Origin of the sequence: Bacillus sp. 22475, from assembly GCF_052044835.1 — a bacterium.
In the GTDB taxonomy this organism is placed as follows: domain Bacteria; phylum Bacillota; class Bacilli; order Bacillales; family Bacillaceae_G; genus Bacillus_A; species Bacillus_A cereus.
The window spans coordinates 1-115,343 of record NZ_JBQENW010000007.1; the positions used below are offsets into that span (position 1 = coordinate 1).

The following is a 115,343-nucleotide window of genomic DNA, read 5'->3' on the forward strand; positions in this document are numbered from 1 at the left end:
ATGTTATCCGGTATTAGCCCCGGTTTCCCGGAGTTATCCCAGTCTTATGGGCAGGTTACCCACGTGTTACTCACCCGTCCGCCGCTAACTTCTTGAGAGCGAGCTCTCAATCCATTCGCTCGACTTGCATGTATTAGGCACGCCGCCAGCGTTCATCCTGAGCCAGGATCAAACTCTCCAATAAAGTTAGTTTGTCTAGCATCTAAAAATAAAAATTGACGTTTCACGTTGTTTGTTTCGTTCAGTTTTCAAAGAACTTGTCCGCCGCTTCAGAAGCGACTTCATCATATTAACATCTTCATTTTTCGATGTCAACTAAGTTTTTAAATTTATTTTTTGTCGTTTTCTGCGTTTCCGCATCAGCGACGTTTATTAATATACCATCATGATTTTTAAATAACAAGTGTTTTTTATAAAAAACACAAAAAAATTATCTATCCTACTTTCTTCTATAGAAAGAACTTATTATCCTTCCTACTAAAAATAGTTATTCTGATTGTATACTACTACACTTCATTCAACCAAATTGCATTTCACAATACCTTCCCAGGTTTTCATTCTCTTCTATATTAAAGTTTATAATAATTATCCTTCTATAGAATAACGATATAACTTAGCCGTAAGAAAAAATTCCATCCACATTAAACAATTCCAATGCAAATATAAACTTAAGAATATTGTTAGAATTTTTTTACATTTAATTAATGAAAAATATCCATTTTTTGTTATATAGTAAGAAAGGATGTACTCAACTATAAATAAACCAATGGAGGAATTATTTTATGGATAGGTTAACAAAGTTTTCATTAAAAAACCGAGCTGCCATTATCATCATGATTTTTCTCATTTCCATACTCGGTGTTTATTCCGGCTCTAAATTACCTATGGAATTTTTACCAAGTATCGACAATCCAGCAATTACCGTCACAACCTTATCTCAAGGACTCGACGCTGAAACGATGACAAAGGATGTAACTGATCCTCTCGAAAAACAATTTCGCAATTTAGAACACGTCGACACCATTACTTCTTCTACATACGAGGGATTATCACGTATCGACATTGCGTATACATCAAAAGCAAACATGAAAGATGCAGCACGCGAAGTCGAAAAAGCCGTCAATACAATTAAATTACCTAAAGATGTAACCAAGCCCGTAGTTAGTCAACTAAACACTTCTATGATTCCACTCGCCCAAATTACTATCCAGAAACAAAACGGGTTTTCAAAAGCAGATGAAAAACAAATTGAAAAAGAAATCGTACCACAACTCGAAAACATTGATGGTGTTGCTAATGTTATGTTTTTCGGAAAATCCACCTCTGAATTATCTATCGTACTTGATCCGAACCAATTAAAAAACAAAAACGTAACATCACAGCAGGTACTCACTGTTTTACAAGGAAAAGAAACTTCTACTCCAGCTGGGGCAATTACTGTTAATCAGGAAGAATACAACCTCCGCGTCATTGGGGACATAAAAAATGTAAATGACATTAAAAACATCACTGTGGTACCCCAAGTGAAATTGCAAGACATTGCTCAAATCGAAATCAAACAGCACTACGATACAATCTCACATATAAACGGAGAAGAAGGCACTGGATTAATCATCATGAAAGAACCGAGTAAAAATGCTGTTGCAATTGGAAAAGAGATTGATAAAAAAGTTAAAGAGATAAATAAGGAATATAAAGATCAGTTTTCCATTAAACTTTTGGCCTCAACCCATGAACAAGTTGAAAATGCTGTTACTAGCATGGGAAAAGAAGTAATACTTGGAGCAATCGCTGCAACTCTAATTATCTTAATCTTTTTACGTAACTTCCGAACAACACTCATCGCTGTTGTCAGTATTCCATTATCTATTTTATTAACACTCTTTTTACTACATCAATCTAACATCACACTTAACATTTTAACCCTTGGTGGTTTAGCTGTTGCGGTTGGACGTCTCGTTGATGATAGTATCGTTGTCATCGAGAATATTTTCCGCCGTTTACAAAAAGATTCTTTCTCTAAAAATATTATTCTTGATGCAACGAAAGAAGTCGCCGTCGCAATTACTTCTTCTACTTTAACAACGGTCGCTGTTTTTTTACCTATCGGCCTCATATCAGGAGCAATCGGAAAATTAATGTTACCTATGGTATTAGCAGTTGTATATTCTATTCTATCATCCTTAATCGTTGCACTAACAGTCGTTCCACTTATGGCTTTTTTACTACTCAAAAAAACAAAGCATCGAAAGCCAAGTTCTTCATCACGATATGTCGCTACGTTAAAGTGGTCTCTTTCTCATAAATTCATTATTCTACTTACTGCATTTTTATTATTTGCAGGATCAATTGCAGTCTATATATTACTACCGAAAGCAAACATAAAATCTGAGGACGACACAATGTTATCTATTAACATGACATTTCCAGCCGATTATAATGCTGAAGCTCAAAAACAAAAAGCATTCGATCTCGAAAAGAAATTACTTTCTAATTCAGATGTAACAGACGTCATTTTACGAATGGGATCTAGCGCAGAAGATGCACAATGGGGGCAAACAACTAAAAATAACCTTGCTAGTATATTTGTAGTCTTTAAAAAAGGTTCTGATATTGATCAATATATTAAAGAGTTAAAAAAGGAAAATAAAACTTTTGAGCCTGCTGAACTTGATTATATAAAAACAAGTTATTCAAGCTCTGGCGGTGGCAACAACTTACAATTTAACGTAACAGCTACTAACGAAGCGGATTTAAAAGAGGCGGCTACTATCGTCGAAACAAAACTAAAAAGCATGGATGATCTTTCTAAAGTAAAAACGAATTTAGAAGACTCTAAGAAAGAATGGCAAATTCATATTGATCAAACAAAGGCTGAACAACTAGGTTTAACACCAGAAATAGCTGCGCAACAAGTAGCATTCCTTATGAAGAAATCACCTATTGGCGAAATTACAATTAATAATGAAAAAACTACTATTATGATAGAACACAAAAAGGAAAACATTAATAAACAAGAAGATATTTTAAATACAAACATACTATCACCTATTAACGGACCAATCCCTTTAAAAGACATCGCAACTATTTCAGAAAAACAAACGCAAACAGAAATTTTCCATAAAGACGGAAAAGAAACAATCCAAATTACTGCCGAAGCTTCAAATGAAGATTTGAGTAAAGTAAACACAGCCGTAAATAAAGCGATAACTGACTTAGATTTACCTAGCGGTGCAAAAGTAAATATCGCAGGAGCTACTGAATCTATGCAAGAGAATTTTACAGATTTATTCAAAATTATGGGGATCGCAATCGGGATTGTATATTTAATTATGGTTATCACCTTCGGGCAAGCACGTGCTCCTTTTGCAATCCTATTCTCCTTGCCGTTAGCTGCTGTCGGTGGTATTTTAGGATTAATCATTTCACGAACACCTGTTGATGTAAATTCCTTGATTGGCGCATTAATGTTAATCGGGATTGTTGTTACAAACGCTATTGTATTAATAGAAAGAGTCCAACAAAATCGGGAACACGGAATGGAAACTAGAGAAGCCTTACTTGAAGCAGGTTCTACTAGACTACGCCCAATTATTATGACAGCTATTACAACAATCGTTGCTATGCTCCCGCTCCTATTTGGCCAATCCCAAGCAGGAAGTATGGTATCAAAAAGTTTAGCCGTCGTTGTCATCGGCGGTTTGGCAGTCTCAACTGTTCTTACATTAGTAGTCGTTCCAGTTATGTATGAACTATTAGATAAAATCGGGAGAAAAAGACGCTCCCGTAGGAAAATAAGCACTTCTACAGAAACACCTGATATTTAAAAACAAAAGGCGTTATCTTCACAAATGAAGATAACGCCTTCTCTCTATTTAGTCATATAATCCATCATTTTTTCCACATATTGCTCTATAGGTTTACTAGAATCCACAATAAGGTATTCATTATTTGAAGGTCTTTTACTACCATTTAACCACTTTTCAAAACCTACTTCCGACTCCACCTTTTCAATTTGACTGATCATACGCTTACGTGTTTGCAGTCTCCTATTAATCTCTTCCATATCATTAAGATAACACTCAATATATTTATATTTCACACCATGTTTATTTGATAATTCAATCCCTTTTTCAACCATTCCCTCATATAAACACGGACTATCCAATATAACACTATGCCCTTGTTCTAAATAAGAATCAATTAATACCCATTCGGCATCATACGCAAGCCCACCAACAATCGTTGATTCAATTCCTTTTACTTTTAATGATTTTAACAACGCGGATTTCAAAACATCATGATCTATAATTACAGCACCTGTTAATTTCGCTATATACTTAGAAACTGTCGATTTTCCTGACCCAGGAAAACCTGACATTTGCAGAAAAAACAAATTAAAACTCCTCTCTAAATTACATCTGTTCGTCTTTATAATTAATTACAAATTCAACAATCATTACATCCATTCCTTCTATATTAAAATACAAAAGAACCCCCTATCTATAAATAGAGAGTTCTTCTTTATAATTTATGCCGCTTTTACCTTTTTCGTTGTTTTACTTTTTCTTTTCGTTCCTGTAAAGCGCTTGTGTAATATAGACGCTATCAAGCGTGAAATAACATTGAATAGTAATACCATAATAATTAATACAGCTGCAGATTTTGTCGCAATCAACTTCGCATCTGGAATAACTCCTTCAGAATTTAATTTCCAAATGTGAACCGCTAATGTTTCAGCTGGTCTAAACGGATTTAGAGGATGCGCAGGACTTGAGAAATCCGCTGCTGAATTTAAAATCGGGGATGTTAAACCCGCTGTGTAAATTAATGCTGCCGCTTCCCCAAATATACGACCCGCCGCTAAAATAATCCCTGTAATAATTTGTGGTAATGACGATGGGATAATAATACGAGCGATTGTTTGCCACTTCGTTGCACCTAATCCAAGACTTGCCTCTTTTACATTATGAGGCACTTCTGAAATCGCATTTTCACAAACACGCGTTAAACCTGGTAAATTTAAAATAGTTAAAGCAAGAGCACCACCCATTACTGTGTATCCCCAACCTGTCATTGTAACGAACACTAACAAACCAAATAAACCAACAACAATAGAAGGTAAAGACGCCATCGTCTCTATACATAGACGAACAAAATTTAAAAAACGTCCTTGTTTTGCGTACTCTGCTAAATATATTCCAGCACCTAATCCAAGAGGAATAGATATAATAAGCGTTATAACAAGCATGTAGAAGGAATTGAATAACTGCGGACCAATCCCACCACCAGCTCTTGTATTGCTTGGTTCTCCAAACAAGAAATTAGGATCCCAAAATCCCCATCCCTTTTGTAAAATCTCAAATACTAAGAACACTAGCAAAGCTACAACTAAAGCCGCAACCGCATAAAAGATACCCGTCCAAACTTTATTTACCGTTCTTGCATTCATTATTATCGCTCACCTCTTTGCCCAATCGCTCGAATTACTAAAATAAACAGGAATGAAATAACAAGTAAAATCATCGCTAAAGTCCATAGCGCATTGTTCCAAGCAGTTCCGTTCAATGTATTCGTCATGTCCATTGTTAAAATACCAGTTAACGTCGCTGTCGGACTATATATTCCTTCTGGTAATTTAATCGTATTCCCGATTACCATCTGAACCGCTAACGCTTCACCGAAAGCACGCGCTAAGCCTAAAACAACACCTGTTAAAATCCCTTTTTTCGCAGCAGGAACAATCACTCGGCTAATCGCTTGCCATTTCGTTGATCCTAGACCATAAGAAGCTTCTAAATAATCAAATGGAACAGAACGTATTGCATCAGAAGCGATACTAGCAATAGTAGGTAAAATCATAATACTTAATACAACAATACCCGCAATTAAACTAAAGCCTACTCCCCCAAACGAATCACGTAATAGTGGTACTAAAATCGTAACCCCTAATAATCCGTATACAACCGAAGGAATACCCACTAACAATTCTAGAACAGGCTTCAATACTTTATTTCCAAACTTTGGCGAAATTAAATTCATGAATATAGCAAGAGCTATAGCAATTGGTGCACTAATAATAACCGCACCTAACGAAACCACCGTTGAACCTACAATGAAAATTAAAGCCCCGAAGGATCCTTGATCAGCATTTGGATTCCATTTTGTCGATGTTAACATCTCAGTAAATGAGATACCACTTTGTGTAAAAGATTGAATACCTTTACCACAAATAAACGCAATAATAGCTAATGTAATTAAAACAATAAAAATACCACAAAACGTAACAAGTGATCTTCCTATATATTCACTTTTCACGTAATTAATTTGTTTTTTCCCCTTCATCACAGGACAGACCCCACTTCACAGATTGAAATGAACAGGACTGGCCTTGCAGCCAGCCCCATAAAACTTTATTACTTATTTAATTTAGACATTGGAATGTAGCCCATATCTTCTACTTGCTTTTCAAAGTCTTTACCTTTTACATAATCGATGTAAGCTTTTGTTGCTTCTTTCGCTTCACCTTTTGTTACCATATACTCGTAAGACCAGAATGGATATTTACCAGACGCAATGTTTTCAACTTTCGGTTCAGCACCATCAATTTTCACTGTTTGTAGTGCACCTTTTTTATCTCCAACCATGTAAGACATCGCTAAATAGCTTACTGAACCTGGAGTAGAATTGATAGCTTGCTCTACTGCACCGTTAGAATCTTGTGTTGTACCAGTTCCATCATTAATTTTCGCGTCTTTCATAATCGTTTTTTCAAATGTAGCACGTGTACCAGATGAAGCCGGACGATTAATTACGTTGATTTTTTCATCTTTTCCGCCTACTTCTTTCCAGTTTGTTACTTTTCCAGTGAAGATATCTTGTACTTGTTGCACTGTTAAGTTATCAACTTTTACATCTTTATTTACGACAAGAGCGAATGCAATACCCGCTACCTTGTTATCTACTAATTCTTTCGCCTTTTCAGCATCTTTTATTTTATCTCCAGACGGAACATCTGAATTACCAATTTGTACTGCACCAGATGCTACTTGGTTAATCCCAGTTCCACTACCGCCACCTTGAACTTGAATAGAAACTTTTGAATTTTTCTCCATGAATTTCTTTCCAGCTTCCTCCGCAAGAGGTAGAAGAGCTGTAGAACCAGCTGCTGCAATCGTACCTGATAATTCTTGTTTTGTATTATCGCTTCCTTTAGCAGTTTCTTTACTAGTTGTATCTTCTGCTTTCCCACACCCAACTAATGCTCCTGCTACCACTAAAGCTGCTAAAGAAAATTTAATACCTTTTTTCATAACCATGTCTTGTACCCCCATTTGGATTATCACTTTTCGAATTCATTTTCTTTCGAACACAAATTCATTGTAGGACAACAATATTATGTGAGTGTTAAGCAATTTTTAATTTTAAGTAAATGACGATAATCATCCTTAAAAGCTAGGAATCCCAACATTTGTAGTTAAAGAAGCAAACAAAAACCACACTAACTATGCTGTAATGTAAATTTATTCTTAACAATGTAAATTCAATGTAAATGTTTTTCTCTCTTTTTCCCTTTTAGTTAAAGTTACATTTACAATTCCGCTGTATTTTGTAACTTTTTCACGCCTAATTTATGTACATTAAAAAGAATTTCAGTAATATTTTTTAGTACAACTAAATACATTGGAACAATTCTAAAATTAAATGAATATTTTTAAAGTACTAATTGACAACATAATCCAATGTGGTCTACTATATTACTAACAAAAAGTTTACCTTAGGAAACTTTTTAAACTTAAACTAACAATATAGAGATGAGGTAACTTTTATGGTATCGGCTAATACTAAACCCCTTTCCGAATTTAAAACAGGAGAGTTTGTACAAATTGAGAAGATACAATTAGAAGGAACTATGAAACGACGTTTATTAGATTTGGGATTTATCCCTGGGGCAACGATTAAAGTATTGCAACGCAGTCCACTTGGAGATCCGGTCGCTTATCAAGTGAGCAACACAACTATTGCACTACGCAAAGAAGAAAGCTCCCTTATTTTCGGGGTATTAATAGGAGATGATTTCAGATGAGCAAACATCGTATTGCTTTAGCTGGTAACCCGAATACCGGGAAAAGTACATTATTTAATACTTTAACAGGTTTAAAACAACATACTGGAAACTGGACGGGAAAAACCGTTTTAAAAGCTGAAGGAGAATATGAACATAACGGAAGTAATTATACATTAATAGATTTACCTGGAACTTACTCGCTATACTCAAATTCCGCAGATGAAGAAGTAGCGAGGGATTATATTATATTCGAAAAACCAGAAGTAACTGTAGTTGTCATAGACGCAACTGCTATGGAAAGAAATTTAAATTTAGCACTCCAGGTGATGGAGATGACAAATAATGTAGTCATTTGCATTAACTTAATTGATGAAGCCGAGAAAAAAGGCATTATTATTGATGAAAAGAAATTAGCAAAATCACTTGGTGTACCTGTGGTTAAAATTTCAGCACGTAACCGAGTAGGTATTGGTCATTTGCTAAATGTTATTGCGAAAGTAGCAAATAAAAAACTAATTCCAACACCAATTAAAATTACTTACAGCGAAAAAATCGAAAATATGATTCAGGAATTAGAACCACAAATTTATAAAGTGTTCGGTGATACGTATCCAGCACGTTGGATTGCGTTACGTATATTAGATGGAGATAAAAATTTCTTAACTACACTTCAAAAACACCATAATGAACCACTTGTAAGGGAGGTCGTAATTAATGGAATCTCACTCAGCCAGTAAAGCTCTTCCATTAGACTATATTATTCAACATGCACAAACACTTTCAAAAGAAGATATACGAGATGATATAGTCGGAGATATTTACCGAACATCTGCAAGCATATGTAAAGAATCCGTTCAATATACAAATACTGATAAGTTATATCGTTCCGAAAAACTGGATAAGGTTTTCACATCTCCAATCTGGGGATTCCCAATTATGCTCGGTATTTTATCTATTATTTTTTATCTTACAATTGCAGGCGCTAACGTACCATCTGACATGATTGCCGAATTCTTCGGATGGGCCGAAGGATATTTAACATCTTGGTTCCAAGCAGCGCATGCACCTGAATGGTTACATGGCATTTTAATACTTGGTTTATTCCGTGGTATCGGAGCTGTTATTAGCGTTATGTTACCACCTATGGCAATCTTTTTCCCCATGTTCGCACTATTAGAAAACTACGGATACTTACCACGTGTCGCGTTTAATATGGACCGCTTATTCAAACGATCTGGCGCACACGGGAAACAATCTTTAACAATGGCAATGGGATTTGGTTGTAATGCAGCAGCCATTATGTCAACACGTATCATTGAATCACCACGTGAACGTATGCTAGCAATTTTAACGAACAACTTCGTTCCTTGTAACGGTCGCTGGCCTATGTTAATTTTAATGGCTTCACTATTTATGGCTGCTGGTTATACAGGCAGTATGCAAACATTGGTTACTGCTGGCGTTGTAGTTGGAATGGTTGTAATTGGTGTTATTATGACATTAACCGTTTCTTGGGTACTATCAAAAACAGCCTTAAAAGGGGTTCCAACTCACTACACACTTGAGTTACCTCCATACCGCAAGCCAAAAGTTTGGAATACAATTGTTCGCGCAACACTCGATAAATCAATCTACGTTTTAAAACGAGCTATAGTTGTTGCTGCCCCTGCAGCTGCATTAACTTGGTTACTTGCTAACATTTTTATCGGTGACACAAGCTTACTTATGTATTTTGTAAACTTCCTAGATCCATTTGCTAAAACGTTAGGACTTGACGGGTTTATTCTAGCTGCATTCATTCTTGGACTACCCGCTAATGAAATTGTAATCCCAATTTTATTAATGTCTTACTTGTCAACTGGGGCTTTAACTGAAATAGATGATTTTAATCAAATTAAAAATCTATTCCTAGAAAATGGTTGGACTTGGTTAACAGCGTTAAACACAATGTTGTTCTCACTTCTTCATTTCCCGTGTGGAACAACACTGGTTAACATATACAAAGAAACAAAAAGTGCAAAATGGACATTTTTATCGTTTGCAATCCCTACCGTTATCGCCATTGTTGTTACATTCCTCTCTACACAATTGGTACATTGGTTAGGGCTTGTATAAAACAAAGCATACATAGAAGGCATCCCCCTTCACATATGCTTTGTACGAAAGAAACCTGAAAATCATTCAGGTTTCTTTTTTTGTACATCAGTATTCCACGGCTGCGCTCCATACGTTGTGAGTTTTTTATGAATAAAATATATAGCTCCTGGAAGAACTGCCATTAATATCGTGCAACTAATCCCTAATCCAGTAAACACCTTCATCACCTTACTTTACTCTTTTTGGTAAAGCTGAACCTGAATGTTCAATTGTTGGATGAACATGAACATTAATTTCAGCTTTACTAAAGTAATTTTCGCCTTGATCCCAATTCTTACTTACCTTTTTCCACTCTTTATAATTATGTCGCTTATACACTTCCCCTAACTCTAATACATCTACCTTATATTTTTTTTGAACAAGTTTAATTGATTTTTGAATACGCTCCTCCATTTCCTCCGCGATGTTTTTCTTTAATCGCTTTTCATTCATAATTTGTTTATTATCATTAAAATGCAACTCAGCCAATGTCCCTTCCAAAGATAAGTGAATATCAAACTTAGGTTTTGTAGCATTTTCTGTAGATACTTTAATCTTTCGGCGCATCTTATGAATTTCATATGTAATAAGCTGACCATTTTTACGTATAGTAAAAAAACCTCCAATTTTTTTACCTATTATATAATTAATTCCTAATGTTTCTTCCCCACTCAAACTGCCTACACACTTATTATCCTTCCCACGAAACAACGCTGCCCCGTTCATTTGTACCCCTTGCTTTGTTAATTCAAGAATAGGTAATACGAAACTTCGGCCCGCAATCATCTTTTCCTGAACTTCACCAATTCTTGCAGCCTCAATCATTTGAGCATTTTTCGGAGGATGTTCAGCTAACATATCTATATACTGCGCCGGTAAATTTTCAGGCTTGGCACTTTGTTGTAAAATAGCTTCGGCATTTTTCTTAGAAACGAACAAACGAATATTTCTTCTCATCTCATGATCGCGAATATATACATCTAACGTATTTTGTAAAACATATGGATTGGCTAGTAAATCTTTAGAAAAAATTATCACTTGTATATGCGGAAAGAATAATGAACGACTAATTTTTTTGGCGATAATTCGTATTTGCTCAAAGACACTATCTGCCTTCGCACTCACATTAATATAATTTTCGCTATCCCCACCGCCTTGTCCACCTTGTTGTACTAACCTAGGAAGCACCATCTGATACGTCCCTTTCATAATTGGATTCGATTGTTTTTTTTTCACAATATCATAAGCTGCGCCTACTACAAATCCTCTCTCTTCTATTTCTTCTAGCTCAGAGCACCCACTTATAGATCCCGCTAAAACCATAACCATTATAATTTTAAGAAGGTGTTTCATTTCTACCATTCCTTCTTTTTATTTTATATACAATTAAAACCAACAAAGGTGCTAACACGACAAATCCCATATCTATCCAAGCTAAATAAGTCCCATAACTTGACAAAGCATTCAAACTACTAGGTATCATATTCACCATAAAAATAATCGGGGCACTTACAAAAATGAAAATATGTTTCTTCACTTTCGGAAACATAGCACAAAATAATAAAGATGCGACGTCATAATACATTGCAGTAGTGTTATAAATAGTAATAATCCAAGTCGTAAAAAAAATCGCATCAAACCTTTCTAAAAACCCTCCACCAATTTCAATTTCTTTCCCTAATTCAATTGTTGGATATGTCAATCCACGTGTTGTCATATACGTAAAAACACTAATACAAGTTACATAAATTAAAATGTATGACAACACGTTTACCATCACCGCTTTCGCAACTGCCATCGGCGCTTTTTTCGCTGTCTTATCATTCAGCAACACCGCATAAAACAGAGCTACCTCAAATCCAATAAACGTAAAAATAGAATTTTTAACGCCAACTGCATATTGACTAATATTCGTTTGAAAAGCTGGTAGTAAATTATTTATTTCCATTAAGTTCACATTCAATAAAGAAAGAAGCACTATCGCAATTAAAACAATAGGTAAGAATAGAACACTTAACCTTAATAAGGCCGCTCTTGATCCTGCTATTCCATAAATAACAACTAATAAAAAGAAGAAAGAAAGTAGCTGTACTGGTGTATCACTAAATAAGTACGTTTGTGAAATAACTGCAATCATTCGCGATTCATACGCTGTCAAAGCAGCAAACGTTAATACTAAAACCATACTAATCGTGTATGCCACCGGCTTCGTCAAATGTGCACTCGTATATTGAACAAAGTTTTGTTTTGGGAATAAAATAGCTACCCTCGTTACAAACCAACCTAAAACCGCGCATATCAATCCACCCAAAAGCAAAATAATCCAACCGTCTGAAAATAAGGTTTGCATAGCAATATCTCGCGGCATAGACAATGCACCTATCCCAATAATTGTCGACGATACCGCAAAACCAAGTTCCCGAGATCCAATTTCTTCATCCCCATATTCAAATGGTTTCAATTACTCTCGCTCCTTTGGACGTATTGTAGAATCTTTCGTTTGTAAGTACTCTGGTCTATCTTTCAACATCGATTTTGGCATACGAATAAATTCTTCTTTCCAATCTTTATAAAATGCCGGAGCAATAGGCGTTGTATATGGCACCCCAACACTCTTCAAATTCGTAATATGAACCGCAAGTGCAATAAGGGCTAAAATAATTCCATATAGCCCAAAAGCAGTCGCCGCTAAAACAAAGACAAAAAGTAAAATCCGAAACGTAATTGTAATGCTATATACAGGCAGTGAAAATGTAGCAATTGCAGTAACTGCAATAATAATTACTAAAAAAGGATTTACAATTCCTGCATTCACCGCCGCTTCCCCAATTACAAGACCGCCTACAATCCCAATTGTTTGTCCCATCGGTTTCGGTAATCTAATTCCTGCTTCTCGTATTAACTCCATCGTTAATGCCATCATTAACGTTTCTATATATGCCGGAAATGGTACCCCTTCTCTCGCTCCCGCAATAGAATAAGCTAGTTTAGATGGGATAAGCCCTTGGTGGTACGATACAAGCGCTACGTACATGGCAGGTAATAAAACAGCAGCAATACCTGATCCCATACGTAAAATTCTTAATAACGTTCCAATTACCCAACGCTCATAATGATCTTCGACAGATTGAAAAATATCAACAAATACAAGTGGAGCTATAAGAGCAAACGGTGATCCATCCACCAAAATAGCTGCCTTCCCTTTCGTTAATGAGGCTACGATATTGTCCGGTCTTTCCGTATTTAAAAATTGCGGAAACGGTGATAAATTATTATCTTGAATTAATTGCTCAATCGTTCCCGTCTCAAAAATGACATCTGTCACTATTGATTGAAGACGCCGATCTAACTCTTTTACAATGTAAGGGTTAATAATGTCTTCTATATATACTAAAGTCACTTCCTTTTGAGATCGCTTCCCCATAATATAAGATTGAAACCTTAATTTTGGATCACGTAAACTGCGTCGGATTAACATTTTATTCACATTAATATCTTCATTTAATCCAACTCTCGGTCCGCGTATTAAATCTTCTGTCACTGGTGGTTCTAAACTTCTTTTCTCCCAAGCCCTACTATTAATAACGATAGCAGTTTGAATATTATCGATTAATATAACTGTATCTCCCGCTAAAATTGCATTTATAATATCCGGAAACGTTGTTTTCATTCCTACTTCTGCGATAGAAATAAAGCGATCCAATAACGTTTGAACAACAGCTTCTTCTTTTTGTATTTCTTCATATTGAAGTGTGCGAACCACATATTTATAAACATTATCCTTATCTGTCAATCCACATAAAAACACAACCGCACAACGTGTAAAACTCCCAGCAAGAGCAACTTCTCTAATTGTTAAATCATTAGGTGAACCTAACTCATCCCTAATTTCTTTCATAACTTCAAATAAGTTACCTTCAAGCTCTAACAATTTCCCCACCTAACTTCCTTTTCAACAAGTTTTTAGTTAGATTCCGCTAATAGAAGAAAATATATACAAAAAAGAGCTATCTCTTTTCAAAGATAGCTCCAATAAACGAATTACTTTTCTACTATTATACTGTTTTTCTTTATAGATACACCTTTTGTAAATCCACTAACTACAAACATCACAATCATATTAATTAACAATGCGACTATGCCTACATTCAAATCTTTTATATACTGCGGAAAACTTGGAAACATCGTGGCTATAGTTGAACCAGATAAGGTAATATATGCGACCACTAACAGCCCAACTCCCATTCCTGCAATCGCTCCTTGCTTCGTAATAATTTGGCGTGGAAACAAGCTACATACAAGTGCAGGGAAAAGTTGCGTAACGATACTGTATCCCATTAAAAGAAGGGCTCCTATTGTTTCTCCTCCTTTAAATGTAAATAAAACTGCTACGAGCGTTACTGCAGGTACAAATAGCTTTGCGGCTTTTGCAACTTGTCTATCTGAAGCTGACGGAACGATCGTTCGATAAATATTTTTCGCTAACAATGTAGAAGCCGCCATAACAAGCATAGAGCCTGGAACCAATGCCGTTAATACTCCCGCACTACCAATAATTCCAATAAACCAAGGATCAAAAGTTCGTAAAGCAAGACGGACTAACGAAAGATCTACATCCGCTCCCTTTAACCCAGGAACTTGCAGTATAGCAGCAAACCCTGCGAAAAATACGAAAAGTAACACTAAAGAATACAGTGGCATAATTGCTGCATTTTTACGAAATACTTTTTCATTTTTTGCAGAAAAAGCAGAAGCAAATGTATGAGGCCACATATAGAAACCGAGGGCCGTTAATATAATAGTAGAAACAAACCAAGAAATACTCATTCCTTCTTCAGGTAAAGATAAAAATCCTGGTTTCGCTGCTTCTACAGCTTCAAACATCGGCTGAAATCCTCCATAATAATGATACGGTAAATATATACCTAAAAACATAACGATAAACAGTATCATAATATCCTTCAAAGCAGCCGTCCAAGCTGAACCGTGTATACCTGAAACCATTACATATATAGTTATAACAATGGCACCAATCCAAACCGCAACAACAGGTGATACCCTTCCGTAAGACGCTTCTGAAACGATAATTCCCAGTCCCTTTAACTGTAAAACAAGATATGGGATGATGGAAACAACACCAACAATTGAAACAATAAGTCCAAGCGCTTTACTTCTGTATTTCTTCGCAAAAAAATCCGACTGCGAAACAAGGTTATGCTCTTTTGCATACTTCCAAATCGGTGGCAATAAAAAATACGATAAAAGATAAGCTAAAGCGCCATAGCCTAAAATATAAAAGGTAGGTGCGCCTTTACTATATGCCCAGCCGCTTCCTCCTAAAAATGTAAACGTCGTATAAATTTCACCTGCCATAAGGAGAAAAACAAAAATAGTACCAAACCCTCTTCCCCCAACTGACCATTGCTCTAAATTCATATCTTTTCCATGTTGTGCCCGAATCCCTAAAAATAGTGCGAGAAACAAAAATAAAATAATGATAAGTAATGCAGTCATTTTACATCCTCCTTATTAGCAGGATCACACACGTACAAAAGCCCCATACAAAGAGATGTAATAAACACTGATAATAATACCCAAAATAATAAAAATGGCATCCCTAATACGTAAGGAGTAACTGAATTCGCAAATATCGGCCCAACTACTAAACAAAGAACTGGGATAAGCGCTAGAATGTGTATTTTCTTCATCTCATTCTCCTTTACTTATAAAGTTCATAATGGCTGATACAAAGACTTCCACTCCAATCGGTAATGCATCTTCGTCAATCGTAAAACGAGGGTGATGGTGAGGATATATAATACCTTTCTCTTTATTTCCCGCTCCGATAAAAAAGAATGTCCCCGGTGCCTTTTGTAAAAACGCTGAAAAATCTTCTCCAGCCATCGTCGGCTGTAAACGAACAACTCTATCCCTTCCATAAAGTTGTAATGCCGTTTGTTCAATAAGCTCTGTAGCTTCATAGTCATTTACAACTGGTCGATATCCATATTCATACGAAAATATATATTTCGCTCCGTAAGATTCTGTAATATGCTTCACAATCCGCTCAATCTTCTTCTCTGTTTCACCTCGTAATTCATGCCTTAAGCTTCTTACTGTTCCTTCAATCTCCGCTTGCTCTGGTATTACATTATGAGTTGTCCCCGCATGAAATTGCGTAACAGATATTACGAGAGAATCTAATGGATTCGTGAGGCGAGATACAATTTGCTGAAGTTGCGAAACGACTTGTGTTCCGATTGCGATACTATCCACCGTTTCATGAGGGATTCCAGCATGTCCACCCTTTCCCTCTATCTTAATTTTAAAAACATCCGGTGCAGCCATTGCAGGACCATAAATAACACCTATTTTCCCAACCTCTAACGACGCCCAAAGGTGAGCACCAATAATATAATCCACACCTTCCATTACACCTGCAGCAACCATCTCCTCTGCACCACCAGGAAAATTTTCTTCAGCATGTTGGAATAGAAAACGAATCTCCCCTTTCATCTTCTCTCTTTCTCCTACTAACTTATGTACAACCCCAAGTAATATCGCTATATGTCCATCATGACCACATGCATGCATTACACCTTTATATGTAGAAATAAAATCAAACTCATTTTCTTCATGAATAGGAAGAGCATCCATATCGGCTCGAACCGCAACTGTTTTGCCCGGATGTTTACCTACTAACTTTGCCATTACACTATATTTAGTCGGCCGTGACACTTCTAAATATGGGAATTTCCGAAGTATATCGAACACAAACTGCGATGTTTTCTCTTCTTGAAAAGATAACTCTGGATACTTATGAAAATGCCTTCTCCACTCAACTAACTGATTTTTTGACAAAACAAATTCCTTTGCAACATCCATAACCCTTCACTCCTTCTTCACCAAGTTAAATGTTATTATAACGTGAATTGTTAATTTTTAAAATAATCTTCTGAATTTTCAGTTACGATAAACTAAAAAGAAAAAGCCATCCAAAAGATGACTTTTTCATTATCATAAAATAGTAATCGCTTGTTTTCCCATTTGCTCCCAAGCTTTCTCAAATTCTGCTCGTGGAACAGCCAAACGCGGATTATTTTTAAGAGGATCATTTACATATACAAAGTTTTGATCATATCCAATCACTACTGCACTATGCTCATAATATGTAATTTTCACTTCGCCTGAACTCGTATTCCATGTTTCAAAACTACTTTCAGCTAGCGGCTTAAACGTCGTATTGATAATGACCCATACCGGTGAACCAGAACTAATTACTTTATATATATCTTGCATGTCTCTACCTGTTAAATTAATTACTTTTTCAGGAACATATTTTTCTGCTAAATTAAAAATCGGTTGATTATATACACCATATCCAGGCTCTGCCTTTGTGTAAATATTTCCAACAAATCCTTCGTAAGGATTTCCCCGTACGCCATTTTGTTCAAATGGAACGCGATGAATTTCGCTAGCAAGTTGCATCTTATCTACTTGTACACCTTTATATTGCAGCAACATAGCTAAACTTGTCACTTCACATCCTCGAGGTAATTCTGGTAATTGTTTAATAAACGGAACATCTTCAATCATAGCTGCTTCTTTCATTTCAGATAGAAACTCTAAGCGTAGAACTTGCGCCTTTTGCATGATTTTATCTTTTCCTATAAAAAATGCAGCAGCAAGTATAATCCCAAAAACAAAAAGACATTTTAACTTTTTCATTATAAACAAAACTCCATTAATTATTATTTTACAGACACAACTCTTATCATTGTACCCTTCTTCTTACTAGTTTGCTAGAAAGATCATGTGAATTATCGCTCATAGAATTAATTACAAAAATTCTAATTATTTTTAATAAAAAGAAAAACAAATATACATTTCCAGAATATTTTGCTAAAATCAAAATTGTTAATATAGTGAAGATATCACCATGTTAACAAACATTCTTAGAGTATTTAGTCATAGTTCGTTTTTTTACATACTCCATTCATTTCATAGCAAATAAACCGAGTGTGTGTTGCATCCCCCACTAATGATTAAAAACTCAGAATAAAACGAAGTTCACACATTCAAGAAAATACGGGGTGAGGGGCATATGAATCAACAAATTGAACAAACAGATTTAAAACGAACAATGAAAAGTAGACACCTATTTATGATTGCACTCGGCGGTGTTATCGGAACCGGGCTATTTATGGGATCTGGTCAAATTGTCCATAATGCCGGACCTGGTGGTGCTATTCTTGCATTTTTAGTCGGTGGATTTGTTATGTATTTAACGATGTTATGTCTTGGTGAATTATCCGTTGCTATGCCAGAAGCAGGTTCATTCCAAAGTTATGCAAGCAAATTCATTTCACCTGGTTTTGGATTTGTTGTCGGTTGGATGTATTGGTTAAATTGGGCTGTTACAGTTGGCGTAGAGTTAACAACTGTAAGTATTTTAATGAAACGCTGGTTTCCAGACGTTTCTTCCTGGATTTGGTGCGTTACATTTGCAGCAGCACTCTTCCTCGTAAACGCTTTATCAGCAAAAGCATATGCAGAAGCAGAGTTTTGGTTCGCAAGTGTAAAAGTCGCAACAATTGTTATTTTCATCGTACTTGGTGGCGCTGTTATGTTTGGTCTACTAGACTTTAATGGAAGGCCAGCTCCAATGCTTCATAATTTCACTGAAAATGGCGGGCTATTTCCAAACGGTGCATTAGCTGTTCTTCTTACGATGATTACAGTAAATTACTCCTTCCAAGGAACAGAATTAATCGGAATCGCTTCAGGAGAAAGTGAAAATCCTGAAAAAACAATTCCAAAAGCAATTAAAAATACAATTTGGCGAACTCTCTTCTTCTTCGTCTTAGCGATATCAGTTGTTGTAGGTTTACTCCCATGGCAAGAGGCTAATCTAGTCGAAAGTCCCTTTGTACTTGTTTTTGATGTAGCCGGTGTCCCATATGCAGCAGACATTATGAACTTTGTTATTATCACAGCTGTATTATCCGTTGCTAACTCTGGTCTATACGCAAATTCTCGTATGCTTTGGGCGATGGCAAAACAAGGAATGGCAAGTCCAGCATTTACGAAATTAACTAAAAAAGGTGTACCGCTAAATGCATTAATTTTCAGCCTAATTTTCGCTAGCCTTTCCTTATTAACAAGTGTATTTGCGGCAGATACTGTCTTTCTAGTTTTAACATCTATTGCAGCAATGGCTGCCGTTGTCGTTTGGATGTCAATCGCCGCTTCACAGTTTTTCTTCCGTAGAAATTTCGTGAAAAATGGTGGCGACATAAATGATTTAAAATATCGTACACCGCTCTATCCGCTAGTTCCAATCGTAGCGTTCTCGCTCAATTTCATTACATTTGTTAGTTTGGCTTTCATTCCAGATCAAAGAATTGCTCTTTATTGTGGCATTCCATTTATGATTATTTGTTACATTTTATACCAATTTAAATATAAAAAAGTTGTCACACTTGAACAGCCACGAACTGTCACACAAGAAATAAACTAAATATACAAAATATTCAGCTATCTTTCTTATGATAAGATAGCTTTTTTCTATTTCTTGGATATCCTGGTATAACTTTATTTATCTTAAAATTTTCACAATCACGTTTTTCTCTGGAAAATAGTTTACAATGTAATCAAGTTACAAATGATATTCACCTTAAAAAGTGTGCATTTGTGTCTATTTTTTAACAATATACCAAAAACTATTGCCTTCTATAAATTAATAGGTTTATATTGTTTTATTGGCATAGTTTCAATCCAAGGAGAAAGGAGATTTTCAATCGTGCAACTAAAGAAAGCGTTTTGGAAGTTGGCTTCGCTTCTTCCGTTATCATTACTTCTGTTCCTCGGTGGCTGTGATAAAAAACTCGCAGTATTAAATCCGCAAGGACCTGTTGCAAAAGCACAGTATGATTTAATTGTTTGGTCATTCTTGCTTATGTCATTAATTATCGCAATTGTATTCATTCTGTTTACAGTCATCTTGATTCGTTATCGTGAAAAACCAGAGAATATGGACTATGAGCCACCTGAACAACACGGTAACACATTACTAGAAATTATTTGGACGCTTGTTCCTGTTATTATCGTTATCGCATTATCGATTCCAACAGTAAAAGCAACTTATGCTTCGGAAGAGGTTCCGAAAGAGTCCAAACATATTAAACCAGTTGAAATTTATGTTACATCTGCAAACTGGAAATGGTTATTCAGTTACCCAGAGGAAAAAATTGAAACCGTTAACTATTTAAACATCCCAGCTGGTGTACCAATTCAATTCAAACTGACTTCTGTCGGTCCAATGAATGCTTTCTGGGTACCAGAACTTGGTGGTATGAAGTACACAATGGATGGCATGATTATGGATCTTTATTTACAAGCTGATAAGCCAGGTTCTTACCTAGGCCGTAGTGCGAACTTCTCTGGTGAAGGATTCACACACATGGAGTTCGAAGTTGAAGCGAAAACTAAAGAGAAATATGACAAGTGGGTTAAAGAAGTACAAGAAACTGCTCCTAAACTAACAGAAGCTAAGTACAACGAAATTGTTAAACCTGGTGTAGTTGGTCGTATGACATTCTCTAGTCACCACTTAAGTTATGTAGATCCAAAATCACTTGAATATTGTGATTACAACTACTACAAAAACAAAAAATAATAGCTATTATTCCAACAGATTGGAGTGAACACAGTGAAGCTTGATGAATTCTTTGTCACAGGTGACCCGATTATTTACGGTGCAGACGCTTCTATCGTTCTTGTGACATTAGCAATCATTTTCGTACTAACAAAGTATAAAAAATGGAAATGGCTTTGGGACGAATGGTTAACAACTGTTGACCATAAAAAAATCGGAGCCATGTATATTATTTCTGCGGTTATCATGTTATTCCGTGGTGGTATGGATGGTTTAATGATCCGTGCACAGTTAACATTCCCAGAAACAACTTATTTAAACGCTGAACACTATAACGGAATCTTTACAACGCATGGTACAGTAATGATTCTTTTCATGGCAATGCCATTCGTTATGGGATTAATGAACCTTGTAGTACCATTACAAATTGGTGCTCGTGACGTTGCATATCCGTTCTTAAATGCTTTAAGTTTCTGGTTATTCTTTGTCGGAGCAATGTTATTCAACATCGCTTTCGTAATCGGTGGTTCTCCAGACGCTGGGTGGACTTCTTACTTCCCAATGGCAGGTACAGAGTTTACTTCAGGCGTAGGAAATAACTACTACGCAATTGCATTACAGATTTCAGGTCTCGGTACGCTAATGACCGGTATTAACTTCCTTGTTACTATCTTAAAAATGCGTACACCTGGTATGACTTTAATGAGAATGCCAATGTTTACTTGGTCAATCTTAATTACAACAATTATCATTATTTTCGCTTTCCCAGTATTAACAGTTGCTCTTGCATTAATGACATTTGACCGTCTATTCGATGCTCACTTCTTTACGATGGCGAGCGGCGGTATGCCGATGTTATGGGCCAACCTGTTCTGGGTATGGGGTCACCCTGAAGTATATATCGTTATTTTACCGGCATTCGGTATTTTCTCTGAAATCATTAGTACATTCTCACGTAAGCGTCTATTCGGTTACAGTGCGATGGTATACTCAATGGTTGCAATTTCTTTACTAAGTTTCGTCGTATGGCTTCACCACTTCTTCACGATGGGTGCAGGTCCAGCGGTTAACTCATTCTTCTCGATTTCGACAATGGCGATTTCGATTCCAACCGGGGTTAAGATCTTTAACTGGTTGTTTACACTGTATAAAGGACGTATCCGTTTTACAGTTCCAATGCTTTGGTCATTGGCATTTATTCCAAACTTCGTAGTCGGTGGGGTTACAGGGGTTATGCTTGGAATGGCAGCAGCTGATTATCAATACCATAACAGCTACTTCCTAATTGCTCACTTCCACTACGTATTAATCGCAGGTACAGTATTCGCTATGCTTGCTGGATTCACATTCTGGTATCCAAAAATGACTGGTCATATGTTAAATGAACGCCTAGGTAAATGGACATTCTGGATCTTTATGAGCGGATTCAACATCTGTTTCTTCCCAATGTACTTCTTAGGTTTAGACGGTATGACTCGTCGTATGTACACTTACTCTGAAAGTCTTGGATGGGGATGGCTAAACCAAATCGCATCTGTTGGTGCGGTAATGATGGGTATTGGCTTCCTACTTCTTTGCTACAACGTAATTTGGAGTGCACGTCACGGTGAACGTGACACAACTGGAGATCCATGGGATGGCCGTACACTTGAATGGGCAACTCAATCTCCTGTACAACATTACAACTTCGCGAAACTTCCTGAAATCAAAGAAGCTGATGCTTTCTGGTACATGAAAAAACGCGGAGAAACAGTTACACCAGCAGCAGAAGATATCAAACCAATTCACATGCCAAGTAACTCTGGTGTGCCTATTATTGCGTCTTTATTCTTCGGTCTTGCAGGTTTCGCATTAGTATTTAGCTGGTTCTGGCTTGCAGCAATCGGCGGCGTTGGTATTTTAGCTTGCTTAATCTATCGTTCATTCGATTATGATGATGGCTACTACGTAAGTGTTGATGAAATTAAAGAAACAGAACATATAGCATGAGAGGTGAAATGACATGGCGGCTTTAGATAAAAGCTTACCTTTGGAATATCAATCCGAACAAAGCAGATTGAATATCCTAGGATTCTGGATTTTTCTTGGGGCTGAAATTATGCTGTTCGCAACACTTTTCGCCTCTTATCTAGTCCTAGCTGGTCGTACGGCAGATGGCCCAACTCCAGCGCAACTGTTTGAACTTAAAACGCTTTTAATTCAAACATTACTACTTTTAACAAGTAGTTTCACATGTGGTATCGTAATTCACGAAATGCGTAAGCACAACCAAAAAGCAATGCTTGGATGGTTCATCCTTACATTACTTTTAGGTGCAGGTTTCCTATTCTTTGAAATCGAAGAGTTCATTATGTACATCGGTGAAGGCGCAACAATTCAAACAAGTGCTTTCCTATCTGCATTCTTCGTTCTTCTTGGAACGCACGGAGCCCACGTAACAGGCGGTATCATTTGGGCAACTTGTGTTATTATCCAAATTTTAAAACGAGGTTTAACACCAGTTACAGCTCGTAAAGTATTCATTATCAGCTTATACTGGCATTTCCTTGATCTAGTTTGGGTCTTTATTTACACACTAGTTTACTTGAACGGGATGGTGGCGTAAATGGCTCAAAACAACAATCAAGCAAACGGGCATGCGCATAGCGGATTCCCTTGGTCACACGTTTTCGGATTTATTTTATCGCTTGCATTAACGTTTCTAGCGTTATACGTGGCACTTTACACAACATTGCCACTTTCAACAGTCTTAACAACTATTATCATAATGGCTGTTGCGCAAGCATTGTTACAATTAATTATGTTCATGCATTTAAAAGAAGGAGAAGGAAGAGTTCAAATTCTTACAATGATATACAGTTTCTTCGTTGCAACTGCAACAGTTGGTTTAACTGTATGGATCTTCTTCTCAATGTAATGTACATGAAAAAGACTGCTGAGATTCCTCAGCAGTCTTTTTTTATCCCCTCCCCTATTACATCCACATTACGGAATTAACAACAGAATCATGAAAAATATACTTATTATGACAAATGTTAAGAAAAATCTTTCTTTATGAAATCGAATCCATATGCGTTGCTTTTCTACCTATTATATGGCTAAATAGGTACTATATTTATTTGAAGGGAGAGAACGCAATGGAACATCATACTTCTGTTCTATCACTTATGGTTGTCGTTGCAATCGCGTTTTTCGTTCCCCTTTTGTTACAACGCTTTAAATTAAAAGCACTTCCTGTTGTCGTTGCAGAAATTATTGCAGGAATCTTTGTAGGTAAAAGTGGGTTTAATATTATTGAGCCAGATATATGGCTTCAAGTTTTATCAACATTAGGATTTATCTTCCTCATGTTCTTAAGCGGTTTAGAAATTGATTTTTCTATCTTTAAACAAAAAGGGAAAAAAAATACGACAAACGAGCCAAATACATTTCAAGTAGCAAGCATTATCTTCTTATTTATTTTCATCTTATCTTATGCCCTATCATTACTATTCGTATGGCTAGGATTTGTAGATAATGCAATGTTCATGACTTTAATTATTTCAACTATTTCTTTAGGTGTTGTTGTACCAACATTAAAAGAAAACAACCTAGGAAAAACTGCAATCGGACAAATCATTTTATTAGTTGCTGTTATTGCAGACTTAGTTACAATGATTTTACTCGCTGTTTTCGTCGGATTAAATTCCGAAAGCGGCCAAAGTATGTGGCTCCTACTTCTTCTATTCGGTGCTGGTATTGTCATTTACTTTATTGCAAAACGCTTTAAAAACATTCCATACTTAGATAGTTTAAAAGCTGGTAGTGTACAAATTGATACACGAGCTGTTTTTGCACTCATTTTAATATTAGTAGGGTTATCGGAATCTGTTGGAGCAGAAAATATTTTAGGTGCCTTCTTAGCAGGTGTACTTGTATCGTTATTATCACCAAATGAAGATATGGTTGAAAAACTTGATTCCATCGGCTATGGTTTCTTCATCCCTATTTTCTTCGTAATGGTTGGTGTAAATCTAGAGGTATGGTCTATTTTCAAAGAACCTTCTAGCATGCTAATGATCCCAATCTTAATTGTAGGACTCTTTATTTCAAAACTCTTACCATCACTCGTCTTACGAAAATGGTATCCACGTAATATAGTACTTGGAAGTGCAATTTTATTAACATCGACACTTTCTTTAGTTATTGCGGCTGCACAAATTGGTGAAAAACTGGGGATTATCAGTCCAAGTTTATCTGCCTCTCTTATTTTAAGCGCAGTTATTACTTGTATTTTTGCACCTATATTGTTTAAAAAAATGTTCCCAAAAGTAGAAACACCAAAACCAAAAGTAGCTATTATTGGCGCGAGCAGAATTACCCTTCCGTTATCACTAGATTTAAAACGAGAAGATTATGACGTAACGCTATATATGATGCGTCAAAACAAAATAAATGATGAAGAAGCGAAATCGCATGACTTCCCTATCGTAAAATTAGATGACATGACAATCGCATCATTAACTGAACAAACAGCATTTGATGCAGATCGCGTCGTTGTTGCAACAAGCGATGATGAACAAAACTTATTATTGGCAGAACATGCAAAAGAGCTAGGTGTTGAACATGTTATTGCAAGTGTAGAAGATCCACTTCTACAAGAAAAAGCAACGCAAGAACATATCGCTGTATTCTCAACAATTAACTCTACACGGATTTTATTACGTGCACTTATTGATAAACCTAGTCTCGTTCGCTTAATTACAACAGCAAACGAAACAGTACGCGAAGTTGAACTACGCAGCAATAAATATAACGGCATTGCGCTTCGCCGCCTTCCGTTTTTAGGTGATGTACTTGTCATTCAAATCTACCGCGGTAATAAAGCATTAATACCACATGGTGATACAAGACTACAACACGGCGATACATTACTTGTAACAGGTTCAAAAGAGCATATCGATACACTAAAAAACATATTAGAGTAAAAAAATGCCCCTCACATAATTGAGGGGCATTTTTTAAATTTCATATGGTAAAATGTTACTATCACATATTATGAGGATGGATTACATTATGTCTATTGTAACTTTAGCTCTCTTATTATTAGCGGAAGTACTCGTCGCCATTATTCTCATCGGTGTTAGCATTGAAATTTGCAGCTATGGTTGGAAAAAATCAACTGGAGTTAAATACTCATGCCTTTTTCTTTCACTCATCCTTGGAACCGCTAGTATACTCGGCCTTCTCGCTGCACCTGCATACTTCTTTATACAACTTATAGAAAAAGGTTTATAAGAAAGGATGATAATATGATTACTGTGCAGTATATTGATGCATCCGAGACACACTTATTACGCCAAGCGGTGTTGCGTCCTAATCAGTCCCTAGCAAACTGTAAATACTCTTCTGACTACGAAAAAGACACATTCCACTTAGGTGCCTTTATAAACGATGAGTTGATTAGCATCGCTTCCTTCTCAAAAGAAATATATCCTGATTTGCAAAATGGTATCCATTATAGACTAAGAGGAATGGCAACATTACCTAACTTTCGGAACAAAAGAGCTGGGAGCTCCTTAATTCAGAAGGCAGAACAAATTTTAAAAGAACGGAAAGCAAACATCCTATGGTGTAATGGCCGTATTACTGTAACTGACTATTACAAGCGATTAGGCTTTCAGGAGCATGGTGAAATTTTTGAAATTGAACCAATTGGCCTTCATAAAGTTTTGTATAAAAAGATATAAGAAAAGCTTTCCTCAATACGGGAAAGCTTTTCTTATATTTCAATCTTCACTTTTTATCTTTTTCATATATATGTATATAAACAAACTAGGAACTAAAAAACAAGCAAACATAATAAGTCCTGTCATACTAATTTCCTTTATCGAAATATCTGGTGTTACAACGATACAAATAGCTAAAATCCCAATAATAATACCCACCGGAATGAATAATAGCTTCATAAAATAACGACGCGATACTCCGCCCGTATGCTCATACACTTCCACTGAATTTTTCAGATTTAAAAAGTTAATAATTATTATCCCGCCCATAAATACCATTAATAAATCTGAAACACTTTCATATCCTGCCCCTTGCAAGACATAGCGGTAAAAGACGATAGCTAGTATGACGATATTTTGTAAGATAAAAGCTAATCTAATATGTTTTAACCCTTCAATCATTAAACGTTCATCTTTCACGATTTTCATCCTATCACTCCTTTTCCTCCCAAAACAAATCATTCAACGTTTTATCTACTGCATAACAAATTTTCAAACATAAATCTAAAGATGGATTGTATTTCCCCTTCTCAATTAAACTAATCGTTTGCCTTGTAACGCCTACTTTTTCTGCTAATTGTTGCTGTGTTAAATCTAACTGAACACGCGCGACTTTTATTTTACTTACAGCCATTCATGTTCCTCCTCTATCTTTATTGTAACATATATATTCCATTAGGTAATTTATATTTTACTAAATTAATTTAATTTCCACATTATCCCGATTGATGCGGGCTAATACACAGTGGGGATAAATCCCCACTACTGCCTATAGTTTCACTTTATTATACACAAAAAAGGAGCCTCTCATAAGAAGCTCCCTCTCCTATATCTATATTATAAGAATAAATGACATCCAAATAAGAATGCAAATAAGTATAGTAATGGATGTACTTCCATCCCTTTACCCTTCACAATTTTCAAGACTGGATATACTAAAAATCCAATTGCGATTCCATTTGCAATACTAGATGTTAACGGAATACCTATAAAAATTAAAAATGCTGGTAACGCATCTTCAAATTCATTCCAATTAATATCTCGAATGCTTTGTGCCATTAAACTACCTACTATAATTAATGAAGGAGCTGTAATAGCGGCTACACTTGATAAAGAAGCAATAACAGGACTAAAAAATGCCGTTATAATTGTTAGACCAACAACTACAATCCCTGTTAATCCAGTTTTACCACCTGCAGCAATACCTGCTGACGATTCAATCGTCGCTGCTGTTGGGCTTGTTCCAAAGATAGAACCTGTAGTCCCGCCAATTGCATCTGCAATAAACGCTTTACCAAAACGCTTCTCTGTATTGTCTGTAATTAAACCTGCTTGTTTAATTAAACCAAGTAATGCACCTGTTGTATCGAATAAAAGTACAAGTAAAAATGAAAATACAACGCCGTATAATCCGTATTCAATTACATCTGAAAAGGCATTGATTGGGTTTGAAACGATGATACCCTCTGGTAAATGAGGCATCGCCACAATTTTATCAGCAAACTTCAATTGCCCTGTAAAGAAAGCAATAATTCCTGTCACAATCATACTAATAAATAATGCACCGCTCACACGCAATGTCATTAATACCGCCGCTAATATTAAACCAATTAAAGTTAAAATAACGGCTGGAGAATGAAAATCACCAATCGTAACTAAATTAGACGGATGATCCACGATAATTCCAGAAAGGCGCAATCCAATAAAAGCAATAAATAGTCCAATTCCACCTGCAATTGCATGCTTTAAACTATCAGGAATTGCTAAAATTAACTTTTGCCTAAACGAAGTAAAAGATAATAAAAGAAAAATAATCCCCGTTACAAATACAGCTGAAAAGGCAACTACATATGTAATCCCTTCTGCCTTCTGTACAACAGAATAAGCAAAATATGCATTCATTCCCATAGCTGGAGCAATAACAATCGGGTAATTCGCGAAAATCGCCATACCTACTGTTCCAACAACGGTTGCAATAATTGTTGCTGTAAACGCTTGGTCAAATGGTACACCTGCATCAAATAATATTTTTGGATTGATGACAAGAATATACGCAAATGTAAAAAAAGTTGTGATGCCAGCTAAAAACTCTTGCTTCACAGAAGTGTTATATTTTTGTAATTGAAACATGCTTATGTACCCTTCCTACACCTGAATTATTATCACACATTCTTTTTCTTACTAGTATGTGAGAAAATATAATACTTAATCTTAACAATCAATAAAAAGAAGAGTCAATATATTCCCTAATAGTTCGAATTTTAAGTTTAAGTCTGACAAGTACAGATGTAGTACAGTTCATTATGATTATTTTTGTAGCATAACAGATAGAAATGTTTTATAATTTGAAATAGTTAAATATTTAGTAAACGCATTCAAATATCGTTCACTCTACAAGGGGGAGTCTTCTTATGCAGCACACAAACAAATCTGGAACTTTAAATCGTGGTTTAAAAGAACGACATATTACTTTAATGTCACTGGGCTCAGCTATTGGCGTTGGGCTATTTTTAGGATCCGCTTCCGCTATTAAACTAGCCGGTCCTTCTATTTTACTAGGCTATATGATTGCCGGACTCGTTATTTTTTTCATTATGCGAGCTCTCGGGGAAATGGCAATTGAACAACCTGTTGCCGGTTCTTTTAGTAAATATGCATATGATTATATCAGCCCACTCGCTGGTTATATTACTGGTTGGAATTACTGGTTCTTATGGGTAGTTACTTGTATGGCTGAAATTACAGCAGCTGGCATTTACATGCAGTACTGGTTCCCAGATATCCCGCGCTGGACTTGGGCGTTACTTGCTCTATTGTTAATGAGCGCTTTTAACTTCTTATCGGTAAAAGTATTTGGAGAACTTGAGTTTTGGTTTGCTCTCATTAAAATTGTCACAATTATCTGTATGATAGTAGTCGGAGCTGGTATTATTTTATTCGGATTCGGAAACGGTGGTATCGCTACTGGTATTTCAAACCTTTGGTCACATGGTGGCTGGTTCCCAAATGGTTTTTCTGGGTTACTACTCTCCATGCAGATGGTACTATTCGCTTATTTAGGCGTTGAATTAATCGGTGTTACAGCTGGTGAAGCTCAAAATCCGAAGAAAACACTCGCAAAAGCAATTGATAACGTGTTTTGGAGAATATTACTGTTCTACGTAGGAGCTCTATTCGTTATGATGGCAATTTATCCATGGAACGAACTTGGTGAGAAAGGAAGCCCATTCGTATTAACATTCCAGCAAATTGGTATCGCAAAAGCAGCAGGTATTATTAATTTTGTCGTATTAACAGCAGCTCTTTCTTCTTGTAATGGCGGTTTATTTAGTACAGGCCGTATGCTATTTACATTAGCTCAGCAGAAAAAAGCTCCTGAAAGATTTGGTCGTTTAAATAAAAATGGCATTCCAAGCCAAGGAATTGTAGCAACTGCTATCGTTTTACTCATTGGTGTTATATTAAACTATCTCGTACCTGCAAAGGTATTTACATGGCTTACTAGCATTTCAACTTTCGGCGCAATTTGGACTTGGGGCATTATATTAGTTGCTCAAATTAAATTCCGTAAAAGCTTACCTACTCAAAATAAACAAAAGTTATCGTATAAAATGCCTTTATACCCATTAAGCTCATATTTCTCACTCGTTTTCCTTGTATTAGTACTAGGTATAATGGCGTATTCAGAAGATACACGAATTGCATTGATTGTCGGCCCAATCTGGCTTATCGGCTTAGCAATCGTATATTACATGAAAGGGTTTCATAAGATTGATGAAACACCTAACTCAAAAATTAGTTAAGCAAAGCACCCCTTCCTTATTAGTTGGAAGGGGTGTTTTTATATCTATATAAATATTTCTCAACAAAATTCACGGTATTTTTACAATCTTTTAATATTTTTTATGTTTTCCGTCTTTATTTTTACAGAAAAATAAATTACATTATTAAAGCACATATATTTATTATTAGGGGGATTCTTCTATGAAGAATAAAAAATGGATTACATTTTCTTTAGCAACAGCAATTACACTAAGTATAGGGACCTCGTTCATACCGTCTACTTATGCCGAAAGCTCTGTAGACCCAGCTCCTGAAATTGCTGCAAAAGTTGTAAATCAAAACAATGGGAAGAAAGTATTATTCGATAATACACACGGTCAAACTGCTGGGACAGCTGACTGGGTTATTGACGGCGGCTTTTCTGACTTCGGAAACGGCATTGCAAAAAACGGTTATCACGTAAAAGAACTTCGTAAATCAACACCTATTACGTACGAAGACTTAAAAGGTTACAATGTATTTATCGTTCCAGAAGCTAATATTCCTTACAAAAAATCTGAGCAGGACGCTATGTTACAATATGTAAAAAATGGTGGCAGTATCTTCTTTATTGCCGATCATTACAATGCGGATCGTAATAAAAATCGCTGGGACTCTTCTGAAGTATTTAATGGATATAGACGCGGTGCTTGGGATAATCCAGCAAAAGGAATGTCTAATGAAGAAGCAAATTCACAAGCTATGCAAGGAGTAGAAAGCTCTGATTGGCTATCTGACAACTTCGGTATTCGCTTCCGCTACAATGCACTTGGTGATGTTTCAGCGAAAACAATTGTATCGCCTGAACAATCTTTCGGAATTACAAAAGGTGTTTCTTCTGTAGCAATGCATGCTGGTTCTACTCTAGCAATTACAAACCCAAAACTAGCAAAAGGACTTGTTTACCTTCCAGAAAATCCATCAAAATGGAATAACGCTGTTGATAGTGGCGTTTATAATGGCGGTGGTATTGCAGAAGGCCCATATGCTGCAATTGCAAAAGTAGGACTTGGAAAAGCTGCCTTTATTGGTGACTCTTCTCCTGTTGAAGATGCTACGCCAAAGTACGTTCGTGAAGATTCTGGCCAAACAAAGAAAACTTACGATGGTTATAAAGAAGAAAACGATGCTATCTTATTAGAAAACATCGTAAATTGGTTATCGAATAAAGAGACATTTACAAGTTTAGATCAAGTAAATGGTTTACAACTTGATTCACCTACAGCTCTACAAACATTTGAACAGCCAAGCTTATCAACAGAACCACAACCTGAACCTTGGAGTGCACCAAATGCAGGTTATCAATGGTTTAATACAAATACTTTTAAACCAGGTTCATACGGTTATAACGGTGCGGTAACAACAAGCGACTACGTCGTTACACACCCTAGCATTCTACCAAACAATGAAATTTTCCAAATGAAGATTCAAGTAAACAACTTACTACCTAATACAACGTATAACAACTATTCTTTAGGTATCTTCACTACTGGAGGAACACAAGTGGCTAAAGTACAAAATGCAAACGGCACTTGGCCATCTGCTTTTGGATATAGTAGTACATTCTCTTTCACAACAAACAGCTTAGGCTCTGCTGAGAAAGTTGTAAATGCACAGATTGATTCAAATACAACTGGACAAGCAACTCTTCGTCTACGCCAAAATACAACAACGAAATATAATGAAACTGTAACGATTAATAAGAAATAATGAAAAAGGCAATCCATACATGGATTGCCTTCTTCTCACTTCTCTTCCTTCGAGAAAAACATTCTTGAAATAACGATACCTATACTACCGACGATTAGGAATAACACTGCCCTAATCATCATCGATACCTCTGGTAAGTCAAGTAGGAATAACTTCCCTACCGTTACTACTAATACGATTAATCCAGCATATAATATTTCATTCATCTGTCTATAACGGCCAAACCAAACTGCAAATAACGCATATATCATCCACAATAACGATACAGATATGCTAATTATACTTCCATCTGTAGAAAGAACTTCACCAATTCTAGTGATTGTAATAAATACAATGACCATTAACCAGTAGAGCGCTATAGAGTACACATACTTACCAACACTCGCTAACACTTCTTTCGCTTGTCTCATGCAATAATAGAACGTTCCTATTAAAATAAGATGAGCAACAAAACCTGCCGAAATAAATTGATCAAACGTGCTAAAAATCGTCTGTATCATTCCAATTGCGTAAATCGTTGCACTAACATACAACTTTATCTGTTGTTTTCCTTTAATAGAAGTAACCATACCGAGGAAACCTTGTAACAATAGTACGATCGCTGCATTCACTAAACTATACTCGTATAAAATCGCTAAACTAAATGCTCCCATTGCGAAACCAAATAAGAGATTTGTAAATGTAGAATGTCTATTCTTTCTATACTCAAGCACAAACATAGCAGCGTGCACAATTGCACTAATAATTAATCCCCATGTTGTAAAATCAGGTATTTTTGAAATAGCTAGTATAAAGAACACTGCATTCGCACTAAATATCGCCAAACGCGGTTCTGGTATAAAACTTCTCTCCGTAAACATATGCCAAAATAATAGTAAATGAATCAAACCATATACAATCGTTAACTGTATTTGCAAGTTCTCTACTAATATTGACATAACAGCAAAGAAGACAAAAAGAACAATGGCTGCAACAGCGTAAGAAATCATATATAAATATTTATAACGATTTTTCAATCCATACCATAATAAACTAAGTGTTAACACTGTCTCATATCCAAAGAAAATATAAGGATTAGGAGTCGTACTATTTAACAAGAATGGCACGAAGAACGCTCCTACCGCTACGAAGATAGTAAGGTATTCCGAGTTATATCTTTTCGCTAAATAAATCCCTAAAATAACCCATGCAATATTAAAGAGAAACGCGATACTTGCCGGAATAAATGCATACAAATAATGTGCCGCAAACGTCGTTAAAACAATCCCCGAAATACTTCCTCCAACCAATACTAATCCTAACGCCTGCCGCTCTCTTTTAATTTGAATATCTCCTATATAATACAAACCGATAGATAATGCGATACCAAACAAAATTCGTATTGCTGGTGTTAATAAACCAGCATCTACCCCTGCTTTAAATAACCAGATCACTCCAAGCAACATAATACCGACAAATACACGCGGTAACCACGTTTGACAAAACTTAATAATATTAAATGGCTCTGGTTTAAAAGCAGATATATCTACTTGTTTTACCTCACGTTCTTGCACAGGCTCTTTTATCGTAACTATTTCTTCTTTTGGCTTTTCCTCCATTACCGTTTCAATATATTCTTTCTTATCCTTACTAACATGTTGCTGAGCGTTTTCTACTTCTATTTCCCTTTGCTTCACCTTTAATTCAGCAAGTGCTTCTTGAATCGTTTCAATTGCCGTTTCGAGTGCTTCTATTTTCTTATCCAAATCCTTCTTCATATGCTCCCCCTTATTCGTAACTCTCATTAAACCTATATATTACCAATTATCTTTATCATACTCTTAGTCTATTCATTTTCAATAGTATTTTTCCCAAAAAAGAAAGGTGTCTTCCCAAAATAGGAAAACACCTTTTTACTCATTTATTCTTATTTAAAGCAATGCTAACGATAAAACCAAGACACATGCCTACAATAGCTGGAACAATCCACCCAACACCTTCTGTATAAAACGGAATGTACTTTAATACTGACGTCCACTGATTCATCATTACATTTTTATTTAAAATATCAATTGCACTAAATATCGCTACAACCCAAACAGTTACTGCATATACGTATGCATACTTCCCAATATACTTATGGAATAACCCTAGAATAATAAGCGTTAATGCAATTGGATAAATAAATCCAAGAATTGGTACTGATACTTTTAAAATTTGCGTTAATCCTAAATTAGCTAAGATCATACTAACAACGCTTACTATAAATGCCCACACTTTATAAGATACTTTCGGAAATGCACTCGCAAAAAATTGACTACAAGACGTAACAAGTCCAATTGAAACACATAAACACGCGATAGTAAAAATAAGACCTAATAAAACGACTCCGCCCTGTCCAAATAATGTAATCATAACTTGTGCTAACACTTTCGCACCGTTATCAAATGTTCCTAATGAGCCACTAATTGCCCCCACATATCCAAGGATGACATAAATAATCGATAATAATAGTCCTGCCCCGATTCCAGCAATACTCATATATTTCGCTAAACCTTTATCATCTTCAATACCCTTTGCACGTAATGCATTTGCAATAACAATTCCAAAGATTAAAGCAGCTAACGCATCCATTGTTAAATATCCATCTAAAAACCCTTGAAACATAGGAGCTTGGCCATAGTTCCCTATTGGTTCTTTCATATCTCCTACTGTTGTAAACATACTCTTTATAAAAATAAGTGCAATCATACATAATAATAACGGCGTCAAGACTTTTCCAAACAACCCCATTAATTTAGATGGGGATAAACTTAACCAGTAAACAATACTAAAGAAAATAACTGTGTAAAACAATAATACTCCGCTTCCTGCTTCAGGGAATAACTGACCTGGCCCCATTTCAAAAGCTAAACTTCCCGCACGTGGTATACCAAGCCCAGGTCCAATAAATACATACACGATACATGGAAAAATAATTGCAAATGAAGAATGAACCCTACCCGCTAACGTTTGAAAACTTCCTGCTTTTGCAATGGAGATAACACCTAATATAGGAAGACCTGTTGCTGATATAATAAATCCTACTAATGAAATCCAAACATGTTCTCCTGCTTCATATCCAAGGAAAGGTGGAAATATCAGATTCCCTGCTCCAAAGAACATAGAGAATAACATAAGGCTAATAAGTAAAATTTCTTTTTTCTGTAACAATTTCATTTCTTTCTCCTTCTTTAATTTCATCTTTTATGAAATCAATTTCACATATAAAAAGTACAATAACCCGCTTCCTTACAAAGAAAACATAGTCCATAGTCTATCACAAAAGAAACACCCATTCTATAGCTATTCCTCTTTTCCAATTTCTTCTGAAAAATCAACCTTTATTGACTTATAATAGTTAATAAGGTAAAATATTAAATGTACAAAATTATTAACTTTGTTTTTGTTTGTGTCAGGAGGAAAATAACATGGAATCAGCGATACAACTAGAAAGAGAACAACAAAGAAAAAAGAAACATCCTCCAGGTTTATACTTACTCTTCTTTACAGAAATGTGGGAAAGATTTAGTTACTATGGATTACGAGGATTATTAACATTATATTTAACGACAGCTTTAGTAAGCGGTGGTCTTGGGTTTAGTCCCGCATGGGCACTCTCTATTTACGGATTTTATACTGGAGCCTGTTATTTCACACCAATGATTGGTGGATACTTAACAGACCGTTTTCTAGGTAGACGAAAAGCAATCACAATTGGTGGCATAACAATGGCAATCGGTAACCTTACACTATTTGCCTTGCAAAACCAATTAGGCCTATACCTCGGATTAGCGCTTATTATTATAGGTAACGGATTCTTCAAACCGAACATCTCTACACTGGTTGGAGAATTATACGAAGAGAACGATCCAAAACGTGATAGTGCATTTACCATTTTCTATATGGGTATTAATGTCGGGTCATTTTTAGCTCCACTCGTTTGCGGATTTTTATCAGAAAATTTATTCAAAACAACAGTTGATGGCGTTGTACATTACGGATTCCGTTACGGTTTCTTAGCCGCTTCAATCGGAATGATCATTGGACAAATTTTATTTACAACACTCTCAAATCGCTTCCTTGGTAATATCGGTAAAAAACCAACTCGCGATTTACAAACAGCTGCTGGACAACCATCAGTAGGAGATACACCGTTAACAAAAAAAGAAAAACAACGTACCGCAGTTATCGTCATTTTAACATGCTTCGTTGTCTTCTTCTGGGCTGGCTTTGAACAAGCTGGTAGCTCATTAACATTATATACAAACAAATTTGTAGACCGCTCTGTGTTCGGATGGGAAGTTCCAACATCTTGGTTCCAATCGGTCAATCCATTATTTATTATTTTACTTGCTCCAGTCATTTCTGCATTATGGGCAAAACTTGCAACTCGCAAGCAGGGTGATTTAAAAATCCCAACTAAAATGGGACTTGGTATGATCTTGCTCGGTATCGGTTATATCATTCTCGTTATCGCTACATTAAAAACAGGTAGTGATGAACATAACATTACAGAAAAAGCAAACTTACTGTTTATCGTCTTTACGTATCTTTTTCATACGTTAGGTGAGCTATTCTTATCACCTGTCGGACTATCAATGGTTAGTGCGCTTGCTCCGGTAAAATTAGCATCTTTACTAATGGGCGTATGGCTAGCAAGTTCAGGTATCGCCAACATTTTAGGCGGACAACTTGCAAGCTTCACAACTTCACTTGGATACGCTGAAGTATTCACAGTTATTGGCGCTGTGGCAATTGTATTAGGTTGTGTTTTATTATTAATTTCTAAGAAATTAGTGAAATGGATGGATTAAAAAAGATGAGGAATTTCTCCTCATCTTTTTTTATGCCGTTTTCCCTTGTTCTATTGCTTGTTCGTACAGCTCTTTATGTTCTTTATATTCACTTGGTACGAAACTCTTATAGAAGAATGAGAACCAGCTGTCTCCCTTTTTATACCCTTCTTCTCGAATTTCCGCTGCTTTTTTATTCGATTTAAATCCTTCAGTAAACCATTTCTTTAACAATTCATTTCTTTCATACTTAGCAGGAACTTTTAAATCATAGTTTTCAAATGCATACTTATAGCCAACTTTTTCTACTGCCTTTTTTGTAGACTTATAGCCTTTTTCATACGCTGTTTCATATGCCTTCACGTATACTTCTTTCTCTCTATTTCCAGGATTCTTTTCAGCTAGTTCTTTCCCTGTCTTTTCCCCTAACTCAGCTTGCTCTTTTTCAATTTTTTCTGTTCTTTCTTTATTCCCTACTTTGAATCCGTCTGCAAAGTTTACCTTAAACTCTGGAGCAACTTGACTATCGTCCATCGTCTCTTGTGCTAAACCTTGTTCTTTTCCTTTTTCAAAATGCGTTTTCTTCTGCTCTTCTAAAGACCATGCGGCTGCATAAGTCGCTTTAAACGCTTGTTTATATGCATCAGATTTTCCAGCTACATGCACTTCTGCATCATTTTTTCCTGCTTTAAAATCAGTTTCTCCATTCTTTTGACCTTCAAGTTGACCTTTTTCCATATCAGCTTGGCGCTGCGCTTCCTCTTGCTTACGTGCCTCTTCAGCTTTTCTTTGTTCCTCGGCTACACGCTGTCTCTCTTCTTCAGCTTTACGCTGTGCTTCTGCATTACGTTGTTTTTCAGCCTCAGAGTTGCGCTGTGCTTCTGCAGCACGTTGTTTTTCAGCCTCAGTATTGCGCTGTGCTTCTGCTTGTCTCTCAGCTTCTACAGCACTGTTATTGTTCTGGCTAGGGGCTGGGCTCGTTGCGCCACTACTAGAAGCTGGTTTATTGTGATAATGATATTCCCCGTACTGTAATCCCCACTTCTCACAATTTGTACGACACGTATGTCCGCCATTAGCATCTGTACGCCCTGGATGCGCATAAGCTGAAATTGGAGCTACTAATAACGCTATACTCGTTGTTAAAAGAAGTTTCTTCACCTGTTGTCTCACTCTTGTTCCTCCCAAAATATAGAATTCCAACTTTATTATACATAAATAGAAGAATACTTAAATGCGAACCAAAATATTCTATTATTTCTCAACATTAGTAAAAAAGAAGGTGAACTCTTTAAAGAGTTCACCTTCTTTTTTACTTCTTCGCCTTCGTTCCTACTAAATCACCAGCAACAACATAACGCTTAGAATTATCCTTTACAGATACACATGTAATAAGCGTTATCTCATCTTTCCCATGATCCTCTACAACTTCCCACTTATCAGGAGTTACTTCAGATACACCAGTAACCGCATACTCATATTCATTTTCATTGTCATACAAATAAATTTTATCGCCTTTTTTCAAAGAAGCTATATCACTAAATAAAACACCTTTTTTAGACATATTATGTCCTGCTAATGCGTAATTTCCTTTTCCCATAACTTGATTCTCTTTTACTGTCGCTGCACCTGATAATAAGTTTTTTTCAGTAGAAGCTTTTAAAACAGGCAGTTCTACTGAAACACTTGGAATCGAAATACGACCAATTACTTGTTTCTTATCTAATGATGCATTCGCTACTTCCGCCAAGTCTGGTTGATTAATTTTGGAAGCATCTACAAATTCCGTCTCATGCTTTTCATAATCCATCTTTTGAACAGCCTGCACATTTTCAGTCTGTTTCTTTTCAGCCTGATATCCATCATAAAATGGCTTTCCAATTAACACGCCACCTACAACAAATAGCAGAATTGCTACTATACTATAAATTCTTTGCTTATTCATACACAGTTCCTTTCCCTTACAAAATCTTACTCTATATAAAATGATAAAATAATATCGCTATATGTACAAGTATTAGCTGAAAAGAAACCTTCTTGCCGGTGCAAGAAGGTTTCTTTTTAAGCTAATTTATTTCTGTATAGTGATACGTGAAATACTTTCATTTGAATAAAGAAAATAGAAAATAGAATATATAATGGGTATCCAGGAAGATATTCATTAATAATAGGTGAAAAAGTTAAAAATCCAACTGCACAAGGTAAGACAAACCATAACGATACAAATGTTGTTCTACAAGCTTTATCCGTAATCGCTTTTTCACGTTCATCTTCTAGTGGAAATAATAATGGATACATCCAAAAAGATAAATTCTTATATTTTTTCTTTTGAATTCGATAAAAAATTGTAACTATAATTACTCCAATAAATAATAAAATGAATGGTACTCCATTAAACCATACTTCAAATGGGAATTTCTCGTTTTTAATTATATGTGCTAACTCTGTAATAACACTATAAAATTCAACAAATGTCCAGCATGCTAAAGCAGTATAAAGCACGTTTATGATATAAGAAAAAACAATTCTATTCATCCTCTTCCCCCTCCTTATTTAAAACAAACACGTCTTCCATCTTTAACTGGAACACATCACAAATCGTAAGTGCTAATAACAACGAAGGAACGTAATCCCCTTTTTCAATTGCAGCAATTGTTTGTCTCGTTACTCCAACCTTTTCTGCTAATACACTTTGCGTAAAGTTAAAACGAGCTCTTAATTCTTTTACTCTGTTTAAAATGGTCAAATTTACCACCTCTCACCATTATTGTATGCTATCCTTAACAAAATGTAAACTCAACTTAACATTATTATTATAAAAAAATCCAACTCTACGTATTGTAAAGTTGGATTACGTGTTAGTTTAAAATTGTAACTTTAACTGTTCTTCTGCCCCAACTACTTGATGAACCTTTATCTGGCATTAAAACATCAATTCTATGCCCCTTAATAGCTCCACCAGTATCGGCTGCAATTGCGACTCCATACCCTTCAACATTTACAGTCTTACCTAATGGAATAACATTTGGATCTACAGCAATTAATTTCATTCCTGGGTTTGCAGTTAAGTTATAGTGTCCCCATGCAGAAAATACTTGTTGACCTGGTGCATAACCATTTTCCCCTGGATCAGCTGTATAAGCTGTAGCTTCTACATAAATTTCTTTCCCACCAGCAGTTGGCTTAGAAATTGGTTCAGGTTTTGCAGGTTCTACCTTCGAATTATTATTAGCAACTGGTTCAGCTGGTTTACTAGCTTTTTCCTGCTTTTGCTTTTCAGCAATTTCTGCTTGTGCTTTCGCTAAAGCTTCTTGCTCTGCTTTTGCAGCCGCTTCTGCTTTTGCACGCTCTTCTGCCGCAATTCTTGCTGCTTCTTGCTCACGAGCAATCGTTTCTTGTACTGCCTTCATATTTGATTCAATTTTAGCTTTTTCTTCCGCTGCTAAATTAAGTTGACTTGCAACCTGGTTATATTTAGCTTGAACTGTTTGTAAGTTATCTTGACGTTTTTTCAAGTTATCTTGCAGTTCAGCTTGCGCTTTTGCTAATTTTTGTTTGTCTACTACTAAAGATGCTTCTTTTTCGTCAATTGTTTTCTTGTCCTCTTCAATTTGGCGAAGATCTTGTTCTTGTAGACGTAAAATTTCTTTATCAGCTTCTAGAATAGTAGAAACTGCGTTCATACGCTGTAAGAAGTCTGCAAAGTTTTTTGACTCTACTACAACTTCTACTACTAAACTTGTATTTGAACTGTTTTGAACAGAAACCATACGTTTTCTCATAATATCTTTACGAGCAAGGACTTTATCCTCTAAAACGACAATTTCTTGCTTTTTTTGCTCAATCTGCTTATGTGTTTCATCGATTTTACGTTGAATAGCAGCTTGATCCTCTTTATTTTTTGCAATTGTATTATTTAAATTATGTAGTTCGTTTTCGATACCTTTAATTTCTTTACTAACAGCTTGCTTCTCTTGCTCTTTCTTTTGCATTTCTGCATCGTTTTGTTGCAATTGCTGTTGCATGTTGTTAAGTTTCTCGTCGTTTGACTCTGCTTTTACAGCGACTGTACTAGAAAGACCGATAATTCCTGCTAATACTAGACTACTGATTCGCTTAAAATAGTTCATAATCCGACTCCCTTCTTATACAGTTATACATGATTTATTTTACAGTTTGTTTACAAAACGATTAAATACAGTTTATTTTTCGTGACGAAAAAAAGAGAATTATGAATAAAATGTAATAGATTCTTAAATATTTAACAATTCCTATATTTAAAAAATACAAAAGATGCTAAAATCCAAATATAGAGAAAATATAACTTTCGAAGGCGGTTGAAATAAATACATGTTTACTCAAAAGAAATCACTCCAACATACAATTGCTCAATTAGAAGAGCGTATACAAGAATTAGAAGCAGAATTAAAACAAAAAGATATTGAAAAACAAGAGACTATTTCTACTATCCACGATCGTGTACAAAGCGTTGTCCAAGAGCACCAACTTGTAAATAACCAACACAATACACTCCAAAATTTAGTTCAACAATTAAGTTCATGTTTCGAAAATGTTTCAACACGTACGACACATTCCAATGAGTTAAATAATGAAATGTTGCAAAAGGAACAAAGCTTAATTCAGTCTATTGCAGAAATTATTGACTGCTCTAATGAAGGAAAAGAATCCGTTCACCGCTTACTTATTGTAATTAATAAATTAGGTGAACAATCCCAACGCACGTCTAATAGTATGAATCATCTAAGCGAACGCTCAAAGGAAATCGAGCAAATTGTAGAAGTCATTCAAAACATTGCAGCACAAACAAATTTACTTGCTTTAAATGCGAGTATTGAAGCCGCACGTGCTGGAGAACACGGTAAAGGATTCGCTGTCGTTGCCAATGAAGTAAGAAAACTAGCAGAAAGTACAGCAGAAAGTACAAAAAACATCGGCAACTTAACGAAAAAAATTCAAGAAGAAATTGAAAAAGCATACGATAACACAAAAGATAATTTACATTTAGTCGATGAAGGTGTAGAAATGAGCGCCGATACAAACGCTAGAATTGAAAATATTTTAGTTATGATTCAAACGTTACAAAATGGTGCTACAAATGTTATTAAGGCTATTGAAAACCAAAAATCTTGTAATGATGACATATTACGAGAATTCGCTAACACACAACAAATGTTCCAAAAATTAAATACTACTATTATGAATCATATTCATGATGCTGAAAAAGTCGATGTTCAATTGTCTAAAAGTCTTCAAGGAACAGTAAATTCTTAATTAAAAATAAAAATCCCTTATACTGCTATAAGGGATTTTTATTTTATTTCGAATATTTATTTCTTTTCAATATTCATCCATATCTTTGTTATAATGGAAAAGTTGTTTCTTTCAACTAATAAACAAGGAGGTTATTATGGAACAATTTTACTACGTTTTAAAATATTTAATTCTCGGGCTGTTCCAAGGACTAACAGAACCAATTCCGATTTCTTCAAGTGGTCACCTCGTTTTAGCACAACATTTGCTAGGACTAAAAATAGAAGGGTTTAGCTTCGAACTACTTGTTAATTCAGCTTCATTATTAGCTGTATTACTTATTTATAGAAATGATTTAATTCGTCTAACGAAGAATGGTCTCTCTTATATATTTACAAGAGCAGAAGACGCAAAATCAGATTTCTTCTTTATTATTTATCTTGTTATTGCAACCATTCCAGCAGGTGTTATTGGTGTTTTATTTAAAGATTACATTGATCAGTACTTAAAAGGTGTGAAGATGGTTGGGATTTCCCTTCTTATTACTGCTGTCGGCCTTTGGATTATTAGAAATTTACGCGGTCGTAAAAATGATGGCGACCTTTCTATGAAAGATGCAATCATCGTCGGATTAGCACAAGCTTGCGCACTGATTCCCGGAATAAGCCGATCTGGTGCCACAATCGTGGCAGCAATGTTACTTGGGATGAAGCAAGAAACAGCTCTTCGCTTCTCATTCTTACTATACATTCCTGTTAGCTTAGGTGGCTTATTGTTAAGCATTACAGACATTGCAAATGATCCAAATCTAGACACATTATTCGTACCATATGTCGTTGCATTCATCGCAACATTTATCATGACGTACATTTCACTAAAATGGTTTATGAACATTATGGCAAAAGGAAATTTAAAATATTTCTCTTTCTATTGTATTATCGTAGGTGTACTTACTCTTATTTTCTTATAAAGTGAAACTTACAAATCGAAAGCGAGTCATTCTATTACACTAGATGACTCGCTTTTTTATACCTGTATTAAGTTAAAACCTATTATTTATTTTGAATTTTCTGAATATTATAATATTATTTAAGTTCACTATTACAGTAATTCTATCTTTCCTACTATTATCGTAAAAGAGGTGTTTATATGTTTATTGTTACTAAACTCATTCACATTAAGTACGGATATGAAAGTGAGCTACTTTATGGGCTTAAACAATATTATCCTTCTCCCGGAACGAATGGTTGTATTAACATAGAGTTTTCACATGTTCATCGTACAAATGATAAGGCAGAATATATGATTCGTACGTTATGGAAAACACAGCAAGATTACCATACATGGCTTTCTCAAAGAGAAAACAATGAAACTTTGAAGCATAAAATACAAAGCTATATCCTTTCTTACAAATCAAATGCTACCTATGTATATTAACCCTTCTCTTTTTATTCCTTACGAGGGGAAAAATGATAAAGTAGAACTTTAATCAGCTCTCATCAATCGGGCTGTTCACAAATAACGAGATAAGGCCCCTCTTACTTTTCATACTGTAAGAGGGCTTCTCTTATGCATACACTTTCTTCTCTTGACAATACAAACGAATAACATGTTTATTTTGTTGAAATACATCATGCGTCAGACGAATAATAATAAAGTTTCTTTTTGTTTGATCATCATGAACAAAAATCTGTTCTCCCTCCTGAAAACGCCATGCACTTTCAAAAGTCGTAATATGATCCCCACTTACAGAAAAAAGTTCATATCGCATCTCTTGTACCCTCTCTCAACTTATATAATCACAATATCCTCATATTAAATTTATTATAACTTAATTCCTATAAAATTAGTAATTATTTCTATTTCGAAAGATTTTAACTTTGTATTTAAATATTTTTAGCGCTATAATGATAAACGAATTTTTATTGAAAGGAGTTTTACTTTGACTGCATATTTATTTCCAGTGAAAACAGCGTTTATTTTATTTCCCTTTTTAGCAATGTTTCTTTTAATCCCTTTTTTAATATTTAATTATCGAAAATACGGTTATTTAAATAAATGGCGCTCATTTATTTTATACTCATTATTACTTTACTTATTAAATGCCTATTTTCTTGTTATTTTGCCATTACCACAAACGTTTGATACTTGTAGCCTACAACCGGCTAATACACAACACATGCAACTCTCACCATTTTATTTCATACAAGAGATTAGTAGTCATACATCGGCAGTTTTAACGAAACCAGCTACTTATTTCTACTTATTAAAAGAGTCTGCGTTTTTACAAGTTGCATTTAATGTTCTATTAACTGTTCCATTCGGTATTTACTTACGTTATTATTTCCGACGTAGTTTCTTACAAACAATTTGCATTTCCTTTTTCCTTTCACTATTTTTCGAGCTAACACAAGTGACTGGATTATACGGTATATACAATTGTGCATACCGATTATTTGATATCGATGATTTGTTTTTAAATACATTAGGTGGCGTAATTGGTTTTATCATTGCACCAATATTTACGTACTTCCTTCCGAAGACAAATGAGTTAGATAGTCATATTGATTTGGAAACGAAACCAGTCGGATTCATTCGTCGCCTTATCGCGATGCAAATTGATTGGATTTTCTTATCTATCGTTGTACCTGTCGTTAAAAACAAAGGAAATTCTTTCTTCGTTTCTAATATGCAATCTTACACCAATATATATGAACTCATTTTCATTACGTGTGCAATCCTTATTTACTTTATTATTATTCCATACTTTACGAATGGAAAAACAATTGGGAAAGCATTGCTTCGCATTCACCTGAAAGGAAAATCAGATTGTATTACATTAAAAGAACTATTTATTCGCTACGGTATATTTTATTTTGCGTTAGGCGGAATCAATTACATTCTTTCTAGTAGCTCTATGTTAAATCATACAGAACCTTTAGTATTACTCGTTACATTGTTATTCCTATTTATCATTAACGGCCTATTTATTATTCATGTTTTACTGCATGTATTTAGCCGTGATAAACTACTTTTTTATGAACATATTAGTCATACAAGAAATGCAATTACACTAAAAAAAGCTGACAAATAATTATTTGTCAGCTTTTTTATATACATAATGTGAAACTTTAATCAGTGGGGGTCTTACTGCCCGGCAAATAGCGGGATAAATAACTTTTCTGCATAAGGATTAAAAAACATTCCAAGTTCATCTAGAGACTTCCTCGCCTGTAAAAACGAATGAAACTCTGGATATATATCTTGTAATTGCTCATACGATAATGTATGCATTTTCCCCCAATGCGGACGCCCTTCATACTTCAGAAAAATTTTTTCCATTTCGCCAAAGTAAGCAGCATATTTCATACCTTTATACATATGAACAGCGATATACGCTGAATCTCTTCCATAGGCTGGACTAAGCCATATATCATCACCTTTCACATAGCGGCATTCAATCGGGAAGTGCACCTTATACTTTTTCTTTTCAATAATATTTGAGATTTCTTCTACCACAGTCCTCATATACTTTGAAGGAATGCTATACTCCATTTCATAAAATGGTACCGTACGTGATGTAGCAAATACTTCATAGCTCGGGCCAATTATTTTTGTGTTTGGTACAGCCTTAGCTGATAATCGACTCACTCCTTTACTTATAGAAGGAAACCATTTACACCCTTTAGATAGTAAAGAGAACATCCTATTTTCAAGTAACTCCACCTTTAGTTTATGCCATTTCAAATCACTGCCTTGATTCGTTGTTTCGTTCGTAAGTTTTACTTGTACTTCATCAGAATAAGGAAAAACGAAAAATTCAAAGTGACGATGCTTCTTATACTCTTCTAGTTTGTTCATTACAGTAGATAATGACTGTTTTTCACTTTTATAAACGAGTGAATACGCTGGAATAACCTTCAATTTTATCTTTACAATGATACCTAACATTCCAAGTGACAACTGAAACGCTCTCCAATATTCTACGTTCTCAGCTTCCGAACAAACTATACTCTCACCATTAGATAAAACTGCCGTAATCTCTATAACTTGTGTTGATAAGCTCCCAAAGGTAATACCCGTTCCATGAGTCCCCGTACTAATCGCTCCTGCAATAGATTGTGAATCAATATCCCCTAAATTTTCTTGCGCATAACCTTTTTCCTCAAGTAACTTCCCTAAATCATATAACTTTGTTCCTGCCCACACTTCAGCGACCATCTTCTCTTCATCAATATTCACAATGCCCTTCAATTCATCTAAAGAAACTAAAACTTCTTCCGTTTGCACAAGGGGTGTAAACGAGTGTCCTGAACCAACAACACGAATTTTCTGCCCCTTTTTTCGTGCAAGCCCCACTACTTCTACTACATCTTGTATACTTTCTGGATACATCGTATAATGCGGCGTTCCTTCTACATTCCCTGTCCAATTCCTCCACTTTTGTCCCTTTATAGAAAGCATTGGCCATCCCCCCGATATGTTGAATACTCCCCAACAATCTCTCCTTTTTTAACACGATACAAAAAAGGAAAGCGCTCACATAATTCACCAGCCTTACTATGACGAAACAAAATGGACTCTCCTATATCCACTCGTTCCTCACCGTTATAAAAAATTGGCGTTTGTACCTCGCCAGCACCTTCTAAAGCTAATAGTTTTGCACCCTTCGGTCTCCAAACTTCAGGCTCTTTATCTTTTCCAACTGCTCCTGAAGCAATATATCCACCACCTAGGCAAGTGTAAATAAACGGGACTGGTTTACGCACAACTGGTAAGGCAAATCCGACCGCTGGATGAAATTTCACCTCTTTATAATAATCAAACAGCTTCGGAGAATAAAAAGCAGAACCTATTGTAATCTCTGAAACTGAATTATCTTTCTCAGTTGTTTTTATGCTTCCTGTTCCGCCTCCATTTACAAACCTTAGCTCAATACCAAGTTTTTGTATTGCTTTTACAATATATTCTCTTCTTTCTTTCACTTCTAGCACTGATTTCTGCTTTAAATACGAAATCACTTTACTTTTCAGCCATTGATTCGGTATATGGTCTCCCACCCCAGCAATTTGAGCTTCATAACCCATCACACCATCTAACATTAAATATGATGACCTTCTCACCTTTTCTACTACTTTCAACGCATCCTGCACATTTTTTACTGGGGATCTTTGTACACCAAAATGAAATTGAAAGAAACGACTACTCATATCAATATCCAAACAAACACGAAAACATCCTTTAGATTTCTCAGCAATTTTTTCTAAATACACAATATGCTCTTCACAATCCACCATACAAGTTATAATGAAACCTTTCTTTGTTAGCAAACTAATTTCATACAAAGCTCTTTCATCATAAGCAGGATATCCAAGCAATAAATCATTAAATCCTTGTTCTATTAAAAATAAAGTCTCTCTAGGTGAAAAGCACATAATACCTTGAAATCGATCATTTGCAGCTAAAATTTTTTGCATAATCGGAACAGAACGTAACGATTTACTCGCTATACGAATCTTCTTATTTCCACTTAACTCTATAATCGATTGAATATTTCTATCTAAAGCCACTTCATCCAAAAATGCACACGGTAATGGAACTTCTTTAAAAATTCCTCGATCCACATTTTTCTCTCCTCTTTTCAATATGTCTTATACATATTGGAAAGAAAGTATGATTTTCCTGTTTGCAAATAAAAAAAGTTTCTTCTTTACGAAGAAACTTTTTGAAACTACTTCATAGAAATAGTCGCCTCTACTGGATAATGATCAGAGTAATCATTATACGTATATTTTTGGAACCACGATGTAACAGTCCATTGTGGAGATTTCGGCTGTAACACCTTATTCTCTATATACGATGGGTTCGCATGGTCTTTGCTTGCAATAATATAATCTAAATATTCGGCAGGACTATCAGGGAAATTATATTTTGCAATACTGTTTGTCGTTGCATCCCAAGTCGCTGTATGTCCAGTATAAGATGGTACAGAAGCGTTCAATGTTTTAAACATAGATGCATACTCTGAATCATTATTGTTCTCTGCATTTATCTTATTTACGTTCATATCACCACCAATTAACACATACTCATTATTTGGTATATTTTTATTTTTAATAAAATCTTGAATTTCTTTTAATTGGTTCGTACGTACAGATGCTGGTGAAGTTTTTCCGCACATACTATCTTCAGCCTGCAAATGCGTCCCAATCACGTGAACGAAACGATCATTTTTCTTAATTTTCGTGTATACAAATCCTTTATTCGATAAATTATCTGGCCCGCATCCTTTTGCAAATACATATTGAATCTTTTCAGCGATTGGCCATTTGCTCACAATCGCAACGCCACCATCTTCAGGAGTTGAAGATGAATAGTTCCCTAACGTTTTATCCCATTCGCTTCCACTACTACGACCTAATACTGCTGTTTGATTTGGATATTCTTTCTTCAAATTGCCTAATAAACGATCTGAAGCACTATTATCAAACACTTCATTTAATATAACAACATCTTGATTCTTTATATAATCTGCCGCCCCGATTAAATCAGCACGCTCAGTTTGTCCCCAGTTCGGATATAAGTTTGTTGATAGCATATATACATTATGCGTCATCACTTTTAATGTATCATTTTGATTTGTAGATGCTTCTGCTTGAGCTGAAGTTCCGCTATATAAAGCTCCTAAACCAACCCCTAAGCTAAGTACACCTTTTAGCAATTTACCTTTCACGTTTCATACCTCCATGTATTGTATAGTAATAAAAAGGCCAAATACTCTATTCTGAGATTTGACCTTTTTCAAATACTTAACGATTTCCGTACGTATCAAACCAAAGCTGAATATATCCAGCAGTAACACGTTGTGCATCCATTAAACGCTTACCTGTCATTGGTGTAACTTCAGCGCGCCATTTATCTGCATATTCTTGTGATACAGCTGCTCTTACGAACCAATCTTTCGTATTATCATTTACAATGCCAGCGTAATCTTGTTTCGCAACTACTGCCGCTCCATGAATCCAATCTTCTGGATTCGTACCTTTCCAGTTCCAATACCCATTTCCATCCGTTACTTTATAATTATCTTTTATCGTATCTACAAAGTTTTCATATTTAGAATGGAATCCTTGTGGATACGAAAGGTTCGTAAAGTTTGCCGCATGCATTGGTTGGTTTACATCCCCTAAATAATGAAGAGATAATCCTAAATAGAAGAATGCTTGTTTCATATCTTTATTTTTGTAAGACTCACCAGCTAATTTAAAATATTTAGCTCCAGTTTCCTTTGCCTGCTTTGCATACGGAATATAAGTTTTCCCATTGTCAGGGTCATAGAAATGTGAAGCAAATGTGCTATTATCATAATAAGGATTTTCATAGTCAGCAGCATAAATACCGTTCTCTAACTCAGTACGCCATTCATTTAATAGTGCAACTCGATCTTGTTTTACAAGTGTTGTATTACGAGACATAATATCAATTGCACGGTTTACAATCCATAAATGAGAATTCACGCCTTCTTTATGTTTATCTTCAGCAGACCAGCGTGGAATAACTCCAAATCTCTGTCCCCCATCATTTTCATGAGCAAATGCAACACTTTGTAATGGAGCAACTAATGTAATAGCTGCCGCTAAAGCAAGTACTTTCTTTTTCATATAAAATCCTCCATTTTATAATTGAATTATTGTAAACATTTTGTTAGGATCCTATGATGTCGTCCGGTTAACCTATGACTAGAATATCCCACCTTTCACGAAATTTCTATCACTAAATTAAAATATGCAAATGTTCATATCATTATAACTTTATACACAGTGAATATAATGAATGAATACACTTTCATTTTAATAAACTATTATTAAGGCTTGTCTAAACTAATGTAAAAAAAGAGTAAAGCATACACATGCTTTACTCTTTTTTTCTATTCGATAATATACTTGGCAATTGTACATTAACTGCCAACTTATGTATAAATCCAAACACTAATCCGATCCCTATAAATATGTATAATATCGTAAATATCTTTCCGAAGTCAGTTTGGGGACTAAATTGCCCATCACCGACAGTAGTCAGCGTCACAACGCTAAAATATAAAGCATCCAGAGGACGTAACCCCTCCACTGTACTATAAAAGATTGTACCAGATATTAATGTCAAAATTGTTAATACGAATAACACTTGAAATTCTTTATCTTTCCATGCTCGCAAACAAGCTTTTAGCATCCGTTTCAATGTCAACATAAATGAAAGCATTAGACTTCCCCTTCCAAACAAAATACCTTTAGTTACAGGAAAGTCTATCACCTTTCTGTACAGAAAAAAAGTAGCCCTCTTCTATTTCTAGAAAAGGGCTACTTTTTTCGATTCTATCTTATTTAGGTGAAACAAGAATTTTCACTTGGGTTTTATCTTTTACAAGTGCTTCAAATCCTTCTTCAACAACTTGATCCACTGTAATTTTTTTCGTAATTAATTTCTCTGCTTGAATTTGACCAGAGCTAATCAATTTAATAACAGCTGGGAAGATGTGACGGTATCCTAAAATACCAATAACTTCTTTTTCTTTTAATACTAAGTTATTTGGAGTAATTGTTGCGTCTTTTTCCCATACACTAACAATTACAGTTTGTCCTTCGAAGCTTGTACTTTCAATCGCTTGGCGTAGTACAACTTCAACACCTGTTACTTCAAAGCTAACATTTACACCTAAACCATTTGTTAAGTTACGAATTTCAGCTAACACATCTTGAGTTGCTGGGTTTAATACATAATCCGCACCTGCTAATTTCGCTAACTCTTGACGTTCTTTAGAAAGTTCAACTGCAATAACAGGAGTTGCTCCTGCTGCTTTAGCTGCTTGGATAACAAGAAGTCCAATTGGACCGCAACCAAATACCGCTACAGCTTCCCCTTCTTTTAATTTACTTTGACGTACTGCATGAACTGCTACTGCTGCTGGTTCTACAAGCGCACCTTGTTCATACGTCATTTCATCTGGAATGTGATGAACCATATCTTCTGGTACTACTGTATATTCAGAGAAACCGCCGCCTTCTCCGCCAAGACCGTGGAAAACAAGTTGTTCACAAACATTGTAATGTCCATGTTTACAAGCTTCACATTTACCACAAGAATAAATTGGCTCTACAACAACGCGGTCTCCCACTTTATGAGATGTAACTCCTTCACCAATCTCTATTACCTCACCACTAAACTCATGACCTAAAATAACAGGTGCTTTCACATGTGTTAATGGATGTTCTTCTGTTGGAATAAAAATAGGCCCTGCTAAATATTCATGCAAGTCTGTCCCACAAATACCACACCATTTAACTTTGATTTTCACTGTTCCTGGTTTTACTGTTGGTTCTGGTACTTCTTCTACTCGTACATCACGTTGATTATGCCAAAGTAGTGCTTTCATTTTATACATCCCTCTCTATGTATATACTTAACCTGGTGAAGTTTACAATTCTATTATAATACTTCTATCCATATATTTCAAAAAAACAATCACATTCCCACTAATTTTTTACAAATAACGTTCAATATTTTGTCACTTTGTACTTTTTTCCACATCTGTTAATTCAATTTCATTGCAGGTGAAATTAGCATTGTGCCATAATAGCGTAGGAGAGGTGAATATCGCTTGAAATATTTTATTTACTTTATCGTTATCGTGGCATTTTTAGATACATTTTCACAATTACCTATTATGAGTACTTTCGCTCAAAGCCTTGGAGGAAGCCCTCTTATTATCGGGCTAGTTGTCGGTATGTACTCATTCGCTAATATGATCGGTAATATTATTGCTGGAGCCGCTGTCGATAAATTTGGTGCAAAAAAAATCCTTTATATAAGCATGGGAATTACGAGTTTCATAGTCTTGTTATACACCGTTGTTCAAAGTGGTGAACAACTATTAGTTGTTCGCTTTATGCATGGATTTAGTGATGGCTTTTTAATTCCTGCTGCCTTTACATTTTTATCAAAACAAACAAATGCAAAAAGACAAGGAAAAGCAATGGCTCTATCTGGTGCTGCTGTTGGAACAGCGGCAATCGTAGGACCTGCTTTCAGCGGTATTATGAAAGCAACAGCTGGCGTAGAGTGGGTCTTTATTACTATTTCTATTTTAATGGCTCTTGGTACGATCGTATCTCTATTCTTCTTACCAAATAACGTATCAAGAAAAGATACATCAAGAACGCAAATGATGAACAAAGAAGATATGGTTGAACTTTTAAAATCAGAACCGTTATTACAAGCATATATTGGTGCTTTCACATTAATGTTTTCACAAGGGATTGTCACTTATATGTTACCAGTAAAAGTTGAGGCATTAGCGCTTAAAGCATCTACAACAGGCATGATGTTAAGTGTATTTGGTATTACTGCTATCCTCTTCTTCTTGCTTCCAACAAATCGTATTTACGATCGATTTAATCGTTCGAAACTAATGCTAATCGGAATTGCAGTTATGGCATTCGCATTATCTTTACTCGGATTATTTGCTACAAAAGGTATGCTCTTTATCGTAATGATGATTTATGGAATTGGATTCGCAATCCTCTTTCCGTCTATTAACGCTTTACTCGTTGAAAATACTACAGACGATAATCGCGGAAAGGCATTCGGATTATTTTATGCCTTCTTCTCATTAGGAGTTGTTGCTGGCGCCTTTACAGTCGGCGCAATCGGAGCATCACCTAGCATCAGCTTCATTATCGGGACAGCATTTTTATTAACATTTGCTGGGATGATTTATGTAAGAAGCAAAGTAAAAAAGACAATGATGGGATAATCCATCGTTGTCTTTTTTAAAATGCATATTGATATAATCCGTAATATAATGGAAGCGTTGGAATAATGCCAATTAATTTAAATATAAAAGGTAATGGCTCATCTCGCTCTTCATATAAACGAAAAACAAAAACTGCAGTTAAAGTCCAAATGACGCTAAACAAGAAGATACATTTCCAAACAATCGAGGTTAATATTTGTATATCAAATACAAAACCAAAGAGCCCTATCCACGTAATAATAGATACTACAAAGTCAAACTTTTGAATTGGTGTTTGAAACATACCCCTTACTAACGAAATAATAGCTAACATTGCTACAATAACTAAATATATTTTCCAAAGCATAATGATAATCTCCTATTCAATTTAACTTTTAACTTTCAGCAAACCATATTTAATAAACAATATAGCATTATATTTTTCATAGAAATAATACAATGGATAACAAAATAAGAAGAAAATAAGTACAGTTGGTACACCGTCTATAATAGAAAAATATTTTACTAGTAATTCCTTAATACTCTCTCCAATCATAATAAATAGTGGAATGATACAAATTGCCACTAATATTAAACATGGTGTGATCCTCATTTCTTTTAATTTCACCTTACAATGTGGACACCTGAATGAAAAAGGATGCGGGAGATCCATAATATGTTGCGCAGTAATATTCCCTTCACACTGTGGACATTCAATAGCTTCTTTCATTTATCGCTTACTCCTTTCTATCTATAAAAAGAGCCCTATTGAATAGAACTCTTTTTTGCCCAATATATTACTTTTGTGTATAACCAAATAACAATGTAAATAAATTGAGCCGTAAAGGCAATAATACATCGCTTCTTTTAAAAAGAAAGTTTATAAATACCGACGATACTTCGACAATTCCCTCGGAAATATTTCCTTTCCCCACATAATTTGATACACTACACATGAATAAACACTTGTATTACATAAACTAAAATAATAACTTACTGTACAAATTAAAAAGCACACTCTTCATATGAAGAATGTGCTTTTATGTTATTAACGTTTAATCCAAACAGCGCCTGCCGATTTATCTTCTGCCTGTCCAACAACTTGGAATTTAAGTCCAAGGTTTGGAACTTTTCTTCCTGCATCTGCGATTTGCTTGTTACTATATACTTTTGAATCATCAAAAGTTGTAACACCTTGTAATCCAGAATAGTTAAACTGACCACGTGTTAATGAATTTACACTCCATGCTGGTGTTTTATCAAATGAAAATGCAGCGTCTGCAATTTGCATGCCCGTATTACCGTATGCTGGTTTTCCGTTTAAATTACCAACTAGCGCTTCTGGATGAGAATCTACAACACCAAGGAATCCTTCACCTGGATGCACCCCAACCCAGTTATCTTTGAAACTATCATCTGCATACCAAACGACAAGACCTGTATTATACACTGGACCTTCTCCTGCTTTTAAACCATTATCTGATCCCGCATAGTTTCTCCACTCTAAGTAGTAATAATGAGCTTTCTTCTCTGTCCCATCAGAAACAACAAAACCATTTAAATTCATTTTAGACTGTCCTTCTGCATCATCAGAAAATACAACTTGTCCATCAACAGTTACATTTACATTGTCCATCGCAAAACCTTTATATGTTACAGCCGGATCTGTAATATAGTCTAATTGTAGTTTCACTTTTTTGCCTTTAAATTGACTTAAATCATATGATTTATCAATCCATTTCCCATCTGTTGTATCTTTATCTCCTTGGACTACTTTTTCTCCAAGTCTATCAATTAATGTTTTCGTTCCATCTTCTGTTACTGCATGTACTTCGACGAAATCGCACTCTGCTTCTAACTCATAATTTGCTTTATAATCGAATTTTGCATTTGTTCCTTTTGTTAAATCAAAGAATGGTGTCTCTAACGTTGTATGCATATCATCGCCTCTTGTACTATAATATGCATGCTTTCCAAACTCCGGTTTAATCGTTTCAACACTTTTACCTGGTAAGTTAACACGTACAACGCCTGGACGATTTGATTTCGTAACACTTTGATCAATATAGGTAGGAACTCCCACACCACTCTTAATTTTATCGTAATCTACTTCTAATATTTTTGCCCAGTTGCCACCCATATTCTTTTGTAAGAAGTCTTTATTTTGTGGTGAAAAACTAGTCGGTTCTGTTCCTGCGATTTTCCCTGTCCAACTACCTCCACTCATTAATGACCAAGCTTCGACTGGTGAACCATTTCCAGTATATTTCGTGTCATATTCATCTGGTAATCCAAGATCATGTCCAAATTCATGTGCAAACACACCTACAGCTCCATCTTCTGGTTCAATTGTGTAATCATGTGCTGCTACTTTACCACCAAAGTAATCTACCTTTGATTTTGTACCTTCAATCGCTACTGGATCTACTGCTAATTTTGAACGATGTGACCAGATCGCATCATCACCTAATTTACCACCACCTGCTTCTTGACCAACACCAGCATGGATTACCATTAAATGATCAATTACACCGTCAGGTTCGTTTTGATTCCCATCCCCGTTTGTATCATATCTATCAAACTGATCAAACTGAGATAAATCTAGTCCTTTCTCAGCAGCTGCATGCAAAGCTTCTTTCACTAAATCACGTGCACCTTTCGGACCTTTATTATCGTGACCACTGCTACCATCAGCTCCATAATCAGATGCTTTTCCTGGAACTGTTAGCCACTCCGTTACATATCCGTCTGTCGTATAACTACCACCAGACTGCTCTTCATAGTATTGTTTAAACGTTTTTACTTTTGAACCATCAAATAATGTATACGGCTCCTTACCGAACAACATCTTTTGATAATGTTCTCTACTAAAGTCTTTCGAATACATATAACCTGGTGTTTGATCAATATTATTATGTTTATAATCACTAAATTCAACGAGTAGCACTAATACTTTATCCGATCGAACAGATCCTTTATATGGAGCTTGCTTTGCTTTTGAAGTTGGAACTTGCCCATTTAATTGCTTTTTATTTGGTTCTGGCTTTTGCTCAAGATTAATATTTTTTTCAGTCTTTTTTACATTTTCCTTTTCTTCCATCTTTTTCTCTTTTACTTTTTTTGTGAAATCAGACGTTTCTTGTAAGTGAGCATCTGGAAGAATTTCTTTGTTCGCCTGATCTCCTTGTTTCTTTTCAATATATTGCTCGACAGCCTTTTTCGTCTCTTCTTTAGAAGATGCTGGATTAATTGTTCCTCTTTCTTTCAAAGCTTCCGCTAAACGATCTTCTTGAATTAAATTGTAATCAATTGGCGTTGTAGACACATTCTCTTTCTCTTTTGCTGGCGTTTCTGCATATGCTAACGGCGCACTCATTACAGATGTGCATCCGATAATTGCTGCAATTGCTAATGATGACAACACTTTAAATGGGGCTTTTCTTCTCATTCCATTTCTCTCCTTTTATAAAACTTAAAATTCAGATAAATCAGTGCATATTTGTCGAAATCTCTGTTTACTACCCTCCCTATATAAAAAGACATAATTCTATAAACATTAAACTTTCTGTTATAGAATCATGCCCTCCAGTTTTCTGGTCAGACCCTCTATCTGTTTATCCCTTGGTTCAACTAATAATCAGTGTGCTGATGAACAAAGCCCCCACTGATTAACGTTTCACTTTATATCGAAATATGAAAAATAAAGAGTTATGTGATATATATTAAATATCTTATATAACAAATTTAAAAGACAATATGCAAAATTGCATGAAAATTCTTTTAAATAAAAAAGAATCCTAGTCAATTAAACTAGGATTCTTGATTTTCTATTATTTCTCTTGTGTTTTTTCCCAATCAGCTAAGAATTTCTCAATTCCTTGATCTGTTAATGGGTGCTTCACTAATGAAGCAATTACGTTTGCTGGGATTGTTGCAATATGTGCACCGTTTAATGCTGCATCAGTTACGTGAACGCTGTGACGTACAGATGCTGCAATGATTTCTGTTTCGATGCCATGAATTGCAAAGATTTCTGCGATTTGACGAATTAAATCCATACCGTTATGACCGATATCATCTAAACGACCTAAGAATGGTGAAACATATGTTGCACCAGCGCGAGCTGCAAGTAATGCTTGAACTGCTGAGAATACTAATGTAACGTTTGTACGAATTCCTAAATCTGAGAATGCTTTTACTGCTTTTAAACCTTCTGTTGTCATTGGAACTTTTACAACAACGTTTGGAGCAATCTTCGCTAATTCTTTTCCTTCTTCAATCATTTTATCAGCTTCTAAGCTAATTACTTCTGCACTTACAGGTCCTTCTATAAAGCTGCAAATTTCACGAATACGCTCATGGAAATCTACGCCTTCTTTTGCTACAAGTGATGGGTTTGTCGTTACTCCAGCTACTACGCCTAATGCATTTGCCTCTTTAATTTCGTTAATGTTTGCTGTATCAATAAAAAATTTCATTTGTTATTCTTCCTTCCTAATTTTCATTTTATATTTATTTATTTTTCTTAATAAGCTCTAATTCAATCGGAATAGATTTGTCCACTTTTTTACCTTGTGTTATCTCTTTTGCTGTTTGCATCGCCTTCTCTCCGATTAATTCCGGTTTTTGAGCGACTGTTGCAGCCATACGCCCATCGTTAACCGCTTTCACAGCATCTTCTGTTGCATCAAATCCAACAACTACTACATCGGTTTTTCCAGCAGACTTCAATGCTTCAAGTGCACCTAATGCCATCTCGTCGTTATGCGCAAACACGGCTTTAATATCACCATTTGCTTGCAAAATGTTTTCCATAACAGATAATCCTTTCGCTCTATCAAAATCAGCCGCTTGTTTTGCAACTACTTTTAAAGACTTATCGGCTACGTTATGGAATCCTTTCCCACGTTCACGAGCAGCAGACGATCCAGGGATTCCTTCTAACTCAGCAACGTTTGCTCCTTCGCCGACTAATTCACGAATGTAATCACTAGCCATTTGACCACCTTCGATATTATTAGATGCAATGTGAGAAACAACCTTACCTGAATTCGCAACGCGGTCTACTGTAATAACAGGAACATTTGCTGCATTTGCCGCACTTACCGCTGAAGCAACAGCATCTGAATCGGTCGGATTAATAACAACTACATCGACACCCTTTTGAATTAAATCTTCAACATCGTTCGTTTGCTTCGCTGCATCATTTTGCGCATCAACAGCAATCAATTCGATGCCGCTATCTTTCGCTTTCTTTTCTGCACCCTTTTTCAAAGTTACAAAGAAGGGATTATTTAAAGTTGAAACAGAGAATCCAACTTTAATAGTTTTATTTCGACCTTTATCGCTAGAATCCTTTGCCCATTCTGGTGGTTCCATTGAACAACCAGCAGTAATGACCATAATACATGCAACGAGTATAAGTAACCATTTCTTCATGAACTGTCCCTCCATTACGCTTCTTTTCGGCGATCAATTAATACAGCTAGTAAGATTACAAGTCCTTTTACAACTTGTTGGAAGAAAGAAGATACACCTAATAAATTTAAACCGTTATTTAGTACACCGATAATTAGTACACCGATGAATGTACCAACAATCCATCCTCTTCCCCCAGAAAGACTTGTTCCACCTAATACAACTGCTGCAATTGCATCTAATTCGTAAGAAGTACCTGCAGTCGGCTGTGCAGAATCTAGTCGTGATGTTAAGACAATACCTGCAAGCGCTGCCAAAATTCCGGAAAGACCGTAAATCATTACTTTAATTCTCGTAACATTAATACCTGATAGTGCTGCTGCTTCTTCATTTCCACCAATTGCAAATGTACGACGGCCAAATGTCGTTTTCTTCAAAATGAAGTACAGTACTGCGAAAGCGATCATCATTGTAACAGCTGGTACCGGAATACCAAGAAAATAACCGCGGCCAAACATTTGGAACATTAAATGATCACCAAGACCAGTGATCGGACGTCCGTCCATATAAACAAGCGTCAACCCACGAAAAATAGTCATTGTTGCTAAAGTTGCAATAAATGGAGCTACTTTTCCTTTCGCAATGATGATACCGTTTACAATTCCCATTACAAGACCTGCTAATAGTCCAACTGCCATTGCAAGGAACGGATCCATGCCACTTGCCATCATTCCAGCAACAAGTGCACTTGATAATGCTAAAATAGAACCTACCGATAAGTCAATACCCCCTGTTAAAATTACAAAGGTCATTCCGAATGCAATAAGCGCATTAATCGATACTTGACGCAGTATATTAAATAAATTTGGAATTTCAATGAACGCTGGATTTAAAGCTGTAATTACGACGATAATTAATACTAAACCGATTAAAGAACCGAGTTGTTGTAATACATTCCCCTTCTTAGCCATTCTTACTCTCCCCCTGTAGCTAGTGCCATAATAGACTCTTGTGATGCCTCATCTTTCCCTAAAATGCCGCCGACTTTTCCTTCATGAATAACAAGAACTCGATCACTCATCCCTAAAACTTCCGGAAGCTCAGATGATACCATAATAACGGCATCGCCTTGCTCTGTAAGCTTATTCATGATAGAGTAAATTTCTTTTTTCGCTCCAACATCTACACCTCTTGTTGGCTCATCTAAAATGAGTAATTGCGGATGAATGCCTAGCCATTTTGCGATTACAATCTTTTGCTGATTTCCACCAGAAAGAGATTTCACTGCCTGCTCCCCGCTAGATGCTTTCACATTAAGAAGCTTCATCATATCTTCTGTAAACTGCTGTTCTAGCTCGTTGCTTAGAACACTTCCCTTTGAGAGACTTTCTAAATTCGGTAAAGCTAAATTTTCTCGAATTGAAAAATCTAACACTAATCCTTCAGACTTTCTATCTTCTGTAATGAAAGCTATTCTTTGTCTAATTGCATCTATTGGACTATCAATCTTTACTTCTTGTCCATTTATAAAAATTTGCCCAGAGTCTAGAGGTTCATACCCAAATATCGCTTTCATAATATCTGTACGGCCAGCCCCCATCAAACCAGCTACACCAAGGATTTCACCTTTTCTTACTTGAAACGAAACATTTTCAAATTTCCCTTTCTTCGTTCCGTTACGCATTTCAAAAATAACATCGCCAATTTGACTATTTCGCTCTGGATAACGTTCACCAATGCTGCGCCCCACCATCATACTCACTACTTCATCAAATGATGTTTCTGGAATTAATCTCTTTCCGACGTATTCTCCATCACGCAAAATCGTAATGGCATCACATATTGAGAAAATCTCTTCCATACGATGCGAAATGTAAACGAATGAAACATCCTCTTTACGTAACTTATTTATAACTGTAAAGAGCGTTTCGATTTCACGGTCCGTCAGTGCCGCAGTAGGTTCATCCATGATAATAACGCTCGCGTTTGTCATTAACGCTTTCGCAATTTCGATAATTTGCTGTTGTCCAACAGATAGCTCTCCTGCTAACATAGCGCCTTTTACATGCAACCCTAACTCCGCTAGTTGCTGCTGCGCAATCGCGTTCATTTGTCGAGTGCGTAAAATACCTGTTTTCCCATACATTAACTCTTTACCGAGAAACATATTTTCAGCTACTGTTAAATTCGGCAATATGTTTAGTTCTTGATGTATAAATGCGATGCCGTAATCTTCAGCTTCTTTCGCATTTTTAAACGTACGTTCTTGCCCATCAATCGTGATTGTTCCACCATCTCTTTTGTATACACCTGTTAAAATCTTCATGAGCGTTGATTTACCCGCTCCATTTTCCCCCATCAATGCATGGACTTCTCCTGTTTCAATCATAAACTGTGCATTCTTCAAAACAGGATTGCCATTGAACGCTTTTGAAATGTTTTTCATTTCAATATGCATTCTCATCACTTCCCTTTATTAAAAAATCACGCCTGCATGTAAAATTACATTTGCATAAGGCGTAGCCTCGCCTGTACGAATAATTGCCTTTGCTTTCTTTGTATGCTCTTTAAATTGTTCATGAGATACATACTCAAATGCTGGCTCTATTAATTTCAGCTCAATCCCTTTATTCACTTCCGCATTATTTATAATGACTTCTTCTGCTAACGTCACTTTTTCAATTGCCATATCATCAGCTACAACTTGTAACACCTCTAAAAAACTCGGTTTTCCAATCTCAACAGCTAAATCAATTCGTTTTACCCCGTCAGGAATCGGTAACCCGCAATCAGCAATTACAATTGTATCTGTATGCCCAAGTGAAGCAAGGACTGCCGCAATTTCACTATTTAATACACCATGCTTTTTCATCCAACAATCACCTGCACTTCACGTACTCGATCTCTCGTTGGCATACCGCCCTGTGCTCCAAGTTTCGTCACAGAAAGACCACCGGCAATATTCGCAAAACGAATTGCTTTTTGAAGTGTCTCTCCTTCAGAAAGTGCAACTGCTAACGCACCATTAAATGTATCACCAGCTCCAGTTGTATCCACTACATCAACAGCAATGCTAGGAACATGTACAATCTCCGTTCCATTATGGAAACGAACACCGTTAGAACCTTCTGTCATCAATAGTTTATTTGGATACTTCGCCAATAAATCTTCAATTGGTGATGTAAAATCATCTAATACAATGCGGCACTCATGTTCATTTGGCGTAATATAAGTTGCCTTTTCTAAAATATCTTCTGATAACACTTGTGCTGGCGCTGGATTTAACATAACTGGAATATTATGCTCCTCACAAATAGCCAATACATATTTTACTGTTTCAAGTGGAATTTCTAGTTGCAGAACAACCATATCTGCTTTTATAAGAAGGTCTTTTGAGCGATCTACAACTGACTTATTTACAAGAGCATTTGCTCCTTGTACGACAACAATACTGTTATCTTCTTCTGCTAAAACGATATGAGCAATTCCTGTCGTTCCATCTGTAACCGGTACCACATAGTCGATAAAAATGCGTTCGTTCTCTAAATTTTTTCTAACTACCGTTCCGTAATCATCATTTCCTACCGCTCCAACCATTGCTACATTTGCTCCTAATCTAGCTGCAGCAACCGCTTGGTTCGCCCCTTTCCCTCCAGGGATTGTATGAAACGCTTCACCAATTACTGTTTCTCCTGCTTTCGGCCGTTTTTTTGAAACAGCCACTAAGTCCATTGAAATGCTACCTACTACTGCAATATTTGGCATCTGTTTCATCTCCTTACTTCGTTGTATTTCGTTCTATAATTTTAATCGGTAGACGATAGTGTTTCTCTTCTAATGCATTTCCTTCCATTTGCTCTAACAACAACTCTGTTGCAATTTTTCCCATCTCATATATCGGTTGTGCAACTGTTGTAATAGATGGATACATCATTTCTGTTAAAGAAATTCCATCAAATCCGATAATTTGTAAATCATCTGGAATGGCAATCCCCTTTTGAAGTGCAGCCTTTACAATACCGATCGCAATTAAATCATTCCCAGCAACAATACCATCAATATGCGGGTATTCTTCTAATAATTCCATCGCTACACGCTCACTATTTGCTGGATCAAACGTGCTCTCTGCAATCATATACGAAAGATTATTTTGCGTAATAACATCTACAAAACCTTCAAAACGTTCATTTGCAGTACTCACATCACGTGGACCGCGAATATGTGCAATATGTTTACATCCTTTATCTAGTAACAACTTTGTCGCAGCCTGACTTCCCGCATAGTTATCTGCATATACGGTAGGTATACGCTCATTAAACAGACGGTCAATCGCAACGACTGGAACAGATAAATTCATGTAATTAACACTATTTTGTGGATTCGTTGCTACAATAAATCCATCTACATTATTTTGTCTAAGTACATCAATGTATTGTTTCTCTTTTTCTAAACTTTCATCAGAGTTACAAAGGACAACTGTGTAACCTTGTTTATGTGCTACATCTTCTACGGCACGTGCAACTTCTGGAAAGAATGGATTCACGATATTTGGAACAACTAAGCCAATTAAACGGGACTTTTTATTATACAGTGAACGCGCTACTGTACTGGGCTTATAATCTAACATCTCAATTGCACGCTCTACCTTTTTTAATGTATCTTCGTGAACATATCCATTTTTATTTAGAACTCTGGAAACGGTCGCAACAGATACTCCCGCTAATTTCGCAACGTCTTTGATCGTACTCATTCTCTTTTCTCTCCATTTCATGTAACCGTTTACAGAAAATAATATAACGTATTTCTAAAAATACGTCAATCATTTCTCACTAAAAAGCTTTTAAGGTTATACTCAAAGAAGCACCGCCATAAGGCGATGCTTCTTCATTACGAGTATGATACAGTTTTTTCTTTTTCTTCTACAGCAGGCTCTTCAGCATCTTTTTTACGATCTGATAGTTTAATTTTTTGTAAGAAAATCGTAAAGATAGCACCTACTACAATAAATACTAATCCTGTTAAGAATACAGTATGAAGCGAGTCTACTAAAGAGTTTTTCAAAATAGGTACAATGCTGTTAGCGAACGCTTCTGGCATTTGTTTTAATGCCTCTGGGCTAAATAGCATTGAATATAAACCTTGTGGATCTGTGTGAATCATATCTTTAAATTTCGTTACCATTTGTCCCGCTTCTTTCGGGAATGTATCTAATACAGGTACTAATTTATTTGTTAACGTTGTACCTGAAGTGTTATTCATAATTGATCCTAAAATTGTAATACCAAATGTTCCACCAATTTGACGGAAGAATTGACTTGATGATGTTACGACACCAAGATCCTTTTTCGGAAAGCTTTCTTGTAACGCTAATGTTAATGTTGGCATTACAAGACCCATTCCTAAACCGATAACCATCATATAAGAAGTAGCTGTAAGCTTCGTTGTGTGCATATCCATCGTTGTTAATAACCAGAAACCACCGGCCATAATAAGCATACCTGCGATAATTTGTGGTTTTACACCAACTTTTAATACAAGTTGCCCACCGATAATACTCATCACAATCATTGTAATCATCATTGGAGTCATAATTGTTCCTGATTCAGCAGCACTTACTCCTACAATACCTTGCATGAAGAATGGTACGAACATAATCGCACCGAACATTCCGATACTCATAAAGAATCCAATCGCATTCAGTATTGTAAATGTGCGATTTTTAAAGAAATGCATCGGTAAAATCGGTTCTTCAGCTTTCGTTTCAACGATAACAAAACTAACGATACCAATTAAAGCTAGTGCAAATAAACCGATAATTTGCCAAGAATCCCATGCGTAATCTTTTCCGCCAAACGTTAACGCTAGTAATAAACTTACAACACCGAGAATCATCGTAAAGATTCCAGCGATATCAATTTTAATTGGTCCCGTTTGTTTATGTGATTTTAAGCCCATTGCGATAAAGATTGTCGCTAAAATACCAACCGGTAAGTTAATGTAGAATACCCATCTCCAGTTCACTGCATCTACAATCCAACCACCAACTTGTGGTCCAATTACAGAAGCAAGACCGTATAACGCACCAAAAATCCCTTGCCATTTCGCACGTTCTTTTCCCGTAAACATATCTCCAATAATAATCATAGCCATTGGCATCATAATACCGCCACCAAGACCTTGAATACCACGGAAAATAATTAATTCTGTCATACCATTTGCCATACCACATAACGCTGAGCCAACCATAAAGATAACTAGCCCTGTTATATATACGTTACGACGACCAAGTAAATCCGCTAATTTACCCGCAATTGGTACAACTGTCGTTGATGTTAACATATAAGCTGTTGTTAACCATGTCATTAAGCTTAAACCGCCTAGTTCACCGACGATACGCGGCATTGCTGTACCTACAATTGTTCCGTCTAACGCAGCAAATAGCATCGCGATTACTAAACCGATTAACAACAACTTTCTATTTATATTGTCTTGTTGCTCCATGTAATCTCCTCAATTCCTCTTAGTTATTCTCTTTTTTCTCTTGTGTCCCGCAAATAATTGTTTCTAACTTCTCAAAGAGACGTAATAAATCTTCTCTTTCTTGCAACTCTAAATGTGAAAAGTATTTTGCAATATGCTCGTTACGAGCAGTCATTGCCTCTTCTACCCTAGTTTTCCCCTTTTCCGTTAACTCAATGATGACAACACGACGGTCATCTTTGTCGTGATAACGTTCTACAAGTTCTTGATCGATTAGACGATCAATCATCACTGTAATCGCGCTAGGCTTCACATACATCTTTTTTGCTAATGTTGTCGCTCTTGAAGCCCCATAATGATCTAAAATCTTTAAAATATAAAACTGCGGTGGTGTAAGTCCTGTTGCTTGCATTTGTTCTAATAACTCCGTCTGCATTTTCTTTCCAATCGAAAAGGCAAGAGCTTGAATTTTATCGATATGCGTCATATCATTTGGCATGTTATCCACCTCTTATTTAAACAATAAAATATTTAACGTATTTAAATATTAATCCCACGAACAAAATCCGTCAATACCTTTTATCTATAAAAACGTTTACATTTTTGTCACAAAGTTGTATAATTTTCGACGAAGTTAATATTGACAGTCACGGAGAATCGGAGTTCACGGCTATGAATCATAAAAAAGGAAACTTTTTTATATTTCATGGCCTTTTTATATTCTCTGTCTTAAAACGCTTCGAATTAATTAGGGGAGGATTTTCATTTTATGTTTTTTACACAATTATTTAAACCTGCGCCCCACGCGGAACGCTTACCAGCTGATCGCGTTGATAGCGAATACCGTAAATTACGTTTACAAGTATTCTTAGGTATCTTCATCGGTTATGCAGGTTACTACTTTGTTCGAAAAAACTTTTCACTAGCAATGCCATACTTAATCGAACAAGGCTTTAGTAAAGGAGAACTTGGGGTTATCCTTTCAGCAGTATCCATAGCTTACGGATTAAGTAAATTCCTGATGGGGATCGTATCTGACCGTTGTAATCCTCGCTACTTTTTAGCAGCTGGGCTATTTTTATCAGGTATCATTAATATTATTTTCGGTTCATTTTCTTTCATTACAACGAGCATCATACTTATGTTTGTACTTCAGTTTTTAAATGGATGGGTACAAGGTATGGGGTGGCCTCCATGTGGTCGTACGATGGTTCACTGGTTCTCTATTAGTGAACGTGGTACAAAAATGTCTATTTGGAACGTCGCTCATAATGTCGGCGGAGCGCTTATGCCTTCTCTTGTAACATTAGGTTTATACTTCTTTGCAAATGACTGGAAAAGTATTTTTTACTTCCCAGGTATTCTTTCAATTTTAGTTGGTATTTATGTATTAATTACGATGAAAGATACGCCTCAATCTTGTGGACTACCTTCTATTGAAGAGCATACTGGAGAATATCCACCAGATGAGAAAATAAAAGATCGCGAACGCGAACTTTCGGCAAAAGAAATTTTATTTAAATACGTACTAAACAATAAGTTTTTATGGTACATCGCTATTGCGAACGTTTTCGTATATTTCGTACGTTACGGCGTTGTAGACTGGGCTCCTACTTATTTAGTAGAAGAAAAAAGCTTTACTCATAGTAGCTCACGTACTGCTTACGCTCTATATGAATGGGCTGGTATTCCAGGTACACTTCTTTGCGGATGGATGAGTGATAAACTATTTAAAGGACGTCGTGCACCTGCTGGTATTTTATTTATGGTTGGTGTATTTATCGCAGTTCTTGTTTACTGGTTAAACCCTCCTGGTAATCCAATGGTTGATAGTATCGCACTTGTCGCAATTGGATTTTTAATTTACGGACCGGTTATGCTAATTGGTCTACACGCTCTAGATTTAGCACCAAAGAAAGCTGCTGGAACTGCAGCAGGCTTAACTGGATTCTTCGGTTACTTAGGCGGAGCTGCTTTCGCTAGTGCCGCTATGGGCTTTATCGTAGATGCATTCGGATGGGATGGCGGATTTATCTTATTACTTGCATCTTGCATACTTGCAATGTTCTTCCTTGCCCTTACTTTAAATACAGGATCAACAAAACAAAAGCAAGCTTAAGTACAAATATTATACTTATCAAAAAAAGAGAGACCATTCTTTCCAGAATGCCTCTCTTTTTTCTACAAATAAATCTTTTTTCTTACAAAAGATTTATTTTCCTCTCATATACATGTTAGCGCTTCCAAATTACTTCAACACCTAATACAACTGCATTCCACTTTTATATAAAAAGATTTTTGAATATTTTTTCAACTTATCCTTGTCAAACATTGTCAATTTATATTAAAATAACAACATACAAAATATTTAGTCTTTTCAGAAAAGATGGAGGGATAGCCATGAAGAATTCACTTCTTCGTATTGAAAACTTGCAAACTTCCTTTCGTATACAAGATCAGTATCATGCAGCAGTTGATAATGTATCCTTAACTGTTCATGAAAATGAAATTGTTGCTATCGTTGGTGAGTCAGGATGCGGAAAAAGTGCACTTGCCCTTTCCATTATGCGACTGCATAATGAAGCAAATACAAAATTACAAGGGCAGCTTTACTATAGAGATAAGGACTTACTAAGCATGTCAACCGCCGAAATAAATAAAGTACGTGGTTCAAATATCGGAATGATTTTCCAAGAACCTCTTACAGCACTCGATCCTCTTATGACAGTTGGAAAACAAATCGAAGAAAACTTAGACTACCACACAAGCCTTTCAAAAGTTGAAAAGAAAGAACGCACCTTAGAACTACTTCATCAAGTTGGTATTCCAAAACCAGAACTTACATATAAACAATACCCACACGAATTATCTGGCGGAATGAGACAAAGAATTGTTATCGCAATTGCAATTGCTTGTAAGCCAGGGCTCATTATTGCAGATGAGCCAACAACTGCACTTGACGTAACCATTCAAGCGCAAATTTTAGATTTATTACGTTCCATTCAAGAACAAACGAAAATGGGCATCATCTTAATTACACACGATTTAAGCGTCGTGGCCGAAACCGCTGATCGTATCGTCGTTATGTATGCAGGACAAGTTGTAGAAACAGGAACAGTCGAAGAGATTTTTAATAACCCTCTTCATCCATATACTCGTTCCTTATTAAATTCAATCCCGTCTGCATCTGCTGAAAAAGAAAAATTACATGTTATTCAAGGCGTTGTACCGACATTAGCTAAGTTACCTCGCACAGGTTGTCGATTCCAAGCACGGATTCCATGGATTAGATCTGATCAACATGAAGAAAATCCCGTTTTACATGAAGTAAAACAAGACCATTGGGTACGTTGCACTTGCTACAAACATTTCAACTTCCAACATAAGAAAGGAGATGACGTAACTCATGGCACTGCTTAAAGTAGAAGATTTAAAAGTACACTTTCCAATTAAAGGTGGTGTTTTCGGCCGTACATTAGATTACGTTCGTGCTGTTGATGGCGTAAGCTTCGAACTACAACCTGGCGAAACATACGGAATCGTTGGGGAATCTGGGAGCGGCAAATCAACAACTGGAAAAGCAATTATGCACTTAACAAAAGCGACAGGCGGTAGCATTCATTTTAATAATAGAGATTTAACAAAATTAAGTCGCTCAGAACTAAGAGAACAACGAAAAGATATTCAGATGATTTTTCAAGATCCTTATTCATCCTTAAACCCGAAGAAACGTGTTATGGATATTATCGCTGAACCACTTCGAAATTTTGAGAAACTCTCACCTGATGAAGAGCGTAGAGCTGTTCAAGATTATCTTGATAAAGTTGGATTAAATCCTGAGTCTATGTATAAATACCCACATGAATTTTCCGGTGGACAAAGACAGCGGATTGGTATTGCACGCGCACTTACACTAAAACCGAAGCTTATTATCGCAGATGAACCTGTATCCGCGCTTGACGTGTCGGTACAAGCTCAAGTTTTAAACTTCTTGCAAGATTTACAATCTGAACTCGGACTAACATACCTATTTATTAGTCATGATTTAGGTGTAGTTCGCCATATGTGTGACCGTATCGGTGTTATGTATCGCGGACGCATTGTGGAAGAAGCAACTAGTGCTGAAATTTATAATAATCCACAGCACATCTATACGAAGCGCCTAATATCAGCTATTCCTGATATTCGTCCAGAAAACCGCGAGCAACAACGTAAATTGCGTCGTGAGGTAAGCGTTGAGTATGAGAAATCATACGAAAGTTATTTCAATGAAAATGGCCGTGCTTACGATTTAAAACCAATCTCGCCAACACACCGGGTGGCATTACCTTAAGGGAGTGATAAAACATGTGGAAATTTATATTACGCCGGGTTTTAGTTATGATACCGCAATTATTCATATTAAGCGTACTCGTCTTTACACTGGCTAAGGCAATGCCAGGTGATGCATTAAGTGGCGCTGAACTAGCAAACCCAAAAGCCGATCCAAAAGTGCTCGAAGAACAACGTGAAAAACTAGGTTTAAACGATCCTATTCCCACTCAATATGTAAGGTGGATTTCAAATGCTGTACAAGGGGATTTTGGTATTTCTTACGCACATAAAATAAAAGTAACAGATATTATCGGGGAACGTCTTGGCAATACCATACTGTTAGCTCTTCTTATTCTTATTCTTACTTACTTAATTGCTATTCCACTTGGAGTTATAAGTGGACGTTGGAATGATACGTGGGCTGATCGACTCATTACGCTCTATAACTTTTTAGGATTCGGTACACCACTATTTATTTTCGGGTTAGTAATGTTATTCTTATTCGGCTTTTTATATCCAATTTTCCCTACGAGTGGTAGCGTTGATCCACAAGTTGCAACAGGATCATTTGATTACTATTTAAGTAAATTCAATCATATGATTTTACCAGCTTTATCTGGGGCATTAATTGGAACTGTAGGAACTGTACAATATTTACGAAGTGAAATTATCGATACGAAACATAAAGATTTTGTACGCACAGTAAAAGCAAAAGGTGTACCAGAATCTAAAGTATATTCCAGACATATTTTAAGAAATTCATTTTTACCAATTGCAGCATTTTTAGGATATGAAATTACAGGTTTAGTTGGAGGCTCTATTATTCTAGAAAATATTTTCGGCTATCCAGGAATTGGACAACTATTTTTCCAATCTATCACTCAACGTGATTTCAGTGTCGTAACTGCTCTTGTATTATTTACTGGATTCGCAACGCTACTCGGGACTCTTCTTTCCGATATTATTCTAAGCATCGTTGATCCACGTATTCGTATTGATTAATGGAGGTGAAGAAACGTTATGTTAGCAAATCCTGAAAAACAAACTGAAGTCATTCATTACGAAAAGAGCCCCTCTGGTTTCTCCATTATGTGGCGAGAATTTCGTAAAGATAAACTAGCAATGTTTTCTCTATTCTTTTTAGCTTTAATATTAATAGCCGTTTACGCAACTTCATTTATTATGAAGCAAGAAGATATCGTCCGAGTCGATTTATTCGCTATTTATGACCCTCCTTCTGCTGAACATTGGTTAGGAACTGATTATGGAGGCCGTGATATTTTCGGACAATTAATTATTGGTACACGTAACTCCTTTACAGTTGGTTTAGCCATCACTCTTTTAGCAACCCTTATCGGTCTTACGACGGGACTAATTGCTGGCTATTTTGGAGGAGTTGTCGATAACATCATTATGCGTTTTATCGACTTTATGATGATTTTACCATTCTTAATGATTGTTATCGTGTTTATCTCACTCGTTCCAACTTTCAATATTACGACATTTATTCTCATAATGACCGCTTTCTTATGGGTCGGAAAAGCAAGGCTTATACGCTCTAAAGTATTGACTGAGAAAGAACTTGATTACGTATCTGCATCAAAAACATTAGGAACACCAAATTGGAAAATAATCTTCCAGCAAATATTACCTAATTTAAGTTCTATTATTATCGTAAATATCACATTAAATCTTGCTGGTAACATCGGAATTGAATCTAGTTTAACTTACTTAGGCTTCGGTCTACCAGAGAGCACACCAAGTCTTGGTACACTTGTAAGTTACGCAACTAACCCAGATGTATTACAAGAAAAGTGGTGGATTTGGTTACCCGCATCAATCATGATTTTAGTGTTGATGCTGTGTATAAATTTTATTGGTCAAGCGTTAAAGCGTGCGGCTGATGCGAGACAAAGAAAAGGATAAGGGGTGGAGAAGTTATGAACAAACCAAAACTGTACAAAGTATTAAGTACACTTGCTGCTTCAACATTATTACTATCTGCATGTGGGGGTGCTGATAGCGGTAGTAAAAAGGCAAACACAAAAAAAGTAGAAACAAATAAATTTAGTGCTGCTGTAAAAAATGACGGTAAAGAAATTAAAGACGGATCATTAACTTATGGACTCGTTTCAAATTCACCTTTCGCTGGTGTTTTAAGTAGGGTATTGTATGAAGTTGCTCCAGATTCAGAGATTATGGATTTCTTTGATGAACAATTATTAGCTACAGATAAAAACTGGGAAATTACAAATGACGGTGCTGCAACTTATACAATTTCTGAAGATAAAAAAACAATTACAATTAAAATTAAAGATAATGTAAAATGGCACGATGGTAATCCTGTAACAGCTGAGGATTTAGAATATTCTTACTTAATAATCGGTAATAGCAAATATACAGGTATCCGTTACGATACACAAATGCAAATGATTGAAGGTATGGAAGAATATCACAATGGAAAAGCTGACAAAATTTCTGGTATTAAAGTAGTCGATCCAAAAACAATTTCCATTACTTATAAAGAAGTAAACCCTTCACTAAAAACTGGTATTTGGACATATCCTACACCTAAAAAATATTTAGGTGATGTACCAATTGAAAAACTAGCTGAATCAGATAAAATCCGTCAAAATCCAATTGGATTCGGTCCATTTAAAGTGAAGAAAATCGTTCCTGGTGAATCAGTTGAGTATGAGCGTTTTGATGATTACTGGGGCGGCAAACCTAAGCTAAAAAATGTAACATTAAAAGTTGTAAATCCATCTATTGTTAGTGCATCTCTGAAAAAAGGTGATATTGATATTGCAGCAATTACTGCTGATCAATATCCGAACGTAAGTAAATTAAAAAACACACAACTAATTGGTAAAACTGACCTTGCTTACACTTATATCGGATTTAAGTTCGGACATATGGACAAAGCAAAGAATGAAGCTGTAATGGATAACGATAAGTTCAAAGACGTTCGTTTACGTCAAGCGATGGCACATGCAATTGATAGAGAAAAATTAGGAGAGAAAGTATATCACGGACTTCGCGTTCCAGCTAACTCTCCAATTCCACCATCTATGCCAAAGTACCATAATAATGATGTTGGTGCGTATAATTTCGATGTAAATAAAGCGAAAAAACTATTAGATGAAGCTGGGTATAAAGATAAAAATGGTGATGGATTCCGTGAAGATCCAAAAGGTAATGAATTGAAGATTAACTTCTTAACTAGTAGTGGTAGTGAAACAAGTGAACCGCTGGCTAAATTCTACATTCAATCTTGGAAAGATATCGGCTTAAAAGTAGAACTTGTTGATGGACGCTTACACGAATTTAATGCTATGCGTGACATGATTAAAAAAGATGATCCGAAGGTTGATATTTTTGCCGGTGCTTGGAACACTGGCTCTGACCCTGACCTTTCTGGCCTATGGGGCAAAAATGCCGGATTCAACTATCAACGCTGGGTAAATGATGAAAATACGAAGTTATTAGAAGCAGGATTATCAGAAAAAGCTACTGATGAAAAATATCGTAAAGAAGTATACGATAAATGGCAAAAATTAATTCATGACGAAGCACCGATGATTCCAATTCATTACACATTTGATTTAACAGGTGTTAATAAGCGCGTAAAAAATTATGATGTCAACACTAAAGTGAATCAAATAACTTCACATTGGAAAGACGTTACTGTAACAAGTGAGAAGCCAGAAGTAGAAAAATAAACATAAAAATAGCTCTTAGCATTTACATACATGCTAAGAGCTATTTTTTATTTTCATTGCTTTTCCTACTAATGATAACAACCAATTCCTTCCCTACTCTAATATTAAAAGATTTGATGAAATACCTTTATTAAAACAGCTAACGTAACAGATCCAGCAAATCCCCCTAAACAAATTAAGCTTACCCCTTGACTATATGACAAATTTTGAAATGATTTCATTGCTTCCATCCTCCCTATCTCCCCTTTGATACTTTTATTTTACCAATGGGAAAAATTTCATAACATCGATTTCTCTAACAACTAACTTACAAATTTGTAAGTTAACATCTTTTCAACTTATATATCTAGTATTTCCACAAATGAGAGTTATTTATACATAAAAAAGACCTCAGCTATACTAAGGTCTTTAGTTACATTTTATTTTATAATCATCACCGGACATTTCACTCGTTTTGCTATTTTATGACTTACACTACCAAGTACCATTTCTTGCAGTGTATTTAATCCTCTACTTCCCGCTATAACAAGATCTATATCTCCTGTATTTACATATTGCACAATTGTATCTCCAGGATCACCATGTAATATCGTAATTGTATAAGATATGTTCTCTTTCTTTAATAAAACTTCAATCTCTTTTAATTTATCTTTTCGACTAGCCGATATTGTTTCTAAATCTGTTTGACCTTGTATAATATCTGATTTTGCCGTTCTATTATCTACTACGTACACAACTTCAACATTTGTTTCTTCGCTACATTTCGCAATATATGTTGCATGTTCCGCTGCTCGAAGTGCATGTTCAGAACCGTCACATGCTAATATAATTTGTTTGTACATATGCTGAATCCCCTTTTCGTTATCCTACTCGTATTATATAATAAAGCCCCCTAAAAAGGAGGCTTTTAACTAGCAATTCTTTTATTATAAGTAGCTAAATTTGCAACAAGTTTTGAGCTACGTTCATTTAATCCTGTTATACTTACTTTCACACCACTTTGCTCATACTTTATGATAACTTTATCAATTGATGCCACCGCTGAATCATCCCATACGTGCGCATGAGTAAAATTCATTTCAATTTCTTTTACATCTTCATTAAATGAAAAATTATTTATGAAATCGGCTGTGGATGCAAAGAAAAGTTGACCGTGAATTTCGTATATTTTCTTATTTTCAATATATAAATGTTTCACGTGAATCTTTGCCATATTGAATGCAAATAACACCGCACTAATTACTGTTCCGATAATTACACCTACTGCTAAGTTATGTGTAATTAGGACAATCACAACTGTTACGATCATAACAAATGCGTTTCCTTTTGGTACTTTATGAATCGTTGTTACAGAGTTCCAATCAAACGTTCCGATTGAAACCATAATCATAACCGCAACTAAAGCTGCCATCGGAATATGAACGACATAATCTCCTAAAACGAATAGTAATACGATTAAAAATCCGCCCGCTACAAATGTTGATAGGCGACCTCGTCCACCTGATTTAATATTAATAACAGATTGACCGATCATTGCACATCCTGCCATTCCTCCGAAGAAACCAGCGACGATGTTTGCGATCCCTTGTCCGCGTGCCTCTTTATGCTTATTACTTTCTGTATGCGTCATATCATCTAAAACTGAAGCTGTTAATAAAGACTCTAGTAAACCAATAATTGCAAGCATAACTGCATAAGGTAAAATAATCCCTAATGTTTCTAATGTAAATGGCACATCAGGAATACTAAAGAACGGTAATTCTTTCGGTAGGCTTCCCATATCCCCTACTGTTTTCAACTGTAATCCGCTCATAAGTGCAATACTCGTCACAATAATAATTGAAATAAGCGTAGAAGGTACAACCGTTGTAATACGTGGAAATAAATATATAATTGCAAGTCCTAATACAACGAGTGCATACATTTGCCAAGTTGCATTTTTAAAATGCGGTAATTGCGCTGTAAAAACTAAAATTCCAAGTGAATTTAAAAAACCACTCATAACAGATTTCGGAACAAACTTCATAAATGAGCTCAGTTTGAACACGCCAAAAATAATTTGGACAATACCTGTTAATATTGTTGTAGCAAATAAATATTGCAAACCATGATCTTTAACGAGCGTTACCATTAATAATGCCATTGCACCTGTTGCAGCTGAAATCATCCCAGTTCTTCCGCCAACAAATGAAATGGTAACTGCAATACAAAAGGCTGCATATAGTCCAACTGTCGGATCCACGCCTGCAATAACAGAGAAAGCTATCGCTTCAGGGATTAACGCTAAAGCAACGACAATTCCTGATAACACGTCCCCTCTCACATTAGAAAACCAGTCATTTTTTATCGTTTGAAACAAAATATCACTCCTCTACTCCTTTATAATTTGATTTTCTCCATAAGAAAATCATGCCGACTGCACGAAGGATATTATATAACGAGTAGAAGATTCTTTGCTATGTAAAAGTTTCCTAAAGAAAAAGACGCTACCTTAGTAGCGTCTTTTCTCATTTCATTAATGTCCACCGTGTCCTTGACCACTTTCCTGAACAATTTCTAACCTCTCATCTAGTATTCCTTGTGTTTCAAATGAAATATCACTCGTACTTCCTAATAAGAAGCCATGATTATATGGTCCAAGTGTTGGATCATCTTTAAACTTCGGCTGAATAGTAGCAAGGAAGTCATACACTGGTTGTGAAGCTTTCCCTTCTTCTAACAAGACAACAGGTGCGTGTTTACCCATATGTGAAAAAGGTGCCCCAGCAACTGCTAAATCTGGTGTTTTGCTTGAAACAAATGATAAACCGTGACCAGGTTTTGTGAATCCCCAGCCAAATTTTGTTTTTTCATCTTTAAACTTCGCAAATGCGATAGAATTTTCTGTTGGAGTCTCACCGCTAATACGCGTTACTTTCCCGTATTTGCTTAACTCTTTTTCTACTTCTTTTGAAACGATTTTTTCTGGTCCTAGTACATATATATTTGCTTTATCTTTTCTCATCTTTAATGCCTCTATTGTCGTTTCTGGCACTTTATTCTTTTCTGTATAGAGTAGTGGTTCCGGCATATGAGAAATCCAGTTTACAGCGGGGGTTGTATATAAACGTCCTTCTTCTGCAGACGAACCGATAATAACACTATTTGGGTAGCTTCCTGTTATATCGGCATACTCCTTATCAACATCTTTCGCAAATATAGCTGGGTTCGTTTCTTTTATTTGTTTTATTTTATAACCTTTTAATTGTTCAAGCGCGCTAGTACCTACATCCCCCATCACCATAATTTGTGTTCCATCTTTCGTTCCGATTGGATTTAATCGTTTTATTTCTTTTAACGTCATTTCTGGTATTTTTTCTTTTTCTATAAATAAAATCGGTCCGTTATTCGGATGATGAATAAGGTCTGCACTCGCAATACCTAATTGCCACTCGCTCACTGGTACTAAAATAACAGCACCTGGCTGGTTCTCTTTATGGGTTGCTGGCCATATCGTTTGCGAAGTTAACACTGCCATTTGCAGGGGATCATTTGTATTTAACCTCGTCACATTTTTTAAACTTGTCGTTAATAAATCATTCGATGCCCCTTCGTTCATTTCTTTTGGCGCCGTTACCTCCTGATTCATTTTCATTTCCTTTTGCTCTGTTTTTTTCTCTTTTGTAGATTCATGGTTTTTATGGTCTGTATTCGTTTGTCCGCATGCAGCAAGACCAACTGCTGTAATTATTGTTATCCCAAAAATTCGGGTCATTTTTTTCACTATACCGCCTCCGTATTAATCATTTTTGAGCCAATATGATTACCTAAAATGTAATTTCAACTCCACAATAACAAGCAATTCTGAAGAAATTATGCAGACACATCATAATCTGCACCATTTCTTCATGATTTTGCATTACACTTTAAGTAACGATTATAAATATGGAGGGCTCTCTATGATTGATATACTGCTCGTAGACGATGAACCGAGAATGCTTGAATTATTAACTCTTTATCTTACTCCAATTGGATATAACTGCGTATGTGCGAATTCAGGAGAAGAAGCTATTTTACATATAGAAAATCGAAACTTTAAATTTGTTTTACTCGATATTATGATGCCAAAGATGGACGGATGGGAAACGTGCAAAAAAATCCGATCTTTTAGTAACATTCCTATCATTATGGTTACAGCTCGTGATCAAACAGTAGATGTCGTTCAAGGATTAAAACTCGGAGCCGATGATTACGTAACGAAACCTTTCCATGAAGAAGAACTTTTCGCAAGAATTGAAGCCGTTTTAAGACGTACAAATGAACATAAACAAATCCAATATCACGGTATTGTATGGGATGAAACAAAACACTTCGTTTCTGTCCATAATGAAGAGCTCCTTCTCACACCAATTGAATTTTCTTTACTCGGATTATTTTTACGCCATGTGAACTACGTATTAAACCGTGATCAGCTCATCGAACGAATTTGGGGGTTAAACACAAATACAGAAGATCGCACAGTCGATTCACATATTCGCAATTTACGTGATAAATTGCGAAAAGCACATTTCCCTATTGATCATCATTTAAAAACCGTGTATGGAGTAGGTTATCGATGGATTGATACTGAACAGTAAGGGGCAAAACGATGAAACGGATTTCAATTCAATTCGGATTTTATTTTTTAATTGTTACACTTTTAATTGAAAGTGTTCTCTTTATTTTGCTCTATTATAGTCTTGTAAACACTAGAGTAAATGAAGAAATGACAGCTTTATTAAAGCGAGGAAATAGTCACAGAGATGTCCTTGAAAAGTATTTTGATAAGCAAACAATCTCCCATGTTGCACTAATGGAATCCGAAGCCGAAACTACTGTTGTTATTACAAATGCAAATAAGGAGGTACTAGCTAAATCCAATGAAATAAATACTACTATAAAAAAGCATATTGAAAAGATGCAAACACGGACAGATCATGACGGAGCAATTATAGAGAATCATTGGAAAACATCTAATTATATATGTACAGTTAGCCCCATTGTAGTGGCTGGAAAAACGGAAGGCTACGTATATATGTTTCTCGGGACGGAATCAATCGAGGAAATGGTTAACGGGCTAACAAGACAATTCATTATTGCCGGAGTCATTACGTTTCTACTCACAGTCATCACAATTTTCCTATTATCACGTTTATTAACAAAACCATTGTTACACATGAAACATGCCACTGAAAAAATGAGTAAAGGCGATTTGTCCGTTTCGTTAACGACTACTCGAAATGATGAAATTGGTGAACTAGCATCATCTATTCAAACGCTCGCAAATGATTTACATTATATGAAAACAGAGCGAAGTGAATTTCTAGCAAGTGTTGCTCACGAATTACGAACACCGTTAACATACGTAAGAGGTTATGCTGACATTGCTTTAAAAGAAAGCACCTCTCCTGAACAACGTTTGCGATATTTATCAATTATAAAAGATGAGTCTGATTACATTACAAACTTAGTTCAAGATTTATTTTCACTTGCACAAATGGAACAACATAACTTTTCTATTCAAGTAAAGGAAGTGCATTTACACACCTTCCTTACTCGCATAGCTGAAAAAGTAAACGCCATGTATAAAGAAAGATACATTAAAGTTTCTTTCTCTTGTTCTCCTACATTGCTAGTCAACTTAGATGAACAGCGATTTGAACAAGTTATAGTAAACATTTTAAATAACGCTTATAGACATTCAAAAGAACATTCTCATATAAACATTTCTATTACAGAAGAACATAAACGTATCTCCATTACAATTGAAGATGAAGGCGAAGGTATTCCTCCTGAAGACCTCCCTCACATTTTCGACCGCTTTTATCGTGTTGATAAAGCTAGATCACGAGCTACAGGTGGAACTGGTTTAGGACTATCTATCGTGAAGGAAATTGTAGAGCTACACGGCGGGAATATTACAGTAACGAGTGAAGTCAATCACGGGTCTTGCTTTATAATTTCATTACCATCTATAAAGAAACACGACTATCATCAGTAGTCGTGTTTCTTTATCCCGCATTAACGGGCAGTAAGACCCCTACATCAAAATTCAGCGGAAGCAAAGAAGTTAGGTGGGGGATCAGCTGCCCGTAAAAGCCCGATTGGTTCAACTAATAATCAGTGGGAGATGAACAAAACCCCCACTGATTAAAGTTTCACTTTATCATTTTACTTTATAATATAAATTTACAAATTGCCCAAAACGTTTCGTATCCGTTAAAGTTAAATTAATTTCTGGATTCTTTTCTTTAAATAATGGGACACCCGAGCCTAATATATGCGGTGTAATCGTAACAATATATTCATCAATTAGATTATTTTTAAAGAATTCTCTCAGTAGCTCTCCTCCACCAACCATCCATATTTTAGATCCTTCTTGTGCTTTTAACCTTTTTGTAAACTCCACTACATCTTCATTTACAAATTCCACGTTTCCGTCTGAACCTTTTTCTGAACGAGAAAAAACATAACATGCTTTATCTAAGTACGGGAATGTTTCCGTATGCTCTACTACATAATCGTACGTTTTCTTTCCCATAATTATTGTATCAATCGTTTCGTACATTTCTGTATAACCGTTATCTCCCTCTCCTTCCGTTTCCATTAACCACTCTAAATCATCATTTTCTTTCGCAATATATCCATCTAAGCTCGCTGCTATAAATAAAACTATTTCACGTGACATATCTTTTCCTCCTTGCATCTCATCTTGATAACATATGATGTAAACAATATACTAACAATAAAACACGACAATTTATGTCATGTTAAAAAGAAAAGGTGATACATTTGTCAAAAGCTAAACGCTTATTAGATATTCTTATATTTGCTTCTGCGAAAAAAACATTTACAGCTCAAGAAATAGCTGATGAATTTAACATTTCCGTTCGTACGGTTCATAGATACATTTTAGATTTAAGTGATATGGGATTACCCATTTATGCTGAACAAGGTCGTAATGGAGGATATAAAGTATTAACAACTAGGGTCATTCCACCTATCTTATTTACGGAAGAAGAAGCGGTCTCCATCTTTTTTGCCTTTCAATCTTTAAGCTACTACAGAGACTTGCCTTTTAATACAGAAATCAATTCTGTCACTCATAAACTATATAGCTCTCTACAACATGAGGCGAAAGCGAAAGTTGATAAAATACGTTCTTATATCTCCTTTTGGAATCCGAAGAGAACAATTGAGACCCCACTTTTAAACAAAGTGTTAACAGCGGCTATTGAAAATAAAAATTTACACTTTCAATACGAATCTAAATCAGGGATAAAAACAAAACATGTTCATCCGATTGGTGTATATGCTCACGACGGGTTATGGTACTTACCGTCCTATGACTTCGGTAGAAAAAAAGTATTACTGTATCGCGTTGATCGTATTCTCTCAATATTATCGATGGAAGAAAATACAGATACATTCATGAATTTAGAAGAGTGGTTTGCCTCTAACTCTAACGTAGTACACAATCCTACTCAGTTACATGTTTTACTGACAACAGAAGGCGTACGCCAATGTAAAAGCGTTCCTTATCTTGAGGAATTCGTTATAGTAAACGAGGATGGGACAGGATATATAAATTCAACAATTGATAAAGGTGAGATTAACTTTATTACTCCTTTATTTTATAGACTTGGAAACGATGCAAAAGTTTTAGAACCGAAAGAATTGATAGATGGTTTACGTATACGTGCGAAAGAAGTTTTAAGTATGTATGAAGATTAAAAAGGCGTAAGAGAAATTCTTTTACACCTTTTTAGTGTGCAATATTTTCTCTATCTCTTCTTTTAACAACGTCTTTATTTCTTCCAAATTATGATTCTTCTTTTCCTCCGGTTGCACCGTATAAAACTCAGCAAACGAACGCTCTTTATATCTTGGTACGACATGCATATGGTAATGTGTTAACTCGTTAAATACTCCACCATTTTGACAAACTGTAATTCCATCTGGTTTATATAATGCCTTAATCGCTTTTGCAATCAGCTTAGAAGCATCCATAATTGATCTTGCTACAACGTCATCTAATTCGTCTACTTCTACAACATGCTGCTTTGGCACAATTAAAGTATGTCCTGGGTAGAAAGGCGCATGATCTAAAAAGCAAGTTACATAATCATCTTCATATACTTTATATATTTTTTCCTCTTCGTTTGCTAATTTACAACCTAAACAGTCCACTACACTTTCCCCTCTTTCTAAAAACATAAAAACGTGAGAATACGGCTCTCACGTTTTTATGTTTCATTTTATTAGTTCAATTGTTTCCGTAACCTTTATACTATCTTTTACAGATTGAACAATCGTACAATTTTTCACTGCAAGCTGCAATGCTTTGTCCAACTGCTCTTCTGTAATGTTTTCCGCTTTAATTTTATAGTGCAAATGAACACTTTCAACTGGTTTGGATAAAGCTTCACTTCTACCAATTTCAGTTTCGATCGTAAACGTATCGTATGTAATACGTTTCTTTTCTAAAATTGTTCGAAAGACAATTGCACTACATCCTGCGATAGAAGAAACGAGTAATTGTAACGGTGAATACCCGTTTTCTTTTCCAATCGCTAATTGAGCGTACGATAAATCTGCCTTTATATCATCGTGTTTGATTGTTAGTTTCATTTGTTTTGTCCATCTCCACTTTCATCGGTTTCTGCTGTTTCTTACTCATATAATAATAATATATATAGCAGAAAATGATAAATGGAATACCGCAGTATAACGCCATTCTTTGTTCAGGAATAAACGCTAAACTAATAACAACGATGCTATTTGTAATTAAAGCTAAAATTGGAACAATCGGATATAGTGGTGTTCTATACTTTAAGTCCTCTAACTTTCCTCCGCCTTTTATATACTGACTTCTAAAGCGAAGTTGCGATAGAGCAATAATGATCCAACTTGAAACAGCCGATAAACCAGCTATCGATAATAAGTACATGTATACTGTATCTTCTGCAAGGAAACTTGTGAATAGGGATAATCCAGCTACCGCAATCGTTACGACTAGCGCTGTAATTGGAATACCACGTTTATTTACTTTCTTGAAAGAAGTTGGTGCCATTCCTTCATTTGCAAGTGACCATAATATACGTGTCGCTGCATATAATCCAGAGTTCGCTACAGATAATAACGCAGTAATAATAACGAAGTTCATAATATCAGCTGCATATGGAATACCGATTTTATCAAATACAACTACGAATGGACTTTCAATTACGCCTGCTTCCTTCCAAGAAATTAATCCTACTAAAATTGTCATTGTTAAAATGAAGAATAACATAATACGCCATACTGTATTACGGATCGCACGTGGAATTGTTTTTTCTGGATTTTCACTTTCTCCCGCTGCAATTCCGATTAACTCTGTTCCTTGGAACGAGAAGTTAACTGTAATCATTGTAAGTAATACGGCAGCTAGTCCATTTGGGAAAAGTCCACCATCGCTTACAAAGTTAGAGAAAAGAGGTGCTGCTTCTTTTCCGTCATACGATATAAATCCTAATAATGCACTACCACCAAGAACAACAAATGCAAGGATTGTAATTACTTTAATACTAGAAAACCAAAATTCTAATTCGGCATAACTTTTTGCCGAAATTGCGTTTGAAGCATATAAAATAACGCCGAATACAAGGCACCATACCCAAACATCAACATTTGGAAACCATCTTTTCATCATTAAACCGATTGACGTTAATTCTAGTCCTACTGTTACTGCCCAGCCAAGCCAGTATAACCAGCCAATCATAAAGCCCGTTCCTGGTCCAATAAACTTCGTTGCATACTTTTGGAAAGATCCCGAAACCGGCATTGCTACCGTTAACTCTCCAAGACAAAGCATTGTTAAATACATAATAAATCCGCCTACTAAATATGAAAGGATGGCTCCCCCTGGTCCAGCCTGATTAATAGTGTAACCTGAGCCTAAGAAAAAACCAGTTCCGATTACACCACCTAGTGCGATCATAAATAAATGTCTACTCTTCATCGTACGATGTAATTTCTCATTCGTTGGTTGCTGCATCTAAATCCTCCCCCTACCATACCCCTATGTCTTGTTAAAATTTTCTGATAATAAAAATATACACGAAAGCGATTACATTTTCTATATAAAATTAAAACTTTTCTGATAAAATAATATAAAAAATCTAATTATTGCAAGATTTAGATTCTATTTAGAGGAAAATAAGGATAAACAAGGAAAAAACCCTTACATATATTGTAAGAGTCAACGAAGTTCTAACCTTCTCGATAAAATTGATAAACTATAATTTACGATAAAATACATACAAGCAACTACTATAAACGTCGGAATCATATAATTTACATTTTGCCCGCTAATAATTTGAGCATTATGAATAAGCTCTGGTAGTGATATAACGACTGCTAGCGCTGTATCTTTCAGCAATGAAATAAACTGACTGACAAGTGGCGGGACCATTCTTCTTAATGCTTGTGGCAAAATAATATGCCACAGCGCTTGAACATACGTTAATCCGGAAGACCTCGCTGCTTCGATTTGCCCTTTTTCGATAGATAATAGACCACTTCGAACAATTTCAGATATCATTGCAGCTTCAAATATTGTTAAAGCAACAATTGTAGCTGTTATAATTTCTAATTTCAAGCCTGCTTCTGGAAGTGCAAAATACGTGAAAAATATAATTAACAGTAGTGGTAAGTTTCGAATCACTTCAACGATAATTCCTAATATTTGTGAGACGACAGGTATTTTCGTGTAGCGCAATATTCCTATTACACTACCGATAATAAAGCTAAGTACAATTGCTACGAGCGCTACCTCTAACGTTATAAGTAATCCTTTTAATAAAAATAGAATATGATCCCCTGTAATTGCTCCCTTAAAATCCATTTACACCGCCTCCTTTGCCAAGCGTTTTTCTAAATAACGCACTAGCATACTGAGCGGAATTGTTAATATTAAATAAAACATCCCGACAAATATATAAACATCAAACGTAACAAACGTCTTCGTTGAAATTAAATCTCCTTGATACATTAAATCAGTACCAGCGATAATTCCGAGTATGGAAGAGTTTTTTACTAAATTGAGAAATTGATTTCCTAGAGGAGGAATTACGATTTTCATCGCTTGAGGTAAGACAACATAATACATCGCCTGTACATACGTTAACCCTGAAGACCTTGCTGCTTCCATCTGACCTTTCGCGACTGATAGAATACCAGCGCGAATGACTTCCGCAATAAAAGCTGCCGTATATACCGTAAGCGTAACTGTTCCTGCTACAAAACCATTTAAAGTAATTCCTATTACAGGTAAAGCGAAATAAAATATAAATGCAATTAATACGAGTGGAATATTTCTTACAAACTCTACAAAAGCTGATCCTACCCAATTTAAAATACGAATCGGTGCAATACGCATTACCGCCAAAATTACTCCTAAAATAAAGCTTCCTATTAATGCAATTACACTAGACATAACTGTATACTTAAAGCCTTCTAAATACATATCAATGTTATTCGTTAGTATAGAAAAATCAGGCACATATTCTCCCCTCTTTCTTTACAAGAAGAGGATGAGCATCCCTCATCCTCTCACTCTTATTATTTATTCCAATTAGTGTCACTTTATTTTTCTTGTTTTTGACCGATCCATTTTTCATATAATTTATCGTATTCTCCATTAGCTTTCATATCTTTTAATAAACTATTAATCTCTTTTGTTAAATCCTCTGCACCCTTCTGCACTGCAATTCCGTACGGTTCATCCGTAAAAATTTTCCCTACAACTTCATAATTAGAATCTTGTTTTGCCATTCCGTAAAGAATTGCATTATCTGTCGTTAAAACATCACCTTTCCCCGCTTTTAACGCTGTAAATGCCTCACTATAATTTTCAAATTCTAATACAGTCGCTTCTGGTGACTTTTGACGAATGTTATTTGTAGATGTTGAGCCTTTTACAGCTAATACTTTCACACCTTGTTTTATATCATCAATACTCTTAATATTGCTTCCTTTTTTCACAAGTAACGATTGCCCTGCTTTAAAATATACATCTGAAAAATCAACTTCTTTTTTACGTTCTTCCGTAATTGTCATTGTTGCGATAATTGCATCAATATCACCATTTTTCAGTAGTGGAATACGTGTTTTAGATGTTACTTCTTTCAACTCTAGTTTCTTTTCGTCCCCAAGAATTTTTTTCGCAAGTGCCTTCGCGATATCAACATCGAATCCTTCTACTTGCCCTGTTGAAGGATTTTTTAATCCAAATAAATTCGTATCATTCTTCACCCCAACTACTAATTTCCCTCGTTTCTTAATTTGCTCAACAGCCCCGCCTTGCTTCGTATTTGTTTCCTTTGCCTCATCTTTTTTACTTCCGCATCCAGCAACAACAAGCACGAATAAACATGAAAATACGATTAAAGTAAATAACTTTTTCATTTTAAGCATGAAATTCCTCCTCTAATGATTTAGCACCCGACTTAAAAATAAACGAGCTCTTTCTTGTTCAGGATTTGCAAAAAATTGTGCCGGTGTTGTATCTTCAATAATTTGACCATCATCCATAAATAAAATCCGATCTGCTACTTCTCGTGCAAATCCCATTTCATGCGTGACAACGACCATTGTCATCCCTTCTTTAGCTAGCGTTTTCATAACATCAAGTACTTCCCCGATCATCTCTGGATCAAGAGCAGACGTAGGCTCATCGAACAGCATAATTTCCGGCTGCATCGCAAGTCCTCTAGCAATTGCTACCCTTTGCTGTTGTCCTCCGGATAATTGATGCGGATATACATTAGCCTTCTCCGGGATTCCTACTTTCTCTAAATAAAACATTGCTGTTTTCTCTGCTTCTTCTTTGGAAACTTTATTTACTTTAATCGGTGCTAGTGTAATATTTTGCAGAACTGTTTTATGTGGGTATAAATAAAAATGTTGAAAGACCATCCCAATATTTCGCCGCAATTCATTCATGTCCGTTTTTTTATTGTGTACCTCTGTATTTTGTACAATTAATTCTCCATCTGTAATTGCCTCTAATTGATTTATACATCGAAGTAATGTACTTTTTCCTGATCCTGAAGGCCCGACAACTACTACCACTTCGCCTTTTTTCACTTGCACATTAATATTTTTCAAAACTTGAAAGTTACCATAATATTTATTTACATTACGAAATTCTATCAACATACTCCCCCCTTCCCCTAACAACGCATGTACATTCTTTTTATATTCAAAAATAGGCAAAAAAATAACTTTCAGCTTCAATTTGTCCATAAAAAAAGAGCAAAGATCGCTCCCTTTGCTCCTTCATTTCTATCCTATTAAGATACTTCTTCTTTCTTATCTTTCCCGTACTCATGCTCCCAGAAATCAGCATTTTTAATTCCTAATTCCTGCGGATCAAATACTGGATCTTTCCCTTCTTTTTTCTGCTTTTCATAGTCTTTTAATGCGATCAATGCTGGTTTTTGTAGTAGTAAAATCGCGATAATGTTAACCCATGCCATAATCCCTACACCAATGTCACCTAAAGCCCATGCTGTTGCAGCTGTTTTTACACAACCATAGAATACGACTCCTAAGAATACAAATTTTAGTACGATGGACATCCAAGGACGGTCTTTATCACGATTTAAGTATGCAATATTCGTTTCTGCAATGTAGTAATACGCCATAATTGTTGTAAACGCGAAGAATAGTAAAGAGATTGCAACGAAGCCATTTCCAAATCCAGGGAAAACGGATTCTACTGCTGCCTGTGTATAACCAGGACCCGGCTGTGCACCATTTAATTTATTGACGATAAAGTTTTTTCCGCTTGCATCAAATACGTTATACATGCCTGTAATAATCATCATAAATGCTGTTGCTGAACAAACAAATAATGTATCAATGTAAACGGAAAATGCTTGCACTAAACCTTGCTTAGCTGGATGTGATACTTCAGCTGCAGCTGCTGCGTGTGGTCCAGTTCCTTGTCCTGCTTCATTGGAATAAATACCACGTTTTACCCCCCAAGAAATTGCTAAACCGATAATACCACCGAAAGCAGCTTCTAATGCAAATGCACTTCTTATAATTAACATAAATGCTTCTGGCAATTTTTCAATATTCATAGCAACAATGACGCAAGCTACTAAAATATAACCAAGCGCCATAAATGGCACTACAACTTGCGCTACGTTAACAATTCGCTTAACTCCACCAAAAATAATAAGCGCTAATGCCGCTACTAATACCGCTCCAGATACAGAAGTATTAATACCGAAAGCTGTTTCCAAACTTACAGCAATACTATTTGCTTGTACACCTGGTAATAAAAGTCCTGTTGCAAGAATTGTTGCTGCAACGAATACTAATGCATACCATTTAACCCCTAACCCTTTTTCAATGTAATAAGCTGGACCACCACGGAATTGCCCTTGATGCTTCGTCTTATATATTTGTGCAAGTGTCGATTCTACATAAGCAGAACCTGCTCCTAGAAAAGCTACCGCCCACATCCAAAAGACAGCTCCTGGACCACCAAATGCAACAGCCGTTGCAACACCCGCAATATTTCCTGTTCCAACGCGCCCTGATAAAGAAAGTGCTAACGCCTGGAACGAAGAAACACCAGCATCCGATTTTTCTCCTTGAAATGTAAGCTTCACCATTTCTCCTACATGCCTTACTTGTAAAAACCTCGTTCGAATGGAAAAATATAAACCTGCTCCTAAACATAAATAAACAAGTGCTGGACTCCAAACAATATTATTGATCCAACTTACGATAGCTTCCAACATTCCCCCTCCTCTTTTATAAAGAATATTCAGAATATATATAAAATTATAAGTGTATACCGAATCTATAACAATATTATTTTAATAAAGTAAACATATTTTTGTATAAAAAAACAAAGTATATATTTATTTTATATACTTTGTTTTAACATGAATGTATTATATATTCACAATCGATTCTCTTTTTATAATTCTTTCATAGAGTTGTTCAGCTAGTTCCCTGAAATGATCTGGCATATCTTTCCCTTTAAATTTCTTTTGGAGCGTGCCGTACAAACCTATATCACGTAAACGTAAAAATAACGGTAACGATTCATACCAACTATCCGCCAGCCTATGTTCATATTCGTATCCTTTTCTTAACACTTGTAACTGTTTACGAGCGAATGTCGTCTTCTCCTCCACTGTCCACGGTGTAAAAAGAACAGAGTAATAAAGGACCATTGCCAAATCATGAATGAAATAATTATAGGCCGCATCATCAAAATCAAAGATTGTTAACTCATTTCCATCATAATGAAAATTGCCTGGATGAATATCACCATGCATAAGTCCGAATGTTTCTCTTTCAATTGGAAGAGCCTTTATTTCCTCCATTAATACAGCAGCAATCTCTTTCACTTTCTCATCTTCTAATTCATTAACAATACTACTTTCATCCTCTTCCCACGTATCACGGTAGTCTGTTTTAGGGTAATTCATTGTAAGACGGTGCAATTGTCCAATCGCTTTTCCCCACGCTTCAAAGTAAGCATTTCCCCAATAAGGCGATTCTTCTCCTTTTACTTGCTCACCTTTTGCGTATGTAAATAAAGACACGAAAAAGAACGTTCCATCCTCTGCTACGATTTCTTCTACGAGATTTCGAGACGTTGAATAAAGAGGTCCTGCTACCTTTGCCCCGTTCTCCGCAACATATCGTAAAAAATCTAGTTCAGCCTCTACCTCTTGTTTAGAGCGATGAGAAGAATGTGTTAAACGTAATACGTAATCTTCATCATTATCACCCTTCGCCTTAAAAATATAATTCTCAAAATCTCCAAGTGGATTTTCTTCCACTGTTACATGAAATTCCCTTGCCGCTCTTGCTAAAATTTCCTTTGTAAAAACACGTTCAACCGTTATTTCCATATGTATCCCTCCTATATATCTTCTTAATTCGACACAAATGTGAGAAGTACTGCTATGAAATTGAATAATGCACAAAAGACAATGTAACGTAACTTTCAACCCTCTTTTTTAAAAAAATAATTCAAGCATAAATTTCTCACAAACGACAAAAATTAACAGAAACAATTGCACTTTAAAAGAGGTGGAAATTATGACAGAGAAAAAAGAACAACAAGAGAGTAAAAAACAAAAGCATATGTTTCCATCACTTCCGGAGAACATTAATTACATTGAAAACAAACTTTCCCATTCAGATGATATAAAAAAATTAGATATCCCTTTTCAAAACGGAAAAGGAACGATTATATATATCGAATCTTTAGCAGATCCAAATTTAATTCATCAATTGGCTCTTGAGCCTTTATTAACACGGTCAGATTTAAATTTAGATAAAGCTTTTTCTACATTAAATATGAAAAAAGAAACGAATTTAAATTACGGGGTGCAGCTTTTATTACAAGGAAAATCATTATATTTCCATGAGCAAGTCGAAAGCTTTTGTATTTTTGAAACAGCTCTATCTTTAAAAAGAGATATAACAGAGCCTGATAATGAAGGTATTGTACGTGGACCGCATACTGGTTTTGTAGAAGATTTAGCAACGAATTTAGCCTCTATTCGTAAACTCATTAAGAGTCCAAATGTAGTTGTTAAATATTTTACACTCGGTGAAGAAATGCACACGAAAGTAGCTATTGCTTATATTCAAAATATAGCTAATGATGATCTCGTTACTGAAGTAAAAAGAAGGCTAGAAACTATTAAAACCGATTCCCTTATGGCACCAGGTTATATACAAGAATTTATAGAAGATAATTCTTTCTCGCCATTTCCACAACAATTAAATACAGAGCGGCCAGATAGAACTGTCGCTAATTTAATGGAGGGCCGAGTTGCTATTTTATCTGACGGAGATCCAACAGCTCTTATCGTTCCTGTTACGTTATTCGCTTTCTATCAATCACCAGATGACTATAATAACCGCTGGATTGTTGGTTCTTTCGTCCGAATGATTCGCCTAGTGAGCTTTTTAATTGCATTTCTCCTACCAGCTATATATATCGCAACCGTCGCTTTTCATCCTGATGTGTTGCCACTCGAGCTCGTTTATACAATTAAGGCTTCATTAGAAAAAGTACCTCTCCCTCCCATTTTTGAGGCTCTCTTAATGGAATTGATTTTCGAACTATTACGGGAAGCTGGTATTCGCTTGCCAAGCCGAGTTGGACAAACAATCGGTATTGTAGGTGGTTTAGTAATTGGTGATGCGATTGTAAAAGCCGGACTCGTTTCTTACACAATGATTATCGTTGTAGCTTTAACTGCAATCTCATCTTTTCTCGTTCCATCAAATGATATGAGTTCAGCAGTTCGAATTCTTCGTTTTCCGTTAATGCTTCTTGCTGCCATATTCGGATATGTAGGAATATCATTCGGTCTAATTATAACTTTCGTTCACTTATGTCAGCTTCATTCGTTTCATACACCATATCTTTCTCCTGTTGCCCCGATGCGGATCAAAGATATGAAAGATTCTTTTGTAAGACTTCCAATTTGGTCATTTTGGGAACGACCACATGATCCAAAACCGAAAAAAACGCAACGACAACATGTAACGAGAGAGGATGAGGACGGTGACAAACACGCAAAGTAAAATTTCACTTGTTCAATTTACCTTTTTCGTTATTCAATGCCAAATTGGGGTCGGTATACTTTCTTTACCAAATCGTCTTCACCCGATAGCGAAAGGTGGCGGATGGATTTCTGCTCTCATCGCTGGGCTTGCGATTCAACTTATCATTTTACTTATGTGGTTTTTATTAAGAAGATTTCCTGATGCAACTATGTATGAAATTTCTTCTATAATGTTTGATAATAAATTCGGAAAACTATTAGGTTTTTCATATGTTCTTTATTTTACTCTTATCGGTATGACAGTTATGTTAAATGCTTGTAATGTCATTAAAGTATGGGTTTTGCAAGCAACCCCTTGGTCTGCAATTCTCATCCTATTTACAATAGCTTGCTGCTATGTAGCCTATAATACATTTAAAGTAATTGTAAGATTTTATGTCATGGCTTCTATTCTCATTTTGCCCATGGCTCTTTTAATTGCACTAGGGTTTTCACGAGCTGATTTTTCTTATATTTTTCCCATTACAGAAGCTGGATGGTGGAATATTATTCAAGCATCAAAGGAAACCATTACAGCTATGTATGGTTTTGAAATTATTCTGATCGCTTTTCCAAAAGTAAATGGGAATCCTGTTGCACGGCTAAAGGCCATTTCTATCGCTAATGGATTTGTAACTCTTTTTTACACTTTTACCGTTTGGATTTGCTTTATCGTATTTAGTCCAAAACAAGTTGAGCTTATTCCAGAACCAGTTGCTTACTTATTGCGCTCTCTCCATATTGGGATTATAGATCGAACAGACCTAATTTTCATTCCAATTTGGATGATAACTGTTGTAGCCTCCATTGCTAGTTATTATTGTGCTGCTTCAATAGGAATTGGACATATATTCAATCTTGCTAATCATAAAAAAGCTGTTCCAATCGTTGGTATTATTGCTTTTAGTGTAGCCTTATTTATAGATACACCTGAGGAGCTTAAAGTACTTGCTACATTTACTGATAAATTCACCTATATTTTTATAGTAATTCTACCTTTTTTATTTCTTCTCTATTCCTTATTCAGAAATAAGAAAGGAGCTCCATATGCACAAAAAAACAATTAAATTATGTAGCATATTGTGCGCTAGCTCACTTCTTTCTGGTTGTTGGGATCAAGAACCTTTAAGAGATGCGAGATTAGCTTATAGTATTGGCTTTGATATTACAGAAGAAAATAAACTGCAGCAAACCATTGAGCTCGTAAAGAGTTCGAGTGGGGATCAATCTTCATTTAAAAATGAAGTACATTCAGCAACTGGCTATAACATACGTGATACAAGTGATTCTTTGAGAAAAAACGTTACTGGTAATATTCGTTATTTCAAATATGGAGTAGAACTATTGGGAACGAAAATCCAAAAGAAAGGCATACTCCCTTATTTAGACGTTGGATTTAGAGACCCAACAAATCCAACCGCATTAGTAAAACTTATATCAGTAGATGGGGAAACGGATAAAATACTTGCCCAAAAGAAGGTAGGAAATTTATTAATTGGAGACTTTTTAAAGAAAAAAGTACAGAGTTTAGAAGACATGAGTATATTTCCAGAGGAAACTTTAGAAACGGCCGCTACAAAAATGTTAGATCCCGGAAAAGATTTCACCCTCCCATCTATAAAGCTAAAAGGAAAAGAAGTTGTAACCAATGGGATAGCTCTATTTAACAAGGATAAATTAACTGGACTTTTACCTTTACGCCAATCAGTACTCTTCGTATTACTAACTGATAAAATGGGGAAAAGCGCTCGCATAACCCAAAAACTTACAAATAACGATTCATCTAGTACATCTGACTATCTTACAATTGAAGTAAGTAATCGAAAGTTAAAACGAGACTTAAAAATAACAACAGATAAAAAAGGAAATGTTTATGCTCATATTAAGCTCCAACTAAAAGTTATAGCGCTTGAAGCTCCGAGAGATAATCTTTACAAAATGGATGAAAGAAAAAAACTAAATAAAGAATTGTCTAAACAACTTACGAAAGAAGCTAAAAAGATAACGAAAAAGTTACAAAAAGCAAACTGTGATGCTTTCGGTATCGGCAGACACCTTATCGCCTATCACCCTGACTTATGGAAGAAGAAAAATTGGAATAAAGATTATGCAAAAGTAAAATTCAAACCTGAGGTAGAGGTAAACATTTTGTACAGTGGTGTCCTAAAATAAAAAGGTTGTATGCCCATGCGGCATACAACCTTTTTATTTCGTATATCGATACACAATTGACTCATATGGTCTTAAGTTAAGCTTTGCAATATCCTTGCTGGCATCTTTATAATTCGACAGTAGTACTTCTTGTTTCATTCCATCTAATTGAACGTGCGCTGGTACAGAGTACGTTATTTCTTCTCCATAGAAGTTATTTATAACAAGTAGTACTTCACTTTCTGTAGTACGAGTATATGCCCAAATCTTAGGATGATTTTTATCTAAGATAGCATATTCTCCTTCTGTAATTACATCATACGTTTTTCTAAGTTCTATTAATTTTTTATAATGATAAAATACAGACTCTTTATCTTCTAATGCCTTCTCTACGTTTATTTCTTTAAAGTTTTCAGCCGCTGAAATCCAAGGTGTACTTGTTGTAAAACCACTGTTCATCTCTTCATTCCACTGCATTGGAGTGCGAGAGTTGTCACGAGATTTTTGCTTTAAAATCCCTATAATCTCTTCTTTTGATAGCCCTTCTTTTAGCTTTATATCGTATATATTTAACGATTCCACATCACGATATTGCTCGATGGACTCAAATTTAGGATTCGTCATACCGATTTCTTCCCCTTGATAAATATAAGGCGTTCCTTGCAGCATGTGCATGGCTGTCGCTAACATTTTTGCAGATTCGTTTCGGTACTTTCCATCATCACCAAAGCGTGACACGATGCGAGGCTGGTCATGATTACACCAAAATAAAGCATTCCATCCTCCGCCCTTTTGCATTTCAATTTGCCAGTTAGACATAATCTCTTTTAATTTAATAAAATCAAACTCTGCTTTTGTCCACTTATCACCATTCGGATAATCTACTTTTAAATGATGGAAACTAAACGTCATGCTTAGTTCATTGCGCTCAGGGTTAGAATATTTAATACAATTATCAATTGTCGTAGATGACATTTCTCCAACTGTAATTACATCTTTTCCTTCAAAAACATTTCGGTTCATCTCTTGTAAATATTCATGAACACGCGGACCATCTGTATAATACTTGCGTCCATCACTTGTCGCAGTACGACCTTCATCGTTTAAGAAGCATTGGTCTTTTGAAATTAAGTTAATGACATCTAATCGAAATCCTGTTACCCCTTTATCCAGCCAAAAACGCATCATATCATATACTTCTTCACGAAGTTTTTCATTTTCCCAATTTAAATCAGCTTGTGTTTCATCAAATAAATGTAAATAATATTGCTCCGTCTTCTCATCATATTTCCAAGCAGATCCACCAAACTTAGACTGCCAATTATTTTTTTCATTACGCCAAATATAGTAATTACGATATGGACTATTTTTATCTTCCTTCGCTTCTTTAAACCACTTATGTTCAGTCGAACTATGATTTACAACAATATCAAGCATAATCTCAATGTTACGTACTTTCGATTCTGCTAAAAGTTCTTCAAACTCTTCCATCGTTCCGTAAGATGGATCAATGCTGTAGTAATCACTTACATCATATCCATTATCATTTTGTGGTGATTGGTATATCGGTGTTAACCATATATAATCCACTCCGAGTTCTTTTAAATAATCTAGTTTCTCTGTAACTCCTTTTATATCCCCGGTTTCTCTATTGTAATAACTATTAAAGCTCTTCGGATAAATTTGATAGACTACACTTTTATGCCAATCCTTCATGTTTAACTTCCTCCTACTTCTGTTTGACTCTTTTTGCAAATAACCATGTTAAAGTAAATGGGATTACAACTGCAATAATCATTCCGACAATAAACATTGGAATCGATTTCGGAATGATAGAAATAAATGCTGGTAATCCGCCAATTCCGATAGCAGGTGCTAATACACCATTTAACGTAATAAATATAGCTGCAATAGCCGATCCAATAATCGCTGCATAGAACGGGAACTTATTTCGTAAATTCACACCAAACATCGCTGGTTCTGTAATACCGAAGTATGCTGAAATGGCTGATGTCGATGCCATACTTTTATCATTTTGATTTTTAGAAATCCAGAACATCGCAAGTGCCGCACTACCTTGCGCAATGTTAGAAAGAGCGATCATCGGCCAAATAAATGTACCTCCATGCTGTGCAATCAATTGTAAATCAATTGCAATAAACATATGATGCATACCTGTAATTACGAGCGGTGCATATAATGCTCCAAATAATACTGCTCCAACTACTGGTACTGTTTCATATACACCTACTAATCCTACTGTTAATAAATCTCCGATATGACGTGTAACCGGACCGATAATTCCTAATGCTAACACACCTGTCACAACGATTGTTGTAATTGGTACAACTAATAATTGAATTGCATTTGGTACATGTTTCTTTAAGAAAATTTCCACTTTACTTAATACAAATGCTGCTACTAAAACAGGTAAAATTTGTCCTTGATATCCTACCTTCTCAATTTGGAACAGTCCTAAAATATTGAAGTACTCAATCTTTTGACCCTCTAAACCAGTCGCTGCTTTTCCATAGTCCCAAGCGTTTAATAAGGCCGGGTGTACAAGCATTAATCCCATAACAATCCCTAGTATTGGACTACCACCAAAACGCTTCGTTGCTGACCACCCGACAAGTGCTGGTAAGAATACGAATGCTGTATTGGCCATCATATTAATTAAATCCCAAAGCCCGCCTAAGTTCGGATAAACATCTAATAAATTTTTCCCATCAAAAAATAAGTCCTTTGCCCCTAATAGATTGTTAATACCCATTAGTAAACCAGCTGTTACGATCGCTGGTAGTATCGGCATAAATACATCCGAAAATATTTTTACAAACTTTTGAGCTGGATTTAACTTCTGATTTCCAGAGTCTTTTACGTCAGCTACAGTCGATTCTTTCATACCTGCAAGCGTTATCAATTCAGCGTAAACACGATCTACATCCCCTGGACCAATTACAACTTGAAATATACCAGCGTTATGAAACGCTCCTTTCACTAATGAAACAGACTGTAATTTATCATTATCTATTTTACTTTCATCTTTTAAAGCGATACGGAGCCTCGTCACACAATGTGCAGCTTGTTCAATATTGTCTTTCCCACCAATATACTGCAACACTTCCTCTGCTGTTTTACGATAGTCTTTCCCCATATTCCCGTCCCTCTTTTCTTTTTTTGATACCGTTTACAATTACATATTAACTCGTATATATAAGTTAGTCAACACTCGTATATACGAGTTTGTGTTTTTTTATAAAAAAAGAGATGAAACAATATTTTGTTCCACCTCTTTACTTCCTGCGTGCCACATCCGAAAAGTGAAAAATATCTAAACGGTGGCGTGATTCTGTATATTCAAACTGACTTCCATCATACAAATGTGTAAAGTTTTTCACAACGACAACATAGTCTGTTCCATTTAAATCTAAATACTTTCTGTCATCCTCTGTACATGGCTGTACTTCAATTACCCTCTGCGAATAACTAATGTGTAGCCCAAGCTCTTTCTCGATGTATTTATAAATCGATGCAGTTGCAATTTCTTTCGTTAATCCTGGAATAAACTCAGATACGAAATGATTTATATCTAAAATTACTTTTTCTCCATCAATATTTCGTACACGTTTAATATGGTCAATCTCTGTTTTTTCTTTTACATTTAATAATTTCGCAATTTCTTTTGTGGCTTTTTCTTTGCCCATTTCCACAACTTCTGTAATACAATGACGTCCTAAACGTTCATTTTCTTCTTGGAAACTTACAATACCGCCAAAATTAAATTCAATATTTTTTCGCTTTAAAACAAAAACACCTTTTCCATGAATTTTTTGCACATATCCACGCTCTTGCAGTAAATCTACCGCTTTTCTTACCGTTCCTCGGCTTGCCTCATACTGCTTCATTAATTCTGTTTCTGATGGGATTTTGCATCCCTCTTTTAATTGTTTATTATCAATAGATTTACTGATTTCTGTATAAATTTGTTCATACTTACTCATCATCTACAATAGCCCCTTGTCACCTTCTAATTCTATATGTATTATAACATGCTTCACTCTTCTGCCAATCTCTCACTTATTTTCCAGTACAAGAAAAATATAGGTAAATATTTAATCTTTAAAACGTATTTTTATAAAAATTTTTATATTTTTCTTTTCATTCAAAAAAACATGTAGTATACTAACTTCAAAATCAGAGGAGAAAGGGAGCAAAGAACTATGCTTACTTATACAACAACTGTAGTTACATTTGCACAAAAACATCATCATCATACGTAACCCTTGAAACCTAGCGGAAAAATTACGCGTAGGTACAAGGGTTATTCCCGTTGTACCTACGTTAGGCAAAGAGCCATGTAGGTATTTTTTATCTACATGGCTCTTTTTTTATTGTCAAAAAGCTAGTAAAAAATGATGTTTAAGCAAAACTTACTACAAAGGAGTTAACAAAAATGGAAACGAAAAAATGGGGATTATGGGTTTTAACAGCATTTGTTATCGGGAATATGGTTGGCGGTGGCGTATTTATGCTTCCAGCAAATTTAGCACAAGTATCAGGTCCGATGGGTTCTACACTCGCATGGAGTATTACAGGACTTGGCGTATTTATGATTGCACTTGTATTTGGAAATTTAGCGATTCGGAAACCAGAATTAAAAGCTGGACCACAAAGCTATGCTCAAGCTATGTTTCCTTCAAAAAAAGCTGGTAAAGTTGCAGGATATAGTATGGCATGGGGATATTGGGCTGCTAACTGGGCTGCAACAGCATCTGTTATTATTTCCTTTGCTGGATATTTATCAACATTCTTTCCAGTTTTACAAAGTAAGCAAATTCTTTTCTCAATAAATGGATTTTCACTGGAACTCGGAAAAGGATTAACTTTCCTCGTATGTAGCCTTATGCTGTGGGGAATTCAATATATTCTTTCTCAAAATATTGATCGAGCTGGAAACATGAATCTACTTGCTACCATTGCAAAAATTATCGGATTTACAATGTTTATCGTAATTACATTATTCATTTTCAATGCCTCTAATTTCGGAGACGGTCAAACCTTTATGAATGAAGCAGGACAATCCATCTCGTTAGGTGGACAAATCAATTCAGCTGCTATTGCAACACTCTGGGCATTTATCGGTATTGAATCAGCAGTTATGCTTTCTAATCGTGCAAAATCACAGCGCGATGTAAAAAAAGCTACGATTTTCGGATTAATTATCGCTCTTCTTATTTACATGTCAATTACTTTACTTACAATGGGAGCTCTTCCGCAAGATGCTTTAAAAGAGTCTCAAAAACCATTAGTAGACGCATTAAATTTAGCAATTGGAAATAAAGGCGCATATATCATGGCTTTACTCGCTCTTATATCTTTATTTGGATCTACAGTTGGCTGGATTGTTGTTAGTTCAGAAGTACCTTACCAGGCAGCAAAGAATGGACTTTTCCCTAAGTTTTTCGGGAAAACAAATAAAAAAGGTAGTCCTTCAAAATCATTATTGATTACAAATGTAATGACGCAAATCTTCTTATTTTCAACGATTTCTGGTACTGTTTCAGAAGCGTATAGTTTCGCTATCGTCGTAGCAACATTAGCCTATTTAATTCCATACCTTGTTTCTACTCTGTACCAATTCAAACTGGTTATTACAGGAGAAACGTATGATATAATGCCTGGTTCTCGAATAAAGGACGGAATCATCACTACATTAGCATTTGTATACTCAATTTGGGTTATCAAAACAGGAACTGCTGACTTAAAAACGTTCTTCTTAGGAATTGGATTGTTCGTATTAGGTCTTATTCTTTATCCTGTACTAATGAAAGACTCACAAAAAACGGATTAAATAAAGAGAAGCTACTGGCTTCTCTTTTTTATTAGAAATCTGTAATTAACTTTTCTTTTAGCTCTCCTACAGATAAAGGTTTCGCATAATAAAATCCCTGTACATAATCACAGCTCATTGATTGTAATAAACTCTCTTGTTCTACTGTTTCTACCCCTTCAGCAACTACTGCTAAATTTAAACTATGAGCAATTTCAATAACGGATTTTACAATCGTTCGTTCTGGCTGTGCGTGATCATAATGAAATTCACGAATAAAATTACGATCAATTTTTACAATATCCAGTGGTAGTTGTTTTAAATAATATAAGGAAGAATAGCCAGTTCCGAAATCATCCAAAGCAATTAAAACACCCATATTTCTTAATTCTTGTAATGTAGCAATAATATAATCAAAATGGCGGACTGCAATGCTTTCCGTTATTTCTAATATTAAACGGTTCGGAGGGAAACCAGTTCTCTTTAAAATGCTACGTACTGACAAAATAAAACGTTTCTGCATTAATTGTTGTATAGATAAATTCACAGATAACTTTAGTCCTTCTTGATAATTTGGCAATGTTTTAAACAAGCGACATGATTTTTCTAATACCCAGTCTCCTAGTTTTATAATAAGTCCAGACTCTTCAGCTACAGGGATAAATTCGCTTGGTGAAATAGGTCCGTCTTCTGTCATACAACGTACTAGAGCTTCTATACCAGAATATCTCTTCGTTTTCAAATCAATGATAGGCTGCAATGCTACATCTAACTCTTCATCACGAATTGCCTTTTGCAAAGCAAACTCAACTTTCATTCTACGATTTATTTTCGCGCGTAGCTCATCTGTAAAGAAACACGCAGCGTTTCTCCCCTGTTCTTTTGCACTATACATAGCTAAGTCAGAGTTTTTCAATAAAGTTTCCACATCTTGTCCGTCTTGTGGATAAGAACAAAGTCCTAGACTAGCTGAAATGTATACTTCATGGCCTTCAAGCATAAATGGTGCCTGGAAACATGACAACACAGATGTCGCTAACTGACTCATATCATCTTGTCTATGATTTTTTGTTAACAGCACAAATTCGTCGCCACCTAGCCTAGCCAGAACATCTTTCTCTCCTAGTACATAATGCAACCTTGAAGCAACTTCGCTTAAAAGTAAATCTCCTATTATATGACCTAACGTATCATTTACTAATTTAAAACGGTCCAAATCAAAGTAAATCATACCAAATTCTTTTTTATCTGCAATCAATTTATTAACGGTCGTTATTAATTGTAAACGGTTAGGCAAACTCGTTAAAGCATCATGATAGGCAAGCTCCCTATAACGACTTTCACTTAGCAGCAATCTATGTTCTGCTTCTTTTCTACTACTAATATCATTTCGAATTGCGATAAACTGGTATGGCTCTCCTTTTTCATTTAAAAATGGAACAATTGTTGTTTTGACCCAATAATATGTACCATCTTTTGCTCGATTCCGAATCTCACCTGTCCATACTTTCCCATTCAAAATACGTTTCCATAAGTCTTGAAAAAAGTTTTTTGGATGATGTCCTGAATTTAAAATACAGTGATCTCTTCCAATTAATTCTTCTCTTTTGTATTTAGAGATTTCACAAAATTTATCATTTACATATGTAATAAGACCTTTTCGATCTGTAATTGCAACAATTGAAGACTCATCTAATGCTAACTTTAAATCTCGCAATGAAGAGTCATATAATGCATGACCTCTCTGTTCTAGCATGCGCATCTCTCCTTGCTTCTATCTGACTAAAACACAACCTGTTTCTCTTCATAGAAATAGAGATATTTCATTTTCTAATACTAGCCCATTACATAAATTATCTTTTTAAATAGACCGATTAAAATAACATAATATTATTTGTAATAAAAAGCAATATTATACCGTTCCAATTATAACTAGTAGCTTCTCATCTCCCTAATTATTTCGCGCCTTATTATACTGCAATCCCTTTAAGTGGCTCTATGCAAGCTTTGTTTCCAACTAATACCACTCACATCTGATCTCTTTGTTTTTAATAACGAAATAGAAATTAGAACATACTACATAACTATTCACGAATAATAATATAAAACTCTACATCAATGTATATGTTTTTGAATTACAATAACAAAATATTAACATATTTTCACCTTAATTTTGGAAGTATTTTATAAATAAATACCGTATTAAACTAAAAAAGAGGATAGCCTCTTTTTTAGTTTAATACGAATATGGTATTTGCTGATAACCTGGGTATGACATTGGATACGTTACAGGGTATGGTGATGGATAAGCTACTGGATATGGAGCCGGATAATATCCTCCACTTGTTGCACCTGTTAATGCACCAGCTGTCAGTCCGCCTAACATTCCTCCTGCAAAGCTTCCAGGGAAAAATCCGCCTCCCCATGAACTACCACCCCAGCCCCATCCGCCTCCGTGATGATGATGGTGATCATAGTGATTGTGTCCTCCATGGTGATGATGTCCGCCGTTATGATTGTGCCCACCATGATTGTGTCCTCCATGATGATTTCGATAATACAATCCATTATTTTCTATATAATTCATGTTTCTCCGCTCCTTTTCGATTTTTTCATTTTCATATGCGTTAAGAGTGGGATAAAAAATGGGATAGTACACTGTATGTAGGACAAATGCGGAAAGTATAGGTGAAATGTCTATATTTTGTAAAAAAAGCAAAACACCTTATAATAAAGATGTCATATTACATCTTCTATTTAAGAAGTCTATATTGAAAAAAGATTAGGGGAATTATATAGAAATGAAAAAACCTATCGTTCAATTACTATTAATATTTACAATTGTATCTATCGTTCTGTTCCTATTAAATACATCGTATATCTCGTTATATACATTTGTCGGTGCTCTATGGTCCATCACAATCGTAGGAATTTCATTCGTTATTTTTATAGAAAATAGATCTCCACAAAGTACATTAGCATGGTTTTTAGTATTAGCACTTCTTCCTATTATAGGTGTGCTTTTATACGCTATTTTCGGACGCAGCCGCTGGAGAAGAAAAAAACATCTCCATCGTTCAGAAGAACAAAGAAAATTATTCCGTGAAATATTAGAAGGAAGAAGACTAGAGTTATTACTCACAGTCCCACTAAATGAACGTTCCATACATTTAACAGAAGTCATACAAAAATTTGGAGGCGGTCCTGCCGCAGATAAAACAACTACAAAACTTTTAACAAACGGAGATCAAACATTTTCAGAAATTTTGCGAGCTATAGAGCAGGCAAAACATCATATACATATTCAATACTACATTTATAAATCTGATGAAATTGGTACAAAAGTTCGAGATGCTTTAATACAAAAAGCAAAAGATGGTGTTATTGTACGCTTCCTTTATGATGGCCTTGGAAGTAATACGTTAAGAAGACGATTTTTACAACCTATGAAAGAAGCTGGGATTGAAATTGTAGAATTTGACCCTATTTTTTCAGCTTGGTTACTTGAAACTGTCAATTATCGTAACCATCGAAAAATTGTTATTATAGATGGAGAAATTGGTTTTACCGGAGGACTCAATGTCGGTGATGAATATCTTGGCCGTTCAAAGAAATTTCCTGTTTGGCGTGATAGTCATTTAAAAATGGAAGGCAAAGCATTATATAAATTACAAGCAATCTTTCTAGAAGACTGGCTCTATGCCTCTAGTGGTTTAAATACTTATTCCTGGGATCAATTCATGAATAGACAATACTTCCCAGGTAAAGAGATTTCAAATGCAGAAGGTGCTGTTCAAATCGTAGCCAGCGGACCAAGCTCCGATGATAAAAGTATTCGTAATACATTATTAGCTGTTATGGGCTCTGCAAAAAAATCAATTTGGATTGCTACACCCTACTTTATTCCAGATCAAGAAACTTTAACATTATTACGCTTAAGTGCAATTGCCGGAATAGATGTACGGATTTTATATCCAGGTAAAAGTGATAGCATCATTAGTGATCAAGCATCTCAATCCTATTTCACTCCGCTTTTAAAAGCTGGTGCTTCTATTTACAGTTATAAAGATGGTTTTATGCATGCAAAAATTGTACTCGTTGATGATACAATTGCAACTATTGGAACAGCAAACATGGATGTACGTAGCTTTGAATTGAATTACGAAATTATTAGCGTACTTTATGAATCAAAAACAGTTCACGATATTAAACGTGATTTTGAAGAAGACTTTAAACATTCAACTGAAATTAAATGGAACTCTTTCCAAAAAAGAAGTATAAAAAAACGTATATTGGAGTCTTTCATGAGGCTCATTTCTCCTTTACTGTAAGCAATCAACTTCATCTTGATTGCTTTTTCTTTTCCCTTTATCCTCCTTCCTTTTCTTTGCATACCATATTAAAACAAGTTATCATAAGATGTATTACTTTATGAAAATAATGTTAGGTGGGAAATACATGTTAGAACAATTTCATATACATTCTGATTTAAAACAACAGCTTTCTACGATTCATGAAAAGAATAAACAAGAAGCTGGTGAAAATGCACATTTAATCGGAACGAAAATATATAAAGCGTCTGATAATAGCATTATTGAAGATGCGATTACAGCACTTCTTCTTGGCAAGAACATTCTATTAAAAGGACCGACTGGTAGTGGTAAAACAGTACTAGCGGAAACTCTTTCTTCTTTATTCCAAAAACCAATGCATAGCATTAACTGCTCTGTCGACTTAGATGTAGAAGGTATTTTAGGATACAACACACTACAAACGAAAGATGGTGCATCTGAAGTTTCATTCGTTAACGGTCCTCTTATGAAAGCAATGAAGAACGGTCACTTCCTATATATTGACGAAATCAATATGGCAAAACCTGAAACTTTACCGCTACTTCACGGCGCATTAGATTACCGTAAAATGATCACAAACCCATTTACACAAGAGGTTGTATACGGTGATGACGAATACCGTGTAATTGCTGCGATTAACGAAGGTTACGTTGGAACAAGTGAACTAAATGAAGCATTAAAAAACCGTTTCGTTATTATTGAAGTTCCTTACATTCAAGGTGACACATTAAAAGAACTATTATTAGCAGAATCAAAATTAAATGATGTTGCAACAATTGAAAAGTTTGTTGCATTTGCAAGCGACCTTATGCCTTTAGCTCGCGATGGACGTGTAAGTGAAGAAGCAGCAAGTATTCGTGGTATTATCGACGCATGTGATTTAGGTGTATATATTCCTGTTATGCGCGCTATTGAACGAAGCATAATTGCAAAACTTAATGATGAAACAGAACAAATGACTGTCCGTGAATTAGCAGAAAGTTATTTCTTTGAGGGATAATTTATGAGACAAATTTTTAGTGACAAAAAAATTGATGCGTCGCTGTTTCTACAAATGGAAAACTTAATGTATGCCCTTCTAAAAGAAGACGATGCCTATCTTGAATATGGCTATAAAGCATACTACGACGAAATTGAAAAGAAAGTTGTCATTAGTCACTTTTGGGATGATCGAAAAGAAGAAGATACAGTAATCGGATTAAAAAGCGAAGTGTTCTTAAAAGCACTTGGTAATAAACATTACTCGGACATGACTTTAATTCGTTCGTATGCGATTGAATTGCAAGAATCGCCCCTAAAAAAGTTTTTAACTCAATTATTTGTTCTATTAGAAGATTTACGCGTTGAGGAAATCGTAAAGAACTTACGTCCTGGCACGAAACATATTTTTAAACGCCGAAAAGAAATGTACCGCAATTATTTCGGCTCTCAAAATGAAATAAACCGCGTTCGTAATTATCACGGTGATCGTCTATTTTGCCTATGCTATCTTTCATTAACGAGCGATAAATATGAAATGTTTAATAATGAATATTTTGAGCAAATTGAAGCGATTTTACATGAAACATTCCAAGCACGTAATACAGAAGATATTATATATATCGTTGAGAAAATTCGCTATCGCTTAGAGGCGCTTCTTGAAAGTGATATGCTTAACAACTATTTCGGACATGCTCCACTTTACTTATCTGTTCTTGCAGACGAAAAGAACTGTCGCGTCGAAGATTTAGCAAATGATGATACGCAGCTTATAGATGACGATGAAAATAAAAACAAAATGGATGAAAGTTTCTCCACATGGCATCGTGAAAATAAAAATAACGAAAACGAGAACTTTTTACGCTTTGAATTAGAAAGCGGAACAAAAACAAACATGATGGGCGATACTGCTCGTGAATCAGAAGATGGCGACCAAGCACTTGGTTCTGTACAAGGTACTTCTCAAAAAAGTACACAATCCAACTTTGATGGCGCTGATACAGAAGAAGCAAGGGCTTCACACGCTTCTAGCCAGCACGACGGTGCATATGGGAAGTATAATGTAGGTGCTTCTCATACATTTAAAGAAGCTCGCAAAGTAAATATTGATGAGAAAAAAGATTACCAAGCTATCAAATCAGTCGTCAATAAAGATGTAAAAGAATTAAAGAAAATTATCGAAAAAACGATTGAAAATAAAACGAATGCGAATAGTGATAAATATTACGGAAGACTTCGTAAGAAATTCCTTCGTATTTATACCGAAAAACAACCGCGTATGTTTTATAAAAAAGGACAAGAGTCACAAGAACTCGATGTTGCATTCCAACTGCTAGTTGACTGTTCTGGTTCTATGTATAACAAAATGGAAGAAACGAAGAAGAGTGTTGTACTATTCCATGAAGCTTTAAAGTCTTTAAAAATCCCGCACGCTATTAGCGGATTTTGGGAAGATGCCTCTAGCGCTAAACCTGAAGATAAGCCGAACGTTATCCATGAAGTTGTAAATTATAAAAACTCAACGTTACCAAACGTTGGTCCAGAAATTATGCAACTTCGTGAAGAAGAAGATAACCGCGACGGATATATTATTCGTATCGTTTCTGAAAAGCTTGCAAAAAGACCTGAGAAACATAAATTCTTACTAGTCTTCACAGATGGTGAGCCTTCTGCGCTAGACTATCAACAAGACGGAATTTTAGATACGCATGAAGCTGTTAAACTCGCGCGTAAAAGTGGTATGGAAGTAATCGGTATCTTCATCGAAGAAGGCGAAGCGAAAGAAGCAACTTATCAATTGATGAAAAACATTTATAACCATCACTTCTTAGTTGCAAATCACGCTGAAGATTTACGTCTAAAGATTAAACCACTATTGAAAAAGTTATTACTGAAGACGATTGAATAGAAAATAGGAGCCTTGTGGCTCCTGTTTTTTCGTTCAATTACTTTGTTTCTGGTTGAAACTTGTATGGAATGGCTACTTCTAATAAAGATTCAAATCCTCCGTCATAGTATGGGAAGCGCTCATTCGCAATTGTTCGATCCACCCACTCTATTGCAGAAATTTCACCTTCATCTTCCGCAATAAGTTCACCTTTTACTACATTCGCTCGGAATGTAAAAAATAGTGCATGATTCCCTGATTCTTCAAAGAATTTTTCATTGATCGCAACAAGTCCACCTAACGTAGCAGTTAAACCTGTCTCTTCTTTCACTTCTCTTATTAGTGCTTCCTCTAATATTTCACCTTTTTCCACAGCCCCGCCTGGCAATGACCAAACGTTTTGTTCTGCATTATGTACCATTAATATTTTATCTGTTTCTTCGTCATGTATTAGTGCATATACGACATCAACTCTTTGCATGTTGCATTTCCCCTTCAATTAACTCATCCATTGTAAATAAGGAGTGCAACTGCAATCCATCTTCTAATAAGTTATCTCTTCCTTCTTTTGTTCGTTCAATCACACCTAGAACATGATTAACTTTCGCACCTAGTTCTCTTAAATCTTTCGTGCTTAATAATATTTGACCGCCTGTCGTAATGACATCTTCAACAACACAAACATTTTTCCCAGCAATATCAACACCCTCTGCCAACTTACATGTGCCGTACTTCTTCGCTTCTTTTCTTACAAATACGACTGGTATACCTGTTTGTAAAGATAATGCCGTTGCTACTGGAATTCCTCCCATCTCTAAACCAGCGAGTGCTTCTGTATCAGGAGGAATGAGCTCTTTCAACTGTTTAGTAATTTCTAATAACAGTACTGGATTAGATTCAAATAAGTACTTATCAAAGTATTGATTTGATACTTGTCCTGATCGAAGTTTAAATATTCCCGTTAAACGTGACGTATTGTAAATTTCCTTTGCTAACTCCCATTTCTCCATTCCTTGTCTCCCCTTTACACACAAATTAACTCATTCTATCGCATTTGTAATTATTTGTATATTCCCAAAATACAAATAAAAAGAGTCGATTCCTAAGAATCGACCCTTCCTATTAATTCATCACTAACTCAGCTGCAAGCTTTTTTTTTAACTTAGCGAGCATGTCAGTTGTCATTTTGTCTAAATCGTATTCTGCTTTGAAGCCCCACTCTTTCATTGCTGCTGTTGCATCAATAGAGTTTGGCCAGCTATCAGCGATTGTTTGACGAGCTGGATCTACTGCATAATCCATTGTAAACGTCGGAATGTGTTTACGAATTGACGCTGCAATTTGCTCTGGCTCAAAGCTCATTGCTGTAATGTTAAATGCATTTCTATGCACTAGCTTACTTGGATCAGCTTCCATTAATGAAATGATCGCTTGTAAAGCATCAGGCATATACATCATGTCCATGTACGTTCCTTCAGCAATGTATGAGGTGTATGCACCTTTTTTAATCGCCTCATAATAAATTTCAACTGCATAATCAGTCGTTCCGCCTCCTGGAGGAGCTACGTAAGAAATTAAACCTGGGAAACGGACACCGCGCGTATCTACGCCAAATTTTTGATGATAATAATCACACAGTAATTCTCCTGCTACTTTGTTTACCCCATACATCGTAGTAGGACGCTGAATTGTATCTTGCGGTGTATTATCTTTTGGCGTTGATGGACCGAATGCACCGATAGAACTTGGCGTGAAGAACTTACAGTTTAATTCACGAGCTGCTTCTAATGCATTTACAAGTCCACCCATATTTAAGTTCCATGCAAATAACGGATTTTTTTCTGCTGTTGCTGAAAGTAAAGCTGCTAAATGAATAATTGTATCTACTTCATTACGCTTTGCGATATCATGTAGTTTTTGTCCATCTGTTACATCTAACGTTTCAAATGGACCAGACGTTACTACTTCACTATCTGTTTCACGAATATCTGTTGCAATAACATTTGATGCGCCGTATACATCACGAAGTTTCATTACTAGTTCAGAACCAATTTGCCCTAAAGAACCGGTTACTAGAATTTTTTTCATTTTCCCCACTCCTCATTTGCAAGCTATTCAAAAGATGTCGTTACTTAAATGATGCCCATTTCTTTCCCTACTTTTTCATACTTACGAATTGCTTCATCTAACATTTCTTTCGTATGAGCTGCTGTAGGCATATTACGAACACGACCTGTTCCTTTTGCTACAGTTGGGAACACGATAGATTTTGCGTATACGCCTTCTTCATTTAGACGTTTACTAAATTCTTGTGTTAATACTTCGTCCCCAATAATACAAGGTGTAATTGGCGTTTCACTTTCCCCAATGTTAAAGCCCAGTTCTTTTAACCCTTGTTTTAAATAGCGACCGTTTTCCCATAGACGATCATGTAACTCTGTGCTTTCCATTAAGATTTCAATTGATCTCATGCAAGCTGCCGCATCAGCTGGTGTTAATGCTGTAGAGAATAAAAATGGACGTGAACGAACTTTTAACCAGTCAATTAAGTTTTGTTTCCCTGCTACATATCCACCAATTACCCCAATTGCTTTTGATAATGTACCAATTTGGAAATCAACTTTATCAGAAAGACCGAAGTGCTTTACAGTTCCTGCACCTTTTCCAAGTACACCTGAACCGTGTGCATCATCTACGTATGTCATTAAATCTAACTCTTCTGCAATCTCAACAATTTCTGGTAGTTTTGCAACATCTCCATCCATTGAAAAGACACCGTCTGTAATTACCATTAATTTATTGTAAAGACCTGATTCTTTCGCCGCGATTGCTTTTTGGCGTAAATCTTCCATATCAGAATGTTTATAAACAATAATTTTTGCTTTTGATAGACGACTACCGTCAATAATAGATGCATGATTTAATTCGTCTGAAAGAATCGCATCATTTTTATCCATAACAGCTGAAATCGCTGCCATATTACAGTTAAATCCTGATTGATAAGCAATTGCTGCTTCTGTATGTTTAAACTTTGCAATTGTTTCTTCTAACTTAATATGCAAATCTAAAGTACCGTTAATTGTACGAACAGCCCCTGCTCCAACGCCGTACTTATGAATAGCACCAATTGCTGCTTCTTGCAAACGGCTATCTGTTGCTAATCCAAGATAGTTGTTTGAAGATAAGTTAATATATTCTTTTCCGCCTATTGTAATGATCGGTCCATTCGAACTCTCAAGCGGATCAATTACGTTATAAAGCCCCTTTGATTTTAAATCCTCTAAATTTTCTTCTAAAAATTTCGCAAGTGTTTTACTAGACATCGTGAAGCCTCCCATCGTTCATGTAAGCGGATTATTATCTTAATAGTTCTAATAATCCCTCTACTAGCTTAACACGTTTTCAGAATTTATTATAGAAAAATAGTTTAAAGTAACCGCTTACAATTCTAGATTATATATGATTCATTACAATAAATCTATCATTTACTTTTCATATTTGATAGAATTAAAAAAATATTTAGGGAGGCTTCAAACATGGCATTTACAGAATCTGATGTATACAATAACACAGCATTTTCCGAACAATATATGAAACGAAGATACCGAGAAAATAGCCCAAATGAATCCATTGAAAAACCAGTATTCTTTCAGCTCATTGGTCATGTGCAAGGAAAACAAATTCTCGATTTAGGCTGTGGTGACGCTAAGTTTGGTGCGGAATTATTAGAAAAGGGATGCTACTCTTACACTGGCATTGAAGGCTCCGAACTTATGTATGAAAAAGCTAAAAATCAACTAGAAAATAAAAATGGATCTGTTCATTTTTTAAACCTCAAAGATTATACCTATCCCTCTTCCACTTTTGATTTAGTAACATCTAGACTCGCCTTACATTATATTGAACATCTTGATGCCATTTTTCAAAATGTGTTTCAAACTTTAAAAACAAATGGCACCTTTACCTTTAGCGTTCAACATCCCGTTATTACTTCTTCCTTTGAAAGCTTACAAACAAGTGGTAAAAGAACGAGTTGGCTCGTCGATGATTATTTTAAACTAGGCAAACGGGTTGAACCATGGATTGACCAAGAAGTTATTAAATATCATCGTACAACGGAAGAGTATTTCACATTATTACAGCAAGCTGGATTTACCATTACATCATTAAAAGAAGCTACACCAAATCCAATCTATTTTCAAAATGAAGAAGAGTATAAACGTCGCTTACGAATTCCTCTCTTCCTCTTATTTTCTTGTACCAAATAAAAAAAACGATGAATCACTCATCGTTTTTTTATCTCATCGCCTGAGCAACTTCTTTAACTACACGTCTTCCTCTTCCATGCGGGATACAAAGCGGTGTTCCAAACAACGGATCCGTACTAATTTGACACTCCATTCGGAATACATCACGTACTAGTTTCTCATCTACCACTTCTTCAGGTTTACCTTGTGCATATATTTGTTTATCTTGAATTGCTACAATGTTATCTGCATAGCGGCATGCTAAATTTAGATCATGTAATACCATAACAATTGTTCTTTGTTCTGTTTCATTTAATTCGAATAATAAATCTAGCACTTCAATTTGGTGAGTCATATCTAAGTATGTAGTTGGCTCATCCAGTAAAATGATATCTGTATCTTGTGCAAGTGTCATTGCGATCCAAGCACGTTGACGCTGCCCACCTGAAAGAGCATGCACATCACGCTCAGCAAATTCTGTCATACCTGTTGCTGCAAGTGCCTTCTGTACCATTTCCTCGTCTTTTTCTGACCATTGCTTCAGCCATGTTTGGTATGGATAGCGCCCTTGCTTTACAAGTTGTAATACTGTAAGTCCTTCTGGTGCTTGTGGTCCTTGTGGTAAAATCGCCATTTGACGAGCAATTTGCTTCGTTTGCATACTTTGAATTGCTTGATTATCTAACAAAATATCACCATTTGTTGGCTTTAATAATCTGGCTAGTGAACGTAATAAAGTTGATTTCCCGCAACCGTTAGAACCGATAAAAATTGTAATTTCTCCTTTTGGAATTTCTAAGTTCAGCTCATCAATAATAATTGTTTCACCATAAGACAACGTCAAGCGTTTCGTCTCCAATGCTTTTTGCATATTCATCTCCCTTTATGAATTCCGACTTTTATAAAGTAAATAAATGAAATAAGGTGCACCAATTGCTGATGTAAATACCCCTGCTGGAATTTCAAGTGGTGTGAAAATTGTACGCCCTATTAAATCTGCAGCAAGTACTAGAATTGCACCGACAATAGCTGCAACTGGGAGTAATGCACCGTATAAAGAACCAACTAATCTTCGTGAAATATGAGGTGCCATTAAACCGACAAATCCAATCCCTCCGGCAAAAGCTACCGCACCACCAATTAAAGCTGTACTAAGTAATAACATAAATACACGCGACTTCGTTAAAGGAACCCCAAGTCCTACCGCTATATCATCCCCTAGCTCTTGTGCATTTAAATGCCTAGCTGCGATAAATGATATTACTGTTAAAATGAGAACCCAAGGCGCAAGTACCATAACATTTTGCCAAGAAGAGCCGTAAACGGTACCCGTAATCCATACATTCGCTTGGCTCGCTTGATAAATTGGTGCTAGCAACATAAATAATGTTGTCGCCGCCTTCGTTAATGCCCAAAATCCAACACCAATTAAAACGAGACTAATTGGTGATAATCCATCATTTTGCCATGCAAATAAGTATACAAAAACCGCTACAATCGTTGCTCCTGCAAAGGCTGCGAGCGGCATATAATGAATACTTACCGTTAGTGCATTATTTTTATCACTAAATAGCGCTAAAAATAATACAACTGCGACACTTGCCCCGCCCGTGATCCCGATGATATCAGGAGAAGCAAGTGGATTTCGAACGAGCCCTTGTAAAATACAGCCCGCTACCGCAAGCGCAATTCCTACGAGGATAGCAATTAAAATACGCGGCATACGAAACTTATTTACAACCATATTTGACATCGCATCACCATTTCCGGTAATTGCTTGCCATACGTCATAAGGAGCAATTTTCATGTCTCCCATACCTGCGCTCGCAAAGAATAATCCTATTAAAACAACTAGTAAACTGAATAAGACGAGACAAGCTCGTTTATACATTAAAAACGAGAGCTCGCCTTTTCCTATACGAAACGGAATATATTTCTTCATTTGCTAAGCCCTCTCTTACGTGCAATATAAATAAAGAACGGTGCTCCAATAAATGCTGTCATAACTCCTACTGGTACTTCTTGTGGCATAATGACATATCTTGCTGCTATATCAGCCAATATTAGTAGTATTGCACCTAACAATCCGCTATAGGGCACTCTCCATCTGTGGTCAACTCCAACAAGAAATCTAGCAAAGTGCGGAGTAATAATTCCAATAAATCCAATTGGGCCAGCAACTGCAACTGAACCACCAGACAACAGTACAATAATAAGTAACACGAATGATTTCATTAAAATTGTTCGTTGTCCAAGTCCTTTCGCCACGTCTTCTCCCATCATCAATGTATTTACTTTCCCTGCCATCATAAGAGACGCAATCCATCCTATTAATAAATATGGGAATACAGATTGTAAAATTTCTAACTTTCTCCCTTGCACAGATCCGGCAAGCCAAAATAATACCTCTTCAAGTGCTTTTTCATTTAACACAAGTAATCCTTGTGTTAATGATGAAAATAACGCACTAATTGCGACCCCTGCTAACGTTAACTTCAGAGGAGTAGTCCCTTCTTTTCCTAAAGAACTAGAAGCAAATACAAGTACAGCGGCAACCGCCGCTCCTAAAAAGGCAATCCATGTGAAAGCTGATAATGATGTTACTGAAAAGATTACAATTGCTACAACTATGAAGAACGCAGCACCTGAATTTAATCCAATAAAATCTGGAGAAGCAAGTGGATTCTTAGTTAAAGTTTGCATAAGACAACCCGCGATGGCTAAACTAGCACCAACACTTGCTGCTATAAGTGCCCTTGGAAGGCGCACATTTTGAATAATAATATGTTCATTAGAACCATTAAAATGGAAAAAAGCATCTAGCGCTAATTTCCAGCTCGTATTTGTATATCCGAAAATAATACTTCCCCAAATACAAATAACGACTGCAATGATTCCAACAAATAATCCAATCCATTTTGCTTGATTTGTTTTTAATAACATGCAGCGTTTCCCCTTCAATGTATAATGATACGTTGTAAGTGTATTTCAACTTAATTCTTATTGTCAACGGAAATGAGAATTATTTTCAACCATATGTATTGACAATCAAAAGATAAAGGCTTAACATCATGCTTGCTATTGAAAAATATTCTCAACATGTAGGGGGTACATAATGAATTTCATGCGGAAGAAATCGTTTACAGTATTTGTATTTTTACTAGCATTTTCAATACTTTTAAGTGCTTGTGGAAAATCAAATAACAAAGAAGAATCTACAAAAGAAGATAATAAAAAAGAAGTGGTTACTGTAGAACATGCAATGGGTAAAACAGAAGTTCCTGCTAATCCAAAACGTGTAGTTATCTTAACAAATGAAGGAACTGAAGCTTTACTTGAATTAGGTGTGAAACCAGTTGGTGCTGTAAAGTCTTGGACTGGTGACCCATGGTATCCACATATTAAGGATAAAATGAAAGATGTAAAAGTTGTTGGTGATGAAGGACAAGTTAACGTTGAAACAATTGCTTCTTTAAAACCAGACTTAATTATCGGTAACAAAATGCGCCACGAAAAAGTGTACGAACAACTAAAAGCAATTGCACCTACTGTATTCTCTGAAACATTACGTGGGGAATGGAAAGATAACTTCAAATTTTATGCAAAAGCATTAAATAAAGAAAAAGAAGGTCAAAAAGTTGTATCTGATTACGAATCACGTATGAAAGATTTAAAAGGCAAACTTGGTGATAAAGTAAATCAAGAAATCTCTATGGTTCGTTTCATGCCTGGTGATGTTCGTATTTATCATGGTGATACATTCTCTGGTGTTATTTTAAAAGAGCTTGGATTTAAACGCCCTGGCGATCAAAATAAAGACGACTTTGCAGAGCGTAACGTATCTAAAGAGCGTATTTCTGCAATGGATGGCGACGTATTATTCTACTTCACATTCGATAAAGGAAATGAGAAAAAAGGCTCTGAATTAGAAAAAGAATATATCAATGATCCGCTATTTAAAAATTTAAATGCAGTGAAAAATGGTAAAGCATACAAAGTTGATGACGTTATTTGGAATACAGCTGGTGGTGTAATGGCTGCTAACCTACTATTAGATGATATCGAAAAACGCTTTGTTAAATAATTTTATTCTAACCAGCTCTCTCTTTGATGGAGCTGGTTTTTTCATTTCACTGAAGTGTCACATTATTTCATTTTGTATTTTTATTCCCAATATGTTATATTATAAAAGTAAATAGAATATATTTTCTTTATATCAGAATAGATTTTTTAATCTAAATTTTCTGATTAATCACTATTTTATTTTCTTTTAGAATTCAATTATTACATTTGAAAACGCTTATCATCTCGTTTTCAGGGCAAAATACAGTAACGGTTGAAGAAAAATAGAACTTTTTTAGAAATTTTCTTTCTATTTCCATATAATTCTATTGACTTCTAAATATTTTGTAAATTAAAATGATTACATAAATATCCGTTATACAGGATTAGGGGGAAACAAAAATGGATGCAGCTTTAAAATTAGACAAAGCTGGAGAGCAACAATCACCAAAAAAACATCCACCAGGGTTGTACTTGTTGTTCTTAACAGAAATGTGGGAAAGATTTAGTTATTATGGAATGCGTGGCCTTTTAGTTCTTTATTTAACAACTGCTGCTGTTAGTGGCGGGTTAGGATTTGATAAGGCAGTCGCAGTGCAATTATATGGTACTTTTACAGCGGCAGTATATTTCATGCCAATTATAGGCGGATGGCTAACGGATCATTATATCACAAGACGTCATGCCATTACTCTCGGCGGAATCATTATGGCAATCGGCAATTTTGTACTATTCTCAATGAATACAAAAACAGGACTATTCCTTGGATTAATACTATTAGTTATTGGTAATGGATTCTTCAAACCAAATATTTCTACACTGTTAGGTGAATTGTATGGCGAAAATGATTCACGTCGTGACAGTGCATTTACTATCTTCTATATGGGTATTAACGTAGGTGCTTTCTTTGCTCCACTTATTTGTGGATTTTTAGCAGAAGATTTCTTTAAAACAAGCGCTAATGGCGTTATTGTAATGGGATATAAATACGGATTCTTAGCAGCTTGTATCGGTATGATTATTGGACAAATTGTTTTCAACTTATTAGCTCCTCGTTACCTTGGTAAAGCAGGAACAACAGTTGTTGGTAAAAAATCAAAAGATCAACCTGTAATCGAAAAGAAACCTTTAACAAAACAAGAGAAAAATCGTACTTGGGCAATTGTAATTTTAACTTGTTTCGTAGTATTCTTCTGGGCAGGATTT

At 35.7% G+C, this 115,343-nt stretch carries 105 protein-coding genes, 1 rRNA gene and 1 pseudogene (1 of these 107 running past the window's edge); 39 read left to right on the forward strand and 68 right to left on the reverse strand.

The window, feature by feature from the left end; genetic code table 11:
* A 16S ribosomal RNA gene (locus ACTJJY_RS13195) occupies positions 1 to 184 on the reverse strand; the annotation flags it as partial.
* A gap of 598 nt (positions 185 to 782) precedes the next feature.
* On the opposite strand from ACTJJY_RS13195, the gene ACTJJY_RS13200 reads away from it, so the two are divergent.
* The gene (locus ACTJJY_RS13200) at positions 783 to 3,827 is read left to right on the forward strand and encodes an efflux RND transporter permease subunit (protein WP_440605688.1); all 3,045 of its coding nucleotides are present in this window, start codon (positions 783 to 785) and stop codon (positions 3,825 to 3,827) included.
* 44 nt (positions 3,828 to 3,871) lie between these two features.
* Here ACTJJY_RS13200 and ACTJJY_RS13205 read toward each other — a convergent pair whose 3' ends face one another.
* The 4 genes from ACTJJY_RS13205 to ACTJJY_RS13220 form a co-directional block, all read right to left on the reverse strand.
* Positions 3,872 to 4,396, reverse strand: a complete 525-nt coding sequence (locus tag ACTJJY_RS13205; protein ID WP_223618306.1) for an AAA family ATPase — start codon at positions 4,394 to 4,396, stop codon at positions 3,872 to 3,874.
* Positions 4,397 to 4,531: 135 nt separating this feature from the next.
* Positions 4,532 to 5,452: a phosphate ABC transporter permease PstA gene (pstA, locus tag ACTJJY_RS13210; RefSeq protein ID WP_098919687.1), complete on the reverse strand. Its 921-nt coding sequence runs from the start codon at positions 5,450 to 5,452 to the stop codon at positions 4,532 to 4,534.
* Positions 5,453 to 5,454: 2 nt separating this feature from the next.
* On the reverse strand, positions 5,455 to 6,345 hold the full coding sequence (gene pstC / locus ACTJJY_RS13215) for a phosphate ABC transporter permease subunit PstC (protein WP_000676676.1): 891 nt from the start codon (positions 6,343 to 6,345) through the stop codon (positions 5,455 to 5,457).
* 71 nt (positions 6,346 to 6,416) lie between these two features.
* Positions 6,417 to 7,319, reverse strand: coding sequence for a phosphate ABC transporter substrate-binding protein PstS family protein (locus tag ACTJJY_RS13220; RefSeq protein ID WP_000245112.1), 903 nt, complete (start codon positions 7,317 to 7,319; stop codon positions 6,417 to 6,419).
* Positions 7,320 to 7,828: 509 nt separating this feature from the next.
* Between ACTJJY_RS13220 and ACTJJY_RS13225 the strand changes: the two genes are divergently transcribed.
* From ACTJJY_RS13225 to ACTJJY_RS13235, 3 genes are read left to right on the forward strand one after another with little or no spacing between them, the layout of a single operon-like run.
* Positions 7,829 to 8,086, forward strand: coding sequence for a FeoA family protein (locus tag ACTJJY_RS13225; protein ID WP_000252989.1), 258 nt, complete (start codon positions 7,829 to 7,831; stop codon positions 8,084 to 8,086).
* Positions 8,083 to 8,805 (forward strand): FeoB small GTPase domain-containing protein, encoded by a 723-nt coding sequence (locus tag ACTJJY_RS13230; protein ID WP_106823158.1) that lies wholly within the window; start codon positions 8,083 to 8,085, stop codon positions 8,803 to 8,805. Before ACTJJY_RS13225 ends, ACTJJY_RS13230 begins: the two co-directional genes overlap by 4 nt.
* The gene (locus ACTJJY_RS13235) at positions 8,783 to 10,183 is read left to right on the forward strand and encodes a nucleoside recognition domain-containing protein (protein WP_223618305.1); all 1,401 of its coding nucleotides are present in this window, start codon (positions 8,783 to 8,785) and stop codon (positions 10,181 to 10,183) included. The genes ACTJJY_RS13230 and ACTJJY_RS13235 overlap by 23 nt, the downstream gene beginning before the upstream one ends.
* Positions 10,184 to 10,245: 62 nt before the next feature.
* Here the strand turns inward: ACTJJY_RS13235 and ACTJJY_RS13240 are convergent, their stop codons facing one another.
* From ACTJJY_RS13240 to ACTJJY_RS13275, 8 genes are all read right to left on the reverse strand, one after another.
* Positions 10,246 to 10,392 carry a hypothetical protein gene (locus ACTJJY_RS13240; protein ID WP_158081078.1) on the reverse strand — a complete coding sequence of 49 codons (147 nt, stop codon included), beginning with the start codon at positions 10,390 to 10,392 and terminating at the stop codon, positions 10,246 to 10,248.
* Between the two features lies 1 nt (position 10,393).
* Positions 10,394 to 11,557 carry a Ger(x)C family spore germination protein gene (locus tag ACTJJY_RS13245; RefSeq protein ID WP_440605689.1) on the reverse strand — a complete coding sequence of 388 codons (1,164 nt, stop codon included), beginning with the start codon at positions 11,555 to 11,557 and terminating at the stop codon, positions 10,394 to 10,396.
* Positions 11,541 to 12,665 (reverse strand): spore germination protein GerLB, encoded by a 1,125-nt coding sequence (gerLB, locus tag ACTJJY_RS13250; protein WP_223618303.1) that lies wholly within the window; start codon positions 12,663 to 12,665, stop codon positions 11,541 to 11,543. The genes ACTJJY_RS13245 and gerLB overlap by 17 nt, the downstream gene beginning before the upstream one ends.
* Positions 12,666 to 14,144 (reverse strand): spore germination protein GerLA, encoded by a 1,479-nt coding sequence (gene gerLA, locus ACTJJY_RS13255; protein WP_142254822.1) that lies wholly within the window; start codon positions 14,142 to 14,144, stop codon positions 12,666 to 12,668. It lies immediately after the preceding gene.
* A 101-nt stretch (positions 14,145 to 14,245) separates the two neighbouring features.
* Positions 14,246 to 15,718, reverse strand: a complete 1,473-nt coding sequence (locus tag ACTJJY_RS13260; protein ID WP_440605690.1) for a sodium:solute symporter family protein — start codon at positions 15,716 to 15,718, stop codon at positions 14,246 to 14,248.
* The gene (locus ACTJJY_RS13265) at positions 15,715 to 15,912 is read right to left on the reverse strand and encodes a DUF3311 domain-containing protein (RefSeq protein ID WP_440605691.1); all 198 of its coding nucleotides are present in this window, start codon (positions 15,910 to 15,912) and stop codon (positions 15,715 to 15,717) included. The genes ACTJJY_RS13260 and ACTJJY_RS13265 overlap by 4 nt, the downstream gene beginning before the upstream one ends.
* A 1-nt stretch (position 15,913) precedes the next feature.
* Positions 15,914 to 17,089, reverse strand: a complete 1,176-nt coding sequence (locus ACTJJY_RS13270; protein WP_440605692.1) for an amidohydrolase — start codon at positions 17,087 to 17,089, stop codon at positions 15,914 to 15,916.
* Positions 17,090 to 17,221: 132 nt separating this feature from the next.
* Positions 17,222 to 17,932, reverse strand: coding sequence for a C39 family peptidase (locus ACTJJY_RS13275; protein WP_440605693.1), 711 nt, complete (start codon positions 17,930 to 17,932; stop codon positions 17,222 to 17,224).
* A gap of 376 nt (positions 17,933 to 18,308) precedes the next feature.
* Here ACTJJY_RS13275 and ACTJJY_RS13280 point away from each other — a divergent pair, with 376 nt between their 5' ends.
* The 8 genes from ACTJJY_RS13280 (at position 18,309) to ACTJJY_RS13315 (ending at position 26,590) form a co-directional block, all read left to right on the forward strand.
* Positions 18,309 to 19,724, forward strand: a complete 1,416-nt coding sequence (locus tag ACTJJY_RS13280; protein ID WP_440605694.1) for an amino acid permease — start codon at positions 18,309 to 18,311, stop codon at positions 19,722 to 19,724.
* Positions 19,725 to 20,006: 282 nt separating this feature from the next.
* The gene (locus ACTJJY_RS13285; protein WP_001176165.1) at positions 20,007 to 20,882 is read left to right on the forward strand and encodes a cytochrome aa3 quinol oxidase subunit II; all 876 of its coding nucleotides are present in this window, start codon (positions 20,007 to 20,009) and stop codon (positions 20,880 to 20,882) included.
* A gap of 33 nt (positions 20,883 to 20,915) precedes the next feature.
* Positions 20,916 to 22,850 (forward strand): cytochrome aa3 quinol oxidase subunit I, encoded by a 1,935-nt coding sequence (gene qoxB, locus ACTJJY_RS13290; protein ID WP_000762374.1) that lies wholly within the window; start codon positions 20,916 to 20,918, stop codon positions 22,848 to 22,850.
* Between the two features lie 13 nt (positions 22,851 to 22,863).
* Positions 22,864 to 23,466, forward strand: a complete 603-nt coding sequence (qoxC, locus tag ACTJJY_RS13295; protein WP_000729314.1) for a cytochrome aa3 quinol oxidase subunit III — start codon at positions 22,864 to 22,866, stop codon at positions 23,464 to 23,466.
* A complete protein-coding gene (gene qoxD, locus ACTJJY_RS13300) occupies positions 23,467 to 23,778 on the forward strand; it encodes a cytochrome aa3 quinol oxidase subunit IV (protein ID WP_000068425.1) in 312 nt (103 codons plus the stop codon). It abuts the gene before it with no gap.
* Positions 23,779 to 23,998: 220 nt separating this feature from the next.
* Positions 23,999 to 25,828, forward strand: a complete 1,830-nt coding sequence (locus tag ACTJJY_RS13305; RefSeq protein WP_440605695.1) for a monovalent cation:proton antiporter family protein — start codon at positions 23,999 to 24,001, stop codon at positions 25,826 to 25,828.
* A 52-nt stretch (positions 25,829 to 25,880) separates the two neighbouring features.
* Positions 25,881 to 26,138 (forward strand): DUF4022 family protein, encoded by a 258-nt coding sequence (locus ACTJJY_RS13310; RefSeq protein WP_440605696.1) that lies wholly within the window; start codon positions 25,881 to 25,883, stop codon positions 26,136 to 26,138.
* 14 nt (positions 26,139 to 26,152) lie between these two features.
* Entirely contained in the window at positions 26,153 to 26,590 is a 438-nt protein-coding gene (locus ACTJJY_RS13315) for a GNAT family N-acetyltransferase (RefSeq protein WP_440605697.1), read from the forward strand.
* Positions 26,591 to 26,629: 39 nt separating this feature from the next.
* Here ACTJJY_RS13315 and ACTJJY_RS13320 read toward each other — a convergent pair whose 3' ends face one another.
* The 3 genes from ACTJJY_RS13320 to ACTJJY_RS13330 all read right to left on the reverse strand — a co-directional run bounded on the left by ACTJJY_RS13320 (position 26,630) and on the right by ACTJJY_RS13330 (position 28,759).
* On the reverse strand, positions 26,630 to 27,058 hold the full coding sequence (locus ACTJJY_RS13320; protein WP_095691399.1) for a hypothetical protein: 429 nt from the start codon (positions 27,056 to 27,058) through the stop codon (positions 26,630 to 26,632).
* A gap of 4 nt (positions 27,059 to 27,062) precedes the next feature.
* Complete coding sequence (locus ACTJJY_RS13325) at positions 27,063 to 27,263, reverse strand: helix-turn-helix transcriptional regulator (RefSeq protein ID WP_000301182.1); 201 nt, start codon at positions 27,261 to 27,263, stop codon at positions 27,063 to 27,065.
* A 203-nt stretch (positions 27,264 to 27,466) separates the two neighbouring features.
* The gene (locus ACTJJY_RS13330; protein WP_440605698.1) at positions 27,467 to 28,759 is read right to left on the reverse strand and encodes an NCS2 family permease; all 1,293 of its coding nucleotides are present in this window, start codon (positions 28,757 to 28,759) and stop codon (positions 27,467 to 27,469) included.
* Positions 28,760 to 29,040: 281 nt separating this feature from the next.
* Between ACTJJY_RS13330 and ACTJJY_RS13335 the strand changes: the two genes are divergently transcribed.
* Both ACTJJY_RS13335 and ACTJJY_RS13340 read left to right on the forward strand, forming a co-directional pair.
* A complete protein-coding gene (locus ACTJJY_RS13335; RefSeq protein ID WP_001164901.1) occupies positions 29,041 to 30,432 on the forward strand; it encodes an amino acid permease in 1,392 nt (463 codons plus the stop codon).
* 181 nt (positions 30,433 to 30,613) lie between these two features.
* The gene (locus ACTJJY_RS13340; protein ID WP_440605699.1) at positions 30,614 to 32,161 is read left to right on the forward strand and encodes a DNA-binding protein; all 1,548 of its coding nucleotides are present in this window, start codon (positions 30,614 to 30,616) and stop codon (positions 32,159 to 32,161) included.
* Between the two features lie 35 nt (positions 32,162 to 32,196).
* Here ACTJJY_RS13340 and ACTJJY_RS13345 read toward each other — a convergent pair whose 3' ends face one another.
* Together ACTJJY_RS13345 and brnQ1 are read right to left on the reverse strand one after the other, a co-directional pair.
* Positions 32,197 to 33,918, reverse strand: coding sequence for a DUF2339 domain-containing protein (locus tag ACTJJY_RS13345; protein WP_440605700.1), 1,722 nt, complete (start codon positions 33,916 to 33,918; stop codon positions 32,197 to 32,199).
* Positions 33,919 to 34,057: 139 nt separating this feature from the next.
* On the reverse strand, positions 34,058 to 35,359 hold the full coding sequence (gene brnQ1, locus ACTJJY_RS13350; RefSeq protein ID WP_440605701.1) for a branched-chain amino acid transport system II carrier protein BrnQ1: 1,302 nt from the start codon (positions 35,357 to 35,359) through the stop codon (positions 34,058 to 34,060).
* 251 nt (positions 35,360 to 35,610) lie between these two features.
* Here brnQ1 and ACTJJY_RS13355 point away from each other — a divergent pair, with 251 nt between their 5' ends.
* On the forward strand, positions 35,611 to 36,996 hold the full coding sequence (locus ACTJJY_RS13355) for a peptide MFS transporter (protein ID WP_000443143.1): 1,386 nt from the start codon (positions 35,611 to 35,613) through the stop codon (positions 36,994 to 36,996).
* A 30-nt stretch (positions 36,997 to 37,026) separates the two neighbouring features.
* Here ACTJJY_RS13355 and ACTJJY_RS13360 read toward each other — a convergent pair whose 3' ends face one another.
* The 5 genes from ACTJJY_RS13360 to ACTJJY_RS13380 form a co-directional block, all read right to left on the reverse strand.
* Positions 37,027 to 38,148: a YHYH domain-containing protein gene (locus tag ACTJJY_RS13360; RefSeq protein ID WP_440605702.1), complete on the reverse strand. Its 1,122-nt coding sequence runs from the start codon at positions 38,146 to 38,148 to the stop codon at positions 37,027 to 37,029.
* 139 nt (positions 38,149 to 38,287) lie between these two features.
* A complete protein-coding gene (locus tag ACTJJY_RS13365) occupies positions 38,288 to 38,920 on the reverse strand; it encodes a class A sortase (RefSeq protein ID WP_001041724.1) in 633 nt (210 codons plus the stop codon).
* Positions 38,921 to 39,036: 116 nt separating this feature from the next.
* Positions 39,037 to 39,510: a DUF2178 domain-containing protein gene (locus ACTJJY_RS13370; RefSeq protein WP_440605703.1), complete on the reverse strand. Its 474-nt coding sequence runs from the start codon at positions 39,508 to 39,510 to the stop codon at positions 39,037 to 39,039.
* Positions 39,503 to 39,721, reverse strand: coding sequence for a helix-turn-helix transcriptional regulator (locus tag ACTJJY_RS13375; protein ID WP_000154019.1), 219 nt, complete (start codon positions 39,719 to 39,721; stop codon positions 39,503 to 39,505). Before ACTJJY_RS13375 ends, ACTJJY_RS13370 begins: the two co-directional genes overlap by 8 nt.
* A gap of 112 nt (positions 39,722 to 39,833) precedes the next feature.
* On the reverse strand, positions 39,834 to 41,105 hold the full coding sequence (locus ACTJJY_RS13380; RefSeq protein WP_440605704.1) for a 3D domain-containing protein: 1,272 nt from the start codon (positions 41,103 to 41,105) through the stop codon (positions 39,834 to 39,836).
* A 631-nt stretch (positions 41,106 to 41,736) separates the two neighbouring features.
* Between ACTJJY_RS13380 and ACTJJY_RS13385 the strand changes: the two are divergent.
* From ACTJJY_RS13385 to ACTJJY_RS13395, 3 genes and pseudogenes are all read left to right on the forward strand, one after another.
* Positions 41,737 to 42,267, forward strand: a pseudogene (locus ACTJJY_RS13385) (methyl-accepting chemotaxis protein); the annotation flags it as partial.
* Between the two features lie 136 nt (positions 42,268 to 42,403).
* A complete protein-coding gene (locus ACTJJY_RS13390) occupies positions 42,404 to 43,216 on the forward strand; it encodes an undecaprenyl-diphosphate phosphatase (protein WP_000434794.1) in 813 nt (270 codons plus the stop codon).
* A gap of 179 nt (positions 43,217 to 43,395) precedes the next feature.
* Positions 43,396 to 43,683, forward strand: coding sequence for an antibiotic biosynthesis monooxygenase (locus tag ACTJJY_RS13395; RefSeq protein WP_440605705.1), 288 nt, complete (start codon positions 43,396 to 43,398; stop codon positions 43,681 to 43,683).
* A 130-nt stretch (positions 43,684 to 43,813) separates the two neighbouring features.
* Here ACTJJY_RS13395 and ACTJJY_RS13400 read toward each other — a convergent pair whose 3' ends face one another.
* The gene (locus ACTJJY_RS13400) at positions 43,814 to 44,017 is read right to left on the reverse strand and encodes a hypothetical protein (RefSeq protein ID WP_001268332.1); all 204 of its coding nucleotides are present in this window, start codon (positions 44,015 to 44,017) and stop codon (positions 43,814 to 43,816) included.
* Positions 44,018 to 44,188: 171 nt separating this feature from the next.
* Here ACTJJY_RS13400 and ACTJJY_RS13405 point away from each other — a divergent pair, with 171 nt between their 5' ends.
* On the forward strand, positions 44,189 to 45,340 hold the full coding sequence (locus ACTJJY_RS13405) for a VanZ family protein (protein ID WP_440605706.1): 1,152 nt from the start codon (positions 44,189 to 44,191) through the stop codon (positions 45,338 to 45,340).
* 53 nt (positions 45,341 to 45,393) lie between these two features.
* Here ACTJJY_RS13405 and ACTJJY_RS13410 read toward each other — a convergent pair whose 3' ends face one another.
* The 6 genes from ACTJJY_RS13410 to bdhA all read right to left on the reverse strand — a co-directional run bounded on the left by ACTJJY_RS13410 (position 45,394) and on the right by bdhA (position 51,676).
* Entirely contained in the window at positions 45,394 to 46,710 is a 1,317-nt protein-coding gene (locus ACTJJY_RS13410) for a D-arabinono-1,4-lactone oxidase (RefSeq protein WP_440605707.1), read from the reverse strand.
* Positions 46,698 to 47,870 carry an amino acid deaminase/aldolase gene (locus ACTJJY_RS13415; protein ID WP_440605708.1) on the reverse strand — a complete coding sequence of 391 codons (1,173 nt, stop codon included), beginning with the start codon at positions 47,868 to 47,870 and terminating at the stop codon, positions 46,698 to 46,700. The genes ACTJJY_RS13410 and ACTJJY_RS13415 overlap by 13 nt, the downstream gene beginning before the upstream one ends.
* Positions 47,871 to 47,977: 107 nt before the next feature.
* On the reverse strand, positions 47,978 to 48,979 hold the full coding sequence (gene sph / locus ACTJJY_RS13420) for a sphingomyelinase C (protein WP_000676799.1): 1,002 nt from the start codon (positions 48,977 to 48,979) through the stop codon (positions 47,978 to 47,980).
* A 76-nt stretch (positions 48,980 to 49,055) separates the two neighbouring features.
* The gene (gene cerA / locus ACTJJY_RS13425; RefSeq protein ID WP_000730997.1) at positions 49,056 to 49,907 is read right to left on the reverse strand and encodes a phospholipase CerA; all 852 of its coding nucleotides are present in this window, start codon (positions 49,905 to 49,907) and stop codon (positions 49,056 to 49,058) included.
* Positions 49,908 to 50,160: 253 nt separating this feature from the next.
* Positions 50,161 to 50,505, reverse strand: coding sequence for a potassium channel family protein (locus ACTJJY_RS13430; RefSeq protein WP_000948244.1), 345 nt, complete (start codon positions 50,503 to 50,505; stop codon positions 50,161 to 50,163).
* A 118-nt stretch (positions 50,506 to 50,623) separates the two neighbouring features.
* Positions 50,624 to 51,676 carry a (R,R)-butanediol dehydrogenase gene (bdhA, locus tag ACTJJY_RS13435; protein ID WP_000645827.1) on the reverse strand — a complete coding sequence of 351 codons (1,053 nt, stop codon included), beginning with the start codon at positions 51,674 to 51,676 and terminating at the stop codon, positions 50,624 to 50,626.
* A gap of 225 nt (positions 51,677 to 51,901) precedes the next feature.
* Here bdhA and ACTJJY_RS13440 point away from each other — a divergent pair, with 225 nt between their 5' ends.
* Positions 51,902 to 53,056: an MFS transporter gene (locus ACTJJY_RS13440; RefSeq protein ID WP_440605709.1), complete on the forward strand. Its 1,155-nt coding sequence runs from the start codon at positions 51,902 to 51,904 to the stop codon at positions 53,054 to 53,056.
* 16 nt (positions 53,057 to 53,072) lie between these two features.
* Here ACTJJY_RS13440 and ACTJJY_RS13445 read toward each other — a convergent pair whose 3' ends face one another.
* The 12 genes from ACTJJY_RS13445 to ACTJJY_RS13500 all read right to left on the reverse strand — a co-directional run bounded on the left by ACTJJY_RS13445 (position 53,073) and on the right by ACTJJY_RS13500 (position 65,432).
* Positions 53,073 to 53,402, reverse strand: coding sequence for a hypothetical protein (locus ACTJJY_RS13445; RefSeq protein WP_000964465.1), 330 nt, complete (start codon positions 53,400 to 53,402; stop codon positions 53,073 to 53,075).
* Positions 53,403 to 53,423: 21 nt separating this feature from the next.
* Positions 53,424 to 53,765, reverse strand: a complete 342-nt coding sequence (locus tag ACTJJY_RS13450) for a hypothetical protein (RefSeq protein ID WP_440605710.1) — start codon at positions 53,763 to 53,765, stop codon at positions 53,424 to 53,426.
* A gap of 318 nt (positions 53,766 to 54,083) precedes the next feature.
* The gene (gene inhA2 / locus ACTJJY_RS13455; protein WP_440605711.1) at positions 54,084 to 56,483 is read right to left on the reverse strand and encodes a M6 family metalloprotease immune inhibitor InhA2; all 2,400 of its coding nucleotides are present in this window, start codon (positions 56,481 to 56,483) and stop codon (positions 54,084 to 54,086) included.
* A 382-nt stretch (positions 56,484 to 56,865) separates the two neighbouring features.
* The gene (gene fsa, locus ACTJJY_RS13460) at positions 56,866 to 57,513 is read right to left on the reverse strand and encodes a fructose-6-phosphate aldolase (protein ID WP_000667666.1); all 648 of its coding nucleotides are present in this window, start codon (positions 57,511 to 57,513) and stop codon (positions 56,866 to 56,868) included.
* A 34-nt stretch (positions 57,514 to 57,547) separates the two neighbouring features.
* The gene (gene rbsB, locus ACTJJY_RS13465; RefSeq protein WP_000758975.1) at positions 57,548 to 58,474 is read right to left on the reverse strand and encodes a ribose ABC transporter substrate-binding protein RbsB; all 927 of its coding nucleotides are present in this window, start codon (positions 58,472 to 58,474) and stop codon (positions 57,548 to 57,550) included.
* 14 nt (positions 58,475 to 58,488) lie between these two features.
* On the reverse strand, positions 58,489 to 59,424 hold the full coding sequence (locus ACTJJY_RS13470; RefSeq protein ID WP_001074641.1) for an ABC transporter permease subunit: 936 nt from the start codon (positions 59,422 to 59,424) through the stop codon (positions 58,489 to 58,491).
* A gap of 2 nt (positions 59,425 to 59,426) precedes the next feature.
* Positions 59,427 to 60,911: a ribose ABC transporter ATP-binding protein RbsA gene (gene rbsA, locus ACTJJY_RS13475; protein ID WP_440605712.1), complete on the reverse strand. Its 1,485-nt coding sequence runs from the start codon at positions 60,909 to 60,911 to the stop codon at positions 59,427 to 59,429.
* An 18-nt stretch (positions 60,912 to 60,929) separates the two neighbouring features.
* A complete protein-coding gene (gene rbsD, locus ACTJJY_RS13480) occupies positions 60,930 to 61,325 on the reverse strand; it encodes a D-ribose pyranase (protein ID WP_440605713.1) in 396 nt (131 codons plus the stop codon).
* A complete protein-coding gene (gene rbsK, locus ACTJJY_RS13485; protein ID WP_065482196.1) occupies positions 61,322 to 62,218 on the reverse strand; it encodes a ribokinase in 897 nt (298 codons plus the stop codon). The genes rbsD and rbsK overlap by 4 nt, the downstream gene beginning before the upstream one ends.
* A gap of 13 nt (positions 62,219 to 62,231) precedes the next feature.
* Positions 62,232 to 63,224, reverse strand: coding sequence for a ribose operon transcriptional repressor RbsR (gene rbsR, locus ACTJJY_RS13490; protein ID WP_440605714.1), 993 nt, complete (start codon positions 63,222 to 63,224; stop codon positions 62,232 to 62,234).
* 116 nt (positions 63,225 to 63,340) lie between these two features.
* On the reverse strand, positions 63,341 to 64,954 hold the full coding sequence (locus ACTJJY_RS13495; protein WP_098390145.1) for an MDR family MFS transporter: 1,614 nt from the start codon (positions 64,952 to 64,954) through the stop codon (positions 63,341 to 63,343).
* 19 nt (positions 64,955 to 64,973) lie between these two features.
* Positions 64,974 to 65,432, reverse strand: coding sequence for a MarR family winged helix-turn-helix transcriptional regulator (locus tag ACTJJY_RS13500; RefSeq protein WP_078994583.1), 459 nt, complete (start codon positions 65,430 to 65,432; stop codon positions 64,974 to 64,976).
* A gap of 270 nt (positions 65,433 to 65,702) precedes the next feature.
* Between ACTJJY_RS13500 and glpT the strand changes: the two genes are divergently transcribed.
* The 6 genes from glpT (at position 65,703) to opp4A (ending at position 72,969) form a co-directional block, all read left to right on the forward strand.
* A complete protein-coding gene (glpT, locus tag ACTJJY_RS13505; protein WP_000466388.1) occupies positions 65,703 to 67,052 on the forward strand; it encodes a glycerol-3-phosphate transporter in 1,350 nt (449 codons plus the stop codon).
* A 281-nt stretch (positions 67,053 to 67,333) separates the two neighbouring features.
* Positions 67,334 to 68,353 carry an ABC transporter ATP-binding protein gene (locus ACTJJY_RS13510; protein ID WP_440605715.1) on the forward strand — a complete coding sequence of 340 codons (1,020 nt, stop codon included), beginning with the start codon at positions 67,334 to 67,336 and terminating at the stop codon, positions 68,351 to 68,353.
* The gene (locus ACTJJY_RS13515) at positions 68,340 to 69,266 is read left to right on the forward strand and encodes an ABC transporter ATP-binding protein (protein WP_001196381.1); all 927 of its coding nucleotides are present in this window, start codon (positions 68,340 to 68,342) and stop codon (positions 69,264 to 69,266) included. Before ACTJJY_RS13510 ends, ACTJJY_RS13515 begins: the two co-directional genes overlap by 14 nt.
* Before the next feature lie 14 nt (positions 69,267 to 69,280).
* The gene (gene opp4B, locus ACTJJY_RS13520) at positions 69,281 to 70,249 is read left to right on the forward strand and encodes an oligopeptide ABC transporter permease (RefSeq protein WP_000265452.1); all 969 of its coding nucleotides are present in this window, start codon (positions 69,281 to 69,283) and stop codon (positions 70,247 to 70,249) included.
* Positions 70,250 to 70,267: 18 nt separating this feature from the next.
* Positions 70,268 to 71,173, forward strand: coding sequence for an ABC transporter permease (locus ACTJJY_RS13525; RefSeq protein WP_000880730.1), 906 nt, complete (start codon positions 70,268 to 70,270; stop codon positions 71,171 to 71,173).
* A 14-nt stretch (positions 71,174 to 71,187) separates the two neighbouring features.
* Positions 71,188 to 72,969 carry an oligopeptide ABC transporter substrate-binding protein gene (opp4A, locus tag ACTJJY_RS13530; RefSeq protein WP_440605716.1) on the forward strand — a complete coding sequence of 594 codons (1,782 nt, stop codon included), beginning with the start codon at positions 71,188 to 71,190 and terminating at the stop codon, positions 72,967 to 72,969.
* 104 nt (positions 72,970 to 73,073) lie between these two features.
* On the opposite strand, the gene ACTJJY_RS13535 is transcribed toward opp4A, so the two are convergent.
* The 4 genes from ACTJJY_RS13535 to ACTJJY_RS13550 form a co-directional block, all read right to left on the reverse strand.
* Positions 73,074 to 73,190, reverse strand: coding sequence for a DUF4027 family protein (locus ACTJJY_RS13535; protein ID WP_002094283.1), 117 nt, complete (start codon positions 73,188 to 73,190; stop codon positions 73,074 to 73,076).
* A gap of 198 nt (positions 73,191 to 73,388) precedes the next feature.
* Positions 73,389 to 73,811, reverse strand: a complete 423-nt coding sequence (locus ACTJJY_RS13540) for a universal stress protein (protein WP_000278001.1) — start codon at positions 73,809 to 73,811, stop codon at positions 73,389 to 73,391.
* 65 nt (positions 73,812 to 73,876) lie between these two features.
* Positions 73,877 to 75,328, reverse strand: a complete 1,452-nt coding sequence (locus ACTJJY_RS13545; protein ID WP_000487919.1) for a SulP family inorganic anion transporter — start codon at positions 75,326 to 75,328, stop codon at positions 73,877 to 73,879.
* A gap of 156 nt (positions 75,329 to 75,484) precedes the next feature.
* Positions 75,485 to 76,732 (reverse strand): cell wall-binding repeat-containing protein, encoded by a 1,248-nt coding sequence (locus ACTJJY_RS13550; protein ID WP_440605717.1) that lies wholly within the window; start codon positions 76,730 to 76,732, stop codon positions 75,485 to 75,487.
* A 175-nt stretch (positions 76,733 to 76,907) separates the two neighbouring features.
* Between ACTJJY_RS13550 and ACTJJY_RS13555 the strand changes: the two genes are divergently transcribed.
* Positions 76,908 to 77,585 carry a response regulator transcription factor gene (locus ACTJJY_RS13555; RefSeq protein WP_440605718.1) on the forward strand — a complete coding sequence of 226 codons (678 nt, stop codon included), beginning with the start codon at positions 76,908 to 76,910 and terminating at the stop codon, positions 77,583 to 77,585.
* An 11-nt stretch (positions 77,586 to 77,596) separates the two neighbouring features.
* Positions 77,597 to 78,988 (forward strand): ATP-binding protein, encoded by a 1,392-nt coding sequence (locus ACTJJY_RS13560; protein WP_440605719.1) that lies wholly within the window; start codon positions 77,597 to 77,599, stop codon positions 78,986 to 78,988.
* A gap of 165 nt (positions 78,989 to 79,153) precedes the next feature.
* On the opposite strand, the gene ACTJJY_RS13565 is transcribed toward ACTJJY_RS13560, so the two are convergent.
* A complete protein-coding gene (locus ACTJJY_RS13565) occupies positions 79,154 to 79,675 on the reverse strand; it encodes a dihydrofolate reductase family protein (RefSeq protein ID WP_000085779.1) in 522 nt (173 codons plus the stop codon).
* A 104-nt stretch (positions 79,676 to 79,779) separates the two neighbouring features.
* On the opposite strand from ACTJJY_RS13565, the gene ACTJJY_RS13570 reads away from it, so the two are divergent.
* A complete protein-coding gene (locus ACTJJY_RS13570) occupies positions 79,780 to 80,721 on the forward strand; it encodes a helix-turn-helix transcriptional regulator (RefSeq protein WP_440605720.1) in 942 nt (313 codons plus the stop codon).
* Between the two features lie 21 nt (positions 80,722 to 80,742).
* Here the strand turns inward: ACTJJY_RS13570 and ACTJJY_RS13575 are convergent, their stop codons facing one another.
* The 9 genes from ACTJJY_RS13575 to ACTJJY_RS13615 form a co-directional block, all read right to left on the reverse strand.
* Complete coding sequence (locus ACTJJY_RS13575) at positions 80,743 to 81,177, reverse strand: HIT family protein (RefSeq protein WP_097961732.1); 435 nt, start codon at positions 81,175 to 81,177, stop codon at positions 80,743 to 80,745.
* Positions 81,178 to 81,240: 63 nt separating this feature from the next.
* On the reverse strand, positions 81,241 to 81,618 hold the full coding sequence (locus ACTJJY_RS13580) for an OsmC family protein (protein ID WP_000778853.1): 378 nt from the start codon (positions 81,616 to 81,618) through the stop codon (positions 81,241 to 81,243).
* Positions 81,593 to 83,023: an amino acid permease gene (locus ACTJJY_RS13585; RefSeq protein ID WP_001187093.1), complete on the reverse strand. Its 1,431-nt coding sequence runs from the start codon at positions 83,021 to 83,023 to the stop codon at positions 81,593 to 81,595. The genes ACTJJY_RS13580 and ACTJJY_RS13585 overlap by 26 nt, the downstream gene beginning before the upstream one ends.
* A 204-nt stretch (positions 83,024 to 83,227) precedes the next feature.
* Positions 83,228 to 83,872 (reverse strand): amino acid ABC transporter permease, encoded by a 645-nt coding sequence (locus ACTJJY_RS13590; RefSeq protein ID WP_000345978.1) that lies wholly within the window; start codon positions 83,870 to 83,872, stop codon positions 83,228 to 83,230.
* Entirely contained in the window at positions 83,873 to 84,529 is a 657-nt protein-coding gene (locus tag ACTJJY_RS13595; protein ID WP_001112682.1) for an amino acid ABC transporter permease, read from the reverse strand.
* Between the two features lie 83 nt (positions 84,530 to 84,612).
* Positions 84,613 to 85,443: a glutamine ABC transporter substrate-binding protein GlnH gene (glnH, locus tag ACTJJY_RS13600; protein ID WP_025118055.1), complete on the reverse strand. Its 831-nt coding sequence runs from the start codon at positions 85,441 to 85,443 to the stop codon at positions 84,613 to 84,615.
* 12 nt (positions 85,444 to 85,455) lie between these two features.
* Positions 85,456 to 86,184: an amino acid ABC transporter ATP-binding protein gene (locus tag ACTJJY_RS13605; protein WP_002162934.1), complete on the reverse strand. Its 729-nt coding sequence runs from the start codon at positions 86,182 to 86,184 to the stop codon at positions 85,456 to 85,458.
* A gap of 137 nt (positions 86,185 to 86,321) precedes the next feature.
* A complete protein-coding gene (locus ACTJJY_RS13610) occupies positions 86,322 to 87,782 on the reverse strand; it encodes an alanine/glycine:cation symporter family protein (RefSeq protein ID WP_440605721.1) in 1,461 nt (486 codons plus the stop codon).
* A gap of 159 nt (positions 87,783 to 87,941) precedes the next feature.
* The gene (locus tag ACTJJY_RS13615) at positions 87,942 to 88,913 is read right to left on the reverse strand and encodes a phosphotransferase enzyme family protein (protein WP_440605722.1); all 972 of its coding nucleotides are present in this window, start codon (positions 88,911 to 88,913) and stop codon (positions 87,942 to 87,944) included.
* Positions 88,914 to 89,103: 190 nt separating this feature from the next.
* Here ACTJJY_RS13615 and gerKA point away from each other — a divergent pair, with 190 nt between their 5' ends.
* The 3 genes from gerKA to ACTJJY_RS13630 are packed head-to-tail and all read left to right on the forward strand — an operon-like array spanning position 89,104 to position 92,798.
* Positions 89,104 to 90,606 carry a spore germination protein GerKA gene (gene gerKA / locus ACTJJY_RS13620; RefSeq protein ID WP_440605723.1) on the forward strand — a complete coding sequence of 501 codons (1,503 nt, stop codon included), beginning with the start codon at positions 89,104 to 89,106 and terminating at the stop codon, positions 90,604 to 90,606.
* Entirely contained in the window at positions 90,587 to 91,693 is a 1,107-nt protein-coding gene (locus ACTJJY_RS13625) for a GerAB/ArcD/ProY family transporter (RefSeq protein ID WP_440605724.1), read from the forward strand. Before gerKA ends, ACTJJY_RS13625 begins: the two co-directional genes overlap by 20 nt.
* Entirely contained in the window at positions 91,674 to 92,798 is a 1,125-nt protein-coding gene (locus ACTJJY_RS13630) for a Ger(x)C family spore germination protein (protein ID WP_095691421.1), read from the forward strand. The genes ACTJJY_RS13625 and ACTJJY_RS13630 overlap by 20 nt, the downstream gene beginning before the upstream one ends.
* Positions 92,799 to 92,831: 33 nt before the next feature.
* Here ACTJJY_RS13630 and treC read toward each other — a convergent pair whose 3' ends face one another.
* The 3 genes from treC to treR all read right to left on the reverse strand — a co-directional run bounded on the left by treC (position 92,832) and on the right by treR (position 96,784).
* On the reverse strand, positions 92,832 to 94,493 hold the full coding sequence (gene treC, locus ACTJJY_RS13635) for an alpha,alpha-phosphotrehalase (protein ID WP_440605725.1): 1,662 nt from the start codon (positions 94,491 to 94,493) through the stop codon (positions 92,832 to 92,834).
* 13 nt (positions 94,494 to 94,506) lie between these two features.
* Positions 94,507 to 95,934: a PTS system trehalose-specific EIIBC component gene (treP, locus tag ACTJJY_RS13640; RefSeq protein ID WP_153592687.1), complete on the reverse strand. Its 1,428-nt coding sequence runs from the start codon at positions 95,932 to 95,934 to the stop codon at positions 94,507 to 94,509.
* 139 nt (positions 95,935 to 96,073) lie between these two features.
* A complete protein-coding gene (treR, locus tag ACTJJY_RS13645) occupies positions 96,074 to 96,784 on the reverse strand; it encodes a trehalose operon repressor (protein ID WP_053565260.1) in 711 nt (236 codons plus the stop codon).
* 449 nt (positions 96,785 to 97,233) lie between these two features.
* Between treR and ACTJJY_RS13650 the strand changes: the two genes are divergently transcribed.
* Positions 97,234 to 98,631: an amino acid permease gene (locus ACTJJY_RS13650; protein WP_000448446.1), complete on the forward strand. Its 1,398-nt coding sequence runs from the start codon at positions 97,234 to 97,236 to the stop codon at positions 98,629 to 98,631.
* Positions 98,632 to 98,662: 31 nt separating this feature from the next.
* Here ACTJJY_RS13650 and ACTJJY_RS13655 read toward each other — a convergent pair whose 3' ends face one another.
* Positions 98,663 to 100,366 carry a putative bifunctional diguanylate cyclase/phosphodiesterase gene (locus tag ACTJJY_RS13655; RefSeq protein ID WP_440605726.1) on the reverse strand — a complete coding sequence of 568 codons (1,704 nt, stop codon included), beginning with the start codon at positions 100,364 to 100,366 and terminating at the stop codon, positions 98,663 to 98,665.
* A 480-nt stretch (positions 100,367 to 100,846) separates the two neighbouring features.
* A complete protein-coding gene (locus tag ACTJJY_RS13660) occupies positions 100,847 to 101,197 on the reverse strand; it encodes a cobalt transporter (protein WP_440605727.1) in 351 nt (116 codons plus the stop codon).
* Between the two features lie 214 nt (positions 101,198 to 101,411).
* On the opposite strand from ACTJJY_RS13660, the gene ACTJJY_RS13665 reads away from it, so the two are divergent.
* The 3 genes from ACTJJY_RS13665 to ACTJJY_RS13675 all read left to right on the forward strand — a co-directional run bounded on the left by ACTJJY_RS13665 (position 101,412) and on the right by ACTJJY_RS13675 (position 105,849).
* Complete coding sequence (locus ACTJJY_RS13665; RefSeq protein WP_440605728.1) at positions 101,412 to 102,941, forward strand: cardiolipin synthase; 1,530 nt, start codon at positions 101,412 to 101,414, stop codon at positions 102,939 to 102,941.
* A 127-nt stretch (positions 102,942 to 103,068) separates the two neighbouring features.
* Positions 103,069 to 103,962 carry an ATP-binding protein gene (locus tag ACTJJY_RS13670; RefSeq protein ID WP_000892988.1) on the forward strand — a complete coding sequence of 298 codons (894 nt, stop codon included), beginning with the start codon at positions 103,069 to 103,071 and terminating at the stop codon, positions 103,960 to 103,962.
* A gap of 3 nt (positions 103,963 to 103,965) precedes the next feature.
* Positions 103,966 to 105,849 (forward strand): vWA domain-containing protein, encoded by a 1,884-nt coding sequence (locus ACTJJY_RS13675; protein ID WP_440605729.1) that lies wholly within the window; start codon positions 103,966 to 103,968, stop codon positions 105,847 to 105,849.
* A gap of 37 nt (positions 105,850 to 105,886) precedes the next feature.
* Here the strand turns inward: ACTJJY_RS13675 and ACTJJY_RS13680 are convergent, their stop codons facing one another.
* From ACTJJY_RS13680 to ACTJJY_RS13695, 4 genes are all read right to left on the reverse strand, one after another.
* Positions 105,887 to 106,309 carry an NUDIX hydrolase gene (locus ACTJJY_RS13680; RefSeq protein ID WP_098033704.1) on the reverse strand — a complete coding sequence of 141 codons (423 nt, stop codon included), beginning with the start codon at positions 106,307 to 106,309 and terminating at the stop codon, positions 105,887 to 105,889.
* Positions 106,296 to 106,838 (reverse strand): orotate phosphoribosyltransferase, encoded by a 543-nt coding sequence (gene pyrE / locus ACTJJY_RS13685; RefSeq protein ID WP_440605730.1) that lies wholly within the window; start codon positions 106,836 to 106,838, stop codon positions 106,296 to 106,298. The genes ACTJJY_RS13680 and pyrE overlap by 14 nt, the downstream gene beginning before the upstream one ends.
* 112 nt (positions 106,839 to 106,950) lie before the next feature.
* Complete coding sequence (locus tag ACTJJY_RS13690) at positions 106,951 to 107,916, reverse strand: L-threonine 3-dehydrogenase (protein ID WP_000723124.1); 966 nt, start codon at positions 107,914 to 107,916, stop codon at positions 106,951 to 106,953.
* A gap of 44 nt (positions 107,917 to 107,960) precedes the next feature.
* Entirely contained in the window at positions 107,961 to 109,151 is a 1,191-nt protein-coding gene (locus ACTJJY_RS13695) for a glycine C-acetyltransferase (protein WP_000095906.1), read from the reverse strand.
* 213 nt (positions 109,152 to 109,364) lie between these two features.
* On the opposite strand from ACTJJY_RS13695, the gene ACTJJY_RS13700 reads away from it, so the two are divergent.
* On the forward strand, positions 109,365 to 110,096 hold the full coding sequence (locus ACTJJY_RS13700; protein ID WP_440605731.1) for a class I SAM-dependent DNA methyltransferase: 732 nt from the start codon (positions 109,365 to 109,367) through the stop codon (positions 110,094 to 110,096).
* Between the two features lie 28 nt (positions 110,097 to 110,124).
* On the opposite strand, the gene ACTJJY_RS13705 is transcribed toward ACTJJY_RS13700, so the two are convergent.
* Genes ACTJJY_RS13705 through ACTJJY_RS13715 form a run of 3 tightly spaced genes read right to left on the reverse strand, consistent with a single transcriptional unit; the run spans position 110,125 to position 113,018 of the window.
* Entirely contained in the window at positions 110,125 to 110,946 is an 822-nt protein-coding gene (locus tag ACTJJY_RS13705) for an ABC transporter ATP-binding protein (RefSeq protein WP_001167953.1), read from the reverse strand.
* A gap of 12 nt (positions 110,947 to 110,958) precedes the next feature.
* A complete protein-coding gene (locus ACTJJY_RS13710; RefSeq protein WP_440605732.1) occupies positions 110,959 to 112,017 on the reverse strand; it encodes a FecCD family ABC transporter permease in 1,059 nt (352 codons plus the stop codon).
* Positions 112,014 to 113,018 (reverse strand): FecCD family ABC transporter permease, encoded by a 1,005-nt coding sequence (locus ACTJJY_RS13715; RefSeq protein ID WP_000925211.1) that lies wholly within the window; start codon positions 113,016 to 113,018, stop codon positions 112,014 to 112,016. The genes ACTJJY_RS13710 and ACTJJY_RS13715 overlap by 4 nt, the downstream gene beginning before the upstream one ends.
* 172 nt (positions 113,019 to 113,190) lie before the next feature.
* Between ACTJJY_RS13715 and ACTJJY_RS13720 the strand changes: the two genes are divergently transcribed.
* Together ACTJJY_RS13720 and ACTJJY_RS13725 are read left to right on the forward strand one after the other, a co-directional pair.
* Positions 113,191 to 114,159: an ABC transporter substrate-binding protein gene (locus ACTJJY_RS13720; protein ID WP_440605733.1), complete on the forward strand. Its 969-nt coding sequence runs from the start codon at positions 113,191 to 113,193 to the stop codon at positions 114,157 to 114,159.
* 380 nt (positions 114,160 to 114,539) lie between these two features.
* Positions 114,540 to 115,343, forward strand: the 5' portion of a protein-coding gene (locus ACTJJY_RS13725; RefSeq protein WP_016083560.1) for a peptide MFS transporter. It continues 582 nt past the right edge of the window; 804 of the gene's 1,386 nt are visible here — the first part of the coding sequence; it begins with the start codon at positions 114,540 to 114,542; its stop codon lies beyond the right edge, outside the window.

Coding starts and splice junctions, on each gene's coding strand:
- ACTJJY_RS13200 (WP_440605688.1), top strand. CDS start 783: ATGGATAGGTTAACAAAGTTTTCATTAAAAAACCGAGCTGCCATTATC.
- pstA (WP_098919687.1), bottom strand. CDS start 5,452: ATGAATGCAAGAACGGTAAATAAAGTTTGGACGGGTATCTTTTATGCG.
- pstC (WP_000676676.1), bottom strand. CDS start 6,345: ATGAAGGGGAAAAAACAAATTAATTACGTGAAAAGTGAATATATAGGA.
- ACTJJY_RS13220 (WP_000245112.1), bottom strand. CDS start 7,319: ATGGTTATGAAAAAAGGTATTAAATTTTCTTTAGCAGCTTTAGTGGTA.
- ACTJJY_RS13225 (WP_000252989.1), top strand. CDS start 7,829: ATGGTATCGGCTAATACTAAACCCCTTTCCGAATTTAAAACAGGAGAG.
- ACTJJY_RS13230 (WP_106823158.1), top strand. CDS start 8,083: ATGAGCAAACATCGTATTGCTTTAGCTGGTAACCCGAATACCGGGAAA.
- ACTJJY_RS13235 (WP_223618305.1), top strand. CDS start 8,783: ATGGAATCTCACTCAGCCAGTAAAGCTCTTCCATTAGACTATATTATT.
- ACTJJY_RS13245 (WP_440605689.1), bottom strand. CDS start 11,557: ATGAAACACCTTCTTAAAATTATAATGGTTATGGTTTTAGCGGGATCT.
- ACTJJY_RS13260 (WP_440605690.1), bottom strand. CDS start 15,718: ATGACTGCATTACTTATCATTATTTTATTTTTGTTTCTCGCACTATTT.
- ACTJJY_RS13265 (WP_440605691.1), bottom strand. CDS start 15,912: ATGAAGAAAATACACATTCTAGCGCTTATCCCAGTTCTTTGTTTAGTA.
- ACTJJY_RS13270 (WP_440605692.1), bottom strand. CDS start 17,089: ATGGATGTTGCAAAGGAATTTGTTTTGTCAAAAAATCAGTTAGTTGAG.
- ACTJJY_RS13275 (WP_440605693.1), bottom strand. CDS start 17,932: ATGAAAAAGTTAAAATGTCTTTTTGTTTTTGGGATTATACTTGCTGCT.
- ACTJJY_RS13280 (WP_440605694.1), top strand. CDS start 18,309: ATGAATCAACAAATTGAACAAACAGATTTAAAACGAACAATGAAAAGT.
- qoxC (WP_000729314.1), top strand. CDS start 22,864: ATGGCGGCTTTAGATAAAAGCTTACCTTTGGAATATCAATCCGAACAA.
- qoxD (WP_000068425.1), top strand. CDS start 23,467: ATGGCTCAAAACAACAATCAAGCAAACGGGCATGCGCATAGCGGATTC.
- ACTJJY_RS13305 (WP_440605695.1), top strand. CDS start 23,999: ATGGAACATCATACTTCTGTTCTATCACTTATGGTTGTCGTTGCAATC.
- ACTJJY_RS13310 (WP_440605696.1), top strand. CDS start 25,881: ATGTTACTATCACATATTATGAGGATGGATTACATTATGTCTATTGTA.
- ACTJJY_RS13315 (WP_440605697.1), top strand. CDS start 26,153: ATGATTACTGTGCAGTATATTGATGCATCCGAGACACACTTATTACGC.
- ACTJJY_RS13320 (WP_095691399.1), bottom strand. CDS start 27,058: ATGAAAATCGTGAAAGATGAACGTTTAATGATTGAAGGGTTAAAACAT.
- ACTJJY_RS13325 (WP_000301182.1), bottom strand. CDS start 27,263: ATGGCTGTAAGTAAAATAAAAGTCGCGCGTGTTCAGTTAGATTTAACA.
- ACTJJY_RS13330 (WP_440605698.1), bottom strand. CDS start 28,759: ATGTTTCAATTACAAAAATATAACACTTCTGTGAAGCAAGAGTTTTTA.
- ACTJJY_RS13335 (WP_001164901.1), top strand. CDS start 29,041: ATGCAGCACACAAACAAATCTGGAACTTTAAATCGTGGTTTAAAAGAA.
- ACTJJY_RS13340 (WP_440605699.1), top strand. CDS start 30,614: ATGAAGAATAAAAAATGGATTACATTTTCTTTAGCAACAGCAATTACA.
- ACTJJY_RS13345 (WP_440605700.1), bottom strand. CDS start 33,918: ATGAAGAAGGATTTGGATAAGAAAATAGAAGCACTCGAAACGGCAATT.
- brnQ1 (WP_440605701.1), bottom strand. CDS start 35,359: ATGAAATTGTTACAGAAAAAAGAAATTTTACTTATTAGCCTTATGTTA.
- ACTJJY_RS13355 (WP_000443143.1), top strand. CDS start 35,611: ATGGAATCAGCGATACAACTAGAAAGAGAACAACAAAGAAAAAAGAAA.
- ACTJJY_RS13365 (WP_001041724.1), bottom strand. CDS start 38,920: ATGAATAAGCAAAGAATTTATAGTATAGTAGCAATTCTGCTATTTGTT.
- ACTJJY_RS13370 (WP_440605703.1), bottom strand. CDS start 39,510: ATGAATAGAATTGTTTTTTCTTATATCATAAACGTGCTTTATACTGCT.
- ACTJJY_RS13380 (WP_440605704.1), bottom strand. CDS start 41,105: ATGAACTATTTTAAGCGAATCAGTAGTCTAGTATTAGCAGGAATTATC.
- ACTJJY_RS13390 (WP_000434794.1), top strand. CDS start 42,404: ATGGAACAATTTTACTACGTTTTAAAATATTTAATTCTCGGGCTGTTC.
- ACTJJY_RS13395 (WP_440605705.1), top strand. CDS start 43,396: ATGTTTATTGTTACTAAACTCATTCACATTAAGTACGGATATGAAAGT.
- ACTJJY_RS13400 (WP_001268332.1), bottom strand. CDS start 44,017: ATGCGATATGAACTTTTTTCTGTAAGTGGGGATCATATTACGACTTTT.
- ACTJJY_RS13410 (WP_440605707.1), bottom strand. CDS start 46,710: ATGCTTTCTATAAAGGGACAAAAGTGGAGGAATTGGACAGGGAATGTA.
- cerA (WP_000730997.1), bottom strand. CDS start 49,907: ATGAAAAAGAAAGTACTTGCTTTAGCGGCAGCTATTACATTAGTTGCT.
- ACTJJY_RS13430 (WP_000948244.1), bottom strand. CDS start 50,505: ATGCTTTCATTTATGTTGACATTGAAACGGATGCTAAAAGCTTGTTTG.
- bdhA (WP_000645827.1), bottom strand. CDS start 51,676: ATGAAAGCACTACTTTGGCATAATCAACGTGATGTACGAGTAGAAGAA.
- ACTJJY_RS13445 (WP_000964465.1), bottom strand. CDS start 53,402: ATGCTTTGGAAAATATATTTAGTTATTGTAGCAATGTTAGCTATTATT.
- ACTJJY_RS13450 (WP_440605710.1), bottom strand. CDS start 53,765: ATGAAAGAAGCTATTGAATGTCCACAGTGTGAAGGGAATATTACTGCG.
- inhA2 (WP_440605711.1), bottom strand. CDS start 56,483: ATGAGAAGAAAAGCCCCATTTAAAGTGTTGTCATCATTAGCAATTGCA.
- fsa (WP_000667666.1), bottom strand. CDS start 57,513: ATGAAATTTTTTATTGATACAGCAAACATTAACGAAATTAAAGAGGCA.
- rbsB (WP_000758975.1), bottom strand. CDS start 58,474: ATGAAGAAATGGTTACTTATACTCGTTGCATGTATTATGGTCATTACT.
- ACTJJY_RS13470 (WP_001074641.1), bottom strand. CDS start 59,424: ATGGCTAAGAAGGGGAATGTATTACAACAACTCGGTTCTTTAATCGGT.
- rbsA (WP_440605712.1), bottom strand. CDS start 60,911: ATGCATATTGAAATGAAAAACATTTCAAAAGCGTTCAATGGCAATCCT.
- rbsD (WP_440605713.1), bottom strand. CDS start 61,325: ATGAAAAAGCATGGTGTATTAAATAGTGAAATTGCGGCAGTCCTTGCT.
- rbsK (WP_065482196.1), bottom strand. CDS start 62,218: ATGCCAAATATTGCAGTAGTAGGTAGCATTTCAATGGACTTAGTGGCT.
- rbsR (WP_440605714.1), bottom strand. CDS start 63,224: ATGAAATGGAGAGAAAAGAGAATGAGTACGATCAAAGACGTTGCGAAA.
- ACTJJY_RS13495 (WP_098390145.1), bottom strand. CDS start 64,954: ATGGAGCAACAAGACAATATAAATAGAAAGTTGTTGTTAATCGGTTTA.
- ACTJJY_RS13500 (WP_078994583.1), bottom strand. CDS start 65,432: ATGCCAAATGATATGACGCATATCGATAAAATTCAAGCTCTTGCCTTT.
- glpT (WP_000466388.1), top strand. CDS start 65,703: ATGTTTTTTACACAATTATTTAAACCTGCGCCCCACGCGGAACGCTTA.
- ACTJJY_RS13510 (WP_440605715.1), top strand. CDS start 67,334: ATGAAGAATTCACTTCTTCGTATTGAAAACTTGCAAACTTCCTTTCGT.
- ACTJJY_RS13515 (WP_001196381.1), top strand. CDS start 68,340: ATGGCACTGCTTAAAGTAGAAGATTTAAAAGTACACTTTCCAATTAAA.
- opp4B (WP_000265452.1), top strand. CDS start 69,281: ATGTGGAAATTTATATTACGCCGGGTTTTAGTTATGATACCGCAATTA.
- ACTJJY_RS13525 (WP_000880730.1), top strand. CDS start 70,268: ATGTTAGCAAATCCTGAAAAACAAACTGAAGTCATTCATTACGAAAAG.
- opp4A (WP_440605716.1), top strand. CDS start 71,188: ATGAACAAACCAAAACTGTACAAAGTATTAAGTACACTTGCTGCTTCA.
- ACTJJY_RS13535 (WP_002094283.1), bottom strand. CDS start 73,190: ATGAAATCATTTCAAAATTTGTCATATAGTCAAGGGGTAAGCTTAATT.
- ACTJJY_RS13540 (WP_000278001.1), bottom strand. CDS start 73,811: ATGTACAAACAAATTATATTAGCATGTGACGGTTCTGAACATGCACTT.
- ACTJJY_RS13555 (WP_440605718.1), top strand. CDS start 76,908: ATGATTGATATACTGCTCGTAGACGATGAACCGAGAATGCTTGAATTA.
- ACTJJY_RS13560 (WP_440605719.1), top strand. CDS start 77,597: ATGAAACGGATTTCAATTCAATTCGGATTTTATTTTTTAATTGTTACA.
- ACTJJY_RS13565 (WP_000085779.1), bottom strand. CDS start 79,675: ATGTCACGTGAAATAGTTTTATTTATAGCAGCGAGCTTAGATGGATAT.
- ACTJJY_RS13580 (WP_000778853.1), bottom strand. CDS start 81,618: ATGAAACTAACAATCAAACACGATGATATAAAGGCAGATTTATCGTAC.
- ACTJJY_RS13585 (WP_001187093.1), bottom strand. CDS start 83,023: ATGCAGCAACCAACGAATGAGAAATTACATCGTACGATGAAGAGTAGA.
- ACTJJY_RS13590 (WP_000345978.1), bottom strand. CDS start 83,872: ATGGATTTTAAGGGAGCAATTACAGGGGATCATATTCTATTTTTATTA.
- glnH (WP_025118055.1), bottom strand. CDS start 85,443: ATGCTTAAAATGAAAAAGTTATTTACTTTAATCGTATTTTCATGTTTA.
- ACTJJY_RS13615 (WP_440605722.1), bottom strand. CDS start 88,913: ATGGAAATAACGGTTGAACGTGTTTTTACAAAGGAAATTTTAGCAAGA.
- gerKA (WP_440605723.1), top strand. CDS start 89,104: ATGACAGAGAAAAAAGAACAACAAGAGAGTAAAAAACAAAAGCATATG.
- ACTJJY_RS13630 (WP_095691421.1), top strand. CDS start 91,674: ATGCACAAAAAAACAATTAAATTATGTAGCATATTGTGCGCTAGCTCA.
- treC (WP_440605725.1), bottom strand. CDS start 94,493: ATGAAGGATTGGCATAAAAGTGTAGTCTATCAAATTTATCCGAAGAGC.
- treP (WP_153592687.1), bottom strand. CDS start 95,934: ATGGGGAAAGACTATCGTAAAACAGCAGAGGAAGTGTTGCAGTATATT.
- treR (WP_053565260.1), bottom strand. CDS start 96,784: ATGATGAGTAAGTATGAACAAATTTATACAGAAATCAGTAAATCTATT.
- ACTJJY_RS13650 (WP_000448446.1), top strand. CDS start 97,234: ATGGAAACGAAAAAATGGGGATTATGGGTTTTAACAGCATTTGTTATC.
- ACTJJY_RS13655 (WP_440605726.1), bottom strand. CDS start 100,366: ATGCTAGAACAGAGAGGTCATGCATTATATGACTCTTCATTGCGAGAT.
- ACTJJY_RS13660 (WP_440605727.1), bottom strand. CDS start 101,197: ATGAATTATATAGAAAATAATGGATTGTATTATCGAAATCATCATGGA.
- ACTJJY_RS13665 (WP_440605728.1), top strand. CDS start 101,412: ATGAAAAAACCTATCGTTCAATTACTATTAATATTTACAATTGTATCT.
- ACTJJY_RS13670 (WP_000892988.1), top strand. CDS start 103,069: ATGTTAGAACAATTTCATATACATTCTGATTTAAAACAACAGCTTTCT.
- ACTJJY_RS13675 (WP_440605729.1), top strand. CDS start 103,966: ATGAGACAAATTTTTAGTGACAAAAAAATTGATGCGTCGCTGTTTCTA.
- ACTJJY_RS13680 (WP_098033704.1), bottom strand. CDS start 106,309: ATGCAAAGAGTTGATGTCGTATATGCACTAATACATGACGAAGAAACA.
- pyrE (WP_440605730.1), bottom strand. CDS start 106,838: ATGGAGAAATGGGAGTTAGCAAAGGAAATTTACAATACGTCACGTTTA.
- ACTJJY_RS13690 (WP_000723124.1), bottom strand. CDS start 107,916: ATGAAAAAAATTCTAGTAACCGGTTCTTTAGGGCAAATTGGTTCTGAA.
- ACTJJY_RS13695 (WP_000095906.1), bottom strand. CDS start 109,151: ATGTCTAGTAAAACACTTGCGAAATTTTTAGAAGAAAATTTAGAGGAT.
- ACTJJY_RS13700 (WP_440605731.1), top strand. CDS start 109,365: ATGGCATTTACAGAATCTGATGTATACAATAACACAGCATTTTCCGAA.
- ACTJJY_RS13705 (WP_001167953.1), bottom strand. CDS start 110,946: ATGCAAAAAGCATTGGAGACGAAACGCTTGACGTTGTCTTATGGTGAA.
- ACTJJY_RS13710 (WP_440605732.1), bottom strand. CDS start 112,017: ATGAAGAAATATATTCCGTTTCGTATAGGAAAAGGCGAGCTCTCGTTT.
- ACTJJY_RS13715 (WP_000925211.1), bottom strand. CDS start 113,018: ATGTTATTAAAAACAAATCAAGCAAAATGGATTGGATTATTTGTTGGA.
- ACTJJY_RS13720 (WP_440605733.1), top strand. CDS start 113,191: ATGAATTTCATGCGGAAGAAATCGTTTACAGTATTTGTATTTTTACTA.